Source organism: Paraburkholderia sp. PAMB 6770, assembly GCF_057748135.1.
The window spans coordinates 57,672-171,706 of sequence record NZ_CM173239.1 but is presented as its reverse complement, the minus strand read 5'-3'; the positions used below and the strand labels follow the sequence as shown (position 1 = coordinate 171,706).

General features: G+C 67.5%; 97 protein-coding genes, 2 pseudogenes and 1 riboswitch (2 of these 100 cut by a window edge). Of the genes and pseudogenes, 31 read left to right on the top strand and 68 right to left on the bottom strand.

Translation table 11 applies throughout. The features are described 5' to 3' along the window. The 3 genes in view from treZ to treY are tightly spaced (each overlapping or abutting the next) and all read left to right on the top strand, a layout consistent with a single transcriptional unit that may run on beyond the window. On the top strand, positions 1–1,510 hold the 3' portion of the coding sequence (treZ, locus tag AC3AP7_RS18320) for a malto-oligosyltrehalose trehalohydrolase (RefSeq protein WP_487364008.1). Its footprint begins 401 nt before the window's first position; only the last 1,510 of its 1,911 coding nucleotides appear in the window; the start codon falls outside the window, past its left edge; the stop codon is at positions 1,508–1,510. Continuing rightward, a complete protein-coding gene (malQ, locus tag AC3AP7_RS18315) occupies positions 1,507–3,702 on the top strand; it encodes a 4-alpha-glucanotransferase (RefSeq protein ID WP_487364007.1) in 2,196 nt (731 codons plus the stop codon). The genes treZ and malQ overlap by 4 nt, the downstream gene beginning before the upstream one ends. Then, entirely contained in the window at positions 3,699–6,515 is a 2,817-nt protein-coding gene (treY, locus tag AC3AP7_RS18310; RefSeq protein ID WP_487364006.1) for a malto-oligosyltrehalose synthase, read from the top strand. The genes malQ and treY overlap by 4 nt, the downstream gene beginning before the upstream one ends. 66 nt (positions 6,516–6,581) lie before the next feature. Here the strand turns inward: treY and AC3AP7_RS18305 are convergent, their stop codons facing one another. Together AC3AP7_RS18305 and AC3AP7_RS18300 are read right to left on the bottom strand one after the other, a co-directional pair. After that, entirely contained in the window at positions 6,582–7,925 is a 1,344-nt protein-coding gene (locus tag AC3AP7_RS18305) for a hemolysin family protein (RefSeq protein WP_487364005.1), read from the bottom strand. Positions 7,926–8,017: 92 nt separating this feature from the next. After that, positions 8,018–8,815, bottom strand: a complete 798-nt coding sequence (locus tag AC3AP7_RS18300) for a sensor histidine kinase (protein ID WP_487364004.1) — start codon at positions 8,813–8,815, stop codon at positions 8,018–8,020. 157 nt (positions 8,816–8,972) lie between these two features. Here AC3AP7_RS18300 and AC3AP7_RS18295 point away from each other — a divergent pair, with 157 nt between their 5' ends. Both AC3AP7_RS18295 and AC3AP7_RS18290 read left to right on the top strand, forming a co-directional pair. Next, positions 8,973–9,314 carry an FKBP-type peptidyl-prolyl cis-trans isomerase gene (locus AC3AP7_RS18295; protein ID WP_487364003.1) on the top strand — a complete coding sequence of 114 codons (342 nt, stop codon included), beginning with the start codon at positions 8,973–8,975 and terminating at the stop codon, positions 9,312–9,314. Between the two features lie 46 nt (positions 9,315–9,360). Next, positions 9,361–10,119 (top strand): helix-turn-helix domain-containing protein, encoded by a 759-nt coding sequence (locus AC3AP7_RS18290; protein ID WP_487364002.1) that lies wholly within the window; start codon positions 9,361–9,363, stop codon positions 10,117–10,119. 49 nt (positions 10,120–10,168) lie between these two features. Here the strand turns inward: AC3AP7_RS18290 and AC3AP7_RS18285 are convergent, their stop codons facing one another. From AC3AP7_RS18285 to AC3AP7_RS18230, 12 genes are all read right to left on the bottom strand, one after another. Then, positions 10,169–11,359, bottom strand: coding sequence for an O-succinylhomoserine sulfhydrylase (locus tag AC3AP7_RS18285; protein ID WP_487364001.1), 1,191 nt, complete (start codon positions 11,357–11,359; stop codon positions 10,169–10,171). 300 nt (positions 11,360–11,659) lie between these two features. Beyond that, a complete protein-coding gene (gene purF / locus AC3AP7_RS18280; RefSeq protein ID WP_487364000.1) occupies positions 11,660–13,207 on the bottom strand; it encodes an amidophosphoribosyltransferase in 1,548 nt (515 codons plus the stop codon). 105 nt (positions 13,208–13,312) lie between these two features. Then, positions 13,313–13,807 carry a CvpA family protein gene (locus AC3AP7_RS18275; RefSeq protein WP_487363999.1) on the bottom strand — a complete coding sequence of 165 codons (495 nt, stop codon included), beginning with the start codon at positions 13,805–13,807 and terminating at the stop codon, positions 13,313–13,315. A 7-nt stretch (positions 13,808–13,814) separates the two neighbouring features. Beyond that, the gene (locus AC3AP7_RS18270) at positions 13,815–14,621 is read right to left on the bottom strand and encodes an SPOR domain-containing protein (protein ID WP_487363998.1); all 807 of its coding nucleotides are present in this window, start codon (positions 14,619–14,621) and stop codon (positions 13,815–13,817) included. 29 nt (positions 14,622–14,650) lie between these two features. Next, positions 14,651–15,961 carry a bifunctional tetrahydrofolate synthase/dihydrofolate synthase gene (gene folC, locus AC3AP7_RS18265; RefSeq protein WP_487363997.1) on the bottom strand — a complete coding sequence of 437 codons (1,311 nt, stop codon included), beginning with the start codon at positions 15,959–15,961 and terminating at the stop codon, positions 14,651–14,653. Positions 15,962–16,292: 331 nt separating this feature from the next. Then, a complete protein-coding gene (accD, locus tag AC3AP7_RS18260; protein WP_487363996.1) occupies positions 16,293–17,165 on the bottom strand; it encodes an acetyl-CoA carboxylase, carboxyltransferase subunit beta in 873 nt (290 codons plus the stop codon). Positions 17,166–17,252: 87 nt separating this feature from the next. Continuing rightward, positions 17,253–18,065, bottom strand: a complete 813-nt coding sequence (trpA, locus tag AC3AP7_RS18255) for a tryptophan synthase subunit alpha (protein ID WP_487363995.1) — start codon at positions 18,063–18,065, stop codon at positions 17,253–17,255. Between the two features lie 57 nt (positions 18,066–18,122). Beyond that, complete coding sequence (locus AC3AP7_RS18250) at positions 18,123–19,061, bottom strand: DNA-methyltransferase (RefSeq protein WP_487363994.1); 939 nt, start codon at positions 19,059–19,061, stop codon at positions 18,123–18,125. Between the two features lie 12 nt (positions 19,062–19,073). After that, the gene (trpB, locus tag AC3AP7_RS18245) at positions 19,074–20,267 is read right to left on the bottom strand and encodes a tryptophan synthase subunit beta (RefSeq protein ID WP_487363993.1); all 1,194 of its coding nucleotides are present in this window, start codon (positions 20,265–20,267) and stop codon (positions 19,074–19,076) included. Positions 20,268–20,319: 52 nt separating this feature from the next. Further along, positions 20,320–21,045, bottom strand: coding sequence for a phosphoribosylanthranilate isomerase (locus tag AC3AP7_RS18240; protein WP_487363992.1), 726 nt, complete (start codon positions 21,043–21,045; stop codon positions 20,320–20,322). Further along, positions 21,042–21,854, bottom strand: a complete 813-nt coding sequence (truA, locus tag AC3AP7_RS18235) for a tRNA pseudouridine(38-40) synthase TruA (RefSeq protein ID WP_487363991.1) — start codon at positions 21,852–21,854, stop codon at positions 21,042–21,044. Before truA ends, AC3AP7_RS18240 begins: the two co-directional genes overlap by 4 nt. Then, positions 21,851–23,605 carry a FimV C-terminal domain-containing protein gene (locus AC3AP7_RS18230; RefSeq protein ID WP_488324847.1) on the bottom strand — a complete coding sequence of 585 codons (1,755 nt, stop codon included), beginning with the start codon at positions 23,603–23,605 and terminating at the stop codon, positions 21,851–21,853. The genes truA and AC3AP7_RS18230 overlap by 4 nt, the downstream gene beginning before the upstream one ends. On the opposite strand from AC3AP7_RS18230, the gene AC3AP7_RS18225 reads away from it, so the two are divergent. Beyond that, a complete protein-coding gene (locus AC3AP7_RS18225) occupies positions 23,604–24,248 on the top strand; it encodes a hypothetical protein (RefSeq protein WP_487363990.1) in 645 nt (214 codons plus the stop codon). The two genes, AC3AP7_RS18230 and AC3AP7_RS18225, sit on opposite strands and share 2 nt — an antisense overlap. 344 nt (positions 24,249–24,592) lie before the next feature. On the opposite strand, the gene asd is transcribed toward AC3AP7_RS18225, so the two are convergent. From asd to AC3AP7_RS18170, 11 genes are all read right to left on the bottom strand, one after another. Continuing rightward, on the bottom strand, positions 24,593–25,714 hold the full coding sequence (gene asd, locus AC3AP7_RS18220) for an aspartate-semialdehyde dehydrogenase (protein WP_487363989.1): 1,122 nt from the start codon (positions 25,712–25,714) through the stop codon (positions 24,593–24,595). 397 nt (positions 25,715–26,111) lie between these two features. Next, positions 26,112–27,185 (bottom strand): 3-isopropylmalate dehydrogenase, encoded by a 1,074-nt coding sequence (gene leuB, locus AC3AP7_RS18215; protein ID WP_487363988.1) that lies wholly within the window; start codon positions 27,183–27,185, stop codon positions 26,112–26,114. Between the two features lie 65 nt (positions 27,186–27,250). Then, positions 27,251–27,901 (bottom strand): 3-isopropylmalate dehydratase small subunit, encoded by a 651-nt coding sequence (leuD, locus tag AC3AP7_RS18210; RefSeq protein WP_487363987.1) that lies wholly within the window; start codon positions 27,899–27,901, stop codon positions 27,251–27,253. Between the two features lie 77 nt (positions 27,902–27,978). Continuing rightward, positions 27,979–29,388 (bottom strand): 3-isopropylmalate dehydratase large subunit, encoded by a 1,410-nt coding sequence (gene leuC, locus AC3AP7_RS18205; protein WP_487363986.1) that lies wholly within the window; start codon positions 29,386–29,388, stop codon positions 27,979–27,981. A 294-nt stretch (positions 29,389–29,682) separates the two neighbouring features. Further along, positions 29,683–30,984 (bottom strand): citrate synthase, encoded by a 1,302-nt coding sequence (gltA, locus tag AC3AP7_RS18200; protein WP_487363985.1) that lies wholly within the window; start codon positions 30,982–30,984, stop codon positions 29,683–29,685. 73 nt (positions 30,985–31,057) lie between these two features. Beyond that, complete coding sequence (locus AC3AP7_RS18195) at positions 31,058–31,327, bottom strand: FAD assembly factor SdhE (protein WP_487363984.1); 270 nt, start codon at positions 31,325–31,327, stop codon at positions 31,058–31,060. Position 31,328: 1 nt separating this feature from the next. Next, positions 31,329–32,030 carry a succinate dehydrogenase iron-sulfur subunit gene (locus AC3AP7_RS18190; protein WP_487363983.1) on the bottom strand — a complete coding sequence of 234 codons (702 nt, stop codon included), beginning with the start codon at positions 32,028–32,030 and terminating at the stop codon, positions 31,329–31,331. 27 nt (positions 32,031–32,057) lie between these two features. Further along, entirely contained in the window at positions 32,058–33,833 is a 1,776-nt protein-coding gene (gene sdhA, locus AC3AP7_RS18185) for a succinate dehydrogenase flavoprotein subunit (protein ID WP_487363982.1), read from the bottom strand. Between the two features lie 4 nt (positions 33,834–33,837). After that, positions 33,838–34,206, bottom strand: a complete 369-nt coding sequence (gene sdhD, locus AC3AP7_RS18180) for a succinate dehydrogenase, hydrophobic membrane anchor protein (protein WP_487363981.1) — start codon at positions 34,204–34,206, stop codon at positions 33,838–33,840. Between the two features lie 4 nt (positions 34,207–34,210). Further along, positions 34,211–34,624 (bottom strand): succinate dehydrogenase, cytochrome b556 subunit, encoded by a 414-nt coding sequence (gene sdhC, locus AC3AP7_RS18175; RefSeq protein ID WP_487363980.1) that lies wholly within the window; start codon positions 34,622–34,624, stop codon positions 34,211–34,213. A 191-nt stretch (positions 34,625–34,815) separates the two neighbouring features. Further along, on the bottom strand, positions 34,816–35,616 hold the full coding sequence (locus AC3AP7_RS18170; RefSeq protein ID WP_487363979.1) for a GntR family transcriptional regulator: 801 nt from the start codon (positions 35,614–35,616) through the stop codon (positions 34,816–34,818). Positions 35,617–36,111: 495 nt separating this feature from the next. On the opposite strand from AC3AP7_RS18170, the gene AC3AP7_RS18165 reads away from it, so the two are divergent. From AC3AP7_RS18165 to acnA, 7 genes are all read left to right on the top strand, one after another. Continuing rightward, positions 36,112–37,095 carry a malate dehydrogenase gene (locus AC3AP7_RS18165; protein ID WP_487363978.1) on the top strand — a complete coding sequence of 328 codons (984 nt, stop codon included), beginning with the start codon at positions 36,112–36,114 and terminating at the stop codon, positions 37,093–37,095. Between the two features lie 227 nt (positions 37,096–37,322). Further along, a complete protein-coding gene (locus AC3AP7_RS18160) occupies positions 37,323–38,339 on the top strand; it encodes an HpcH/HpaI aldolase/citrate lyase family protein (protein WP_487363977.1) in 1,017 nt (338 codons plus the stop codon). Continuing rightward, a complete protein-coding gene (gene prpB, locus AC3AP7_RS18155) occupies positions 38,336–39,238 on the top strand; it encodes a methylisocitrate lyase (RefSeq protein WP_487363976.1) in 903 nt (300 codons plus the stop codon). Before AC3AP7_RS18160 ends, prpB begins: the two co-directional genes overlap by 4 nt. A 25-nt stretch (positions 39,239–39,263) precedes the next feature. After that, entirely contained in the window at positions 39,264–40,445 is a 1,182-nt protein-coding gene (gene prpC / locus AC3AP7_RS18150) for a bifunctional 2-methylcitrate synthase/citrate synthase (protein ID WP_487363975.1), read from the top strand. 95 nt (positions 40,446–40,540) lie between these two features. Further along, positions 40,541–41,065, top strand: coding sequence for a hypothetical protein (locus AC3AP7_RS18145; RefSeq protein ID WP_487363974.1), 525 nt, complete (start codon positions 40,541–40,543; stop codon positions 41,063–41,065). Between the two features lie 22 nt (positions 41,066–41,087). Next, the gene (locus AC3AP7_RS18140; RefSeq protein WP_487363973.1) at positions 41,088–42,539 is read left to right on the top strand and encodes a bifunctional 2-methylcitrate dehydratase/aconitate hydratase; all 1,452 of its coding nucleotides are present in this window, start codon (positions 41,088–41,090) and stop codon (positions 42,537–42,539) included. Positions 42,540–42,579: 40 nt separating this feature from the next. Then, positions 42,580–45,297, top strand: a complete 2,718-nt coding sequence (acnA, locus tag AC3AP7_RS18135) for an aconitate hydratase AcnA (protein ID WP_487363972.1) — start codon at positions 42,580–42,582, stop codon at positions 45,295–45,297. A gap of 97 nt (positions 45,298–45,394) precedes the next feature. On the opposite strand, the gene AC3AP7_RS18130 is transcribed toward acnA, so the two are convergent. The 4 genes from AC3AP7_RS18130 to AC3AP7_RS18115 form a co-directional block, all read right to left on the bottom strand. Beyond that, complete coding sequence (locus AC3AP7_RS18130) at positions 45,395–46,798, bottom strand: Hpt domain-containing protein (RefSeq protein ID WP_487363971.1); 1,404 nt, start codon at positions 46,796–46,798, stop codon at positions 45,395–45,397. Positions 46,799–46,900: 102 nt separating this feature from the next. Then, positions 46,901–47,506 (bottom strand): response regulator, encoded by a 606-nt coding sequence (locus tag AC3AP7_RS18125; RefSeq protein ID WP_487363970.1) that lies wholly within the window; start codon positions 47,504–47,506, stop codon positions 46,901–46,903. A gap of 305 nt (positions 47,507–47,811) precedes the next feature. Further along, complete coding sequence (locus AC3AP7_RS18120; RefSeq protein WP_487363969.1) at positions 47,812–51,825, bottom strand: DUF748 domain-containing protein; 4,014 nt, start codon at positions 51,823–51,825, stop codon at positions 47,812–47,814. A 115-nt stretch (positions 51,826–51,940) separates the two neighbouring features. Next, positions 51,941–53,383: a DUF1254 domain-containing protein gene (locus AC3AP7_RS18115; protein ID WP_487363968.1), complete on the bottom strand. Its 1,443-nt coding sequence runs from the start codon at positions 53,381–53,383 to the stop codon at positions 51,941–51,943. A 201-nt stretch (positions 53,384–53,584) separates the two neighbouring features. Here AC3AP7_RS18115 and AC3AP7_RS18110 point away from each other — a divergent pair, with 201 nt between their 5' ends. Both AC3AP7_RS18110 and AC3AP7_RS18105 read left to right on the top strand, forming a co-directional pair. Beyond that, positions 53,585–54,226, top strand: coding sequence for an FMN-binding negative transcriptional regulator (locus AC3AP7_RS18110; RefSeq protein WP_487363967.1), 642 nt, complete (start codon positions 53,585–53,587; stop codon positions 54,224–54,226). Between the two features lie 93 nt (positions 54,227–54,319). Continuing rightward, positions 54,320–56,905, top strand: a complete 2,586-nt coding sequence (locus AC3AP7_RS18105; protein WP_487363966.1) for a heavy metal translocating P-type ATPase — start codon at positions 54,320–54,322, stop codon at positions 56,903–56,905. Here the strand turns inward: AC3AP7_RS18105 and AC3AP7_RS18100 are convergent. Then, positions 56,902–57,555 carry a glutathione S-transferase family protein gene (locus AC3AP7_RS18100; RefSeq protein ID WP_487363965.1) on the bottom strand — a complete coding sequence of 218 codons (654 nt, stop codon included), beginning with the start codon at positions 57,553–57,555 and terminating at the stop codon, positions 56,902–56,904. The genes AC3AP7_RS18105 and AC3AP7_RS18100 overlap by 4 nt on opposite strands. Positions 57,556–57,766: 211 nt before the next feature. Here AC3AP7_RS18100 and AC3AP7_RS18095 point away from each other — a divergent pair, with 211 nt between their 5' ends. Further along, a complete protein-coding gene (locus AC3AP7_RS18095) occupies positions 57,767–59,191 on the top strand; it encodes a polyhydroxyalkanoate depolymerase (RefSeq protein ID WP_487363964.1) in 1,425 nt (474 codons plus the stop codon). A gap of 41 nt (positions 59,192–59,232) precedes the next feature. Here the strand turns inward: AC3AP7_RS18095 and AC3AP7_RS18090 are convergent, their stop codons facing one another. From AC3AP7_RS18090 to AC3AP7_RS18075, 4 genes are all read right to left on the bottom strand, one after another. Next, positions 59,233–59,667: a cupin domain-containing protein gene (locus AC3AP7_RS18090; RefSeq protein WP_487363963.1), complete on the bottom strand. Its 435-nt coding sequence runs from the start codon at positions 59,665–59,667 to the stop codon at positions 59,233–59,235. 96 nt (positions 59,668–59,763) lie between these two features. After that, entirely contained in the window at positions 59,764–60,378 is a 615-nt protein-coding gene (locus AC3AP7_RS18085) for a flavin reductase family protein (RefSeq protein WP_487363962.1), read from the bottom strand. 203 nt (positions 60,379–60,581) lie between these two features. Further along, complete coding sequence (locus AC3AP7_RS18080; RefSeq protein ID WP_487363961.1) at positions 60,582–60,893, bottom strand: hypothetical protein; 312 nt, start codon at positions 60,891–60,893, stop codon at positions 60,582–60,584. Positions 60,894–61,287: 394 nt separating this feature from the next. Beyond that, on the bottom strand, positions 61,288–61,446 hold the full coding sequence (locus AC3AP7_RS18075) for a hypothetical protein (protein ID WP_487363960.1): 159 nt from the start codon (positions 61,444–61,446) through the stop codon (positions 61,288–61,290). 272 nt (positions 61,447–61,718) lie between these two features. Between AC3AP7_RS18075 and AC3AP7_RS18070 the strand changes: the two genes are divergently transcribed. After that, positions 61,719–63,581 (top strand): methyl-accepting chemotaxis protein, encoded by a 1,863-nt coding sequence (locus AC3AP7_RS18070; RefSeq protein ID WP_487363959.1) that lies wholly within the window; start codon positions 61,719–61,721, stop codon positions 63,579–63,581. A gap of 13 nt (positions 63,582–63,594) precedes the next feature. Here AC3AP7_RS18070 and AC3AP7_RS18065 read toward each other — a convergent pair whose 3' ends face one another. Beyond that, positions 63,595–65,172, bottom strand: a complete 1,578-nt coding sequence (locus tag AC3AP7_RS18065; protein ID WP_487363958.1) for a methyl-accepting chemotaxis protein — start codon at positions 65,170–65,172, stop codon at positions 63,595–63,597. Between the two features lie 384 nt (positions 65,173–65,556). Between AC3AP7_RS18065 and AC3AP7_RS18060 the strand changes: the two genes are divergently transcribed. After that, complete coding sequence (locus tag AC3AP7_RS18060; protein ID WP_488324871.1) at positions 65,557–65,634, top strand: hypothetical protein; 78 nt, start codon at positions 65,557–65,559, stop codon at positions 65,632–65,634. Between the two features lie 80 nt (positions 65,635–65,714). Here AC3AP7_RS18060 and AC3AP7_RS18055 read toward each other — a convergent pair whose 3' ends face one another. After that, positions 65,715–67,091, bottom strand: coding sequence for a hypothetical protein (locus AC3AP7_RS18055; RefSeq protein ID WP_487363956.1), 1,377 nt, complete (start codon positions 67,089–67,091; stop codon positions 65,715–65,717). Between the two features lie 250 nt (positions 67,092–67,341). Here AC3AP7_RS18055 and AC3AP7_RS18050 point away from each other — a divergent pair, with 250 nt between their 5' ends. Further along, entirely contained in the window at positions 67,342–68,448 is a 1,107-nt protein-coding gene (locus AC3AP7_RS18050) for an AGE family epimerase/isomerase (RefSeq protein WP_487363955.1), read from the top strand. Positions 68,449–68,834: 386 nt separating this feature from the next. Beyond that, entirely contained in the window at positions 68,835–69,269 is a 435-nt protein-coding gene (locus AC3AP7_RS18045) for a PaaI family thioesterase (protein ID WP_487363954.1), read from the top strand. Positions 69,270–69,458: 189 nt separating this feature from the next. Here the strand turns inward: AC3AP7_RS18045 and AC3AP7_RS18040 are convergent, their stop codons facing one another. The 9 genes from AC3AP7_RS18040 to AC3AP7_RS18000 all read right to left on the bottom strand — a co-directional run bounded on the left by AC3AP7_RS18040 (position 69,459) and on the right by AC3AP7_RS18000 (position 78,528). Continuing rightward, positions 69,459–70,307 carry an ureidoglycolate lyase gene (locus AC3AP7_RS18040; RefSeq protein ID WP_487363953.1) on the bottom strand — a complete coding sequence of 283 codons (849 nt, stop codon included), beginning with the start codon at positions 70,305–70,307 and terminating at the stop codon, positions 69,459–69,461. A 123-nt stretch (positions 70,308–70,430) separates the two neighbouring features. Next, complete coding sequence (locus AC3AP7_RS18035) at positions 70,431–71,174, bottom strand: SDR family oxidoreductase (protein WP_487363952.1); 744 nt, start codon at positions 71,172–71,174, stop codon at positions 70,431–70,433. Between the two features lie 106 nt (positions 71,175–71,280). Next, positions 71,281–72,111, bottom strand: coding sequence for an amidohydrolase family protein (locus tag AC3AP7_RS18030; protein WP_487363951.1), 831 nt, complete (start codon positions 72,109–72,111; stop codon positions 71,281–71,283). Positions 72,112–72,115: 4 nt separating this feature from the next. Further along, a complete protein-coding gene (locus tag AC3AP7_RS18025) occupies positions 72,116–73,156 on the bottom strand; it encodes an aldo/keto reductase (RefSeq protein ID WP_487363950.1) in 1,041 nt (346 codons plus the stop codon). A gap of 45 nt (positions 73,157–73,201) precedes the next feature. Beyond that, complete coding sequence (locus tag AC3AP7_RS18020) at positions 73,202–74,509, bottom strand: UxaA family hydrolase (protein WP_487363949.1); 1,308 nt, start codon at positions 74,507–74,509, stop codon at positions 73,202–73,204. 28 nt (positions 74,510–74,537) lie between these two features. Next, positions 74,538–74,861: a UxaA family hydrolase gene (locus tag AC3AP7_RS18015; RefSeq protein ID WP_487363948.1), complete on the bottom strand. Its 324-nt coding sequence runs from the start codon at positions 74,859–74,861 to the stop codon at positions 74,538–74,540. 37 nt (positions 74,862–74,898) lie between these two features. Continuing rightward, the gene (locus tag AC3AP7_RS18010) at positions 74,899–75,942 is read right to left on the bottom strand and encodes an ABC transporter permease (protein ID WP_487363947.1); all 1,044 of its coding nucleotides are present in this window, start codon (positions 75,940–75,942) and stop codon (positions 74,899–74,901) included. After that, a complete protein-coding gene (locus AC3AP7_RS18005; protein WP_487363946.1) occupies positions 75,932–77,446 on the bottom strand; it encodes a sugar ABC transporter ATP-binding protein in 1,515 nt (504 codons plus the stop codon). The genes AC3AP7_RS18010 and AC3AP7_RS18005 overlap by 11 nt, the downstream gene beginning before the upstream one ends. A gap of 8 nt (positions 77,447–77,454) precedes the next feature. Further along, complete coding sequence (locus tag AC3AP7_RS18000; RefSeq protein WP_487363945.1) at positions 77,455–78,528, bottom strand: sugar ABC transporter substrate-binding protein; 1,074 nt, start codon at positions 78,526–78,528, stop codon at positions 77,455–77,457. A gap of 253 nt (positions 78,529–78,781) precedes the next feature. Between AC3AP7_RS18000 and AC3AP7_RS17995 the strand changes: the two genes are divergently transcribed. Together AC3AP7_RS17995 and AC3AP7_RS17990 are read left to right on the top strand one after the other, a co-directional pair. After that, positions 78,782–79,570 (top strand): IclR family transcriptional regulator, encoded by a 789-nt coding sequence (locus tag AC3AP7_RS17995; RefSeq protein WP_487363944.1) that lies wholly within the window; start codon positions 78,782–78,784, stop codon positions 79,568–79,570. A 194-nt stretch (positions 79,571–79,764) separates the two neighbouring features. Further along, the gene (locus AC3AP7_RS17990; protein WP_487363943.1) at positions 79,765–80,307 is read left to right on the top strand and encodes a hypothetical protein; all 543 of its coding nucleotides are present in this window, start codon (positions 79,765–79,767) and stop codon (positions 80,305–80,307) included. Positions 80,308–80,332: 25 nt separating this feature from the next. Here the strand turns inward: AC3AP7_RS17990 and AC3AP7_RS17985 are convergent, their stop codons facing one another. Then, positions 80,333–82,705, bottom strand: a complete 2,373-nt coding sequence (locus AC3AP7_RS17985) for a bifunctional acetate--CoA ligase family protein/GNAT family N-acetyltransferase (RefSeq protein WP_487363942.1) — start codon at positions 82,703–82,705, stop codon at positions 80,333–80,335. A gap of 659 nt (positions 82,706–83,364) precedes the next feature. Here AC3AP7_RS17985 and AC3AP7_RS17980 point away from each other — a divergent pair. Both AC3AP7_RS17980 and AC3AP7_RS17975 read left to right on the top strand, forming a co-directional pair. Continuing rightward, complete coding sequence (locus AC3AP7_RS17980) at positions 83,365–84,234, top strand: LysR substrate-binding domain-containing protein (protein WP_487363941.1); 870 nt, start codon at positions 83,365–83,367, stop codon at positions 84,232–84,234. Positions 84,235–84,379: 145 nt separating this feature from the next. After that, positions 84,380–84,748, top strand: a complete 369-nt coding sequence (locus AC3AP7_RS17975; protein WP_487363940.1) for a hypothetical protein — start codon at positions 84,380–84,382, stop codon at positions 84,746–84,748. Positions 84,749–84,777: 29 nt separating this feature from the next. Here the strand turns inward: AC3AP7_RS17975 and AC3AP7_RS17970 are convergent, their stop codons facing one another. Next, positions 84,778–86,379 (bottom strand): peptide chain release factor 3, encoded by a 1,602-nt coding sequence (locus AC3AP7_RS17970; RefSeq protein ID WP_487363939.1) that lies wholly within the window; start codon positions 86,377–86,379, stop codon positions 84,778–84,780. A gap of 754 nt (positions 86,380–87,133) precedes the next feature. Further along, positions 87,134–87,327, bottom strand: a pseudogene (locus AC3AP7_RS17965) (helix-turn-helix domain-containing protein); the annotation flags it as partial. A gap of 221 nt (positions 87,328–87,548) precedes the next feature. On the opposite strand from AC3AP7_RS17965, the gene AC3AP7_RS17960 reads away from it, so the two are divergent. The 5 genes and pseudogenes from AC3AP7_RS17960 to gstA all read left to right on the top strand — a co-directional run bounded on the left by AC3AP7_RS17960 (position 87,549) and on the right by gstA (position 92,678). Further along, positions 87,549–88,076, top strand: coding sequence for a DUF3304 domain-containing protein (locus AC3AP7_RS17960; protein ID WP_487363938.1), 528 nt, complete (start codon positions 87,549–87,551; stop codon positions 88,074–88,076). A 601-nt stretch (positions 88,077–88,677) separates the two neighbouring features. Continuing rightward, positions 88,678–89,205, top strand: coding sequence for a DUF3304 domain-containing protein (locus AC3AP7_RS17955; RefSeq protein ID WP_488324846.1), 528 nt, complete (start codon positions 88,678–88,680; stop codon positions 89,203–89,205). A 21-nt stretch (positions 89,206–89,226) separates the two neighbouring features. After that, on the top strand, positions 89,227–90,831 hold the full coding sequence (locus AC3AP7_RS17950; protein WP_487363936.1) for a T6SS phospholipase effector Tle1-like catalytic domain-containing protein: 1,605 nt from the start codon (positions 89,227–89,229) through the stop codon (positions 90,829–90,831). 62 nt (positions 90,832–90,893) lie between these two features. Next, positions 90,894–91,508: pseudogene (locus AC3AP7_RS17945) on the top strand (IS110 family transposase); the annotation flags it as partial. A 558-nt stretch (positions 91,509–92,066) separates the two neighbouring features. After that, positions 92,067–92,678 (top strand): glutathione transferase GstA, encoded by a 612-nt coding sequence (gstA, locus tag AC3AP7_RS17940; protein ID WP_487363935.1) that lies wholly within the window; start codon positions 92,067–92,069, stop codon positions 92,676–92,678. A 432-nt stretch (positions 92,679–93,110) separates the two neighbouring features. Here gstA and AC3AP7_RS17935 read toward each other — a convergent pair whose 3' ends face one another. From AC3AP7_RS17935 to AC3AP7_RS17865, 15 genes are all read right to left on the bottom strand, one after another. Further along, entirely contained in the window at positions 93,111–94,550 is a 1,440-nt protein-coding gene (locus tag AC3AP7_RS17935; protein ID WP_487363934.1) for an NAD-dependent succinate-semialdehyde dehydrogenase, read from the bottom strand. Beyond that, complete coding sequence (locus tag AC3AP7_RS17930) at positions 94,547–95,584, bottom strand: aldo/keto reductase (protein WP_487363933.1); 1,038 nt, start codon at positions 95,582–95,584, stop codon at positions 94,547–94,549. The genes AC3AP7_RS17935 and AC3AP7_RS17930 overlap by 4 nt, the downstream gene beginning before the upstream one ends. A 71-nt stretch (positions 95,585–95,655) precedes the next feature. Beyond that, a complete protein-coding gene (gene fae, locus AC3AP7_RS17925; RefSeq protein WP_487363932.1) occupies positions 95,656–96,180 on the bottom strand; it encodes a formaldehyde-activating enzyme in 525 nt (174 codons plus the stop codon). A 588-nt stretch (positions 96,181–96,768) separates the two neighbouring features. Further along, positions 96,769–97,059, bottom strand: a complete 291-nt coding sequence (locus tag AC3AP7_RS17920; protein ID WP_487363931.1) for an H-NS histone family protein — start codon at positions 97,057–97,059, stop codon at positions 96,769–96,771. 79 nt (positions 97,060–97,138) lie between these two features. After that, positions 97,139–98,338: a serine hydrolase domain-containing protein gene (locus AC3AP7_RS17915; RefSeq protein ID WP_487363930.1), complete on the bottom strand. Its 1,200-nt coding sequence runs from the start codon at positions 98,336–98,338 to the stop codon at positions 97,139–97,141. Between the two features lie 30 nt (positions 98,339–98,368). Next, positions 98,369–98,584 carry a hypothetical protein gene (locus tag AC3AP7_RS17910; RefSeq protein WP_487363929.1) on the bottom strand — a complete coding sequence of 72 codons (216 nt, stop codon included), beginning with the start codon at positions 98,582–98,584 and terminating at the stop codon, positions 98,369–98,371. A gap of 484 nt (positions 98,585–99,068) precedes the next feature. Next, positions 99,069–99,353 (bottom strand): hypothetical protein, encoded by a 285-nt coding sequence (locus tag AC3AP7_RS17905; protein WP_487363928.1) that lies wholly within the window; start codon positions 99,351–99,353, stop codon positions 99,069–99,071. 155 nt (positions 99,354–99,508) lie between these two features. Beyond that, entirely contained in the window at positions 99,509–100,291 is a 783-nt protein-coding gene (locus tag AC3AP7_RS17900) for an SDR family oxidoreductase (RefSeq protein ID WP_487363927.1), read from the bottom strand. Positions 100,292–100,336: 45 nt separating this feature from the next. Further along, entirely contained in the window at positions 100,337–101,806 is a 1,470-nt protein-coding gene (locus tag AC3AP7_RS17895; protein ID WP_487363926.1) for an FGGY family carbohydrate kinase, read from the bottom strand. A 65-nt stretch (positions 101,807–101,871) separates the two neighbouring features. Further along, on the bottom strand, positions 101,872–103,407 hold the full coding sequence (locus AC3AP7_RS17890; protein ID WP_487363925.1) for a sugar ABC transporter ATP-binding protein: 1,536 nt from the start codon (positions 103,405–103,407) through the stop codon (positions 101,872–101,874). A 70-nt stretch (positions 103,408–103,477) separates the two neighbouring features. Then, on the bottom strand, positions 103,478–104,419 hold the full coding sequence (locus AC3AP7_RS17885) for a substrate-binding domain-containing protein (protein WP_487363924.1): 942 nt from the start codon (positions 104,417–104,419) through the stop codon (positions 103,478–103,480). A 104-nt stretch (positions 104,420–104,523) separates the two neighbouring features. After that, positions 104,524–105,555, bottom strand: a complete 1,032-nt coding sequence (locus AC3AP7_RS17880; RefSeq protein WP_487363923.1) for an ABC transporter permease — start codon at positions 105,553–105,555, stop codon at positions 104,524–104,526. A 55-nt stretch (positions 105,556–105,610) separates the two neighbouring features. After that, positions 105,611–106,408 (bottom strand): GolD/DthD family dehydrogenase, encoded by a 798-nt coding sequence (locus AC3AP7_RS17875; RefSeq protein WP_487363922.1) that lies wholly within the window; start codon positions 106,406–106,408, stop codon positions 105,611–105,613. A gap of 49 nt (positions 106,409–106,457) precedes the next feature. Then, the gene (locus AC3AP7_RS17870) at positions 106,458–107,432 is read right to left on the bottom strand and encodes a transketolase family protein (protein ID WP_487363921.1); all 975 of its coding nucleotides are present in this window, start codon (positions 107,430–107,432) and stop codon (positions 106,458–106,460) included. Next, a complete protein-coding gene (locus AC3AP7_RS17865; RefSeq protein ID WP_487363920.1) occupies positions 107,425–108,267 on the bottom strand; it encodes a transketolase in 843 nt (280 codons plus the stop codon). The genes AC3AP7_RS17870 and AC3AP7_RS17865 overlap by 8 nt, the downstream gene beginning before the upstream one ends. Positions 108,268–108,542: 275 nt before the next feature. Between AC3AP7_RS17865 and AC3AP7_RS17860 the strand changes: the two genes are divergently transcribed. Continuing rightward, positions 108,543–109,313: a DeoR/GlpR family DNA-binding transcription regulator gene (locus AC3AP7_RS17860; RefSeq protein WP_487363919.1), complete on the top strand. Its 771-nt coding sequence runs from the start codon at positions 108,543–108,545 to the stop codon at positions 109,311–109,313. A gap of 91 nt (positions 109,314–109,404) precedes the next feature. Here the strand turns inward: AC3AP7_RS17860 and AC3AP7_RS17855 are convergent, their stop codons facing one another. The 3 genes from AC3AP7_RS17855 to AC3AP7_RS17845 form a co-directional block, all read right to left on the bottom strand. Then, positions 109,405–109,911, bottom strand: a complete 507-nt coding sequence (locus AC3AP7_RS17855; protein ID WP_487363918.1) for a 6,7-dimethyl-8-ribityllumazine synthase — start codon at positions 109,909–109,911, stop codon at positions 109,405–109,407. Between the two features lie 65 nt (positions 109,912–109,976). Next, positions 109,977–110,135: riboswitch (FMN riboswitch) on the bottom strand. A 199-nt stretch (positions 110,136–110,334) separates the two neighbouring features. Then, entirely contained in the window at positions 110,335–111,966 is a 1,632-nt protein-coding gene (locus AC3AP7_RS17850; RefSeq protein WP_487363917.1) for a hypothetical protein, read from the bottom strand. A gap of 134 nt (positions 111,967–112,100) precedes the next feature. Continuing rightward, positions 112,101–112,583 (bottom strand): hypothetical protein, encoded by a 483-nt coding sequence (locus tag AC3AP7_RS17845; protein ID WP_487363916.1) that lies wholly within the window; start codon positions 112,581–112,583, stop codon positions 112,101–112,103. 206 nt (positions 112,584–112,789) lie between these two features. Between AC3AP7_RS17845 and AC3AP7_RS17840 the strand changes: the two genes are divergently transcribed. Beyond that, positions 112,790–113,284, top strand: coding sequence for a phasin family protein (locus AC3AP7_RS17840; protein ID WP_487363915.1), 495 nt, complete (start codon positions 112,790–112,792; stop codon positions 113,282–113,284). A gap of 45 nt (positions 113,285–113,329) precedes the next feature. Here AC3AP7_RS17840 and AC3AP7_RS17835 read toward each other — a convergent pair whose 3' ends face one another. Both AC3AP7_RS17835 and AC3AP7_RS17830 read right to left on the bottom strand, forming a co-directional pair. Beyond that, positions 113,330–113,674: a hypothetical protein gene (locus AC3AP7_RS17835; RefSeq protein WP_487363914.1), complete on the bottom strand. Its 345-nt coding sequence runs from the start codon at positions 113,672–113,674 to the stop codon at positions 113,330–113,332. A gap of 150 nt (positions 113,675–113,824) precedes the next feature. Then, positions 113,825–114,035, bottom strand: the end of a protein-coding gene (locus AC3AP7_RS17830; protein WP_487363913.1) for a J domain-containing protein. It continues 431 nt past the right edge of the window; 211 of the gene's 642 nt are visible here — the last part of the coding sequence; the start codon falls outside the window, past its right edge — the gene reads right to left on this strand; the stop codon is at positions 113,825–113,827.

Genomic DNA, 114,035 nt, shown 5'->3' with positions numbered 1-114,035 from the left:
GCACGTCGGCGCGCTGGGCGGCTATGCGGGTGTCGCAAAGCGGCTGCCGGCGCTCGCCGCGCTCGGCGTCACCGCGATCGAACTGATGCCGCTCAACGCGTTCCCCGGCGAGCGCAACTGGGGCTACGACGGCGTGCTGCCGTACGCGCCCGATTCGACGTACGGCCGCCCCGACGAACTGAAAGCGCTGATCGACGCCGCGCACGGCCACGGGCTGAGCGTGTTTCTCGACGTCGTCTACAACCACTTCGGGCCGGACGGCAATTACCTTCAGCAATACGCCGCGCCGTTCTTCCGCGCGGACACGTCGACGCCGTGGGGTCCGGCGATCGACTTCGAACGCAGCGAAGTCAGCGAATTCTTCTGCGACAACGCGGTGTACTGGATCAACGAATACCGCTTCGACGGCCTGCGCTTCGACGCCGTGCACGCAATCGGCAACGACGACTGGCTGCGCACGCTCGCGGAGCACATCCGGACGAAGGTGCGGCACGGGCGTCACGTTCATCTCGTGCTGGAAAACGAACGCAATACCGCGAGCCTGCTCGAAACGCATTTCGACGCGCAGTGGAACGACGACGCGCACAATGCGCTGCACGTGCTGCTGACCGGCGAAACCGAAGGCTACTACCACGCCTACGCGGCGCAGCCGGTCCGCCAGCTCGCGCGCGTGCTGGCCGAAGGCTTCGCGTATCAGGGCGAGCCCTCGCCGATCCACGACGGCAAGGCGCGCGGCGAACCGAGCGGCGCCCTGCCGCCGACCTCGTTCGTGATGTTCCTGCAGAACCACGATCAGGTCGGCAACCGCGCGTTCGGCGAACGGCTGAGCACGCTGTGCGACGCGGACGCGCTGCGCGCGGCAAGCGCGCTGCTGCTGCTGTCGCCGCAGATTCCGCTGCTGTTCATGGACGAGGAGTACGGCTCGACACAGCCGTTCCTGTTCTTCACCGACTATCGGGACGCGCTTGCGGAGGCGGTGCGCGAAGGACGTCGCCGCGAATTCGCGCGCTTTGCCGCGTTCAGCGACGCCGGGCAACGCGCGCGCATCCCCGACCCGAATCATCCGCAGACCTTCGCCGCGTCGTCGCCGCCCCCCGACGCCGCAACGCACGACGACGCGCAGGCGCGGCGCAGCTGGCGGCATTTTTATGAAGCCGCGCTCGCGGTGCGCGCGAGGCTCATCACGCCGCGCCTCGCGCACACGGCGCCGCTCGGCGTGACCGTGCTGGCCGGCGCGAACGGCGCCGATGCGCGGGCGCTCGTCGCGCGCTGGCGGCTCGGCGACGGCGAGACGCTGTCGCTCGCGCTGAACCTCGACGACACCGACGTCGCGCTCGGCGACCCGCCGCCGGGCAAGGTGATCTTCGAGACGCCGCCGCGCGCGCGCGACGCCGCCGATGCACGCCGCCTGCCGCCGCATGCGTGCATCGCATGGCTCACCGGCGACGTCGCCCGGTACGCGAGCGCGCACGATGCGCGCAAGGCCACCCGGCGGGAGCGGCACGCATGAGCGCGCACCGTCGTTCGTCCGGAACCGTGGCGCATCTCGCCGCGCGCGCGGGGCTCGAAGTCGAGTGGGTCGACGCGCACAACACGACGCAGCGCGTGCCCGACAGCACGCTCGCCGTGCTGCTCGACTGTCTCGGCCTGCCATGCGGCACCGCCGCGCAGATCCGGCAAAGCGCGGCCGCGCTCGACGCCGAGCTGTCCGGCCGCCGCCTGCCGCCGCTGATGACCGCCGAGTGCGAGCGCGGCATCGCGCTGCCCGCGGCCGCGATCAAGGCCGGCAGCCATTACAGGATCGAACTCGAAAGCGGTGCGGTGCTCGACGGCCGCTTTACCGCGCCCAGGGGCGAGGCCGCGCTGCTCACGCCGATCGACGAGCCCGGCTATCACACGCTGCATCTGAACGACCATCGCGTCACGCTGGCGGTCGCGCCCGCGCGCTGCTATACGGCTGCCGACGCATGGCGGCAGCAGCACGACGCGCCCGCGCCGCCGCTATGGGGGCTCGCCGCGCAGCTCTATGGCCTCAGGCACGACGGCGACGCCGGCATCGGCGACTATTCGGCGCTCGCGCAGCTCGCCGCCGCGAGCGCGCAGCGCGGCGCGCACCTGCTCGCGGTGAGTCCGACCCATGCGATGTTCAGCGCCGAGCCCGAACGCTTCAGCCCCTACTCGCCGTCCTCGCGTCTGTGGCTGAACGTCGCGCATATCGATCCCGCCGCGGTGTTCGGCGCGCCGGCTGCGCACGCGGCACGCGAGGCAACCGCGAGCCGCGCCGCCGCGGCGCGGCTCGAACAGCATGCGCTGATCGACTGGCCCGCTGCGATCCAGCTCAAGCTGGGTGTGCTGCGTGTGCTCTTCGAGCAGTTCTGCGAGGACGAACGCGTCCGCGACACGCCGCGCGCGCGCGCTTTCGACGCATTCTGCCGCGCCGGCGGCCGCGCACTCGAAGATCATGCGCGCTTCGAAGCGCTGCAGGCCGCCCAGCACGCGCTGCCCGACGGCGACGGCTACTGGCGCCGCTGGCCGGACGCGTTGCGCGACCCGCGCAGCGCGCAGGTCGAAGCGTTCGCGCGCGAACATCGCAGCGAGGTCGAGTTTCATCTGTTCCTGCAATGGCTTGCCGCGCAGGGGCTCGCGCACGCGCAACGGCGCGCGCGCGAAGCCGGCATGGCAATCGGCCTGATCGCCGATCTCGCGGTCGGCTGTGACAGCGCCGGCAGCCACGCCTGGTCGTACTGCGACGACATGCTGCAGGGCGTCTCGGTCGGCGCGCCGCCCGATCTGTTCAACCAGGCGGGCCAGGCATGGGGACTCACGACGTTCTCCCCGCGCGCGATGCGCAACCAGGGATTCGCCGCGTTCATCGACATGCTGCGGGCCGCGTTCGCGCACGCGGGCGGCATCCGCATCGACCACATTCTCGGGCTGCGCCGCCTGTGGCTCGTGCCGGACGGCGCCAGCGCGCGCGACGGCGCCTATCTGCGCTATCCGCTCGACGACCTGCTGCGGCTGATCGCGCTCGAATCGTGGCGGCACCGGGCAATCGTGATCGGCGAGGATCTCGGCACCGTGCCGCCGGGCTTTCGCGAGCGGCTCGACGAACATGGCCTCGCGGGCATCCGCGTGCTGTGGTTCGAGCGCGGCGGCAGCAAGCGCGGCTTCACGGCACCGGCGCGCTGGGACCGCCACGCGGCCGCCACGACGACCACGCACGATCTGCCGACTGTCGCCGGCTGGTGGCGCGGCGCGGACATCGCGTGGCGCAACCGGATCGGCCAGACGCTGCCGCGCGCCGACGGACGCGATCCGGTCGCGCTCGCACAGGCCGAGCGCGCCGCCGACCGCGCCGCGCTGTGGGCGGCGTTCCAGCAGGCCGGCGTCGCCGCCGCGGGCCGCCCTGTGCCGCCGCCGCAGGACGCGCCGGTCGACGAGGCGCTCGCGTTCGTCGCGACGACGCCCGCCGCGCTCGCCACGTTCCCGCTCGAAGACCTGCTCGCGCTCGAAGACCAGCCGAACCTGCCCGGCTCGATCGACGAGCACCCGAACTGGCGGCGCCGTCTGCCCCTCGCCGTCGACGCGCTGTTCGACGATCCCGGCGTCACCCGCCGCCTCGCCACGATCGCCCGCGCCCGCGCGGGGCAGGCGCCGCCCCTACCGCCGTGCACGGCGTCTCCGGAAACCGACACACCATGACTGTCCCACGCGCTACGCTCCGACTCCAGTTTCACCGCGGCTTCACGTTCGACGATGCGCGCGCGCACGTCGGCTACTTCGCCGCGCTCGGCGTGAGCCACCTGTACGCGTCTCCGGTGACCACCCCGGAGCCGGGTTCGACGCACGGCTACGACACCGTCGACTACGGCGAGGTCAGCGCCGAATGCGGCGGCGAAGCAGCGCTCGTACGCCTCGTGCACACGCTGCGCGAGTGCGGGATGGGGCTGATCGTCGACGTCGTGCCGAACCACATGGGGGTCGGCAGCGCGCACAACGCGTGGTGGCTCGACATCCTCGAATGGGGACGCCACAGCGCCTACGCGCGGTACTTCGACGTCGACTGGCACTCGCCGGACCCGGCATTGCGCGCGAAAGTGCTGCTGCCGTATCTCGGCGCGCAGTACGGCGACGAACTGGCGGCCGGGCGGATCGCACTCGATTTCGCCGCAGCGACAGCGCATTTGCGCGTCACCTACGGACCGCACGTCGCGCCGGTGTGCCCGACCGACTACGCGGCGATCCTGCAGGGCGCGAACCATCCGGCACTGAACGCGCTGGCCGAACGTTTCGCAGGCCTGACGACGCAGCCCGACGACCAGCTGCGTGCAGCCGAGGCGCGCGCGATGCTGCGCGAGTTCGCCGCGCAAGGCGGCCAGCCCGCCATCGACGCGGCGCTCGCCGCCTATGCGCCCGGCGACGCGTCGTCGCGCGAGCGGCTGCACCGGCTGCTCGAACGCCAGCACTTCCGGCTCGCCTGGTGGCGTACCGCGTCCGACGAGGTCAACTGGCGGCGTTTCTTCGATATCGGCACGCTTGCCGGCATGCGCGTCGAGCGCCCCGAGGTGTTCGAAGCGACGCATGCGCTGATCTTCCGGCTCTACGCGCAAGGCCTGATCGACGGGGTGCGCATCGACCACGTCGACGGCCTCGCCGAGCCGCGCGAATACTGCCAGCGCCTGCGGCAGCGGCTCGGCGAGCTGCGCGCGGGCGAGCCCTACCTGGTGGTCGAGAAGATCCTTGCGCGCGGCGAGCCGCTGCGCGACGACTGGCGCGTGGACGGCACGACCGGCTACGACTTCATGAACGACGTCGGCGCGCTGCTGCACGATCCGGCAGGCGCGGAACCGCTCGCGCACGCGTGGGCCGAACTGAGCGGGCGCAGCGCCGCATTCGCCGACGAAGCGCATCGGGCGCGCCGCCAGATTCTCGCGGAAAACCTCGCCGCCGAGCAGGACCGCGTGGCGCGCGCACTGCACCGGATCGCGCGCGACAGCCTCGCCACGCGCGACTTCACGTACACCGCGCTGCGCCGCGTGGTGGGCGAGCTGGCGGTGCATTTTCCGGTGTACCGGATCTACCCGCACAACGGCGTGCGCAGCGCAGCCGATCGCCTCGCGTTCGATAGCGCCTTGCAGGCCGCGCGGCACGCGTTATCGGCCGCCGATCATGCGGTCCTCGCGCAGGTCGACGCATGGCTCGGCGGCAGCGTGCCCGACGAGCCGGCCACCGCCCGCGACGCAGCCGGGTCGGGGATCGGCCACGCCCGCGCGGCGCGCCGCGGCGCGCAGGCGTTGTTCTCGCAACTGACCGTGCCGCTCGCGGCGAAAGCGATCGAGGACACCGCGTGCTACCGCTACGGCCGGCTGCTGTCGCGCAACGAGGTCGGCGCGGACCCGGGCGAATTCGCGCTGTCGCCGGCGGCGTTTCATGCGGCCAACGCCGAACGCGCGCGCCGGCATCCGCATGCGATGCTCGCCACGGCCACGCACGATCACAAGCGCGGCGAAGACGCGCGCGCACGGCTCGCCGTGCTGAGCGAACGCGCCCACGCATGGATCGCCACGCTGCGCGCGTGGTCGACGCTGAACGCGCCGCACCGGCGCGGCGCCGACCGCGACGGCCCGCAATGGGCGCCCGGTCCCGCCGCGGAAGCGATGCTGTACCAGACGCTGGTCGGTCATTGGCCCCCGGAGCTCGCGCCGGACGATGCCGCCGGCGTGGAAGCGTTCGCCGGGCGCGTCGCGCAGTGGCAGCAGAAGGCGTTGCGCGAAGCGAAGCTGCGCACGCAATGGTTCGCGCCCGACGAAGCGTATGAGCAGGCGTGCCGCGATTTCCTGTTCGACATCCTCGCACCGCAGCGGCGCGACGGCTTCCTGCGCGAGCTGGCCGCGCTGGTCGCCAGCATCGGGCCCGCCGGCGCACTCAACGGTCTGCAGCAGACCGTGTTGCGGCTGACCGCGCCGGGCGTGCCCGATCTCTATCAGGGCACCGAGCTGTGGGACTTCAGCCTCGTCGATCCGGACAATCGGCGGCCCGTCGGGTTCGCGCAGCGCAACGCATGGCTCGCGGATGCGCCGCCCTCCGATTACCTCGCCGCGTGGCAAAACGGCCGCGTGAAACTCGCGGTGATCCAGCGTCTGCTCGCATTGCGCGCGCATCTTCCCGGACTGTTTCGCGACGGCGCCTATCTGCCGCTGACGATCGCCGGCACCCATGCGGCGCATGCGCTCGCGTTTGCGCGGCGCGACGCGCACGCGTGGGTCGTCGTGATCGTGACGCGTCTCGCGGCGGGCCTGCCCGGCAGCCAGGACGGCGCGCCGCACGTCGATCCGGCGCACTGGGGCGACACCGCGGTCGAACTGCCCGACGGGCTGCACGCGCGGTCGCTGTTCGACTGGATGTGTCCGGCCTCGCCGCGCGTCGGCGAACACGGCGCGCTATACCTGCGCGACGCGCTCGCGACGATGCCGGTCGCCGTGCTGGTCGAGAACGGCGTCGCGCCGGCACGCTGAAGGGCGCCGCATCGGGCTGACGTCGGGCTGACGTCGGGCCGATGTGCGCGGTCGCCGTCGCGCCGGTTAGCCGCCCTCGTCGTCGAATCCCTTCGGATACACGCGCACGAGCAGGATGCGCGGCCCCTTCATCTTCTTCACGACGATATCGAAGCGCTCGAACGCCACGCGCTGCCCCTCGCCGGGCAGATCGTTCAGCGCGTGAATCACCAAGCCGCCGACGGATTCGGCGCGGCCCTCGTCGATGTCGATGCCGAGCGCCCGTTCGAGCGATACCACCGGCAGGCTGCCCTTGCCGATCAGCGTCCCATCGTCCATGCGGGTCCAGTCGGTGTCGCCCTGACGGAACTCGTCGTGGATTTGCCCGACGAGCGCGCCGAGCAGATTATCGAGCGTCAGGAAGCCGCTCGGCGCGGTGTTCTTGTGCCCGACGAGCGCCATGTGCGGCGCGCCTTTGCGAAAGCGCCGGAACAGTTCGAGCGCGGGCATGTCCGGCTTCACGTACTGCACCGGGCGCACGTGTTTCGCCAGATCGTCGAGCGTGCCGCCCGCCTGGCGCGCGAGCAGCAGGTCTTTCAGATGCAGCATGCCGAGCACGCGTTCGCCGGATGCATCGGCAAACAGCGGATAGCGGCTGAAGCGGTGCCGCGCGACCACCTGCATGTTCTCGCGCAGCGGCAAGTCCTGGCGCAGGCCGACCATCTCGTGCGCGGGCCGCATCAGATCGGACACCGTCATGCGCGAGAAATCGAGCGAGTGCGCAATCGTGTTCCATTCGTCCTCACTGTACGTCTGCGCGCCAGCCCCGGCCTCGCGCGCGGCCTGCGCGCGTCCGCCGCGCAGGATCAGCTTCAGTTCCTCGGTCGAATAATGCGTGTCGGCGCCGTGCCGCGCGACGAGGCCGGCCATCCGCAGCACCGCGTTCGCGCTGCTGTTGAGCAGCCAGATCGCCGGATACATGGCCCAATAAAAACCGTAGAGCGGCGTCGCCGCCCACAGCGACACTTTTTCGGCCTCGCGAATCGCGAGCGACTTCGGCGCCAGTTCGCCGACCACGATATGCAGGAACGAAATGCAGGCGAACGCGAAGAACAGCGAGATGCCATGAATCAGTTCCGCCGATTCGACGCCGAGCAGGCCGAGCAGCGGCGTGAGCAGCCGCGCAAACGCGGGCTCGCCGATCCAGCCGAGCCCGAGCGACGCCAGCGTGATGCCGAGCTGGCACGCCGACAGATACGCGTCGAGATGCCCATGCACCTTCGCGAGCAGACGGCCGCGCAGACCGTGCTGCGCGACGAGGCTGCGGACCCGCGTCTGCCGCAGCTTGACGAGGCCGAACTCGGCCGCGACGAAAAAACCGTTGAGTGCAACGAGCAGCAACGCACCGATAAGGGCGACAAGCTGGATCAAGACCACACGCTCCGACAGGCAAAGCGCTCAGTATAGGGGACGCGCGTGCGCGCACCCGCTGCGTGTCGCTGCGGGGCCGCTCATGGCGACGCTCACGGCGCCACGGCGGGCACGCGCAGCGCGAGACGGGCCGGCTCGCCGTCCTTGAGCGCATCCTGCGTGAAGGTGCCGCCGTGCGCCTCGGCCACGCGCCGGCACAGTGCGAGCACCCACGCGATGCGCCCGGCCTCGCGCGGCGCGCGCGCTTCGCTGCGCGCGAACGGTTCGAGCAGATGCGGTAGCGCGGGATCGTCGAGGGCCGCGCCGGCCGGCGTGAACGTGACGGCGGCCTCCCATGCGGCGGCATCGGCGTGCGCGCCGAGCGTGACCTCGGCGGCGGGCGCGCTCGCCTCGACCGCGAAGGTCAGCATCAGCCACAGCGCCGCGGCAAGCCGCTCGCGATCGCCGTCGTACTGCTCGGTCGCGAGCGCCGAATCGAATGCGACGTGCACGCCGCGCGCGCGCCCGAGATCCGTGCGCACGTCGTCGACGGCGTCGCTGAGCAGCGCCTGCAGCGCGAACGGTTCGCGTTCGAGCGTCAGATGGCGGGTACCCGCGCGCGTCGTGTCGACGATCGACTCCAGCAGCTTCACCTGCTGGTCGACGCCGTTGCGTATGCCGATGATCGCGCGCTGCGCGGCCGGATCGTTCGCATCGAGCTTGCGTTCGAGCACGTAGGCCCAGCTATGAATCGCGTTCAGCGGACCGCGCAGATCGTGCGACACCAGCGACAGCACGTGATCGCGCATGAACAGCGCGACCTGCGCGCAGCGCAGCGCGCTGCGCTCAGACCGGGCAAGCGCGCCGATAACCGGCCGGCCGCCGCCGGCACCCGTGGAAGACGGAGTCACGATAGAGGTCCTCGCAGGCAGTGCGGGTGGGATACCGAGGCTCCCATTATAGGCACGCGGGATTGCCCCCGACGCCGTGCGCGCCGCGAATTCCGGACGGCCATGCGCCATCGCGCCTACAATGTCGGCTTTGACGACCCGTTTGAAGGAGCAATCGATGTCAACCGTGACGACCGCCACCGGCCTCCAGTACGAAGACCTCACCGAAGGCGCCGGCGCCGAAGCGAAAGCCGGCCAGACCGTCACCGTGCACTACACGGGCTGGCTGACCGACGGTCAGAAGTTCGACTCCAGCAAGGACCGCAACGACCCGTTCGCGTTCGTGCTGGGCGGCGGCATGGTGATCAAGGGCTGGGACGAAGGAGTGCAGGGCATGAAAGTAGGCGGCGTGCGCAAGCTGACCATTCCGCCGCAACTCGGCTACGGCGTGCGCGGCGCGGGTGGTGTCATTCCGCCGAACGCAACGCTCGTGTTCGAAGTCGAGCTGCTGCAGGTCTGAACGCGCGGGCCCGCGTGCCGCGCGCCGTGTCCGCGAAAATGCGCCGATGAACGACGCCGCCGTCATCGCCCCCAGCGTGTCGGTGCGCCGCTACGGCGCGCACGAGGCATCGGATGTGCACGCGTTCCACCAGATCGTGCTGGGCCTCGACGGCACGATGGTGATGGCAGTGGACGGCGTCGCCGAGCGGATCGTCGCGGGTTCCGCGTGGCTCGTTCCGGCCGGCGCGCGCCACGACTACGCGGGCATCGGCGAGAACCGGCAACTGGTGCTGGATCTGCCGCTCGCCTCGCTCGCGGTGCCGCAACGGCTGTTCGAGCGGGCGCGAGCGATCACGCTGGCGCCGCCGCTCGCGCAACGGGTGCGCGACATCGCATCATGCGCGCCCCCCGACGACAGCGCGAACTGGCGGCGCTTTCACTGGGCCGCCGCCGCGCGCCTGTGCGACGCGCTGCTGCCCGCCGCGGCCGCGAGCGCGCCGGGCAGCGGGCTCGACTTCGCGCGCATCGACCGCTGGATGCGCACGCATCTGTCGGAGCCGCTGCGCGTCGCCGACCTCGCCGCGCATTGCGGCTTCGGCATGCGGCGCTTTCATCAGCTTTTCAACGAGGCGTTCGGCGAAACGCCGCACCGCTACCTGCAACGGCTGCGGCTCGACGCCGCCGTCACGCTGCTCGGCGACGCACGCCGTTCGCTGAGCGACATCGCGCTCGATGTCGGCTTTGCCGACCAGAGCACGTTCACGCACGCATTCACCCGACGCTTCGGGCTCGCGCCCGGCCAGTGGCGGCAACTGCGCCACTAGCGGTCGTGCACGGTGCGCTCGCGCGCATCGCGCACGGTCGGGCGTCGATTCAGGCGTCGAGTCCGCGCGCCAGATCGGCGCGGATGTCGCCCGCATTTTCGAGGCCGACCGCCAGCCGGATCAGTCCTTCGCTGATGCCCGCAGCGGCGCGCGCCTCCGGCGAGATGCGCGCATGCGTGGTGGTGGCCGGGTGCGTGATCGTCGTCCGCGTATCGCCGAGATTCGCGGTGATCGAGCACACTTTCGTGCCGTCGATCACGCGCCACGCGTTCGCGCGCTGCGCTTCGGGCGTATCGCCCTTCAACTCGAACGACAGGGTCGCGCCGCCCGCTTTCTGCTGCCGCTTCGCGATCGCGTATTGCGGGTGCGATTCGAGCCCCGGATAAAACACGCGATTCACCGCGGGATGCGCCTCCAGCCAGCGCGCGATGTCGAGCGCGTTGGCCGACTGCCGCTCGACCCGCAGCGACAGCGTTTCCATGCCCTTGAGCAGCACCCACGCGTTGAATGCCGACAGCGTCGGCCCCGCGCTGCGCACGAACGGAAACACCTTTTCCATGATGAACTGCTTCGAGCCGACCAGCGCGCCGCCGAGCACGCGGCCCTGGCCGTCGAGGAACTTGGTCGCCGAGTGCATCACGACGTCCGCGCCGAGCTTCAGCGGCTGCTGCAGCGCCGGGCTGCAGAAACAGTTGTCGACGACGAACAGCGCATTCGCGGCCTTCGCGATCCGCCCGATCGCTTCGATGTCGGCCACTTCGGTCAGCGGATTCGACGGCGTTTCGAGGAAGAACATCTTCGTCTCGGGCCGCACGGCGTTCTTCCAGGCGTCGAGATCGGTCGGATCGACGAACGTCGTCGTGATGCCGAAGCGGCTGAAGATCTGCGAGAACATGCCGAGCGTCGAGCCGAACAGGCTCTGCGAACTGACGAGATGATCGCCCGTCTGCAGCGCCGACATCACGACCGACAGGATCGCGCTCATGCCCGACGCCGTCGCCATGCACGCCTCGCCGCCTTCGAGCGCGGCGAGGCGATCCTGGAACATCGTCACGGTCGGGTTGGTGAAGCGCGAGTAGGTGTAAAAGTCTTCCGAGTTCCTGAAGCGCTCGGCGGCCTGCGCCGCGCTCGAGAACATGAAGCTCGAGGTCAGGAAGAGCGCTTCCGAGTGCTCGTTGAAATCGCTGCGCAGCGTGCCGGAGCGCACGGCAAGAGTGTCGAAGTTCAGTGAGTCGTCCATGATGGTTCGGGTTCCAGTTGCCACGTGTATCGCGCGTATTGCGACCTGTCCGGACCGGCCCCGCCGCGCCGCGCCCGCCCAAGGGCGCGCAAACGGTGGCCGGCAACAAAAAAGCCCGCTTTGCGTCGGCATAAGCGGGCTTCATCTGCGGGAAAGCGGGGCGGCGGACGGTTGCGGCAACGCCACCGTTCGCTTTAGCTGTTTCGGGTTGCCCCGCGTCCGCAAGCTGAAATCAAATCGACGCAAGCGGTTATCGTAACATGCGCGGCGCGCCGCGTGCAGCGCCGCCGCGCCGGGCACTCACTCCACCGACAGTTGCAGATGCAGTTGCGAGCGCGCCGCGCCGGCTTCGATCGCCTCGCCTGCCGCGTCGCGGTCCGATTGTGCGGACGGCGCAAGGCGCGCACTTTCGATGCGATCGAGGTATTCGCTCGTGACGTCGCCGGTGATGTAATTGCCGTCGAAGCACGACGCTTCGAACTCCTTCAGCGCGGGGTTCGTGTCGCGCACCGCCTGCTTCAGATCCTCGACGTCCTGGTACACGAGGTGGTCGGCGCCGATGATGCGCGCCACTTCGTCGTCGGTGCGGCCATGCGCGACCAGCTCGCCGCGGGTCGGCATGTCGATGCCGTAGACGTTCGGGAATTTCACCGGCGGCGCCGCCGACGCGAAAATCACCTTGTTCGCGCCCGCATCGCGCGCCATCTGCACGATTTCGTGCGAGGTAGTGCCGCGCACGATCGAATCGTCGACGATCAGCACGTTCTTGCCCTTGAATTCGATCGCCATCGCGTTCAGCTTCTGGCGCACCGACTTCTTGCGCACCGCCTGGCCCGGCATGATGAACGTGCGGCCGACATAGCGGTTCTTGAAGAACCCCTCGCGATACTCGACGCCGAGCACCTTCGCCACCTGCATCGCCGCCGGACGCGACGAGTCGGGAATCGGCATCACGACGTCGATCGGCACGTCGGGCAACTCGCGGCGGACTTTCTCGGCCAGGTAGTCGCCCATGCGCAGACGCACGTTGTAGACCGGCACGCCGTCGAGCACCGAGTCGGGACGCGCGAGGTACACGAGTTCGAAGATGCAGGGATTCAGGCTCGCGTTCGGCGCGCATTGCTGCGCATGCAGGTTGCCGTCGAAATCGATGAAGATCGCTTCGCCCGGCACCACATCGCGCACGAATTCGAAGCCGACGCCTTCGATCGCAACCGACTCCGACGCGAGCATCCACTCGACGCCCTGCGCCGTTTCCTGCTTGCCGATGCACAGCGGCCGGATGCCGAACGGGTCGCGAAACGCGAGCAGCCCGTAGCCCGAAATCAGCGACACGATTGCGTACGAGCCGCGCACGCGCCGGTGCACGCCCGACACCGCCTTGAACACCGAAGCCGGATCGAGCTGCAGCCCCGAGGTCGACAGCTGCAATTCGTGCGCGAGCACGTTCAGCATCACTTCGGTGTCGGAATTGGTGTTGATGTGGCGGCGGTCGACGCGGAACATCTCGTCTTTCAGCTGCTGCCAGTTCGTCAGGTTGCCGTTATGCGCGAGGATGATGCCGAACGGCGCATTCACGTAGAACGGCTGCGCCTCCTCCTCGCTCGACGCGGAACCGGCCGTCGGATAGCGCACCTGGCCGATGCCGCTGGTGCCCGGCAGGCTGCGCATGTTGCGCGTGCGGAACACATCGCGCACCATGCCGTTCGCCTTGTGCATGTGGAAGGTGCTGCCGTTCGCCGTCGCGATGCCGGCCGCGTCCTGACCGCGATGCTGCAGCAGCAGCAAGCTGTCATAGATCAGCTGATTGACCGGGGATTGTGAGATTACGCCTACGATGCCGCACATGGCATGTCCTTCAAAGGTACGAAATTCTTCACGGCGACCGGCGCCGCGCCGGCAGCCGGATGACGCCGGGGTCCTGCCCGCCGCACGCGCCCGCGTAACGACGGATCAGACATGGATGTACGCGGCCAGTGCCTCGGGCAGCAGCGGTTTCAGTTCGTGCACGCCGGCTACCGCATAGGGCCGCAACACCGCGTCGCGCCAGAAAGTCTGCTGGGGCAGAGCGGTCAAGCCCGCGAGGGCGACCAGAATCAGCACCAGCACGACCCCGCGCACGAGGCCAAACATCAAACCGAGCGAGCGGTCGACGCCGCCGAGGCCCGACACCTGCACGAGCCGCACCAGCAGCGCATTCGCCACGCCCACCACCAGCATCACGCCGATCACGAGCAGCACGAACCCGAGCAGCCACTGCGTCAGCGCGCCGCCCGGCCAGTTCGCCGGCAGATACGGCACGACCGCGCCGACGAAGTGGCACGCGATCAGGAACGACGCCACCCAGCCGATCAGCCCGAACACCTCGGACAGGAAGCCGCGCCATGTACCGCGCAACGCCGACAAACCGATCACGACCATTACAGCGTAGTCGAAGGCGGTGAACATCGCCGCGTCAGTGTCCCGAACCGTTGTGCGAGCCCGACATCAGGCCCGCCTCGCGAACCTTCGCAATCGCCGCGCTCGCCGCCGCACGGTCGGCGAACGGGCCCGCCCGCAGCAGCGTACGCACGGAACCGTCTTCCTGCTTGCGGCGTTCGATATAGGCCGGCACACCGAGCGCCCGCAGACGCGTCACCCACGGCTTCGCGCTGGCGTCGTTCGGAAACGAGCCCAGCTCGACCGCAAAGCGGTTGCCCGGCGGCGATGCCGGCGCGCCGGAATCGGTCGGAGCGGGCATGGGCGGATTCGCGGCGGTTTGCGTCGGCACCGTGCCCGCCCGCTTCGCCGGCGGCATTGTCCGGGTGGCGATCGACGGGCCGTTCGCGGCGCCCGATGACGCCGCCGGAGAGCCGTGCGGCGCGGCGCCAGCCGTCATCGCCCCCGACGCGCCGGTCGCGGCGGCGCTGTCCGGCGGAATGTCGGCCTGCGTGTCGGCGTCCGCGGCGGCGGCTTTCGGCACCGGGCGGCTTGGAATGTCGATGGCGATATCGCCGGTAACGGGTTTCGGGTGCGAATCGAGCACCATCGGCAGGATCACGACGGCGGCCACGACCATGGCAATCGCACCGACAAGCCGGCGGCGGGCGCGCTGCTTTTCGGGCAGCATCGGGTCGAGCAGCATGGCGTCGGCATCCGGCCTTTCCGCGCGGCGGCTTCGCCGCTCGACCCGCTCGCCGCGGGCTGCTGTGCGGGCGGAACCGGCCTTTGCGCCCCGACGGGCGGGCGCGTCGTCTTTCTTGCCGAACGAGAAAATTCCCATGAATGGCTTGCTTCGCGGCTGCCGCGCGTTCAGTGTTGCTGCGATTTACGGTAGGCCATCACACCGGCCACCGTATAGAAACTGCCGAAAACCGCAATTCTATCATTCTCCGACGCGTGTTCTAACGCGTACTGATAGGCCTCGGCAGGCGAGGCAAAGCGTTTCACGCCGTGCTCCGCGCCGTCCGACACGCCGGCTTCGCGCAGCAACGCCTCCAGATGCCCGGACGTGGCGGCGCGCGGCGTCGGCAGGTCGGTGATGCACCAGTGGTCGATCTCGCCTTTCAGATGCTGGATCACGCCGGCGATGTCCTTGTCCTGCATCGAGCCAAATACCGCGTACGTGTACGGAAAATAGCCCATGTTGCCGAGATTTTGCGCAAGCACCGCTGCCGCGTGCGGATTATGGCCGACGTCGAGCACGATCGCCGGCTTGCCCGGCAGCACCTGGAAGCGTCCCGGCAGTTCGACGTTCGCGAGGCCGAGCCGGATGTCCTGGGCCGACACCGGCAGACGGTCGCGCAGCGCTTCGAGCGCGGCGAGCGCCGCCGAGGTGTTGATCAGCTGGTTGGCGCCGCGCAACGCCGGATAAGCCAGCGCCGAGCGCCGCAGCGTGCGGCCGACATAGCTCCATTGCTGCCGCTCGCTGCCGGCCTGGCCTTCGTAGCGGAAATCGCGGCCGAAGAGCCACAGATCGGCGCCGATCTGCTCCGCGTGGTCGATCAGCGTCTGCGGCGCGACCGGATCGGCGCAGATGGCGGGCGTGCCCGCGCGGAAGATGCCGGCTTTCTCGAAGCCGATCTTCTCGCGGGTATCGCCGAGGTACTCGGTATGATCGATGTCGATGCTGGTGATCACCGCGCAATCGGTGTCGAGCACGTTGACCGCGTCGAGCCGGCCGCCGAGGCCGACCTCGAAGATGACCGCATCGAGGTTCTGCGACGCGAACAGACGCATGATCGCGAGCGTCGTGAATTCGAAGTAGGTCAGCGAAACCGGTTCGGGCAGGCTCAACCGGGCGGCCTCGACGGCCTCGAAATGCGGCAGCAGATCCGCGTCGCTCGCGATCGCGCCGTTCACGCGCGCGCGTTCGTTGAAGCTGAGCAGGTGCGGCGAGGTGTGGCAGCCGACCCGATAGCCCGCCCGCAGCAGGATCGATTCGAGGATCGCGCAGGTCGAGCCCTTGCCGTTGGTGCCGCCCACCGTGATGATCGGGCACGCGAACGACAGGCGCAGCGCGTCGCGCACCTTGCCGATCCGCTGCAGGCCCATGTCGATGCCGACCGGATGAGCGGATTCGAGATGCGTGAGCCACGCATCGAGAGTGGGGAATGTGGTCATACGATCGGTCAATCGGGTGAATCGGTCCATCGCGACGGGGCCACACGGCGGGGTGCGCGCGGTCCGCCCGCGGTATCTCAGCCGTATCCCCGCCGTACCCGGACACGCAAATGGGGGCGCACGGCGGATCCTGCAAGCGCGGCGCGGTCCGCCCGCGGCAAAACCGCGCAGCCGGGCGCGCGATCCGTCCCCGCCGCGCCGCATGGTTCGCCTCGCACGCCGCGAGCGCGATTATCGCGGAAATGACAGCGCGCCGCTCGATACCCGCTCGCGGCGCGCTCCTTTGATGCGTGATCGCACGGCCCGGCGGGCCGCGCGGCCCGGGTCCGCGTCAGGCGACCGCGTCGGCCGGCTGGCGCGACATCAGCGCCATCAGGCGTGCGAGTTCCTCGCGCAGCTTGCGGCGATCCACGATCATGTCGATCGCGCCTTTCTGCAGCAGGAACTCGGCGCGCTGGAAGCCTTCCGGCAGCTTCTCGCGCACCGTCTGCTCGATCACGCGCGGACCGGCAAAGCCGATCAGCGCCTTCGGCTCGGCGATCACGACGTCGCCCAGAAACGCGAAGCTCGCGGACACGCCGCCCATCGTCGGATCCGTGAGCACCGAGATGAACGGCAATTTCGCCTCGGACAGCCGGGTGAGCATCGCCGTGGTCTTCGCCATCTGCATCAGCGACAGCAGGCTCTCCTGCATCCGCGCGCCGCCCGACGCGGTAAAGCAGATGAACGGCACCTGCTGTTCGAGCGCGTTTTTCGCCCCGCGCACGAAACGCTCGCCGACCACCGAGCCCATCGAGCCGCCCATGAACGCGAACTCGAAGCACGCGACCACGCACGGCAGCGTGTGGATGGCGCCGCCCATCACGACCATCGCGTCGGTTTCGTCGGTTTCTTCGATCGCCTCTTTCAGACGCTCCGGATACTTGCGGCTGTCCTTGAATTTCAGCGCGTCGACCGGCACGATTTCCTGGCCGATTTCATAGCGGCCTTCCGGATCGAGCAGGCCGTCGAGACGCTCGCGCGCGCCGATCCGCATGTGGTGATCGCATTTCGGGCAGACGTGCAGATTCGCCTCGACATCGTTGCGGTACAGCACCGCTTCGCAGGACGGGCACTTGATCCACAAGCCTTCCGGAATGCCCTTGCGGTTTTTCGGGTCGGTTTGCTTGATTTTGGGCGGCAGCAGTTTGTCGAGCCAGCTCATATCGATTCCTTTCTGGGTCGTCGCGCGCGCCGGGAACAGGCCGCCGGCACGCCGGGAGCAGACGAAAAAACAGACGAAAAATGACGGTTATCGGGCGACGATGATCTCGTCGAGCGCCGCGCGGATCTCCGCGACGAATCGCGTCAAGGTGTCGGCGGCCGTCTCCGGCGCGGCTTGTTCGAGCAATTGCACGATACGGCTGCCGATCACGACGGCATCGGCCATCTTGCCGACCGCGCGCGCCGCCTGCGCGTCGCGGATGCCGAAACCGACGCCCACCGGCAGGGGGACACGCGACCTGATGGCCGGGATTTTACTCGCGATGCTGGAAAGGTCCAGATTTCCCGCGCCGGTCACCCCTTTGAGCGACACATAATAAACGTAGCCGCTCGCGATACGGCCCACTTCCTCGATGCGTTCGGCGGTCGATGTCGGCGCGAGCAGGAAGATCGGGTCGATGTCGGCCGATCGCATCTTTTCGGCGAAATTAGCGCATTCTTCCGGCGGATAATCGACGACGAGCACGCCGTCGACGCCCGCGTCCTGTGCCGCGGCCGCAAACGCGTCGACGCCCATCCGCTCGATCGGGTTCGCGTAGCCCATCAGCACGACCGGCGTACGCGCGTCGCGCGCGCGAAACTGCTTCACGTTTTCCAGCACGTGGCGCAGCGACACGCCGCGCGCGAGCGCGCGCTCCGAGGATGCCTGGATCACCGGGCCGTCGGCCATCGGATCCGAAAACGGCACGCCCAGTTCGATCACATCGGCGCCGCCGGCGGCGAGCGCGTGCATGAACTCGACGGTGCGGGCCGGATCCGGGTCGCCGGCCGTCATGAACGGAATCAGCCCTTTTTTGCCTTGCGCGGCCAGTGCCGCGAATGTGTTCTTGATACGGGACATGGGATTATTCTCGAAAATGGGAACGGGCAAGGTCGGCAGACCGGCAACCCCGCGCGCTCAGGTCTCGGCGGCGAGCGGCGCAAGCGGCGTCACGGCCGCGCCGGGGCCTGCCGGCCCTGCCGCGCTGACGCGCTCGCGCGCGATCGCGCAGTAGGTTTCATTGATTTCGTAGCCGACGAATTCACGCCGCTGGCGCGCGCAGGCGACCGCCGTCGTGCCGCTGCCCATGAACGGGTCCAGCACGCGGCCGCCGGGCGGGCAGCTCGCCAGCACCATCCGCTCGACGATTTCGAGAGGCTTCTGGGTCGGATGATCGACCCGCTCGGCATGCTGCCGATGCAGGCGCGACACCGACCAGACGTCTTTCGGGTTGTAGCCGAGCTCCAGCCATTTGCTGCCTTCGAACAACTTTCGTGAACGCGCCTTCTTCGTGACGGCATCGTACGGGATGCGGACGGGATCGAGATCGAAGTAATAATCCTTCGATACCGCGAAGAAGCCGATGTTGTCGTGCACCGACGTGAAACGGCGCGTCGTGCCGCCCATGCTCGGCACGCGCCGGTCCCAGATGATCTCGTTGACCATCGTCAGACGCGTCTTCAGGAAGCAGAAGATTTCCGGCGCGTACTGCCACGTGCAGAAAATGTACAGCGAACCAGTCGGTTTGAGCTTCGGGATCGCGAGTTCGAGCCAGTTGCGCGTCCAGGCGAGAAAATCGTCGCCCGAGCGCATATCCGAATCGTTACCGTAGTCCTTGCCGAGCCCGTAAGGCGGATCGGCGAGGATCAGATCGATCGAGCCGTCAGGCAGGTTCGCCGCATCGGTCAGAAAGTCGCGGTTCAATAGCGAGATGCCTTCCGGCACCGTCGCCACCGCGGCCGGTTGCGGCGCCGGGGCGACCGCCTGCTCCGCCGGGGTGGCGGGCAGCCGGGCCTCGACGCCGTCGCCGGGAGGCATCCCGGCGGCCGGCTGCGGCTCGTCAAACGCGTCGCGCATCGTCGGCGGCGCTCAGAACCGGATGCCCGATCGCTCGGCGACCGTGTGCATGTCCTTGTCGCCGCGCCCCGACAGGTTCACCAGAAGGTATTTGTCCTTCGGCAGCGTCGGCGCGAGCTTCACCGCGTACGCCATCGCATGGCTCGATTCCAGCGCCGGAATGATGCCTTCGATCCGGCAGCAGTCGTGGAACGCCTTGAGCGCTTCTTCGTCGGTGATGCCGACATATTGCGCGCGGCCGCTGTCTTTCAGCCACGCATGCTCCGGACCGACGCCCGGATAGTCGAGCCCCGCCGACACCGAGTGCGTTTCGATGATCTGCCCGTTTTCGTCCTGCAGCAGGTACGTCCGGTTGCCGTGCAGCACCCCGGGCGAGCCGCCGATCAGCGACGCGGCATGCCGGCCGGTAGCGAGGCCGTCGCCGGCCGCTTCGACGCCGATCAGATGAACCGCTTTGTCGTCGATATACGGATAAAAGATGCCCATCGCGTTCGATCCGCCGCCCACACACGCAATCACCGCGTCCGGCTGGCGTCCGACGAGTTCCGGCATCTGCACCCGGCATTCGTCGCCGATCACGCGCTGGAAATCGCGCACCATCATCGGATACGGATGCGGGCCCGCGACCGTGCCAATGATGTAGAACGTGTTTTCGACGTTGGTGACCCAGTCGCGCATCGCTTCGTTGAGCGCGTCCTTCAGCGTGCGGGAGCCGGATTCCACCGGCACGACGGTCGCGCCGAGCAGCTTCATCCGGTACACGTTGGCGGCCTGGCGGCGCACGTCCTCGGAGCCCATGTAGACCACGCACTCCATGCCGAAGCGCGCGGCGATCGTCGCGGTGGCAACGCCATGCTGGCCCGCGCCGGTCTCGGCGATCACGCGCGGCTTGCCCATGCGCCGTGCGAGCAGCGCCTGGCCGATCACGTTGTTGATCTTGTGCGCGCCGGTGTGGTTCAGGTCTTCGCGCTTCAGGAATATCTGCGCGCCGCCCAGTTGCTCGCTCCAGCGCCGCGCGTGATAAATGGGCGACGGGCGGCCGACAAAATACTTCAACTCGCGTTCATATTCCGCGATGAAGTCGGGATCTTTCTGGAATTTCGCGTAAGCCTCACGCAGCTCGTCGAGTGCGTGGACCAGCGTTTCTGCGACGAAAACACCGCCAAACTGGCCGAAATGACCGCGTTCATCGGGCAAGTTATACATGATGTCACTCTCTCAGTGGGCCGCCGGCAGCGCTTGACGCCGGCCGGCCAGATCAACTCGCGTCCGCCGCGCGCACCGCGCGCACGAACGCCGCCATCCGGGCGTGATCTTTCACGCCCCGGGCGCCCGCGACTTCGATGCCGCTTGAGACATCGACCGCATACGGGCGCACGCAACGGATCGCGTCACTGACGTTTTGCGCGTTCAACCCACCACTCAAAACGGCCCGACGCGCGAGCTCTGCTGGAATAAGTGACCAATCGAAGACCTTTCCGCCGCCGCCATAGCCTTCGACATGGGTGTCGAACAGGAGGCCGCTGGCAGCTGAATAATCAAGAGACGATTTTAGCAAATCGGCTTGCCGAGTATCCGCTGCGACCCGCAGCGCGCGCAACCAAGGCAAACCCGCAATGCCGGCGAGCGTCTCGCATTGCGCCGGCGTTTCGTCGCCGTGGAACTGCAGCAGCGTCAGCGGGACGTTGCTCGCCACCTCGTTGATCCAGTCGGGCGTCGCGTTGACGAACAGCCCGACGATCGACACGAACGGCGGCACGTCGCGCACGAGATCGAGCGCCTGCGCGACGCCGACCGCACGCGCGCTCGGCGGATAAAAGACGAGACCGATCGCGTCGGCGCCGAGGTCGATCGCGTGCGCGACGTCCTCGGGCTTCGACAAGCCGCACAGCTTGATGCGCGTTCGATGCGGGGCCGCCGCGCTCGTTGCGTCGGCCTGCGCGTGCGCTGCGCCGCTCGATGGCGCGATGGACGTGTCGTTCATGATGAGGCGGTTTCACTCCAGACGTGACCCCACGGTACGCTGCCGGCGTGAGCGGGCGGCACCGCGAATTCATCAGGATAGCCCACCTGGGCAAGATACAGGCCGTCGGGCATGAAAGTGGGGGCGGCGAGGGTGCGGTCGCGGCTCGCGAGCACGTCGGCGAGCCATTCGGGCGCATGGCGGCCACGGCCGATTGCGACCAGACAGCCCATCAGGTTGCGCACCATGTGATGCAAAAACGCATTCGCCCGGAAGCGGAAATGGATGAAGTCGCCCTGCGGCCGCACGTCGATCCGATACAGGTGCTTGACGGGCGATTTCGCCTGACATTCCGACGAGCGGAACGCCGAGAAATCGCGCTCGCCGATCAGATACGCGGCGGCGGCGCGCATCGCGTCGACGTCGAGCGGCGTGTGCACCCAGCCGGCCCGCGCGGCGAGCATCGGCGAGCGCACCGGATGCACGTAAAGCGCGTAGTAGTAGGTGCGCTCGAACGCGGAGAAGCGCGCGTGAAACGTGTCGGGCATCGGCTTGGCCCATTGGACCGCGATGGTCGACGGCAGAAACGCATTGGTGCCGCGCACCCACGAAAAAGGCGCACGATCGAGCGCCGTATCGAAATGGACGACCTGGCCCAGCCCGTGCACGCCGGTATCGGTGCGTCCGGCGACGACTGTCGCGAGCGGCGTCTGCGCGAATTCGCGCAGCGCGCGCTCCAGCGCGTCCTGGACGGTTCGGCCGTGCGGCTGCGACTGCCAGCCGCAAAACGCCGAGCCGTCGTACTGGACACCCAGCGCAACACGCGTCATGACAGCGGCGCAAGCGTCGACAGCAGCGCACGCGCTTCGCTGCGCGTGGTGGCGTCGCCGGCGTCCATCACTTCCTGGATCAGCGCGCGGGCGCCGGCCAGATCGCCCAGCTCGATGTATTCGGACGCGAGGTCGAGCTTGTTGCGGGCAATCCGGACGAGATCCTGCGGCGTGAACAGCGGCAGCGGCTGCGCAGGACCCGGCGGCAGATCCAGGTCGAAGTCGAGTTTCAGCGAACCGAACGGCGCCGCCCCTGCGGCCGCCGGGTGCATCGGCGCAGGCCGCGCGGCTTCGGGCGGGCTAGCCGCCGTATCGGGGCCACGCGCCGGCGCGGGTGCGGGCGGGTGCGCAGCGGGAGCGGCCGGAGCGGCGGGAGCGGCCGGTGCAGCTTGCGGCTCGGCGCGCGGCGGCAGCCCCAGCGCAAGACCGCCAAACGCATCGAGCGCATCGCGAGGGAAGGACTCGGGTGGCGACGCGGTTGCGCCTGCCCCTGTTGTCGGCGTCACAGACGGGTGTGCGCTGCCGGAAGGTAGCGCGGATCCCGTCGATACCGGCGCTGCATCAGGCTGCGGCGAGACGGGTTCCGATGCTTGCGCCGGCTCCTCGCGCGGGTCGAATCCGCCTGAAGGCGCGGGGGACTCCGTCGCAGCCGGCTGCACGGTTTCCGCCGGCTCGAAGTCGAGTTGCGGCGTCGGCGGCGGACTGGCGAGCGAGGGTTCGGTCGGCGCGGGATTTGTATCGCGCGGCGCTTGATCGTACTCGGCCGCGTGCGGGGCTGTCGGCCGATCGGCGTCTGCGGCCGCCGACGCGAGGTCGCCCGGGACAGCGGATTCGTCAGCGGCGCGTTGCGAGGCCGCGCGTTCGGCGGCTTCACGCTCCGCTACTTCGCGGGCCGCAGCCCCACGTTCGGCGGCTTCGTGCGCGACAGCTTCACGCTCCGCTGCTTCGCGCGCCACCGCCTCACGTTCGGCGGCTTCCTGAGCCGCGGCTTCACGCTCCGCTGCCTCGCGAGCCGCAGCCTTACGTTCGGCGGCTTCCTGCGCGGCGGCTTCGCGCTCCGCCGCTTCGCGCGCCGCAACCTCACGCTCGGCGGCTTCGTGCGCGGCAGCTTCACGCTCCGCTGCCTCGCGCGCCACAGCCTCACGTTCGGCGGCTTCCTGAGCCGCGGCTTCACGCTCCGCTGCTTCGCGAGCCGCAGCCTCACGCTCGGCGGCTTCCTGCGCGGCCGCTTCACGCTCCGCTGCTTCGCGCGCAGCACCCTGTGCGGCGCCGTCCTGCGACAGCGGCGTCTCGACTTCCGTTTCCCCGCGCGCCGGCGCCGGCGCTGCAGCCGCAGCGCGCAGCCGCGCCACCTGTTCCGCCGACAGCGCCCGCGGCTCGTCACTCTCTTCGGCACGCGCGGCAGCCGTGGCGCTGGCCGCCGCCGCGCTATTTGCCCGCTTCATCCGGCGCAAACCAAGCCCGGCCAACAACGCCACGAGCGCCGCGCCGACCAGCGCGGCAATCCCCAGCGCCTGCGACGACAGACCGGCAACCGCGCCGCGCGCCTCTCCGGCCATACCGGCCGCGGGCGTGCCCCGCGCACCCGAGATCGAGCGGGCGCCCGATGCCGCAGCCGGATGGGCCGTCTGTGACGGCGTCGCGGACGAATGACCGATGCCGTGCTTCTGCAATTCCTGCAGCACTCTGCTCTTGAGTGCGAGCAGTTGTTGCAGGCTGGAGACCTGCGTCGGCGCCTTCACGACCGGCATGCCGGCGGACGCCGACGTGCTCGCCGCCGCGCCGGCGCCAGCCGAGACGCCGCTCGACGCCTGGATCGCGCCCGTCCACACGTGCGTGCCGCTCGCCGGCAACGCGCGCGCGGTCGCGGCCGCCGACGCAGGCGCCAATGCACGCGCCGCCGACGCAGACGCCGTGACAGCCGTGACAGCCGTGACAGCCGCGCCGGAAGCGGTCGCTGCGGGCGTCGATGCCGCGGCTTGCGCGGGCATGCTCGCCGCGACAGCCGCCTGTCTCGCCGGCGCACTCGCGGCCTTCATGGCGCTTGCCGGCATAGCAGCCGTCGCGGCATTGCCGTGCGCCCCACTGGCCGACGCGGCGCCAGGCGACGCCGCAGCCGCAGCCACCGTCGACGCGGCTTGCGCCGAAGCAGACGCCGCCCCGCCGGATACCGCGGTACCCGACGCCCCCACCGCACCCGAGGCCCCCGCCGCCACCGGCGTCCCGGTGACATCGAGCGCGGGAATCGTCAGCGTCGCCCCCAGCTTCAGACGGCTCGGATCGTTCCCCATGAATGCGCCCGGGTTTGCATCGAACAGCGCCTTCGATGCGCGCGCGAGCACCGCGCGGTCGTGCGACCCGGTCGCATCGACTGCGATATCGTGCAGCGATTGACCCGGATGCACGGTGTACTGGCTACCCGCTGCGAGCGGCGCGGACGCCGCGACGGGCGCGCTTGCCGCATCCGCGGTCGCCGCCCGCGCGTTGTGCGCAATGGCGGCGCCCCATGCCAGTGCGACCGTTGCCGCGATCCGGCAGGCACGGTTACGCCACGTGAGTGGTCGGTCAAGCGATGGTCGGCTAAGGATTCGGAAAGTCATCGGGACCGGAAGCGCGTCAACGTTCAGCGCCTGATTGCAGTTGGAAGAGAGCAAGATTTTCGAGGCCACAATGAAAAAAGCGCCGCGCAAGCGCGACGCTTTCTGAGCTTTTTACGCGTCGTAGTCGCGTAGTTTACTTTACTTGTCGAGCAGAATGCGCAGCATCCGGCGCAGCGGTTCGGCCGCGCCCCACAGCAGCTGATCGCCCACCGTGAAGGCCGACAGATACGACCCGCCCATCGCGAGCTTGCGCAGGCGCCCCACCGGGACCGTCAGCGTACCGGTCACGACGGCCGGCGACAGATCGCGGATCGATGCCTCGCGCTCGTTCGGCACGACCTTGACCCAGTCGTTGGCGGCCGCGAGCACGCCCTCGATCTCGTCGAGCGGCACATCCTTCGTGAGCTTGATCGTCAGCGCCTGCGAATGGCAGCGCATCGCGCCGATACGCACGCACAGTCCGTCGACCGGGATCGAACCCGATGCGCCCATCGCCGGCTTGCCCAGAATCTTGTTGGTTTCGGCGCCGCCCTTCCATTCTTCCTTCGACATGCCGTCGCCGAGATCCTTGTCGATCCACGGAATCAGCGAACCGGCAAGCGGCACCCCGAAATGATCGACCGGCATGCCGTCGCTGTTCATCGCGGACAACACCTTGCGGTCGATATCGAGGATCGCCGACGACGGGTTGCGCAGGTCGTCTTTCGCCGCATCATGCAGCGTGCCCATCTGCTGCAGCAGTTCGCGCATGTTCTGCGCGCCCGCGCCCGACGCCGCCTGATAGGTCATGGCCGTCATCCACTCGACCAGGTTCGCGCGGAACAGGCCGCCGAGCGCCATCAGCATCAGGCTGACCGTGCAGTTGCCGCCGATGAAGTTCTTCTGCCCCTTCACGAGCGCGTCCTTGATCACGTCCAGATTGACCGGATCGAGGATGATGACCGCGTCGTCCTTCATGCGCAGCGACGACGCCGCGTCGATCCAGTAGCCGCTCCAGCCGGCCGCGCGCAGCTTCGGGAATACCTCGTTCGTATAGTCGCCGCCCTGGCAGGAAATGATCGCGTCGCATTTCTTCAGGTCTTCGATGCTCGACGCGTCCTTGAGCCGGGTCTCGTTTTTCGCGAACGACGGCGCCTGGCCGCCTGCATTGCTCGTGCTGAAAAACACCGGTTCGATCAGATCGAAATCGCCTTCCTGCTGCATACGCTGCATCAGGACGCTGCCGACCATGCCGCGCCAACCTACGAGACCTACGTTCATGACACTACCCTTGGATTGATGGCTTCCCCGCATCCTGGCCCGCAGTGACCGCGCGGGGAAGATGGGCGGACACAACGGACGATCAGCGAATCCGGATCGTTTTCGGGGTAATCGTTTTGATGGAAATGGCGAACTCAACCACACGGGCCGTTTTGCCGTGGTGGTTCAAGACCGAGGAGATCGGGGGAAGCGTCGCCATCGCAACAGTCTACACGAAAACCAGGTGCAAGCGGCCCGCCGCGATGGCGGATCGGCGCCGAACCGGCGCCCGATTGCGCACTTTGCCGCGCTTTTATGCAAAAACGGCCCGCCATCGGGCCGTCGGTCAACGCCTCCCATACGCGCGGCCGCTGCGACAACCGGCTTGCGCCGCCCGTCGCAGCGGGGGGAGCATCGCTCAGCTCGCGAGCGCGGCGACGACCGCGTCGCCCATTTCCGCGGTGCCGACCTGGCGGCAGCCCGGCGTGACGATATCGCCGGTCCGGTAGCCCTGTTCGAGCACCTTCTTCACCGCGTTCTCGATCCGCTCGGCCTGCTCCGCGCGGTTCAGCGAATAGCGCAGCATCATGGCTGCCGACAGGATCGTCGCGAGCGGATTGGCGACGCCCTTGCCCGCGATGTCCGGCGCCGAGCCGTGCGACGGCTCGTACAGGCCCTTGTTGTCCTTGTCGAGCGAAGCCGACGGCAGCATGCCGATGGAGCCGGTGAGCATCGCAGCCTCGTCCGACAGGATGTCGCCGAACATGTTGCCGGTGACGATCACGTCAAACGACTTCGGCGCCTTCACAAGCTGCATCGCCGCATTGTCGACATACATGTGCGACAGTTCGACGTCCGGATAGGCCTTCGCGACGTCGATCATCACGTCCTTCCAGAACTGCGACGTTTCGAGCACGTTGGCCTTGTCCACCGAGGTCAGCTTGCGGCCGCGCTTTTGCGCCGCCTGGAACGCGACGTGCGCAATGCGGCGCACTTCGGGCTCCGCGTACCGCATCGTGTCGAAACCCTCGCGCGCGCCGGCGAACGGGCCATCCGGCGCTTCGCGCACGCCGCGCGGCGCGCCGAAGTAGATGTCGCCGTTCAGTTCGCGCACGATCAGGATGTCGAGGCCCGACACGACCTCCGGCTTCAGCGACGACGCACCCGTGAGCTGCGGGTAGCAGATCGCCGGACGGAAGTTGGCGAACAGCTGCAGATGCTTGCGCAGCCCGAGAATGGCCTGCTCCGGGCGCAGCGCGCGCTCGAGCGAATCGTACTTCCAGTCGCCGACCGCGCCGAACAGGATCGCGTCGGCCTGCTTCGCGAGCGCGAGCGTCGCGTCGGGCAGCGGATGCCCGCTCGCCTCATAGCCGGCTCCGCCCACCGGCGCCTGCTCGAGCTCGAACGACTCGCCGAGCACGTTCAACACCTTGACGGCTTCCCTGACGATTTCCGGGCCGATGCCGTCACCGGGCAACACTGCAATCTTCATGCGACTTTCCTGGTTGGTTTTCTGAGTGACCTGAACAACGGATGCAGCAAAAGCGAACGACGCGTCTAGCCGACGATGCGGTGGTTCAGCCACGGCTGCTTCGCGATGCGCTCCGCCTCGAACTGGCGAATCTTGTCCGCGTGGCGCAGCGTGAGGCCGATGTCGTCGAAACCGTTCAGCAGGCAGTACCGGCGAAACGGTGCGACTTCGAACGGGTATTCGGTGCCGTCGCCGGCGCGCACGACCTGCGCGTCGAGATCGATGGTCAGCTCGAAACCGTTGAACGCACACGTTTCGTTGAACAGGCGATCGACCTGCTGCTCGCTCAGCACGATCGGCAGCACGCCGTTCTTGAAGCAGTTGTTGTAGAAGATGTCCGCGAAGCTCGGGGCGATCAGCGCGCGAAAGCCGTATTGCTGCAGCGCCCACGGCGCGTGTTCGCGCGAGCTGCCGCAGCCGAAGTTCTTGCGCGCGAGCAGGATCGACGCGCCCTTGTAGCGCGGCTGGTTCAGCACGAAGTCCGGGTTCAGCGGCCGCTTCGAGTTGTCCTGGCCCGGCTCGCCGTGATCGAGGTAACGCCACTCATCAAACGCGTTCGGGCCGAAGCCGGTCCGCTTGATCGACTTGAGGAACTGCTTCGGAATGATCGCGTCCGTGTCGACGTTCTCGCGATCGAGCGGCGCCACGACGCCAGTATGTACGACGAATTTGTCCATGGTCTATCACCCGGAGGAGGAACCGGCGGCGCGAGCCTCGCTGGGCCGCCGGTGGAATCGGAACAGGATGCGCCGGCCTAGCCGAGCTTGCGGATATCGACGAAATGGCCTTCGATGGCGGCGGCCGCGGCCATCGCGGGGCTCACCAGGTGCGTGCGTCCGCCCGCGCCCTGCCGCCCCTCGAAGTTGCGGTTCGACGTCGACGCGCAGCGCTCGCCCGGTTCGAGCCGGTCCGCGTTCATCGCGAGGCACATCGAACAGCCCGGTTCGCGCCATTCGAAACCGGCCTCGACGAACACCTTGTCGAGCCCTTCGCGCTCCGCCTGCGCTTTCACGAGACCGGAGCCCGGCACGACCATCGCGAGACGCACGTTCGGCGCGACGCGGCGGCCCAGTTTGCGCACGACGTATGCAGCGGCGCGCAGATCCTCGATGCGCGCGTTCGTGCACGAACCGATGAAGATCTTGTCCGGCTTGATCGATTCGACCGGCTGGTTCGGTTCGAGCGCCATATATTTCAGCGCACGCTCCATCGCGTCGCGCTTGACCGGATCCTTTTCGCGGTCCGGGTCGGGCACGCGGCCGTCGACCGGCGTAACCATTTCCGGCGACGTGCCCCACGTGACCTGCGGCACGATTTCGGCGGCGTTGAGCTCGACCACGCGATCGAACTGCGCGCCCTCGTCCGAGCGGAACTGCCGCCAGTATTCGACCGCCTGGTCCCATTCCGGCCCCTGCGGCGAGAACGGACGGCCCTTCAGGTACTCGATCGTCATGTCGTCCACGGCGACCATGCCGGCGCGCGCGCCCGCCTCGATCGCCATGTTGCAGACGGTCATGCGGCCTTCCATCGACAGCCCGCGGATCGTCGAACCGCCGAATTCGATCGCATAGCCGGTGCCGCCCGCCGTGCCGATCTTGCCGATGATCGCGAGCACGATGTCTTTCGCCGAGCAGCCGCGCGGCAGCGGACCTTCGACCTTCACGAGCATGTTCTTGCTCTTTTTCTGCAGCAGCGTCTGCGTGGCGAGCACGTGCTCCACTTCGGAGGTGCCGATGCCGTGTGCGAGCGCGCCGAACGCACCGTGCGTGGACGTGTGCGAGTCGCCGCAGACGATCGTCATGCCCGGCAGCGTCGCGCCCTGCTCGGGCCCGATGATGTGCACGATGCCCTGGCGCAGGTCGTTCATCTTGAACTGCGTGATGCCGTAGGCGTCGCAGTTCTCGTCAAGCGTGTCGACCTGCAGCTTCGAGATCGGATCGGCAATGCCGTGGCTGCGATCGGTAGTCGGCACGTTATGGTCCGACACCGCCAGGTTCGCACTGATGCGCCACACCGGGCGCTGCGCGAGCTTCAGGCCTTCGAAGGCCTGCGGGCTGGTGACTTCGTGCAGCAGATGACGGTCGATATAGAGAATCGCCGTGCCATCTTCTTCCGTGTGGACCACGTGCGAGTTCCACAATTTGTCGTAGAGAGTCTGTGCCATGGTAGTGGGGGGTAGAGTGACTGCGGGCAAGCCGTGTGCAAACGATTATGCCACGCAGCCCGCCGATTTGCGTGTCGCGTCGCGAAAAAACCGATAAAAAACAGTGAGTTGGGTGGTAGTGCCGATACCTGTATCGACGTTACCCGGGAGCGCTGCAGGCAGACAGCGGAATACGCGAAGTCGTCGGCGCACATAAAAAAACACCCCGGCGGTCGACCCGCCGGGGTGTTTTGTTTTCGCTTCCGCTTTCGTCGCGCGCGGGCCGCAGGGGGCCCGGCGCATCGCTCAGCGCGCTCAGCGCTGCGCGATCGGCTTCGCCTCGCGCGGCGCCGCACCGATGAACAGCTGGCGCGGACGGCCGATCTTCTGCTCCGGATCCGCAATCATCTCGTTCCACTGCGCGATCCACCCCACCGTGCGCGCCATCGCGAAGATGCACGTGAACATCGCCGTCGGTATCCCCAGCGCCCGCTGCACGATCCCCGAATAAAAGTCCACGTTCGGGTACAGCTTGCGCGACACGAAGTACTCGTCCTCCAGCGCGATCTTCTCCAGCTGCATCGCCAGCTTGAACAGCGGGTCGTCGTGCAGCCCCAGCTCCTCCAGCACCTCGTGGCACGTCTCGCGCATCAGCTTCGCGCGCGGATCGTAGTTCTTGTACACCCGGTGACCGAAGCCCATCAGCTTCACCCCCGAGTTCTTGTCCTTCACCTGGCGGATGAACTCCGGAATCTTCTCCACCGAGCCGATCTCCTCCAGCATGTTCAGCGCCGCCTCGTTCGCCCCGCCGTGCGCCGGGCCCCACAGGCACGCAATGCCCGCCGCGATGCATGCAAACGGATTCGCCCCCGACGAGCCCGCCAGCCGCACCGTCGAGGTCGACGCGTTCTGCTCGTGGTCCGCGTGCAGGATCAGGATGCGGTCCAGCGCCCGCACCAGCACGTCGTTCACCTCGTACTCCTCGCACGGGTTCGAGAACATCATGCGCATGAAGTTCGCGCTGTACGACAGATCGTTGCGCGGATACACGAACGGCTGTCCGATGCTGTACTTGTACGCCATCGCCACCAGCGTCGGCAGCTTCGCGATCATGCGGATCGCCGACACCTCCCGGTGATGCGGATTATTGATGTCCAGCGAGTCGTGGTAGAACGCCGACAGCGCTCCCACCGCCGCCACCAGGATCGCCATCGGATGCGCGTCGCGACGGAAACCCCGGAAGAAAAAGTGCATCTGCTCGTGCACCATCGTGTGCTTGGTCACCGTGTTTACGAATGCCGTCTTCTGCGCCTCGTCCGGCAGCTCGCCATTCAGCAGCAGGTAGCACGTCTCCAGAAAATCCGCGTTCTGCGCCAGATTGTCGATCGGATAGCCCCGGTACAGCAGCTCCCCCTTGTCCCCGTCGATGTACGTGATCGCCGAGTTGCACGCCGCCGTCGACATGAACCCCGGATCGTAGGTGAACTTGCCGGTCTGGCCGTACAGTTTGCGGATGTCGATCACATCCGGGCCCATCGTGCCCTTGTAGATCGGCATTTCAACGCTCGGCGAATTGTCGCTGAACGATAGCGTGGCTTTAACATCTGACGGGGTCATGGCACATCCTCAATCGAAGGTATGGAAACAGGGTTTCGATAATTGCACGCCTGGAACAACGGACTTGCTCCGCTCACGCACTGCGCAGCAGCTCCAGCACCCGATGAATATCCGGGTCGGCAAGGTCGCCCTCCGGATCCTTGCGCGAGAGCAGCAGGTCCATCAGGTCGTTATCGCTCAGCTCGAGCAGGCGGGTGAGTGCGCCCACGTCGGCGTCGCTGAGGTCATGCTCGTACTTGCCGAAAAAACGCTCGAAGATCAGATCGTTTTCCAGCAGGCCGCGCCGGGCGCGCCAGCGAAGGCGCGCCCGGCGCAGCGGATCGGACTGATGCGGCTCGTCCATGTCAAACCGCGCGCCGCACCATCAGTTCCTTGATCTTGCCGATCGCCTTCGTCGGATTGAGGCCCTTCGGGCACACGTCGACGCAGTTCATGATCGTATGACAACGGAACAGACGGTAAGGATCCTCAAGATTGTCGAGCCGCTCGCCGGTGGCTTCGTCGCGGCTGTCCGCGATGAAGCGGTAGGCCTGCAGCAGCCCCGCCGGGCCGACAAACTTGTCCGGGTTCCACCAGAAGCTCGGGCACGACGTCGAGCAGCTTGCGCACAGAATGCACTCGTACAGGCCGTCGAGTTCGTCGCGCTCCTGCGGGGACTGCAGGCGCTCCTTCTCGGGCGGCGGCGTATCGTTGATCAGATACGGCTTGATCGAGTGATACTGGTTGAAGAACTGCGTGAAGTCGCAGATCAGGTCGCGCACCACCGGCAGGCCCGGCAGCGGACGCAGCACGATCTTCTGCGGCAGGTCGTTCAGGTTCGTCAGGCACGCGAGACCGTTCTTGCCGTTGATGTTCATGGCGTCCGACCCGCACACGCCCTCGCGGCACGAGCGGCGGAACGACAGCGTTTCGTCTTGCGCCTTCAGCTTCACGAGCGCGTCGAGCAGCATGCGCTCGTGCTCGATCTCCAGCTCGTACGTCTGCATGCGCGGCGCCGCATCCTTGTCCGGATCGTAGCGGTAGACTTCAAAAATTCGTTTGGCCATTTCCGATTCCTTTTGACTGGCTTTGGCTTAGAACGTACGGGCCTTCGGCGGCACCGATTCGACCGTCAGCGGCTTCATGTGAACCGGCTTGTAGTCGAGCTTGTCGTTTTCGCTGTACCAGAGCGTGTGGCGCATCCAGTTTTCGTCGTCGCGATGTTCGTAGTCGCTGTGCGCGTGAGCGCCGCGGCTTTCCTTGCGGGCTTCCGCCGACACCATCGTCGCGCGCGCCACCTCGATCAGGTTCGCCACTTCGAGCGCTTCGACACGCGCCGTGTTGAACACCTTCGACTTGTCCTTCAGGTGAATGCCCGCTGCGCGTTCGGCCAGCTCCTTCACCTTCTCGACGCCCTCGGACAGCAGCGCCGACGTGCGGAACACGCCTGCGTGCGTCTGCATCGTCGAGCGGATGTCGTTCGCGACCGCCTGCGCGTATTCGCCGGAGCCCGAGTTGTCGAGCTTTGCGAGGCGCGCGAGCGAGAATTCGGCGGCGTCCGCCGGCAGCGGCTTGTGCTCGCGTATTTCCTTCACGTGCTTGACGATGTGGTTGCCGGCCGCGCGGCCGAACACCACGAGGTCGAGCAGCGAGTTCGTGCCGAGGCGGTTCGCGCCGTGCACGGACACGCACGAGCATTCGCCGACCGCGTAGAAACCGTTGACCGGATCTTCATGACCCTTCGACGTGCCCACGACCTGGCCGTGCATGTTGGTCGGAATACCGCCCATCTGGTAGTGGATGGTCGGCACGACCGGGATCGGTTCCTTGATGCAGTCGACGTTCGCGAACTTCAGCGCGATCTCGCGAATCGACGGCAGACGCTTCATGATCGTCTCGGCGCCGATGTGCGACAGGTCGAGCAGCACGTGGTCCTTGTTCGGACCCACGCCGCGGCCTTCCTTGATTTCCTGGTCCATCGAGCGCGACACGAAATCGCGCGGCGCGAGGTCCTTCAGCGTCGGCGCGTAGCGCTCCATGAAACGCTCGCCGTTCGCGTTGCGCAGAATGCCGCCTTCGCCGCGCACGCCTTCGGTGATCAGCACGCCCGCACCGGCCACGCCGGTCGGGTGGAACTGCCAGAACTCCATGTCCTGCAGCGCGATGCCCGAGCGCGCCGCCATGCCGAGGCCGTCGCCGGTGTTGATGAACGCATTGGTCGACGCCGCGAAGATGCGGCCCGCGCCGCCCGTGGCGAACAGCGTGGTCTTGCCTTCGAGGATGTAGACGTCGCCGGTTTCCATTTCGAGCGCGGTGACGCCGAGCACGTCGCCTTCCGCGTCGCGGATCAGGTCGAGCGCCATCCATTCGACGAAGAACTGCGTCTTCGCCGCCACGTTCTGCTGGTACAGCGTGTGCAGCAGCGCGTGGCCGGTCCGGTCCGCAGCCGCGCAGGCACGCTGCACCGGCTTTTCGCCGTAGTTCGCGGTGTGGCCGCCGAACGGACGCTGGTAGATCGTGCCGTCCGCGTTGCGGTCGAACGGCATGCCCATGTGCTCCAGTTCGTAGACGGCGTTCGGCGCCTCGCGGCACATGAACTCGATCGCGTCCTGGTCGCCGAGCCAGTCGGAGCCCTTGATCGTGTCGTAGAAGTGGTAGTGCCAGTTGTCTTCGCTCATGTTGCCGAGCGATGCGCCGATGCCGCCTTGAGCGGCGACCGTGTGCGAGCGCGTCGGGAACACTTTCGACAGCACGCACACCGACAGGCCCGCGCGCGCGAGTTGCAGCGAAGCGCGCATCCCCGAGCCGCCCGCGCCGACGATCACCACGTCGAAGCGGCGACGCGGCAGAGAATTCTTGATTGCAACCATGCTTTTACACTCTCCAGAGAATCTGCGCCGCGTAGCCCGCACACGCGAGCAGCCAGACGATCGTCAGGGCTTGAAGGAACAGGCGAACGCCGACAGGCTTGATGTAGTCCATCCAGATATCGCGCACGCCCACCCACGCGTGGTAAAACAGGGACAGCAGCGTCACGAAGGTGGCGAGCTTCATCCACTGGGTCGCGAAAATCGCGGCCCAGCCGTCATACGAAAACGCCTGTGCGCCAAAGAACCACACGAGCAGGACGACCGTGTAGATCGCCATGATGCAGGCGGTGATGCGCTGTGCGAGCCAGTCGCGCAGACCATAGTGCGCGCCCACGACGAGGCGCTTCGGACCGATCCGGTTGTTCGCTGCCATTTTTTTAGAAAGCTCCGAAGAGTTTGAGCGCGAAGGCGATCGTCAGGAGCGACGACACGATCACGACGACGAGGGACGTCTGCTTGCCGCCTTCCCTGGAGACCGCGCGATGCGTGTCCATCAGCAGGTGCCGCAGGCCGGCGCAGAAATGCAGCAGGAAAGCCCACGCGAGAACCAGCGTGATCAGCTTGACGACGATGTTGGAGAGGAAGGCCTTGAAGACTTCGAAGCTCAGCTCCGAAGTGAGGCTTTGATCGAAGAGGTACAGCAGGAACGGAAGGAAAATGAAAAGTAACCCACCGCTCACGCGATGGAGAATCGACACACGCCCCGCTAGTGGAAGGCGATATGCCGTCAGTATCTGCCCGAGCCCGATGTTGCGGTACTCCGGCCTCGCTTTTTTTACGGCTTCAGCCATGCTAGACCCCTACTATGTGATAAAACTAATCCGCGATTTTAGCGCCTTTTTATATCGCGCTGCAGCGAAAACTCCCACCGCAGCCTTGCCGCACAGGCAACGGCGAGGTCTGCAGGCGGGGCCGCGCACGACGCATGCCCACACCGCCAGCCGTCCCGGCGCGCCCCGTTCCGCACCCCCGCGGAACCGGTTCAGCTGAGATCGTTCTGATAGTAGTACCCGGTTGTGACATACCAACCGCGCCGCACTTCGACAGGCCGGTCTCCATACGTATAGGACACGCGCTCGACGGATAGCAAAGGAAATCCTGCCGGCACGTGCAGCAGATCGGCGACCGCCGGGTCCGCGGCAACCGCGCGGATCTTCTCCGACGCCCGGATCATGCGGGTGCCGAACTCCGTCTCGAACATCGCGTAGAGCGGGCCTGCATACTCGGACAGGCGCTCGAACGTGAGCCCCCGGAACATGTTGCCGGGCAGCCAGATCTCGTCGAGCACCGTCAGTTCGCCGTCGAACTGCAGCAGGCGGCGGATCAGCACCACCGCCTCGGCCGGCTTCAGGTCGAGTTGCCGCGCAATGTCGGCCGACGCGCGCAGACGGCGGCATTCGAGCAGCCGGCTCACGTGCGGATGCTCGGCGCCGTCGTCCGCGAGCAGGCGCAGAAAGCGGAACTGCGCGCGGTCTTCATTGTGCGTTGCAACAAACGTGCCCTTGCCCTGACGGCGCACGAGCAGGTTGTCCGCAGCGAGTTCGTCGATCGCCTTGCGCACGGTGCCCTGGCTCACCTTGAAGCGCGCCGCCAGTTCCACTTCGCTGGGAATGATCTCGCCCGGCTTCCATTCGCCCGATTCGAGGCTCTGCGTGATGAGCGCCTTGATCTGCTGATAGAGCGGGCTGAACGTGGGCGACGCGGCCGCGGCAGGGGCGGCCGCGCCTTCGCCCGGGCCCGCGGGGCCGCCCGGATTCGCGATGCTCGGCGGGTTCGATGACATGCGCGCATTTCATCATAAAGGCCGCGCCGCCGTCCAGCGCTTTGCCCGCAATAGATATGTCTTATATAAGACATAAGATACGGTTGACTTTGCGTCAAGCGGCTCCTAAACTCCGTGGCGAGCAAGGGTTCAAGGGAAATCCGACCGCGCGGACCGGCAGAATTTGCACGCCGCGATCGGCTTGCCGAAGGCCGCTCTGCACATGCTGTAGTCTCATGCGGTTCCGCTTTCGATTCGCCGGCCCTGATCCGTCAGACGCTTCGGAAACACACCCTTGCAGGCACCCCGGCACCCTGCAGCGGCCCGCGGTCTCCCGGCGCGCCTCGCTGCACTGCTTTCCGGCATGACGGGTCGCCGCCATGCGTCGCTGCATCCCGGCGCCCGCCGGGATCGCGCGCAAAGGGCGTACCCGCCGTGTTTCATCACGCTTCGCCTAACGCCCATATAGAATGGCGTTTTCCCTAGCGTCTAACGCATCGTCCTGGAGAATTCTCAATGGCTAAGCCCGCAAAGCGCGTTGCCGTCACCGGCGCCGCAGGTCAAATCGCTTACTCCCTGCTGTTTCGCATCGCCAACGGCGACCTGCTCGGCAAGGACCAGCCCGTGATCCTGCAGCTGCTCGACCTGCCGCAAGCGCAAGCCGCTGTCAAAGGCGTGGTGATGGAGCTGGATGATTGCGCGTTCCCGCTGCTGTCCGGCGTGGTCATCACGGACGATCCGAAGGTGGCCTTCAAGGACGCCGACGTCGCGCTGCTGGTCGGCGCGCGTCCGCGCTCGAAGGGCATGGAGCGCAAGGACCTGCTGTCGGCCAACGCCGAGATCTTCACGGTGCAGGGCAAGGCGCTGAACGAAGTCGCGAGCCGCGACGTGAAGGTGCTGGTGGTCGGCAACCCGGCCAACACGAACGCGTACATCGCGATGAAATCGGCGCCGGATCTGCCGAAGAAGAACTTCACCGCCATGCTGCGCCTCGACCACAACCGCGCGCTGTCGCAACTGGCCGCCAGGTCGGGCAAGCCGGTCGCGTCGATCGAGAAGCTCGCCGTGTGGGGCAACCACTCGCCGACGATGTACCCGGACTTCCGCGTCGCCACCGCGGAAGGCGCGTCGCTCACGCAGCTGATCAACGACGACGAGTGGAACCGCAACGTGTTCATCCCGACCGTCGGCAAGCGCGGCGCGGCGATCATCGAGGCGCGCGGGCTGTCGTCAGCGGCATCGGCGGCCAACGCGGCCATCGACCACGTGCGCGACTGGGTGCTCGGCACCAACGGCAAGTGGGTCACGATGGGCATCCCGTCGGACGGCTCGTATGGCATCCCTGAAGACATCATCTACGGCGTGCCGGTCGTGTGTGAAAACGGCGAGTACAAGCGCGTGGAAGGCCTCGCGATCGACGCGTTCTCGCGCGAAAAGATGGACGCGACGCTGCAGGAACTGCTCGAAGAGCGCGAAGGCGTCCAGCACCTGCTGGGCTGAGCGCCGGATGCCAGCCCGCCGGAACTGTGTTGCGCCGCGACCGGTTCCGGTTTTTTGACGTGCTTCAGGGGCGAACACGGACGGGCCGGCCGGCATGCCGGCGCCCCCCGCGTGAACCTCGCCCCTGATGCGAGCGCGTTTTGCGCGCGAGGCTGCCGCCGCAGCCGCCACGCAGAGCGCACCCGCATCAGAAACCTCAACGAGAACAGACGTCACTCACGCCCAAGATGCGCGCCCTGACACCCGCCGAAGTGCTGTTTGACGGCGAAGCGCCGCCCAAGGTGCTGCCTGCCTGCGATCACTACGCCGGCAGCGAGAAGCTGATGCTGAAATCGCTCGCGCTGCAGCACACGCTCGGCCCGGTGTTCGACATCACGCTCGACTGCGAGGACGGCGCCCAGGTCGGCCGCGAGGCGGAGCACGCGGAGCGGGTCGCGTCGCTGATCGGCGGCGAGCACGACCGCTTCGGCCGCGTCGGCGTGCGCATCCACGACTTCGGCCATCCGCACTGGCGCGACGACGTGCGCCTGATCCTGCGCGCCGCGCGGCGCGCGCCCGCGTTCATCATGCTGCCGAAGATCCGCAGCGTCGCCGACGCGGCCGCGATGTGCGCGTTCATCGAAGCCACTCGCCGCGAACTGGGCATCGCGCAGCCGGTGCCTGTGCATCTGCTCGTGGAGACGCACGGCGCGCTCGCACGCGCGTTCGATCTGGCCGCGTTGCCCGGCGTCGAATCGCTGAGCTTCGGCCTGATGGATTTCGTCTCCGCGCACGACGGCGCCATTCCCGACAGCGCGATGCGCTCGCCGGGCCAGTTCGATCATCCGCTCGTGCGGCGCGCGAGGCTCGAAATCGCCGCCGCCTGCCACGCGCACGGCAAAGTGCCGTCGCACAACGTCAGCACCGAAGTGCGCGACATGAGCGTCGTCGCGAGCGACGCGGCCCGCGCGCGCAACGAATTCGGCTACACGCGGATGTGGAGCATCCATCCGGCGCAGATTCCTGCGATCGTCGCCGCGTTCGCCCCGCGCGACGACGAAATCGTCACCGCCGCGGAGATCCTGCTCGCCGCCCAGTCCGCGCAATGGGGTCCGACGCGCCATCGCGACACGCTGCACGATCGCGCGAGCTATCGCTACTACTGGTCGGTGCTGCGCCGTGCCCGCTCGACCGGGCGCGCCGTGCCGGCCGAAGCCGCGCCGCTGTTCGGCGGCGCAGCATCCTTCACGGAGCCGCAGCCATGAGCCTCGCCACGCCGTCCTCGAACCTCACGCCCGGCGCCGCCTTTCGCGCCGCCGTGGCCACCGGGAAGCCGCTGCAGGTGGTCGGCGCCATCAACGCCAATCACGCGCTGCTCGCGCAACGGGCGGGCTTCAAGGCGATCTACGTATCCGGCGGCGGGGTCGCGGCCGGCTCGCTCGGCCTGCCCGACCTCGGCATCTCGACGCTCGACGACGTCCTGACCGACGTGCGCCGCATCACCGACGTCTGCGATCTGCCGCTGCTCGTCGACGTCGATACCGGCTTCGGGCCGTCGGCGTTCAACATCGCGCGCACGGTGAAGTCGCTGATCAAGGCCGGCGCGGGCGCGATGCACATCGAGGACCAGGTCGGCGCGAAACGCTGCGGGCATCGCCCGGGCAAGGCGATCGTGTCGCTCGACGAGATGGTCGACCGCATCAAGGCCGCCGTCGATGCGCGTACCGACCCGGATTTCGTCGTCATGGCGCGCACCGACGCGCTGGCCGTCGAAGGCCTCGCGACCGCGATCGACCGCGCGGCCGCCTGTGTCGAAGCCGGCGCGGACATGATCTTCCCGGAAGCGATAACCGAACTCGGCATGTACCGGCAGTTCGCGCAGGCCGTGAAGGTGCCGGTGCTCGCGAATATCACCGAATTCGGCGCAACGCCGCTCTTCACCGTCGAAGAACTGCGCGGCGCCGACGTGTCGCTGGTGCTCTATCCGCTCTCGGCGTTCCGCGCGATGAACAAGGCCGCCGAAAACGTGTACACCGCGATTCACCGCGACGGCACGCAGCAGGCGGTGGTCGACACGATGCAAACCCGCGCCGAGCTGTACGAGCGCATCGGCTATTACGCTTACGAGCAGAAACTCGACACGCTGTTCAACCAGAAGAAGTGAGCAGGTCTCAAGGAGAGTGCCGGAGATGAGCGAAAAAACCCCAGGCGCACAAGGCGAAAGCCCGGCCCCGGCCGCGTTCAAACCGAAGAAATCCGTCGCGCTGTCGGGCGTGACGGCGGGCAACACCGCGCTGTGCACGGTCGGGCGCACCGGCAACGACCTGCACTACCGCGGCTACGACATCCTCGACATCGCCGGCAGTTGCGAGTTCGAGGAGATCGCCCACCTGCTCGTGCACGAAAAGCTCCCCAACGCCGCCGAACTCGCCGCCTACAAGACGAAACTGAAGGCGCTGCGCGGCCTGCCCGCGAACCTGAAGGCCGCCCTCGAATGGCTGCCCGCCTCCGCCCATCCGATGGACGTGATGCGCACCGGCGTGTCCGTGCTCGGCGCCGTGCTGCCCGAGAAGGACGACCACGGCACGCCCGGCGCGCGCGACATCGCCGATCGCCTGATGGCCTCGCTCGGCTCGATGCTGCTCTACTGGTACCACTACGCGTACAACGGCCGGCGCATCGAGGTCGAGACCGACGACGACTCGATCGGCGGCCACTTCCTGCATCTGCTGCACGGCAGTGAGCCGCGCCGCGCGTGGGTGCAGGCGATGCACACGTCGCTGAACCTGTACGCGGAGCACGAGTTCAACGCCTCGACCTTCACCGCGCGCGTGATCGCCGGCACCGGCTCGGACCTCTACTCGGCGCTCGCCGGCGCGATCGGCGCGCTGCGCGGGCCGAAGCACGGCGGCGCCAACGAGGTGGCCTTCGAGGTGCAGTCGCGCTACGCGAGCCCCGACGAGGCCGAGGCGGACATCCGCCGGCGCGTGGAGAACCGCGAGGTGGTGATCGGCTTCGGCCACCCGGTGTACACGATCGCCGACCCGCGCAACAAGGTGATCAAGGAAGTGGCGCGCACGCTGTCGAAGGAGGCGGGCAACCCGAAGCTGTTCGCGATCGCCGAGCGGCTCGAAACGGTAATGGGGGACATCAAGAAGATGTTCCCGAACCTGGACTGGTTCAGCGCGGTGTCGTATCACATGATGGGCGTGCCGACCGCGATGTTCACGCCGCTGTTCGTGATCGCGCGCACCGCCGGCTGGAGCGCCCACGTGATCGAGCAGCGCATCGACAACAAGATCATCCGCCCGAGCGCGCATTACACGGGCCCGGAGAATCTGAAATTCGTGCCGCTAAATAGGAGAAAATAGCGTCCGCTGTGCGCTTCTGGAGCGCGTGGCCCGGACCGGCAGCGCCGCCACGCAGCCGCGCACTCCCCACCCGACTTTGAAAGGAAGGTTTTTTCATGAAGAAACTGCTGATCGCCGCCGCAGTCGGCGCTCTGTCCACCACGATGGTGGCCGCCAACGCCGCCGAGCCGTCGACGACGACCACCACCACCCACCACAAGACCGAGCACCATCACGTCGTGAAGAAGGCGCGCTCGCCGGAGCCGCGCCGCCTGATCAGGCGCAAGCCGAATCCGAAGAAGGAAGCGCGGGTGGACCCGGTGCCGGTCGGCTCGGTCAAGTGGACCTGTGACGACGGGCTGTCCTTCGACCTGAAGGGCGACATGAAGCGCGATCAGATCGTCACCGTCCACTGGAACAACAAGAACTACAACCTGCCGCGCGAAACGACCACGACGGGTGCGGACCGCTTCCACGATCCGGCTTCCGGCCTCGACCTCGTCGTGATCCCGACCAAGGCGATGCTGCTGTCGGACGCGGACGATTCGCGTCTGGCCGACGAGTGCAAGACTGCCGAAATGATGGAGGGCGCGCCGGCGCCGACGCAGTCGAATGCGCTGATCAAGAATCCGAAGAACTAAGGCTGCGACAAGGAAGCACACGATGTCCGCTCAGTCATCCAACGTACGGCCCGCCCCGGACAAGGTCCTGGTCGATATCGCCGGTTACGCGCTGGATTTCCCGGTTTCCGGCGCGCTCGCGCTGGAAACCGCGCGCCACTGTCTGATCGACACGCTCGGCTGCGGACTCGAAGCGCTCACCTATCCGGCGTGCACGAAGCTGATGGGGCCGGTCGTGCCGGGCACGATCGTGCCGCACGGCGCGCGCGTGCCCGGCACGCCCTTCCAGCTGGATCCGGTCCAGGCCGCCTTCAACATCGGCACGATGATCCGCTGGCTGGACTTCAACGACACCTGGCTCGCCGCCGAATGGGGACATCCGTCCGACAATCTCGGCGGCATCCTTGCCACCGCCGACTGGCTTTCGCGCACCGCCCTCGCGTCCGGCAAGGCGCCGCTCACGATGAAAGACGTGCTCGTCGGCATGGTGAAGGCGCACGAAATCCAGGGCTGCCTCGCGCTCGAAAATTCGTTCAACCGGGTCGGGCTCGACCACGTGCTGCTCGTGAAGGTCGCATCGACCGCGGTGGTGGGCACGCTGCTCGGCCTCACGCGCGACGAGCTGATCAACGCGGTCTCGCAGGCGTTCGTCGACGGCCAGGCGCTGCGCACATATCGCCATGCACCGAACACCGGGTCGCGCAAGTCGTGGGCCGCGGGCGACGCGACCTCGCGCGCGGTGCGCCTCGCGCTGATTTCGAAAACCGGCGAAATGGGCTATCCGTCGGCGCTGACGGCCCCGACCTGGGGTTTCTACGACGTCCTCTTCAAGGGCAACCCGTTCCGCTTCCAGCGCCCTTACGGCTCGTACGTGATGGAAAACGTGCTGTTCAAGATCGCGTATCCGGCCGAATTCCACGCACAGACGGCCGTCGAGGCCGCCATGACGCTGCATGCGCAACTGCGCGCCGCGGGCCGCGACGTGGCCGACATCGCGAAGATCACGATCCGCACGCACGAAGCCGCGCGGCGCATCATCGACAAGCAGGGGCCGCTCGACAATCCGGCCGACCGCGACCACTGCATCCAGTACATGGTGGCGGTGCCGCTCGTGTTCGGCAGGCTCACCGCGGCCGACTACGAAGCGGCCGTGGCGCGGGATCCGCGCATCGACGCGCTGCGCGCGAAGACGGTCTGCGTCGAGGACCCGCAATTCACGCAGGATTACCACGATCCGGAGAAGCGTTCGATCGCCAATGCGCTGACGATCGAATTCGACGACGGATCGGCACTCGACGAGGTCATCGTCGAATACCCGATCGGACACAAGCGCCGCCGTGCAGACGGCATCCCGCTGCTGCTCGAGAAGTTCCGCACCAACCTCGCGCGCAAGTTTCCGGTCAAGCAGCAACAGGCGATTCTCGACGTCTCGCTGGATCAGGCACGGCTCGAAGCCATGCCCGTGCACGAGTACGTCGATCTCTACGTCATCTAGTTCAGACCTGTAGTTCCGCGATCAATCCAAGGAAAACACCATGGCCCACAACCTCCACAAAACGCTCAAGGAATTCGACAGCGGTTCCGGCAAAGGCAAGTTCTACTCGCTGCCGCAGCTCGGCAAGGCACTGAACGTCAAGATCGACCGTCTGCCGGTGTCGATCCGCGTCGTGCTGGAGTCGGTGCTGCGCAATTACGACGGCAAGAAGATCGCCGAGGAACACATCACGCAACTGGCGAACTGGAAGCCGACCGCCTCGCGCGTCGACGAGATTCCGTTCGTCGTGTCGCGCGTCGTGCTGCAGGACTTCACCGGCGTGCCGCTGCTCGCCGACATCGCCGCGATGCGCGGCGTCGCGCAGCGCGCGGGCAAGAATCCGAAGTCGATCGAGCCGCTGGTGCCGGTCGACCTGGTCGTCGACCACTCGGTGCAGATCGACTACTTCCGCCAGAAGGACGCGCTCGATCTGAACATGAAGCTGGAATTCCAGCGCAATAACGAGCGCTACCAGTTCATGAAGTGGGGCATGCAGGCGTTCGATACGTTCAAGGTCGTGCCGCCGGGTGTCGGCATCGTGCACCAGGTGAACCTCGAATATCTCGCGCGCGGCGTGCACAAGAAGACGGACGGCGACGGCACCGTCTACTATCCGGACACGCTGGTCGGCACCGACAGCCACACGACGATGATCAACGGCATCGGCGTGGTGGGCTGGGGCGTGGGCGGCATCGAAGCGGAAGCGGGCATGCTCGGCCAGCCGGTGTACTTCCTGACGCCGGACGTGGTCGGCGTCGAGCTGACCGGCAAGCTGCGCGAAGGCGTCACCGCCACCGACCTCGTGCTGACCGTCACCGAACTGCTGCGCAAGGAGAAGGTGGTCGGCAAGTTCGTCGAGTTCTTCGGCGAAGGCACGAAGTCGCTGTCGCTGCCGGACCGCGCGACCATCGGCAACATGGCGCCGGAATACGGCGCGACGATGGGCTTCTTCCCGGTCGACGAAAAGACCATCGACTACTTCAAGGGCACCGGCCGCACCGACGCGGAAATCGCCGCGTTCGAAAACTACTTCAAGGCACAAGGCCTGTTCGGCATTCCGAAGAGCGGCGAGATCGACTACACGAAGGTCGTCAAGCTCGATCTCGGCACGGTAGCGCCGTCGCTCGCAGGTCCGAAGCGTCCGCAGGACCGCATCGAAATCGGTCACGTGAAGTCGACCTTCACCGAGCTGTTCTCGAAGCCGGTGGCCGAAAACGGCTTTGCGAAGAAGGCCGCCGACCTCGACGCGACGTACACGACCTCGAACGACGTGAACGTGAAGAACGGCGACATCCTGATCGCCGCGATCACGTCGTGCACGAACACGTCGAACCCGAGCGTGCTGCTCGCGGCCGGCCTGCTCGCGAAGAAGGCGGTCGAAGCGGGCCTGACGGTGGCGCCGCACATCAAGACCTCGCTCGCGCCGGGATCACGCATCGTCACCGAGTACCTGACGAAGACCGGCCTGCTGCCGTACCTGTCGAAGCTCGGCTTCGAGCTGGCGGCTTACGGCTGCACGACCTGTATCGGCAACGCGGGCGATCTGACGCCGCAGCTGAACGAGGCGATCACGAAACACGACATCGTCGCGGCAGCCGTGCTGTCGGGCAACCGTAACTTCGAAGCGCGCATCCACCCGAACATCCGCGCGAACTTCCTCGCGTCGCCGCCGCTCGTCGTCGCATACGCGATCGCCGGCAACATCACGCGCGACCTGATGACCGAACCGGTCGGCAAGGGCAAGGGCGGCAAGGACATCTACCTGGGCGACATCTGGCCGACCAGCGAGGAAGTCAACGCGCTGCTCAAGTTCGCGCTCGACGCCGACGCGTTCCAGAAAAACTACGCGCACCTCACGAAGAAGGGCGACCTGTGGAGCAAGATCGAGGGCGAGGAAGGCCAGGTCTACGACTGGCCGAAGTCGACCTATATCGCGGAGCCGCCGTTCTTCGGCAAGGACTTCTCGATGCAGCCGGCCGCCAGCATCGCCGCGGTGAAACATGCACGCGCGCTCGGCATCTTCGGCGACTCGGTGACGACCGACCACATCAGCCCGGCGGGCTCGATCAAGGAAGACTCGCCGGCCGGCAAGTGGCTGAAGGCGAACGGCGTGCAGAAGGCCGACTTCAACAGCTATGGCTCGCGCCGCGGCAACCATGACGTGATGATGCGCGGCACGTTCGCCAACGTCCGGATCAAGAACCTGATGATCCCCGCGAAGGCCGACGGCACGCGCGTCGAAGGCGGCCTGACGATTCACCAGCCGAGCGGCGAACAGATGTCGATTTACGACGCCGCGATGAAGTACATCGACGCCGATACGCCGACCGTCGTGTTCGCAGGCGAGGAGTACGGCACGGGTTCGTCGCGTGACTGGGCGGCCAAGGGCACGCAACTGCTCGGCGTGAAAGCGGTCGTCGCGCGCAGCTTCGAGCGGATCCACCGTTCGAACCTGGTCGGCATGGGCGTGCTGCCGCTGCAGTTCAAGGGCTCGGACAGCATCCAGTCGCTCGGCATCACCGGCGAAGAAACGTACGATGTCGAAGGCCTTGGCGACGACTTCAAGCCGCAGCAGGAAGTCACGCTGGTGATCCGCAGCAAGGACGGCAAGGAGAAGCGCGTGCCGGTGCTGCTGCGCATCGACACGCCGATCGAAGTGGACTACTACAAGCACGGCGGGATTCTGCCGTTCGTGCTGCGTTCGCTGCTCGCGGCCTGACGCACACGTCCCGCGCCTGCCTGGCAGGCGCGGCGCTCCCGGCGGGAGCGCCGCGAACCGGAAAGCCCGACGGATCGTCCGTCGGGCTTTTTTACTTTTATCCCGGGCGCACGTCGCCGGCGTTCTGTCGTGCGCCCTGTCGCGTGTCGAGTTGCGTGATCAGCCACTCGATGCGCTGCACGAACGTGTCGAGCAGTTGCGCCTCAGGTGCGTCCGCTGCGGCGCTCGCCTGCCGCAGCGCGTCCGTCAGCCCATGCGCGCCAACCAGCCCCACCGCGCCGCTCAGCCGATGCAGCAACGCACGGACAGCGTCGGCATCGCCGTGCTCGCGCAAGCGCCTCAACTGCGCCAGATCGTCCTGCATCGACGCTCGCCAGCGCCCCAGGAATGCCGGCAGATCGATGCCCTCCTCCGATAGCGCGTCGAGATAGCGCCGGTCATACGCATCGGGCGCACCGTTTCGATCGTCGCCTGCGTGCATGTCCTCCCCGGCCGCCCCGGTGCCGTCGGGTTCGCGGGACGCCGATGCATGCCCGATCGGAAACGCCGCGCTGAACGTCACGCACGGACGGTTGTCGCCCTCCTGGCCGACCGCGAACTCGCCCTGCATCAGCTCCGCGAGGCGCCGATACAGCGCGAACGCCGCGTCGTCGAGCGGGCCGGCTCCGCGCATCGTCGGGCCGGATGTGTGCCGCGCATCCGCGTCCGCGTCCGCGTGCGCAGCACGCGCCTGCAGGCGCGCGCGGGCATGGCTCACGCTGATGAAGATCCGCTGCGAACCGGCGTTCAGCCCCTCCGCATGCGCGAGCACGGTCACGGCCCCGCGCTCGGCCGCCGCCACCGCGCGGCTCGCGAGACCGTAGACGACCTGTCCGAGCCGCGCACGATCGGCGACCACCTGCTCGGCCAGCGTCGCGTCGATATGCACGTTCAGACGCACGCCCTTTTGCGCGGCAGCGGGTTCGAGCAACGCGGCCACTCCCTCGATGAGCGCACGCAGATCGAACGTGTCCTCGTCGAGGACGACCGGCGGCGGCGGATGAGACAGCGTCGCGAGCAAGGCGTCGAGCACGTGCGCGCACGTGCCGGCCGCCGACTGGACGTGTCTGAGCCGCGCCTGTTCGCGCGCCGGCGCGCAGGCGGCATCGAGCGAGCCGACTAGCGCGGCCAGCGCCGCCAGCGGCCCCGCGGCAAACGCGTGCATCTCGCCGACGAGCCGCGCGCGCTCCCGCTCGAACGCGTGCGCGGCCTGCGCGGCATCGGAACCGCGTGCGGCGCACGCCCGCACCTCGGCCTCGCGGCTATGCTGCTGCGCGTCGCGACACTGCGCAAGACGGCGATGCGCCCGATACCAGCCCGCCAGCGACAGCAACGTCAGCAGAGCAAGCGGTACGCCGACCGCCGACATCGCCGACACCTGCGCCGGCGGCCCGGCGTGCGCCGCCGGCGACAGACAGCACAGCCCGGCAAACGCCAGCACGCCGCCCGCGAGCGTCGCCACGCGGATCGCACCGGCACGCCCCGCAGAACACACACCGCGCGTGCGATACGCGGTGCGTAAGGATCCCCCCGCCTGACCTGTCATGTTCGCTCCCGGACTGGATCAATCGATCAGCTTTTGCAACGACGCGAACTCGATCATCGCCGCCAGCGAGCCGAGGCCGAGCTTTTCCTGAATGCGGCTCTTGTATGTGCTGACGGTCTTGTCGCTCAGAAACAGCCGTGTCGCAATGTCCTTGTTGCTGACGCCGCGCGCGAGATAGCGCAGCACCTCGACCTCGCGCGGCGACAGCAGGTTCAGGCCGCCCTCGCGCGCGGTCGCGGTTTCGGCGGGGAAGCAGTCGTAGCCGAACATGACGGTCTTCACGGCGGTCACCAGTTCGCCGATTTCCTTGCCCTTGCTCACGTACCCGTTGGCGCCCGCGAGCCGCGTATGACTGGCCATCACCTGCTCGGGCTTTGCCGAGAGCACCAGAATGCGGATCTTGTCGTTGCCGGCGCGGATGCGCCGGATCATCGACAGCCCGTCGAGCCGCGGCAGATCGAGATCGAGAATCAGCAGATCCGGATGCTCCGACAACACGCGCTCCAGTCCTTCCTCGCCATCTCCGCAGCCGGCCAGAACGTCGAACGCCTTATCCGCGCACAGGACGTCGGCGATGGCGCCACGCATCATCGGGTGGTCGTCGATGATCAGGACTTTTTTCATGTATTGCTCCATTTCGTTATTGGCCGAATGATGAACAAGCGCCGCACCGCCCGGCGTCTGTCATGCACGAAGTGGCATTCAGACGCATAACGGCGAACTTGTACATCCGACAAATCCGAAATGATTCGAGAATGTGACTGTCAGCGCCCGGCGCGGACATGCCGCAGCCCCCCGGTTGCTCACGTATCTCCAGCGACAATGCCTGGCATACCTGATCAATCAGGTGCCGCCACACGTGGCCCGGCACGGCCCGGCGGCCGGCCGGAGCGGCCCCGGGAGGCGCGGGGAGGCGCCGGGACGCCCCGTCAGTGCAGCCCGAAATCGACCCGGGTCGTCGCGCCTTTGTCCTTGATGCCCTTCGCATCGAGCTTCGGCGCCACGATGAAGATCCGGCTACTGTCGATCTTGCCGGCGAGATACTGCTGCACGCTCTGCGCGCGCTGTTGCGCGAGCGTGCGCAGGCTGCCTTCGTCGATCGGCGCGTGGTCGGCCAGCGCGCGCTTCATGTCGTCCGCAGGCAGCGTTTTCGTGAAGCCGAGAAAATTGTGCGGCTTCTTGAAGCTCGCGTCCTTGTAGGCGCGGGTCAGATACTTGTCGTACTCCTGCGGCTCGACGGTGATCTTCGACAGGTCGACGCTTTCGCCATTGCCGACCACGGATCGGATCTTCTGCTGCCTGACCAGCCGCTCGACGTAGGCCGTGCGCAGCGCGGGCGTATCGACGGCCGGATCGGCGCGTCCGGTCAGGTCGATACGGACCGACGGCTTGTCGGCGAGCGCCTTGGCGATCGTGTCGAGCTTCTTTTGCGCCGCGTCGGAAAGCGCGGCGGAACCGGGCGCAAACGTCACGTAGTCCATTTGCTCGGCATTGCCGCCGAACGCGTCGGCCAGCAGCGAGAACGGCGCCGTCACCGCCTTTTCGAGCAGATTCAGCACCGCATGCCAGATCAGGCCGCCGAGACTGAACTCGGGGTTCGACAGCGAGCCGGACACCGGGATGTTCACGTCGATCTCGCCGCGCGAATTCTTCAGCAGCGCGATCGCGAGACGCACCGGCAGCCGGGTGGCGGTCGTATTGTCGACGTGGTCGCCGAACGTCAGCTGATCGATGAACACGTGGTTGTTCGCGCTCAGCAGGTCGTTGTCGAGCTTGTAGTGCAGATCGACGTTCAGCTTGCCTTTCGTGATCGGATAGCCCGCGTATTTGGTCGAATACGGCGACAGATTGGTCAGCTCGATGTCGTGCGCGGTGGCCGTGATGTCGAGCGCCGGCTTCGGGATCAGCGGGTTCACGGTGCCCTGGATCGAGATCGGCCCGTTCGCCGCGAGACTGGCTTCGATGTCGACCGGTGCGGGCGTCGTGGACTGCGTGCCGAACGCACCCACCGATCCGTGAATCGCCACGAGGTTGGCCGAGTAGTTCGGCTTGATGAAATTGTCGGTGTAATTCACATGCCCCTGCTGCAGCACCAGCTCGCCGAAATGCAGCTTCACCGGGCTTGCCGGCGCGGCGGCGGCTTCGGCGGCTACCGCCCCGCTCGCGGGCACCGCTGCCGGTGCCGGCGCCGACGCGGACGCCGCCGCCGCCGGCACCGCGGACCCGGCGTGCGGGGCCGACGCCGCCCCGGGCGAGAGCGGCACCGGCTCGTTCGTGCCCGCGCTTCGCGTGAGCGACTCCGGCGTGCTGCCTTCGTGCACGACGATATCCGACAGGTTCAGTTTGCCCTGCGGATTCAGGATCACGCGGCCATAGAAGTTCGAAAAGCTCACACGCGCCGCATCGACATCGGTGCCTTGCGCGTCATAGCGCGCCTTCAGGTTCGTCAACGCGAGCGATCCCCAGCCGGCCAGCGGATCGGACGTGAGCTTGTCGAGCATGCGCACGTCGACGAGCGCCGCATTGCCGCGATACGACGCGCTCAGCGCACCGGAATCCCTGGCGGCGTGCGCCTCCTTTTGTGCCTCGGCGACCGCGAGTTCGCCGTCCATGTTCAGCAGCGCGCTCGCGATCGTCACGTTGAGCCGTCCGCCGAAGTACGGTTCGAAAGCCGCGGCGTCGAGCCGCTGTGCATCGACCTTCAGCGCGAGCTTCAGCGGCTGCGCCGTGACGTCGCCGCGCAGCGCGAGCGTGCCCTTGCGGTTGACCGTTGCGCGCAGCTCGACCGGCAGCGCCTGAGCGAAATTGTCGCTGACGTGCTCGACCTTCAGCTGCAGCGGATCGATGCTCAGCTTGACCGGACGCGCCGGCACGTCGTCGGTGAAATGCGCGGCCGAATCCTGCACGCTCACTTCGTCGATCGTGTAATGCCATCCCGGCGCGGATGCCGGTGCGTGCGCGTCGCTCGCCGGATGCGTGGCGGCGCGCGGCCGCGGGTGCGGCGGGGCGGACTCGCCGTGCTGTGCGGGCGGCGCGGCGAGTCCGGCGAGATCGATCCGGCCGTCCTTCAGGCGCTGCGCGTCGATCACGAGGCCGGTCGCGTCGATGCCGGCAATCTGCGCAACGTGGGCGGCAACATCGACCTGCTTGACCTTCACGTCGCCGTGCGCGAGCGCGAGCGCGGTGTCGTGGCTGCCGCGCAGCGCGATCTTCAGCGACTGCAGGTCGAGCCGGCTCTCGCCGAGCGTGATCTGCGCAGGCGATTTCGCCCAGTCCGCGTTGACGTTCGCGTCGACGGACAACGCGCCGTCGGTCACCTGAGCGGCCGTGACGCCGTCCAGATAGGGCTGCAGGAACGGCAGCGACAGCGACTTCAACGCGAGCCGCGCATCCGCGCGCCTGGCGGCCAGCCCGAATGTGCCGGTCGCGTCGAGCGTGCCCGGATTGCCGCTCAAGCCGGTGCTCAGCGTGTAGTGCGCGGGCGCCGCTGCCCGCGTCGAGAAGCCGGTGAGCGATATCGCGAGATGCGCGAGGCCGAGCGCGACCGGATGGGCAACCGAGTTGTCCTGAACGTCGAGCGTGCCGTCCTCAAGCGTGAAGTGCCCGATGGCGAGATCGAGCGGCGACGCCGAGGCCGGTGCGGACGCCGTCGAGGCGGGCGCCGAGGCTGCCGAGGCCGCGGAGGCCGCCGATGCCGAGACGGCCGGTCCGGCGACCGCAGCCGCGGACGCGGCCGGCACGGAAGCCGGCGCGCTCGCCGAAGCAGCCGCGTTCGCCGACGCAGCCGCGCTCGCCGGCGCAGCCGCGCTCGCCGACGCAGCCGTGCCCGCCGAAGCAGCCGCGCTCGCCGGCGCCGGCGCAGCCGTGTCGGCCGGCGCACCGGCGAACGTGCGCAGGATGCTCAACGTGCCGTCCTTCTCGCGCGTGAGATCGACACGCGGCGTATCGAGCGTAATCTGGTCGAAGTGATAGATGCGCTTCAGCGGTTCGAGCGTCGCCGCAGCCACGTGCAGCCCGCGCGCGGCGAAGAACGGCTGATGGTTGCCGTCCAGCACGTTCACGTCCTTCAGATCGAGCGTGCCCGACACGCGCAGCGACGGCGTATCCCCCGCCATCACGAAGCTGATTTGCAGCGCGGTCGACAGCTTGCCGGACTGTACCGTCACCGGCAGCTTTTGCGGCGCATACGACAGCAGACGCGGCACGTCGAGACCGTCGAAACGCAGCGACAGGTCGGACTCGCGCGACGCCGCAAACGGCTTGGTCTTGCCGTCGAGCGAGAAAGCGCTGCCGTCGATGCGACCGCGCAGCAGCGGCTGAACGAAGATGTCGGTCTTCGACGGCAGCGTCGCGATGAACGGCACACCGAGCTGCCATTGATCGATCACGTGCCTGACGCCGAGCAGGCGGTCGTCGAACGTGATCTCGCCGTTCTCGACATGAATGTTCGACACGGAAAACAGCGTCGGCTTGCCGGCCGGCCTGGCGGGCTGTTTCGCGAACTTCGCGATCAGGTCCGAGAAGTTGAAGCGCTGCGCGTCGTAACGAATCAGGTGGATGCGCGGCGAATCGATGCGCAGTTCGTCGACAATCGGCGCCGCATGCAGCAGCGACGCCCACGACGCCTTCACGACGAGCCGCGCGATGTCGACGAAATCGCCCTGCCCGCCGCGCTCGCCGATATGGATGCGATCCGCTTCGAGCCGCAGCGTATAAGGATTGAATGCGATCCGGCCGATGCTCGCGGGACGGTCGAGCTGTGCGCTCAATTGCGTCTGCGCAATGTGCCGCACCAGAGGCGGCGCGGCAAAAAAGCCGAGCAGGCCGAACACGACGACAAAGATCAGCAGGCCGATGCCGATGCGCCGTGTGCGGCGCCCCTGCGCAATCTTGCGCAGTGCCTGCAGGGAAGAAACGAGCGTTGCCTTGTCGATGCTGGCCATGCCGGGTCGGTCGGGAAGACGGCGCCGCGCGCGCCGCCATTTCAGTGTGATGCCTCGCGCCAGTATAAGTCGCAACGCGTGACCCGCATAGGAAGGCGGCGCGTGGGCCGCCCCCTCACCGGTGCACGACCGCCGGCGGCGCCCAGCTGCCGTCGCTTGCTGCGGGCTTCGGCGCATACAGGCGCAGCACCAGCTGGAAGCCGCCATGCGGCGCCGGCAGCCAGTTCGCCGCGCGCACGCGCCGCGCCGACACGACGATGTCGACGGAGCCGTTGCGGTTGCGGCGCAGGCCGTCGCGGTCGCCGACTGCGAAGCGCCCGTGCGCGTCCTCGGCGAGCGCGCCGTCGCGCGTGTATGCGCTCAGCGACCAGAAAGCGCGCACCGGCGGCAACTGGTTCGATGCAAAATGAATCACATAGCGATTCGCGCCGTCGAGCGGATGACCGTCGCTGTCCTCGCTGACCGTCGCGCGAACCTCGTCCGTTTTCGTGCCGATGCCGGGCGCCACATACGCCGCATAGGCGCGCAGTCCGTAATCGACACCGTAATGGCCGACGTCGTCGCCGAACCAGCTCCAGCCGTTCGCGCTCAGCAGATTCGACGGCGGCGTCGCCACGCGGCTGCGGCCATCGGCAAGCCCGGCGGCAATCGCCTGCGCGGCATCCGTGGGCAACTGCGCGGGCGCCCCCGGCTTGACGCCGAGATCCGCGAGAATCTTCAGCGCGTGCGGATCGGACGGCGCCGGCGGATTGTCCTGCAGCGCCTGCGCGAGATGGTCGAAGAATCCCTGCGCGCCGAGCGCCGACACCTCGGCAGCCGGCGTATCGGCCGCCGTCAGCGGCAACGGCGGCGTGTCGTCCTGCCGCGGCGCCCGGTCATCCGCGCCGGCGGCGTTGTCCGCATCGCGGCCGCCGTCGTAGACGCTGAGCGGCACCAGATGGATGCGGTGCTGCAATGCATGCACCGCGCGCAGGTCGCGCCCGCCGCGCGTCGCGATGCGCACCGTGATCCAGGCATTGCGGGTCGGCACGTCGACGCGCCTGACATCCGCCGGCAGGTCCCCCTGCCAGCCCGGTCCCACGAATGCGATCGCCTGCGCCTTGATGCCGCTCACGCGGCCGGTTCCGGGCTCGATGCTCGACCAGACCACATTGGTCCACATGTCGAGCGCCCGCGCATCGACGTAGCGGCCGCGCGAATCCGGCAGCGCCAGCACGAGCGGCTCGGCGGCAAGGTCGAGCCACGCGCTCGAATCGAGCGTATCGACGTCGGGCGTCGGCGGATTCGCCGCGCCGACCGGCGGCAGCGCCTGCGCGTTGCGCAGCGTGTTGAGCGGCGCCTCGCCGGGACCGTCGCCGACCGCGTCGTCGCGCGCGATGCTCATCAGCACCAGCGGATAGCCGAACACGTAGGAATCGGACACTTCGTCCTTGATCCAGCCGGTCGGCTTCGGCGCGACGAGTTGCGGCGGCGACGCACAGCCGGCAAGGAAAGCGAAAGCGGCGAGCGCCATGCCGGCCCGGCCCATGAAATACGGTGCTTGACGGGTTTTTATCATTCTTTCCAATCGCAGAACGTGCGGTCCTGGGACGGCCACGCCGCGGCGCCGGCCGCCCCGGCGGCCGCAGGGCCTGCAAGCATCGACTGCGCGTCCCGACAACAACGGCTTGTATCGTATCCTTGAGCGCAGACAAGCGCAAAGGCGCAAACACCGTTTTGGGCCGAACTTGACCATTCCTTTCAAATGGAGCGTTCTTTCATGTACATGCCCGCCCATTTCGCGGAAAACCGCGCCGACGTGCTCCACCGTCTGATCGCCGATCAGCCGTTCGGCACGCTGGTCACCCACGGTCCGCAGGGGCTCGACGCCAATCATCTGCCGTTCGAGTTCGATGCGCACGCCGGTGCGCACGGCACGCTGCGCGCGCACGTCGCGCGCGCCAATCCTGTCTGGCAGGAAGCGGCTGCGCATCCCGAAACGCTGGTGATCTTTCAGGGGCCGGCGGCCTACATCTCGCCGAACTGGTACCCGAGCAAGCACGAAGCCCATCGCCAGGTGCCCACTTACAATTACATGGTGGTGCACGCGCACGGGCGGATCGCCGTGCGCGACGACGAAGCGTTCGTGCGCGGCCTCGTCGCGCGCCTCACGCGGCGGATGGAGGCAACCGAGCCCCAGCCGTGGAAAATGGGCGACGCCCCGGCGGACTACCTGACGCAGATGCTCGCGGCCATCGTCGGCATCGAGATCGAAGTGACGCGCCTCGTCGGCAAGTGGAAACTGAGCCAGAACAAGGAGACGCGCGACCGCCGCGGCGCCGCCGATGCGCTGCTCGCGCGCGGCGGCGACATCGCCGAAGCGGTCGCGCTCGCCATGCTGGCTGCGCCGCCCGAACTCTGACGCGCGGGACGGCCCGCGGCTTGACCTTCCCATGATGGGAAGCTCGATACTGGGTTCATGATGCGGCGTCCCGCCGCGACGAGCCCGTCCGCCATGACCGATCTGTCCGCTCCGCAACACCGGGCGCCCGCGCGCGCCGAATTCGACATCCACGGGATGACCTGCGCGGCGTGTGCGCTGCGCGTCGAAAAAGCGCTGGCCAAAGTGCCAGGCGTGACCGGCGCTGCCGTGAACCTCGCCACCGAACGCGCCAGCGTCGACGCCGAAGCCGGCGTGACAGCCGACGCGCTGGTCGATGCGGTCCGCAAGGCCGGCTATGACGCGGTCCCGGTCGTGCGCGCGCCGGCCGCCGCGCCTTACGTCGAACTCGCCCTCTCCGGCATGACCTGCGCGGCGTGCGCGCTGCGGGTCGAAAAGGCGCTGGCCAACGTGCCGGGCGTCGTGTCCGCGTCGGTCAACCTGGCCACCGGGGTCGCCCGCGTCGAGCCGGGCGACACCGCGCCGGACAGCGACGCGCTCGTCGCCGCGGTCAGTCGCGCCGGCTACGGGGCCACCCCGCTTGTCCCCGGAGAATCCGCCGAATCGGCCCTGGCACCGGCATCCGCGCGACGAGGCGCGCGTGCAGGCACACGGCCAGGCACAGACGCGGCCCGCCGCGAACTGATCGCGGTCGTCGCGAGCGCGCTGCTGACGCTGCCGCTCGTGTTGCCGATGCTCGGTCACGACCTGCTCGGAGCGCTCGCCCGCCAGCCGATGTCGGCGCCCGGTGCGATCGTGCCCCCGTTCGTGCAATGCGGGCTCGCCACGCTGGTCCAGTTCGGCTTCGGCGCGCGGTTCTACCGGGCCGCGTGGCGCGCGGTACGCGCCGGCGCGGGCAACATGGACCTGCTGGTCGCGCTCGGCACATCCGCCGCATACGGGCTGAGCGTCTATGAACTGTTTGCGCATCCGGGCGAGGCGGCGCACCTCTATTTCGAGGCATCGGCCGTCGTGATCACGCTGGTGCGCTTCGGCAAATGGCTCGAGGCGCGCGCCAGGCGCCAGACCACCGGCGCGATCCGCGCGCTCAACGCGCTGCGCCCCGAGCGCGCGCGCATCCGCGTCGGCGACGCCGAACGCGACGTGCCGCTCGCGCAGGTGCGCGTCGGCATGGTCGTGACGATCCGGCCGGGCGAGCGCGTGCCGGTCGACGGCACGGTGCTCGAAGGCCGCACGCACATCGACGAGTCGCTGCTCACCGGCGAAAGCATGCCGGTGCCGAAGCAGCCGGACGACCCCGTCAGCGCAGGCTCGATCAACGGCGAAGGCGCGCTCGCGGTGACCGCGACCGCCGTCGGCGCCGAAACGGCGCTCGCGCGGATCATCCGGCTCGTCGAAAGCGCGCAGGCGGCCAAGGCGCCGATCCAGCGCCTCGTCGATCGCGTGAGCGAAGTGTTCGTGCCGACCATCCTGGTGCTCGCCACGCTCACGCTGATCGGCTGGCTCGTGGCCGGGGCCGGCAGCGAAACCGCGATCGTCGACGCGGTGGCCGTGCTCGTGATCGCGTGCCCGTGCGCGCTCGGACTCGCGACGCCCGCGGCCATCATGGCGGGCACCGGCGTCGCGGCACGCCACGGCATCCTGATCAAGGACGCCGAAGCGCTCGAAATCGCCCATCGGGTCGACACGATCGCATTCGACAAGACCGGCACGCTGACCATCGGCCAGCCCACCGTCAGTGCGTTCGAACCGCTCGGCATCGGACGGGGCGCCGCGCTCGCGCTCGCGGCAGCCGTGCAGTCGCACAGCGACCACCCGCTCGCCCGCGCGCTCGTCGAGGCCTGGCGCGCGCAGGCGCCGTCGTCCGCCGACGCGCGCCCTGCCCCGGCGAGCGCCGCGCATGCGGTGCCGGGGCGCGGCGTCGAGGCGCAGATCGACGGACAGCGCATCGCAATCGGCAGCGGCCGCTGGCGGGAAGAGCTCGGCGTCGCACTGCCGCCGGACGTGGCCGCGCGCGCGCAGCAACTCGAACGCGACGGCCACACCCTTTCATGGCTGATGCGGCTCGACAGCGCGCCGCCCACGGCGCTCGCGCTGATCGCGTTCGGCGATGCCGTCAAGCCGGGCGCCCGCGACGCGATCGCGCGGCTCGCACGCGAGGGCGTGACGAGCGTGCTCGTGACCGGCGACAACGAAGGTAGTGCGGCAAGCGTCGCGGCGGCGCTCGGCATCGCCGAATATCACGCGCGCGTGCTGCCGCAGGACAAGGCGGACGTGATCCGCGCACTGAAGGAACGCAGCGGCGGCAAGGTCGCGATGGTCGGCGACGGCATCAACGACGCGCCTGCGCTCGCCGCCGCCGATCTCGGCATCGCGATGGCAAGCGGCACCGACATCGCGATGCACGCGGCGGGCATCACGCTGATGCGCGGCGATCCGGCGCTCGTCGCCGAGGCGCTCGACATCTCGCGGCGCACCTGGCGCAAGATCCGGCAAAACCTCTTCTGGGCATTCGTCTACAACCTGATCGGCATTCCGCTTGCGGCGCTCGGCTGGCTGAACCCGATGCTCGCCGGCGCCGCGATGGCGTTTTCCAGCGTCAGCGTCGTGACCAATGCGCTGCTGCTGCGCCGCTGGCGTCCCGCCGGCGCGACGCGCGGCGCGGCGGATCCACGCGAAGCAGCCCGCCACAACGCCTAGAATTCGACATCGAGTTCGTCGATTTCATCGACTTCCTGCTGCGCATCGGCCATCCACTGCTGCATGTCCGGCAGCGCAAGAATCCGCTGCCCGTATGCCACGATGTCTGGATCGAGCTTCACGTCGTAGGTCACGAAGCGCGTGACGACAGGTGCGTACATCGCATCGGCCACGCTGCGCTCGCCGAACAGATAGGGACCGCCGTACTGCCGCAGGCACTCGCGCCAGATCTCGACGATCCGGTCAATGTCGGCCTGCGCGCGCGCCCATACCTTGAAGCCCGGGAAATGCGCGCGCAGGTTCATTGGCAGTGCTGATCGAAGCGCGCTGAATCCCGAATGCATCTCGCCGGCAATCGCCCGGCAATGCGCGCGCGCGCTGCGCGCCTGCGGCAGCAGTTGCGCGGCCGGCTGCACTTCGTTCAGATACTCGGCGATCGCCAACGTGTCCCAGACCTTTGTCCCCTCATGAAACAGACAAGGCACGAGGATCGACGGCGACAGCAGCAGCAGTTCGGCGCGCGCGCCCGGGTCGTCGACCGGGACGACGATCTCCTCGAACGGCAGACCGCTGAAACGGGTCAGCAGCCAGCCGCGCAGCGACCAGGACGAATAGTTCTTGCTGCTGATCGTGAGCGTGGTATTGGCCATACGAAAGTCCTCCTGGACGGATCGGCGCCTGCGGTGCGCGTTGGTGCGTACGCGCACCAGATCGCGGCAAAACCGGCACCGCGCGGGAAACCGCGCAAATGCCATGCCAGCGCGCGCCCACCGGCGGCCGTTCGGCGCGCACGGAGAAGCCGACTGGCACGCAGCTTGCCTCTGTTCGGATTCCTTCCCTTCGGGCACCGATGCGACGGCCATGAACCTGCTCGCCTATCCCGCCTACCAGGCATGGGCCGATCTGATGTTGCCGCTGCGCCACGGCGCGGCGCTCGTCGACCGCTCGCTCGACGCGTGGCCCGCGCTGGCCGGATCGCCGCACGGGCGCACGCTGCGCGCCGCGAGCGAATGGCTCGGGCTCGCCGGACTCACGCACCGACGGCCGCCCTTCGGCATCGAAACGGTCGTGGTCGACGGCGAGCGCGTCGCCGTCCACGAGGAAGTCACGCTGCGCACGCCGTTCTGCTCGCTGCTGCATTTCCGCAAGGACAAGGCGACCGTGCCCGCGCAGCCGCGCGTACTCGTGATCGCCCCGATGTCGGGGCACTTCGCGACGCTGCTGCGCGGCACCGTCATGACCATGCTCGCCGAGCACGACATCTACATCACCGACTGGCACAACCCGCGCGACGTGCCGCTCGCGCAAGGCCGCTTCGGCTTCGGCGAATTCGTGCAGCACGTGATCGACTTCACCGCCGCGCTCGGCGAGGGGGCGCATCTGCTGGCGGTCTGTCAGCCGACCGTGGCGGCGCTCGCTGCAGTCGCGCTGATGGCCGCCGACGACCACCCCGCGCAGCCTGCCAGCATGACGCTGATGGCGGGCCCGATCGACACGCGCATCAATCCGACCCGGGTGAACGCGCTGGCGAAGAGCAAACCGCTCGATTGGTTCGAGCGCCATCTGATCAGCGCGGTGCCGCCGGGTTTCGCCGGTGCGCAGCGGCGCGTCTATCCGGGCTTCGTGCAGCTCTGCGCATTCATGTCGATGAATCTGCAGCGCCATCTCGACTCGTTCGAAACGATGCACTACGAACGCGCGAAAGGCGATCCGGCGAAAGCCGATGCGATCCGCGGCTTCTACGAAGAGTACTTCGCGACGATGGACCTCACGGCGGACTTCTATCTGGAAACCGTCGATGCCGTGTTCCAGCGCCATGCGCTGCCGCTGCATGCGCTCGAAGTCGGCGGACGGCCGATCGAGCCGTCGCGCATTCGCCGCACCGCGCTGCTGACCGTCGAAGGCGAGAAGGACGACATCTGCGCGGTCGGGCAGACGCTCGCCGCGCAGGACCTGTGCGAGCGGCTGCGTCCCTACCTGAAGACGCATCATGTGCAGACCGGGGTCGGCCACTACGGCGTGTTCAACGGACGGCGCTGGGAGCGGCACATCTATCCGCGCGTGCGCCAGGTGATCTACGACAACGAGCCGCGCGCAGCCACGACCGGCGCGTTCGCGCAATCGATCCGGCGCGCGGTGCTTCACGCGCCCTCGACCGCAGCCGCAGCCGCGGCCGCGGCGGGCGCCTCGGCGACATCAACCGTGTCGGCGCCGCCGGCCGCGCAGCAGGACAGCGCATCGCCCGCCGACCCGTCGCCGCTTGCGCAACGCTCGGCCGCGCCATGAGCCGCACGTGAGCGACGCGCAAGCGGCGTGGCTCACCGCCGTCAGGCAGGCACGCTTTTCCACGGCGTGACGTCCGGCACCGCGCACGGCCCCTCGGCGCCGATCGTCCGGAAGTCGGCTGGCGACACGATTTCCAGGTACTCCATATCTTCCGAATAATCGAACAGATAGTGCACGATGCCGGGCGCCTGATGGACGCAATCGCCCGTCGCGACGAGCGTCTCCTCGTCGCCGTACATGAAGCGGGCCCAGCCTTTGAGCATGATCACGATGTGGAAATCGGCCTCATGGCGGTGCCAGCCGGTGCCTTTCTCTGGTGCATGATTCGCCTTCACGAGCTGCGCGAGCACCTTGCCGTGCGTCGCCTGCGCGATGCCGAGATCGCGGTAGAGAAAGAAGTCGCGCAGCCCCTGATCCTCGAATGACGTGTCTTGCGGCCGGACGTGCGTGAACAGCGTGGCGAATTCGGTGGACATGATCGCGCTCCAGAGAGATGAAACGGACGAAGAAAGCGGCACGGTGAGCGCCGTTTCAAGCATCAAGCGTTCCAGCGCGCGACGTGCGCCGATGCGTCACGCGCCCGGCCGGATCATCTGGAACATCTCGCCGATCGCCGCGTAGTCCGCGCGATAGCCGGCCCGCATCACCGGCTGCGCCGCGTGCGTGTCGAACAGACCGTCCTTCAGATACGCGTGGCGGATGTGCACGCCGACCACCTGGCCGAGCGCGAGGTAGTTGTCCATCGGCGTGCCGTCGAGCGCGTGCAGGCGCACGATCTGCAACAGCCGGCATTCGAGCGCCGCGGGCGCTTCGCCGACGTGCGGCACCGCGACGTTGCGGCCCGGCGCCGGCGTCAGGCCGGCGAGCGCAAACTCGTCGACGTCGGGCGCCACCGGCGCCGACGTGCGGTTCATCTGCGCGGCGAGCGGCTTCGACGCGAGGTTCCAGACGAATTCGCCGGTTGCTTCGATGTTGCGGATGCTGTCCTTGTAGCCCTCGCTGCTGAAACCGATGATCGCCGGCGACGATGCGAACGCGCCAAAAAAGCTGTAAGGCGCGAGGTTCAGTTGGCCGTCGGCGCTGCGGCTCGAAATCCAGCCGATCAGACGCGGCGCGACGATCGCCTTGAACGGATCGTGCCGCAGGCCGTGGCCCTGCGCGGGATCGTAGAAGTAGGTATCGTCCATGATCGTGTGGGGGTTCGCCTGAGAAATGCCGCGCTGGGAACGCGCGGCGCACCGGTTCGTTCGCCGCGCCGAAAGACCTTCAGGATAGCGCAGCAGCCGGGCCCGCGAAGCCGGCGCCGCCAGATGCAGCGAGGCCGGTCTCCACCCGGGAGACCGGCCTCGCAATGCGCGCGCCGCCAGCAGCGGCGCGCGACCCGCCCGCCTTAATAGTGATGCGGCGGGGGCGGCGGCGGACGATGGCCGTGGCGATGCGGATCGTACGAATGCGGATGACGGCGCATCCAGTCGTCGTGCGCCCAGTAGCGGTGGCCGTCCCAGTAACGATCGCCATGCCAGCCGATGCTGACCGAGATGCCGACCGGCATCAGCCCCGGTGCGGCGTACGGTGCGACCATGCCAGGCGCGGAGACGACGATGCGGTCAGCCTGTGCGAAAGCGCTGCCGGCGGTGAGCAACGCGCCCCCGGCGACGAGCGCGGCCAGCACCGCGCGAGAAGTTTTATGCAGGTTTTTCATTGTGAGCCCTCCATCGAAGGTGTGGGTGCAAGGACCAGAAGCGGTCAACAGAGATCATCTGGCCCGACATCTGCAGAACCCACTTTAGCGAAGCACAGCGCAGACGGGCGTGACCGCTTGTAAGCGTAAATTTCAGATGAGCCGCCACGCGCGCCCACGCGACATCGGGGAATGTATCAACCTCACAGCGCCTTGAGCCCGCCTCGGACCGTCAGGTCACTGTCAGTCAATGTTACATTCATTTCAGAGTAGAAATAATCGGTGACGGATTCGCGACAAAAAAGAGGCAATCCGCACGCCGGTGCTCAAAAGCAAAAAGCCACGGTCGACCGTGGCTTCTGGCGGGCCCGTGCGCCCGGGCAGCGGACGCACGACAGCAGGCGAAACGCGACGCTTAGTCGCTCAGCTTGACGCCGAACAGCGTGGCTTGTGCGCGACGCTGACGCTCGGCTTCGCGGTGACGCGCGGCGTACGAGTAATCGGCGTCCAGCGGAAGGTGCGGCGAGGCAAAGAGGTCGCTGACCTTTTGAAACAGAGCAAAGATGACGTTCATGGCGACTCCCGGTTGATGTGCGATCTAGGGTTTTCCCTTAGCACGCATTATAGGGTTTTCCCTGATCTATTGCTAGTGCATCGCAACATTTTTTTGCGGAAGCACACACGGCTCCTCCGTCAGGCCCCGCGCTATCACGTCGCCTTCCGATGAGGTTGATGCAAAACGAATACCAACTATTTGGGACGCCCAGGGGGTCCGATGCCTCAGCGTTGGCCGCTCGCGTGCCGATAACTCCGGTTGAACACGCCCGGAACTCTCAAGGATTCGTCATGCACATTTGGCGCAAGTGCTCCATTCAAAACAAGCTGGTCCTCAGCATGACCAGCTGTCTGCTGCTCTTTGTCGCAATCTCCAGCGGATTGAGCTTCTGGCTGATCGGCAACGCGGTGCGCGAGCGCGTCGTGCACGAAGAGTTGCCGACCGCCGTCAACGGCATCCGCGCGGACGTGCAGCGGCAGCTCGCCGGGCCGATCGCGGCCGCGCTCACGATGGCCGGCGACACCTTCCTGCAGCAATGGGACGCCGCCGGCAACCCGGACGCGGGCACCCACGCGTGGATGCAGCTTGCGGCGAACGTGAAAGCGCAACAGAAAGCGTCGTCGGTGCAATGGGTATCGGTCGCCACCGGCAACTACTTCACCGAGGCGGGTCTGATGCGCAAGGTCTCGGACAAGGATCAGTGGCTGCACGCGTTCCTCGCGTCCGGCAAGCCGTTCCAGGTCAACATGGATCACGACGTGAGCCTGGGCGGCTACATGATGTTCATCAACGCCCGCGTGCAGAGCGGCGACAGTCCGACCGGCGTGACCGGGATGAGCCTGTCGGTCGACAAGCTCGCGAAGGAGATTTCCGCGTACAAGATCGGCGACACCGGCTACGCGTACCTCGTGCGCCCGGACGGCGCGATCATGATGCATCGCGACACCTCGCTGATCGACGGCAGGCACTTCCTGAAAGACGAGCCGGGCCTGCCCGACGACGCCTCGGCCACGCTGCTCGCGGGCCAGTCGTATGCGTACCTGAGCTATGACGCGCCGGGCGGCGCGCGCTTCGTCGCCACCTCGTACATTCCGGAGCTCGACGCCTACGTCGTCGTCGAGGTGCCGCAGGCGGAGTTGCTCGGACCGGTCACGCACGCGATCCGCAATGCGGAGGTCATCGCGGCGATCGTCGGTCTCGGCGTCGCGCTGTTCGTCATCGTGCTGGTGGGCCGCACGATCGCGGCGCCGGTGCGGCGCGCCGCCACGCTGCTGTCCGAGATCGCCAACGGCGAGGGCGACCTCACGCGGCGCATGAAAGTGGAAAGCGAGGACGAAATCGGGCAACTGGCGGAGGCGTTCAACCGCTTCGTGTCGTCGCTCGCGATGCTCGTGCAGCGCGTGCGATCGGCGTCGGCGTCGATCGCGACCGGCTCCGCGCAGATTGCAGCCGGCAACGCGGATCTGAGCGCGCGCACCGAAGGACAATCGGGCAACCTCGAACGGACCGCCGCGTCGATGGAGCAGATCACCGCGGCCGTGAAGAACAACACCGAAACCGCGCGCGGCGCGGCGCAGATGATCGCCGACGCCTCCGACACCGCCGTCCAGGGCGGCCAGGTCGTCGACGAAGCGGTCAGCACGATGGACCGGATCAGCGAGGCGTCGCGGAAGATCTCGGACATCATCGTGCTGATCGACAGCATCTCGTTTCAGACCAACATCCTCGCGCTGAACGCCGCCGTCGAAGCGGCGCGCGCCGGCGAGCAGGGCCGCGGCTTCGCGGTGGTGGCCTCGGAGGTGCGCAACCTCGCGCAGCGCAGCGCGCAGGCGGCCAAGGAGATCAAGGGGCTGATCGAGCACAGCGTCGGCACGGTCGACAGCGGCGCGCGCCTCGTCGGCGAAGCGGGCAAGGTGATGACCGACGTCGTCGCACGGGTGCGCGGCGTGAGCGCGATGATGAACGAGATCGCCGTGGCGAGCATGGAGCAGAGCTCGGGCATCAACCAGATCGGCGACGCCGTGCAGCAACTCGACCAGATGACGCAGCAGAACGCGGCGCTCGTCGAGGAAAGCGCCGCAGCCGCGGAAAGCCTCCGGCAACAGGCGGCGGAACTGACGCAGCTCGTCGCGGTGTTCAAGGTCGACGCGTGAGGCGGCGCGCGCGTCAGCGTTTGACCAGATCGAAAATCTCGACCGTCGACTGAAGCATCAACGACTGCTCGCTCAGCGATTGCCCGGCGGCAGCGGCCTGCTCCACCAGCGCGGCATTCTGCTGCACGTCGGCATCCATCGTGCCGAGCGCGTCGCTCACGCGCTGCAGGCTGCTGTTCTGCGCCTCGGATGCGTCGGTGATGTGCAGAATCAACGCGTTCACGCGCTCGACCGACTGCACGATCGAGCGCGTCGCGTCGCCTGCGTGTTCGACGCGCGCGCGGCCGGTCTCGACCTGCTCGGCCGCATGCGCGATCAGTGTCGCGATCTCGCGCGCCGCCGACGCGGTGCGCTGCGACAGCACCCGCACTTCGCCCGCAACGACGGCAAACCCGCGGCCCAGTTCGCCGGCGCGCGCGGCCTCGATCGCCGCGTTGATCGCGAGGATATTGGTCTGCGCGGCGATGCTGTCGATCAGATGCGAAATCTCGGCGATCTTGCCCGAGCTTTGCGCGGCGGACCGGATCGCGGCGACGGCGTCGGCCATCTGCTCGCCGCCGTCACGGGCCATCGCGGCGGTCTCGCGGGAGATGTGCCGTGCGTCGTTGCCGAGCGCCGTGTTGGTGGCGACGGCCTCGGTGAGCGTGCGCAACTCGGAGGCCGTGCATTGCAGCGCGAACGCGGTCTTTTCGGTGCGTTGCGACAGATCGTCGTTGCCCGACGCGACCTGCGCGGTCGCGGAGGCCAGCTCGCGCGCGCCGCAGTCGATCCCGGAGACGATCTGCGCGAGGCTCGCGCGGGTCATGTTGAGCGCGCGCACGAAGGGGGCAAAAGCGGGAGCGACGCGCTGATCGAACTGCGCGAGCAGGTCGCCGGAGGCAATCCGGTACAGATAGTCCGTGACCTGCGTGACAGGCGCGACGAACCTGCGCTCGACCGCGCGCGCATGCAGGACCATCACGACGAGCGCACAGACAAAGATGCTCCACGCGAGACCGCGCGGCGCCTCGCCGCCCGGCCACGCAGTATGACCGGTTGTGAGCACAACCAGTGCCGCGGCAAAACAGGCGGCGACGGACAGTAACGCCGCGTTGCGCCGGACGCACGTGAGCGCGCGATGCGTCGCGCGCGCGGCACGCGCGAGCCATCCGCGCCGGACGAGACGACCCTGCTCGATGCCGTAGCGCTCGCCGCCGGGCGCATTCAGCGTGTCGAACATGCGGCGCGTGTCGTCGATCATCGCGGCGGGCGCGCAGGTCCGGATCGACGTGAAGCCGATCAGCCGGCCGTCGAGCCAGCGCGGTGCGACGCTCGTGATCGTCCACAGGCGCTCGCCGTTGCGGCAAAGATTGACGGCCACGCCTTCCCAGCGCCGGCCGGCATCGATCGTTTGACGGACGTCCATGAACGCCGCACGCGGGCTTTCCGGAGGGACGAGCTTCGCGTAGGGCTGGCCGACCAGTTCCGCGACTTCGTAGCCGAGCGCGCGCGCGAACGAATCGCTGACATAGGCCACGTTCCCTTTCAGGTCCGTGCGCGAGATCAGGATGTCTTGCGCGCCAATGGTGCGGCCAACCGGTGTGTCACTCATGCTGATATCCGTTCGATGCGATCGGTCTGTGCGCGGGCCGCAGGTCTTCGGCGGAGACACGCCGGGCGCGAAATGTTCCTCACATGGAACACGTTTCCATATGTGTAACGGCGGCGTGGGCGGGAACTTGAGGGTGCGGGGATGAAGGTTGGGGCGAGGGGGTGGCGGTACTGCGTGCTCCGTGCTGCGCTTTGCAGCGGCTTCGATCAGGCGAGTGTCCTCCGCATGTCGGCAAGGGAGGGCTGACCGGTGCCAGGTCCATGCGCCCGCCAATTTGTTTCATTCATTTCATTTACACAAATCATCCGCCAAGCTGGCTCTATCGAAATTGTCGACCCCGACAGATTCATTATCAACCAATGGGATCTCGATCCGCTCGTCGTAATGGCGTCATTCAAGCGTATGCGCGCCCGCTGGAAAAGACCGGAAACCACCCCTGAAGATTTCGCGCAAGCCCCGTAACGTGCGGACCTGCCGGCAACGGCCCAACGAATACGCGAGGCGTCGGATCGCATTTAGCCGACGACCCCGACGCTCACACATCACCCCGCCCGGGCAACCTTTCTCGCCTCGTGAGCGCTCGCCGAAGCCGCCACCCCATGCGCCCGCGCATGCCCGCGCTGCACCTTATGCCGGCTCTCCCCCCGCTCCCGCGCGGGCGCCGCCGGCCGCTGCGCCGCGGCGGCGGACGCCGCGGCAGCCACCGCCGCCGCGAGCCGCTCGTCGAGCAGGCCGGCCATCGCCGTGCGCTGGTCCTGCATCATTTGCGCGATGTGCTGTTGCTGCGCAGCCGTCTCGCGCGTCAGGCGCATCAGCAAGGCCGTCTGCACAATCCCGATCGCCACCGTGACAAGCAGCGCGCCGACCACGATCGACAGCATCGCCTTCATCCGCCGCGAGTGGTCGGTCGCCGCGCGTCGCTGGTCGGAGATCACGCCGTAGAGCGCATCCACGGTATCCGCAAAGGCAGTCGCGCGCGCGCGGTCCAGTTCGGGCGCGCCCGGCGCGGCATCCTTTGCCGGCGCGGGCGCGACAAAAGACGCGCCCGGCCGATCCGCCGCCGTCTTGCGCCGGGCAGGCGGCACGTCGGCCGTCGTAGTCGTCGTTTCGGATGCCGGTTCCGTTGCGGCGAGCCCCTCGCGCGCGGGCCCCGCGGCGCTTCCGCCCGGCGCGGCCGGCTCGCGCGACGCGGTCGCTGCGCGCGTCACCGTAGCCGCCACCCGTTGCGGCTGCGCGCCCGGCTGGCCGGACGCCCGCTCGCCGGCAGGCGTCGCAGCCTCGCGCAATGCGTGCATGCCGCGCGCCACCGCGGCGACCGCCTCCGCAGTACTCATCGACGGCGCGCCGGGCGGCGTCGCGCGCGCGGAATCCGCCCCCGCTGCTGCGATTGCGGTCGAGATCGCGGTCGCGGTCGCGCCGGCCGCCCCAACGTCCGCTGCGACAGCGCTCGCACCATCCGCATCGGCAGCGTCGCGCGGCACAGGCGGCGTCGGCCCGACCGACGGCTCGATGCGTTCGAAGCCGTCCAGCATCACCGATTCGCGCACCGGCTCCGTCCTGTCGCCGCGCGCGGCACGCCGCGCGCTCCTCGATTCCGCGGCCGGCGCGAGCGGCGCCGCCGGTGCGTCGGCCGATGCGCCCAGCGCAGCCCGTACCACGTCGGGCAACTCGAAGCCGTGCAGCGTCCCCTGCCGGATGTCGATGTTCATCGCTTCGAGCGTGGCGCGCGTCGGATCGTCGGGAAACAGGTCCAGCGTGCTGTCGTCGCGCGACGCGTCGCTCAGTTGCGCGAGACGTTGCGCCGAGCGGGCGGCGCGTGCGAGCTTGTTTTCGGTGTCGGTGGAGACGGCCGGGCTGCGCCGCTTGCTGGTGCCGGCGCGGGAGGAACGGGACTGCGAGGATGCTGCGGAATCTGCCATGGGAAACAAAGCGGTCGTCGCCGGCGGGCGGGCACCGGATGGCGCACCGCCATGCGAGCGTTTTTTCAAGCGCGCATTGTCTCACGGCCGGCCCCGCGCGCCAGCGTCAATCGCGCACTTTCGGCGCGTGTGCGGCCGTAGGCACGTGCCAGGCCGGGCAGTATGCTTTATCCTTCCCGGCTCACCGCAGCCACGCCGCGTCCGGCCGCGGGCCGCCCGCCCTTACATTCCGTTATTGCGCCGTCACGACATGAAAACACCCGCTTCGACGAACGCGCTCGCCGCCACGCTGCGCGAGCACTTCACCCATGTCGTTCTGCCGCTGTGGCGCGGTCCGGGCTTCGATACCGCGCTGCGCCTGCCGCACGAAGCGCTCGGCGCCGACGACCTTCGTCCGCAGCCCGCCGGCCGTCATCGGGCGATGGCCTGCGCCCGGCAGCTCTTCGTGTTCGCGCAGGCCGGCGACGCCGCGCACGCCGACCGGCTGTTCGAATCGCTGCGCCACACCTTTCACGACGCGCGGCACGGCGGCTGGTTCTTCAGCGTCGACGCGAGCGGCGCGCCGCTCGACACCACCAAGGACCTGTACACGCACGCGTTCGTCGTGTTCGCGTGCGCCGAGTACTTCGCGCGTTCGGGCAACCGCGATGCGCTCGACCTCGTGCACCACACGTCCGGTCTGATCGACGCGCGCTTCGCCGCCGCCGACGGCCTCTTCAACGCCGCGCTCGATGCAGGATTCGCAACCGTCACCGCCGCACCGGTCCAAAACCCGCTGATGCACCTGACCGAAGCCTGGCTCGCCGCCCGCGCGGCAACCGGCGATACGGCCTTCGACACGCCCCTGCGCCGGCTCGCGACCGCGATCGAGCGCACCTTCGTGCACGCGCCCACCGGCTGCATCGCGGAACTGCCGCTCGGCGCGGCCGGCAACCGGCTCGAACCGGGCCATCAGTTCGAATGGTTCTGGCTCGTGCGGCAAGCGGGCACACTGCTCGATCATACGGCGCTCGATGCGGCGCTCACGCGCGCCTTCGACTTCGCGCAACGCCTCGGCGTGGATCCCGTCACGGGCGGCGTGTGCGCCGCGCTCGACGAAACCGGCCGCGTGCAGGACCCGATCCAGCGGATCTGGGCGCAAACCGAGTATTTGCGTGCGCTCGCCACCCGCGCCGATTCCGCCGATTCCGCCGCGCAGGCCACGCTGCCGACGCAGATCGCGCGCTTTCGCGAGCGCTTTCTGCACGCGCGCGGCTGGTATGAATGCAAGAGCGCGGCAGGCGACGTGACGCGCGCCGACATGCCCTCAACGACGCCCTATCACCTCGCCACCGCTTACGCGGCATTGCCGGCGTAGCGTATCGGCGAATATCGCCGGTATCGCCGGTATCGCCGCAGCCGGCGCACGACACGATGCGCCGGCTGCCTGGTTGCACGCGCAACGAAAGCGCCGCCTGTGGCTCGCCGCGCAGCGCGGCGCCGGTGCTGGCGTCTGCAGCGCCGCATCGGGCCAGAACACGCAGCGGGCCGGATGCCGCCTTGATCGCGCAAAACATCGCGAACATCTGAATGGCCGTGGAAGACGGGAAAAATGGCCGTGCTTGCGGCGCCACAGACGTTTTCTCGAGCACAAAACGCTCCGCGTGCGAAGCAACCCGCCGCATTTCACCTTGACGCTGCGCGTGACTGCTTCCTAGAGTGGAAAGACACGCGATCGAGGGCTACAGCCCCGGGGAAGCGACCATGACCGATCTGTTGGACCGTGCGCGCGCCGCACTCCATGCGCAGCCGTTCAGCGTGCTGCTCGGCGCCGAACTGATGCAGGTGAACGGCAGCGCCCTCGCGCTGTGCCTGCCCATTCGCGATGAACTGCGGCAGCAGCACGGTTTCGTGCATGGCGGCGTCCTCAGCTATCTCGCCGACAATGCGCTCACCTTCGCGGGCGCGCTGGCGCTCGGGCCGCGCGTGGTGACCGGCGAATTCAAGATCAACTATCTGCGGCCCGCAGTGAACGGCACGCTGGTTGCGCGGGCGCACGTGGTTCACGCGGCGCGCCATCAGGCGACCTGCCGGTGCGATATCTACGTGGTGGAGGGCGAACGCGAGCGGCTCGTCGCGGCTGCGCAGGGCACGATCAACCGGATCGGCGACGGCAGCGAGGGCGTCGTGCCGGGTTAGGCGCGTGCCGCGCGGTGCGCCAGAAGACGCGCAACGGGCGGCGCGCCGTGCCGGAAGCGCCGTGCTGGATGCGCGGTGCCGGAAGCGCCGTGCTGGATGCGCGGTGCCGGACGCGCGGTGCCGGACGCGCGGTGCCGGACGCGCGGTGCGGCGGCGCGAAGCCGCGCCGCCCATCCGGCTAGCGCATCGTCATTCGGCGGCGTAGGTCTTCTGATGCTGCTCGCCGAGCCCCTCGATGCCGAGGCGCACCGTCTGGCCCGGCTTCAGGTACACCGGATTCGGCTTCACGCCCATGCCGACGCCCGGCGGCGTGCCGGTGGAAATGACGTCGCCCGGCTGCAGGCTCATGCAGCGCGACAGGTACGCGACCAGTTGCGCGACGCCGAACACCATCGTCTTCGTCGAGCCGTTCTGATAGCGATGACCGTCGACTTCGAGCCACAGCCGCAGGTTCTGCGGATCGGGCACCTCGTCGCGCGTGACGACCCACGGGCCGATGGGGCCGAACGTGTCGAAGCCCTTGCCCTTGTCCCACGTACCGCCGCGCTCGATCTGCCATTCGCGCTCGGACACGTCGTTGATCACGCAGTAGCCCGCGACGTAGTCGAGCGCGTGCGCCTCGTCGATGTACTTGGCGGGCTTGCCGATCACGACGCCCAGCTCGACTTCCCAGTCGGTCTTCTTCGAATCGCGCGGAATCTCGATGTCGTCGTTCGGGCCGCTGATCGCGCTGTTCCACTTGTTGAAGACGACCGGCTCGGTCGGCACCGGCAGATTCGATTCGGCCGCGTGGTCCGCGTAATTCAGACCGATGCAGACGAACTTGCCGATTTTGCCGACACAGGGACCGAGGCGCGGATGGCCGTCGACGAGCGGCAGCGCCGCCGGATCGAGCGCGCGCAGCTTGGCGAGGCCGGCGTCGGTGAGCGTCTCGCCGTCGATGTCGGCAACCACCTTCGACAGATCGCGAATCCTGCCCTCGGCGTCGAGCATGCCGGGCTTTTCCTGACCTTTCGGTCCGTAACGAAGCAGTTTCATCGTTGCACTTTCCTATCTATCCAGAGGATCCAGTGAAACAACGGGCAAACCCGTTGTCCGCGCACCGCGCAGCCCGCATCGGGCACCGCTCGCGGCGCGCGGCGGGCCGACCCGCGCGTCGCGTCAATTCGACCAGCCGCCGTCGATCACGTGCGCCTGGCCCGTCGTGAAGGCCGATTCGTCCGAGGCGAGGTACAGCGCCAGCGCCGCGATTTCCTCGGGCCGGCCGACGCGCCCCATCGGCTGGCGCGCGACGAACGCGGCCCGCACGGCATCCACGCTCGCGCCCTGCGCATTCGCCTGCGCGGCGATCCGCTCCTCGAGCGACGGCGAAGCCACCGTGCCGGGGCAAATCGCGTTACAGCGTACACCACGCGTGACGAAGTCTGCAGCAACGGCCTTCGTCAGGCCGATCACCGCCGCCTTCGACGCGCCGTACACGAAGCGGTTCGGCACCCCCTTCACGCTCGACGCCGCCGACGACATGTTGATGATCGAGCCCGCGCCCTTTTCCAGCATACCGGGCAGGAACGCGCGAATCATCCGGTACATCGCCTTCACGTTCAGGTCGAACGCGAAGTCCCAGTCCTCTTCGCTCGCTTCGAGAATCGAGCCTGCGTGCACGAAGCCCGCGCAATTGAACAGCACGTCGACCGGGCCCAGCTTCGCCGCGAGCGCGTCGATCGCGGCGCGCTCGCGCACGTCGAGCCGGTGCGCCTCGAACGGCTTGCCCGCGAGGCTGTCGATGCGGATGTCGGTGGCGATCACGCGGGCGCCCTCGCGCGCGAACAGTTCCGCGGTCGCGAGGCCGATCCCTTGTCCGGCTGCGGTAATCACAGCCGTCTTCCCGGCCAGTCTTTGTATCATCTACGGCTCCAGTAAAAATGACGATGAGGTCATACCGGGTATTGCAACGCCCGCTCAACACCACGCGGTGCGCGCACCGCCCCGGCAGCGGCGCGCGCGCACCGCGTCATAAACGATAGAACGCCGCGGCGTTCGCGCCAAACACCGCGTCGCGCGCGGCATCGCCGAGCCCCGCGAGCAGCGCGCTCGCCACCGAATGCCACAGCAGATAGTCGCCGTTCAGGTTCAGCACCGGCCAGTCGCTGCCCCACATCAGGCGCTGCGGGCCGAACGTGTTCAGCAGATGATCGACGTACGGTTCGAGCGTCGCCTCCGTCCAGCCCTCGGCCGCCTCGGTCGCGAGCCCCGACAGCTTGCAGTGCACCTGCGGCAGCCGCGCAAGCCGCTCGATGCCGTCCGCCCACGCGCGCCAGCACGCGCCGGCGTCGCGGATGGGCGGCTTGGCGCCGTGGTCGATCACGATGCGCAGCGCCGGAAAGCGTTGCGCGAAACATTCGAGCGCGGGAACGTGGCGCGTGAAGATCAGTGCGTCGAAGGCCAGATCGTGCGCGACCAGTGCCTCGACCGCGGGAGCGAGCGCGGGATTCGCAATCCAGTCGTCGTCGGGCAGATCCTGCAGCATCGGCCGGACGCCCTTGAATTTCGGGTCGCACGCGAGCGTTTCGATCAGCGCGGGGGCGCCGCCCGCCAGCATCGGCACCCAGCCCACCACGCCGGCAATCGATGCTTCGCCGGCGGCGAGCCTGAGCAGGTAGCGCGTTTCGTCGACGCTCGGCGCCGCCTGCACGACGACCGTGCGCTCGACGCCGGCACGCGCGCGCAGCGGCGCGAGATCGGCGGGCCCGAATACGCGGTAGAGCGCGGTGAGGTCGGGGGTGAGCCAGTCGTAATCCCCGCGCGCCGGATCCCAGTAATGCTGGTGAGCGTCGATGCGCATCGCGTCAGTCCTGTGGAATCGGCGCACGCGGATCGAGCAGCGCTTCGTCGCGCAGCGCGGTCCATAGCGCAGGGGGAATCGGGCGCGTGAACGACGCGACGTTCTGCTGCAGCTCGGCGACGCTGCGCGCACCGGTGAGCACCGTCGCGACGGCCGGATGCGCATACGGAAACTGCAGCGCCGCCGCCGCGAGCGGCACGTCGAACGCGCGGCACACGGCTTCGAGCCGCGCCACCCGCTCGATCACCTGCGGCGGCGCGGCGCCGTAATTGAACTTCAGGTCGCCCTCGACGCCCTGCGCGAGGATCCCCGAGTTGAACACGCCGCCGAGCAGCAGGCTGACGCCGCGCGCCTCGCAGGCGGGCAGCAGATCGTCGAGCGTGGTTTGTTCGAGCAGCGTGTAGCGGCCCGCCAGCAGCGCACAGTCGATGTCGAACGCGGCCATCGCGTCGAGAATCGCCGCGCCCTCGTTGACGCCGAGCCCGACCGCCTTCACGACGCCCGCGCGACGCAGTTCGTCGAGCGCGCGAAAACCGCCGCCTTCGGTCAGTTGCCGCCAGTAGAACGCATTGCGCTCGCCGTGCGTCACGCGCCCGATGTCGTGAATCAGCAGGATGTCGATCTCGACGATGCCGAGCCGTTGCTGGCTATCCTCGAACGAACGCAGGATGCCGCTGTGCGTATAGTCGTAGATCGCCTCGAACGGCAGCGGACGGTCCCAGCCTTCGCTGCCGTCATACGGATGCGTGCGCGGCACGAAATGCCGCCCCGTCTTCGTCGAAAGCACATACTGGTCGCGCGGATACGGCCGCAGCGCCGCGCCGAGCCGGTGCTCCGCCTTCGTGTGGCCATAGTGCGGCGCCGTGTCGTAATAGCGCAGGCCGGCGTCCCACGCGGCGGCCACCGTCGCCGCGGCCTCCTCGTCCGACAGGTCGTGATACAGGCCGCCGAGCGGCGCGGTGCCGAGGCCGAGCGCCGTCACCGGCACGCCGCTGCGGCCAATCGTCCGGCGCGGGCCGGGCTTCGAAGCGAGCGCTGCTGCCATGGGTGAGTCTCCCTGGATGCGTGGATGGAAGCGCGAGCGCCCCGCTCAGTGCGGCGCGGCCGCGCTCGCGCGCCGCAGCGGCGCCGCGCTGGCGGGCAGACAGGCGGGACCGACCGGCTCGAACGTCTTGTACGTGAGGATGAACTCCTGATGGCCGAGCGTCTCCGACTTCGACGCCTCGCCGCGCGCCACCGCCTGCGTGAGCGCGAAAATCTCGTGCCCGACCTCTTCTAGCGTGCCGCGTCCTTCGAGAATCCGGCCTGCGTCGACATCCATGTCGCCGGACAGGTTGCGATAGGTCGCCGGGTTCGCGCAGATCTTGATCACCGGCGAGATCGCCGAACCGACCACCGAGCCGCGGCCGGTCGTGAACAGGATCACGTGCGCGCCGCACGCGATCAGCTCGCCGATCTCCGCGTTGTCGCTGATGTTCGGAAAACCGAAGCGCGGCTCGCCGTCCGGCACCACGTCGAGCAGGTACAGTCCGCCGGTCGGCGGTACGTCGCCGGGCTTGACGATGCCGACGATCGGCGACGCGCCGCTTTTCGCATACGCGCCGAGCGATTTCTCTTCCTGCGTCGTGAGCCCGCCATCCGCGTTGCCGACCGCGAAGCTGCCGTGGCCGAGAATCGAGTAGTAGCGCGCCGCCTTCGCGACGCTCGCGACGATCTCGTCGCCGAGCGCCGGCCGCGCCGCGCGCGTCTTCATGTGGAACTCGCAGCCGACGAGCTCGCCCGTTTCCTCGAAGATGCAGGTCGAGCCGGCCTCGATCAGATGGTCGAACGCGCGGCCGACGGCCGGATTCGCGGTGATGCCGCTGGTGCCGTCCGAGCCGCCGCAGATCGTGCCGACCACGAGTTCGTCGAGCGCCATCGGCACGCGCTGCTGCGCGGCGAGCTGGCGGCGCGCGTCGCGCACCCAGTCGACGCCATACTGGATCGTGCTGCGCGTGCCGCCCTTCTCCTGGATCGTCAGCACCTCGACGGGCCGTCCGCTCGCGCGCACGACGTCAGCCAGATAATGCTTGTTCATGCTCTCGCAGCCGAGCGACACGAACAGCACCGCGCCGACGTTCGGATGCGTCGCGAGCCGTTCGAGCATTTTTTCCGCGTAGCTGTTGGGGAAGCAGCCCGGAAAGCCGATCAGATGCACCGGCACGCGATCGGGCGCGGGCACGTCGAACGTCTCGGGCGGCTCGCGAAACTGCGCGACGATCTCGCGCGCGACATGATGCGCGCACTCGACGAGATACGCGACCGCGACGACATTGCGGATGCCCTTGCGGCCGTCGCTGCGCGGATAGCCCTGCAACAGCGGCGCAGCCGCGGTGGTGGATTCGGAAGATTCGGTCATGATGGTTCCCGCGCGGCGCTGCGCCGCTTCAATGCTGCACGAACGTGTGGCCCGCGTCGTGCGTGTAGGTCGGCAAATAATCGCTTTCGAGGTTGTGCGTATGCAGATGCTCGCCGCGCGCGACCGGCCCGGTCACGTGGCCGATCACCGCGCCATAGCGCAGCACCTTTTCGTCCTTGCCGAGCGCGCGCCGCGCGACTTTGTGGCCAAGCCCGATCGTGCCGGCGAGCGTCACGCGCTCGCCCTCGATCACGAGTTGCGTGCCGGCTTCGAGGCGCGCCGCGGCGATCAGGCAGTTGTCCTGCGGGCTCAACAGCAGCAGGCGCGCATCGGTATTCGGTTGACTGTCCAACTTGGCTCTCCGCGATGATTCAGGTTCGTTGCGCGCGTCAGTTCTGGCCTTCGCCGCTCGCGAGACGCGCGACCATCAGCGAGCCGAGGATGATCGCGCCGTAGATCGCCTGGATCCAGAACGACGGCACCTGGGCAAGCGTCAGCAGGTTCTGCACGACGCCGAGCAGCAGCACGCCGGTCAGCGCGCCGAGCATCGTGCCCTTGCCGCCGTCGAGCGAAATGCCGCCGATCACCGCCGCCGCGAACACGGTGAAGATCATCCCGTTGCCCTGATTCGCATTGATTGCGCCGACGTAGCCGGTCACGATCAGCCCGCCGATCGACGCGAGCACGCTGCCGAGCACGAACACGCCCCACGTGATGCGCTCGACGCGAATGCCGGCGGCGCGCGCGGCTTCCGGGTTGCCGCCGATCGCATACAGCGCGCGGCCCAGACGGTGGTAGCGCAGCGCAAACGCGGCAATCGCGAACGCAACCGCCGCCAGCCACACGGAGAGCGGCAGCCCGAGCACGATCGTCGACGCGAGCGCGAAGAACGATGGCGGCATGTCGAACAGCGTGCCGCCCCTGGTTGCGCCCACCAGCATTCCGCGCAGCACGATCAGCATCGCCAGCGTGACGATGAACGCGTTCAGCCGCAGCCGCACGACGAGGAAGCCGTTGACGAAACCGATCAGCGCGCCGACCGCGAGAATCGCAAGCAGCCCGGCCGCGGCCGACCACTGCCAGCCGAAGCCGGCCGACGCCGCGGGCATCACGAGCATTGCGCCGATCGCCGGCGCAATGCCGACCGTCGATTCGAGCGACAGGTCGAACTTGCCGGTCAGCACGATCAGCGACTCGGCGAGCACGACGAGCGCGAGCGCCGCCGACGCGCCGAGCACGCTGATCAGGTTCGCGCGGGTCAGAAAGCTCGGGCTCACGAATGCGCCGATCACGATCAGCAGCGCAAGCGCGGGCAGCAGCGCGAGGTCGCGCAGCCGCGCGAGCTCGAAGCGCGCCGCGCGGGAACGCGCAGCCGGCGCACCCGCCGCGTTGCCGGCCGTGCCGAATGCGGCGCTGGACACACTATTCTTCATCGAGACTGACTCCTTCAACGGATGCAATGAGGTCCTGGTCCTGCCAGCCGGCCGGAAATTCGGTTGCGATGCGGCCGCGGAACATCACGATCACGCGGTCGCAGGTTCGCAGGTCGTCGAGCTCGCCGGAGACCACCAGCACGGCCTTGCCTTCTTCGCGCACGCGGTCCACGACGGACAGCAGCGCTTCCTTCGATTTCACGTCGACGCCGGCGGTCGGGTCGATCAGCACGAGCACGTCGGGATCGGTCGCGAGCGCGCGCGCCATCACGACCTTCTGCTGGTTGCCGCCGGACAGGCCCGACACCGGATGCCCGGGGCCGCGCGTGACGATGCCGAGCGCGTCGATCATCGACTGCCCGAACGCGTGCTTGCGCGCGGGCGGCATCAGGCCGAACCTGCCGAGCGCGCGCGCGATCGTCATCGACGCGTTCTCCGCCACCGACTGCGTGAGCACGAGCCCCTCGTGATGCCGGTCCTTCGGCACGCAGCCGATGCCGCTTGCGAGCGCCGCGGGCACGTCGCCCGGCGGCAGCCGCTTGCCGGCCACGCGAATCTCGCCCTGCTTCGCGGCGCGCAGGCCGGCAATCGTTTCGGCGACGCTCGTGCGGCCGCTGCTGGTCGCGCCGGTCAGGCCGACCACCTCGCCGCGCCGCAGCGAAAACGACACGTCGCGATAGTCCGCGCCCGCGAGATTGCTCACGTCGAGCGCCACCGGCGCGCTCGCGGGCAGCGGGTCGCGCCCGGCCGCATCCGCGACCGCGAGGCCGCCGTGTTCGCCCGTCATCGCCTCGATCAGCTTCTCGCGCGGCAGCTCGCCCACCGGCGCGCTGACGATGTGGCGCGCGTCGCGCAGCACCGTCACCGCCTGGCAGATCTCGTAGACCTCCTGCAGGTGGTGCGAGATGAACAGAAACGTCACGCCCTCGCGCTGCAGCTCGCGGATGCGGCGAAACAGGCGCTTGATCTCGTCGCCGTCGAGCTGCGCGGTCGGCTCGTCGAGGATGATGAAGCGCGCGCCATACGACAGCGCCCGCGCGATCTCGACGAGCTGGCGCGCTTCGACGCTCAGATCGCCGGCGCGCATGTCCTCGCGCACGTCGATCTTCCAGTGATCGAGCAGCGCGCGCGCGTCGCGCCGCATCGCGCGCCAGTCGATCATGCCGTGCCGCGCCGGCTGCCGGTTGATGAACAGGTTCTCCGCGACGGTGAGCTCGCGGATGATCGTCGAATGCTGGTAGACGCACGCGACGCGCTCGCGCCACGCATCGCGGTCCGCAATGGGCGGCGCGCTCGCGCCGCCGAAGCGCACCTCGCCGGTATCCGGCTTGCGCAGGCCGGTCAGGATCGACACCAGCGTCGACTTGCCAGCCCCGTTGCGCCCGACGAGCGCATGCGACTCGCCGGGCATCACGCGGATGCTCACGTCTTTCAGCGCTGCCGTGGAGCCGAAGCGCCGCGTAATGCCCAGCGCCTCGACCACTGCGACGCCGGACGTGTGCATGGACTCGCTCATTTGACCGTGTTACCCCACAGGCTCTTGTCGTTGACGTTCGCCTTCGTCACGAGCGGCGCCGGCAGTTCGTCTTCGAGAATGCCCGACGACAGCTGCACGATCTTGCTGCCGTGATCGGTCGGCCCCGGCTTGAAGGTCTTGCCCGCGAGCGCCGCCTTGATGTAGTAGAGGCCGTATTTCGCGTACATGTCGGCCGGCTGCGACACCGTGGCGTCGATCTCGCCCTTGCGGATTGCTTCGAACTCCTGAGGAATGCCGTCATTGCTGACGATCACGATGTGCTTCGGATTGCCGGCGGGGAACAGCAGCTGCTTGCGGCGCAGCGTCTGCAGCGTCGGCGACAGGTAGACGCCGCCCGCCTGCATGTAGATCGCCTTCACGTCCGGGTTCGCGGTGAGCAGGCTGTCGAGAGCGGTCGCCGCGACGTCGCCTTTCCATGCAGCCGGAATCTCCAGCAGCGACAGCTTCGGATAGCCCTTCAGGCATTCGCGGAACGCTTCCGAGCGGTCGCGCCCGTTCACCGACGCAAGATCGCCCATGATCTGCACGACCTTGCCCGCCTTCACGTGCTCGCCGATGTACTTGCAGGCCTTCTCGCCATACGCGCGGTTGTCGGCGCGCACCACCATCGCGACCTTGCCCTGGGTCGGCGCGACGTCCACTGCGACGACCGGCACGTGCTTCGCGGCGGCGGCATCGAGCGCGCGGCTGATCGCGGCCGAATCGAGCGGACCGACCACGATGCCCTTCGCACCGAGGTTCAGCAGGGTGTTCATGTCGGTGATCTGCTGCGCAGGATCGCCGTTCGAATTGACGGGCGCGAGAATCGCGAGCCCCATCTTCTTCGCATACACCGGCAGGTAGTTGTTGTACGCCTCCCAGAACGGCGAGGTGAGCATCGGCAGATCGAGGCCGATCTTGCCGGTATCGGCCGCGCGGGCCGTGCCGCTTGCGGCAAGTCCGGCGACGCAGGCCGCCGCGATGCCGGCCGACAGGACACGCTGGATGAAGCGGCGCGGCGCGCGCGGCGCCGATGCAGACGTACTGCGGGAACGACCTCCGATGAACATGGTGCTGTCTCCTGATGTGGGCGTAATTTGAACTGCCGGACCGGATTCGGTCCGGCACGTCGTCCTGCGCTTTCTTGTGGATATTGGTGTAACGTTCATTCACCAATGAACGTATTATTCATATACGGACTTTTCGAAGTCAAGCTATGTATGCTGTCACGTCGGTCCGTGTTTTCCCTGGCGCGGCGGCCCCGCCTGCCTCTACACTCAGGCGCCAGATCACAATGAGACATGCACAGGGGGCACCACGATCATGGATGCGGAAGACAGGGACGAAGCCGACCGCTACCGCGCACCGGCGCTCGACAAGGGGCTGGACATCCTCGAACTGCTCGCGGAGCAGAAAGGCGGACTCACGCGCGCCGAAATCACGAAGCTGCTTGGCCGCAACGCGAGCGAGATGTACCGGATGCTCGAACGGCTGGTCGCGCGGCAATACGTCGTGCGCTCGCCGGGCGGCGACCGCTACTCGCTCAGCCTGAAGCTGTTCGCGCTCGGGCACCGGCATCCGCCGATGAGCCGGCTGATCGCCGAGGCGCTGCCGCTGATGCAGCGCTTCGCGGACGCGGCCGAACAGTCGTGCCACCTCGCGGTGTACGACCGCGGCAATCTGCTCGTGATCGCGCAGGTCGACGGGCCGGGCACCTGGGGGATGTCGGTGCGGCTCGGCTCGCGCGTCGGGCTGATCGATACCGGTTCGGGGCGCGTGCTGCTCGCATTCCAGACGGCCGAGCAGCGCGCGCACATGCTGGCCGAGCATACGAAGGTGAAGGGCGAGGTGGAAATCGACCGGGACGAACTCGAAGGCGCGTGCAAGAAAATCCGCGCGACCGGCTTCTCGCAGAAGGACAGCCAGCAGACTTTCGGCGTCACGGACCTGACGTTTCCGATTCTCGGCCCGTCGGGCCAGGCGATCGCCGCGCTCACCTGCCCGTATCTGCGGCGCATCGACGAGTACGTCGCACCGTCGCTCGAAGCCGCCACTGCGCTGCTGCGCGAGACGGTCGAGGCGTTGTCGCTGGGACGGCCGGAGGAAGCGTAGTTCTGCTGCGTCGTCCATCCCGCACGCGCCCGGCGGGCGTCAGGGCGTCGTGACGGGCACCTTCGGCACCGGGCCGACATCGCCGCCACGCGGTCTCGCAGCCCGTCCGTCGCGTGAGGCCGCCCGCATCGTATAGAATGGCGGCCCTCCCGAAACGAGACACGACGCCACCCGGCGCGCCCATCCGAACCCTCATGGCGAAACTCCTGACCGAATCCGAATTCCAGCGTTTTTCCGAACTCCAGCAGAAGCAGGCGAGCTTCACGATCTCCGCGGACGAAGCCGACGAGCTGCGCGACATCGTGGCCCGAGCGCAGCAAAAGCGCGACGATCGCGCGGCCGCGATGAAGGCTGTCGAGACCTACATCCAGCAGTTCGAGATCGGCCCCGACGAACTGTTTTCGCCCGAGCAGATCGGCGAAGCCGCCCGCGCCTATGGACTGATCCCGGCCGCGCGCAAGGAACGCGCGCTGCCGCCCTCGTTCACGTATAACGGCAAGCCGTATCAATGGACGCGCACGCTGGCCGACGAGATCCGCGTGCCGCTGTTCGACGCGTTCAAGGCAGGCCAGTCGGTCAAGCCGTTCATCGCGACGCCGAAGGACGCGATGCGCTGTGCCGCGGCGATCGCGCGCCTCGAACGCGAAACCGGCGCGACCTACGCGCAGGCCTGGCTCGACGAGCTGGCGCTCACGCGCGCGCAGATCGACGACGCCGCCACGCGGCTCGCCGCCTGAGCCGCAGCCGCAGCCGCACGGCGCTTCAGGCGGGCGGCGGTTCGTCCAGCGCCATCCTGAAGCCGACCACGCCCGGATCCTCGGTCGGCGTGACCGTGAAGCCGCAAGCCTTCGCGAGCGCGATCATCGCGGCGTTCTCGCGCAGCGCTTCGCCGACCAGCCAGTGCGTGCCGCGCGAGCGCGCGTACGCAATGATCTTCTCCATCAGCAGCCGGCCGAGACGGCGCCCCTTCTGGTCCGAACGCACGGCGACCGCGAACTCCGCGGTCTCGTTGTCCGGGTCCGCCACCGCACGCACGACGCCGAGCGTGCGCGTGAAGCCCTCCTCGGACGGCACCGTCGCAATCAGCGCCATTTCGCGGTCGTAGTCGATCTGCGTCATGCGTGCGAGCTGCGAATGATCGAAGCTGCCGACCGAGCCGAAAAAGCGCAGGCGAAGATCGTCCGGCGTCATCGATTCGACAAAGTCGTGATGGGCCGCCTCGTCCTCCGGACGAATCGGCCTCACCGTGATGCGCAGGCCGTGCCAGTCGAGCGTCTCTTCGTAGCGGCGCGGATACGGCATGATCGCGAGCCGGCTGCGGGCCGCGCCGAGCCACAGTTGCGGGCCGACCAGCGCGATGCGCCGCGGGTACACCCGCAGCTTCAGCGTGAGGCCCACGATTTCGCGCACGTCGCACACGAGCTGCGACAGCGCGGTCAGCGCGGCCACGACCGGCTCCGGCGCGGCTAGGCGCGCGTATGGCGAGCGTCTCACCATGTCGTGCGCGAGCACCGGGTTGAGCGGCGGCAGCCCGTAGATGCGCAGCGGCGCGCTCGTGCCGTCCGCGGGCGGTGTCGTGAAGCGGAACACCGGACCGAAGTTGTCGTCGTCGTACAGATCCACCTCGATGTCGACGATCTGCGCCTCGTCCGGCGCGCCGCTCGCCGGCGTTTCGACGAACAGGCCGAACGGCGCGAGCAGCCGCGCGGCGGCCTCGCCCGACAGCGTCTGCGTGCCGCCGGACAGCGCGGCGCGCGCCTGCGCGCCCGCCGTTTCGACCGCCTCGGCCGCCTGGATCGGCAAGCCCTCCGGCGTCTGCATCAGCAGTTCGCGCCCGAGCCGGTAATCGACCAGACGCGCAAACGCGCGCGCGAGCCGCTGCGGCGTGGTATGCACCGGAATGCCTTGCGCATGCAGCGCGTCGCGGGTCGCCGCATCGAGGCCTCCGAAAAAACACGCGAGCAGCCCGCGATACGCGAAGCGCTGGTGATCGATCAGCGCCTGGGCCACCTCGGCCGCCGGCGCGTTGTGCGTCGATGCATGCACAACGAATGCGGTGCCGCTCGCCGGAAACGGCGCGAGCAGCTTCAGCGCCGCGCCGAAATGCGCGGCGTGCGCATCGTCGCCGAGCAGCAGCGGATTGCCGGGCACCGCGCGCGGCAATGCGCCGGCGAGTGCGGACGTGGCTTCGGCGGGCCACGACGCGAGCGTATCGCCGGCCGACGCGAACGCGTCGCACGCGAGCGTGGCGACGCCGCGATCGCTCGTGATCAGCGTCGCGGTCGCGCCGGCCGCCACCCGGCCGACGCCGAGCGTTTCGATTTCGTCGAGCAGATCGTCGAGCGCATCGACGCGCACCATGCCCGCGCGGCGAAACGCCGCGGAATAGAGACCGTTGTCGGGGTCCGCGTGACCGGCGCGCAACGCGAGCACCGGCTTGTTGCGCGCGGCCGCGCGCGCAGCCGACATGAATTTGCGCGCGGCGCGCACGGCGTCGAGTTCGAGCAGGATCGCACGGGTGCCGGGATCGCTCGCGAGATAGTCGAGCACGTCGCCCGCGTCGACATCCGCCTCGCCGCCGAGCGCCACCGCGTGCGAAAAGCCGAGGCCGCGCGCATGCGCCCAGCCGAGCACCCCATTGGTCAGCGCGTTCGACTGCGACACCCACGCGACGCCGCCCGCTCTTGCGATGCAGGATGGCGCGCCCAGATGCGCGCGCCGCGCGGGCGACATGACGCCGAGGCTGCCCGGACCGACGATGCGCAGCAGATGCGGGCGCGCAGCCGCGAGCGCGTGACGGAGCGCGGTGCGCTCGTCGTCGTCATGCACTTCGCCGACGATGATCGCCGCACGCGTGCCCAGTCCGCCAAGCTTGTGGATCAGCGACGGCCACGTCGCGGGACGCGTGCAGATCAGCGCGACGGTCGGCGCGGCGGGCAGGTCCGCGGCATCGGCCGTCACCGGCCGGCCGTCGAGCGTGCCGTATTTCGGATTCACGGGCCACAGCGGACCCTCGAAACCGCCCGCCAGCACGCTCGCCCACACCATCGCGCCCATGCTGCCACGACGTTGCGACGCGCCGACCACGGCGACCGACTGCGGCCGAAACAGGGCATCGAGATTACGTACGGTCACGCGCGCTCCGCAGGATGGTCGACTGGCGCGCCGGGGTCGGCGCGCATCCTCATCAGCATAGGCGATGCGCCACGCGCGCGCGAAGCGCGATACGGCGACAGCGGACGCGGCAATGTCGCAGACTACGCGCGCCGGCCAGCGGACCCGGGGCGCATCGCTGCGTGCGCGCGGCTGCGGCTGGCGCGCGGCGCGGCGCGTCGCTGTGCTGTGCTGTGCTGTGCCGTGCTGTGCCGTGCTGTGCCGTGCTGTGCTGTGCCGTGCTGTGCTGTGCTGTGCTGTGCTGTGCTGTGCTGTGCTGTGCTGTGCCGTGCTGTGCCGTGCTGTGCTGTGCCGTGCTGTGCTGTGCTGTGCTGTGCTGTGCTGTGCCGTGCCGTGCCGTGCTTCCCTGTACTGTCCTGCCCTGTCCTGCCCTCCCCTGCGCTGTGCCGTCGGCCGCCGCGCCACCGGCTGCCGGCTCGGCCGTGCAAGGTGCCCGGCAAGCGCTACCGGAGACGGTCCCGCAGAAGGTTAGGCAAAAGGTCCGGCAAAAGCGGCCGTAAAAGGCAGTAAGATGCGGCGAGGCCCGCGGCCGTGTGGCGCGCCGGCAAGCGGGCGCCGCCTGCCCAGCCCCCCAACCGAGCCGGCAGCGCCGGACCACGAGCAAGAAAGAAGGTGAAGTTATGCGGCGCCTGCCATCGCTGATCGCGTTGCGCTTTTTCGAGGAGACAGCGCGTCACCTGAGCTTCAATCGCGCGGCCAGCGCGCTCTGCGTCACGCAAGGCGCGGTGAGCCGGCAGATCAGAATCCTCGAGGATTCGCTCGGCGCGAAGCTGTTCGAGCGCGATCACAAGGGTGTTCGCCTGACCGACGCGGGCCTGCAGTTGCTGCCGTGCGTATCCGAGGCGTTCGACACGATCGAGCGCGGCGCCCGCCAGGTGCGCACCGCGAAAGGCCGGCGCCGCCTGGTGCTGGCAGTGCCGCCGACCTTCGCGACCCAGTGGTTCTCGCCGCGGCTCGGCTCGCTCGCCCAGGCGCTGCCGGACGTCGAACTGTCGATCCGCACGGAGCCGTCCGACGACTGTCACTGCCAGATCCGCTTCGGCCGCGACGCGCTGCCCGGCATGCACTCGGAGCGGCTGATGATCGAGCGCCATACGCTCGTCGGCGCCGCGCATCTGGCCGGGCGGCCGCTCGACACGCTGCTCGCGCGGCTTCCCGCGCTGCACGTGCTGCACAACGACGCGCGGCTCGACCTGTGGCCGAACTGGCTCGCCAGCGCGCGGATGCCGGCCCATTACGGCAGCGACGGCATCGAATTCTCCAATCTCGAACAGGCGATCCACGCCGCCCGCAAGGGAGTGGGGCTCGCCGTGGTCGACCGCAACATGATCGTCGAGGAACTCGCCGAAGGGTCGCTCGCGCGCCTCTCCGAGGTGGAGGTCAGCGGGCCATACGGATACTGGCTCGACATCGCCGCGCGACACGCCCCGCTCGAACACGTACAGGCCTTCGCTGCCTGGCTGCGCGAAGAAGTGCTCCAGATGGCATGACCCGCGCCCGCCCTTTTGCGAGATAAGGAGACCTGACAACCGTCTGGTTGAACTATACTTTTGTCGCCACCGTTACTCGCCCAACGGGCGCAACAGTCCGATCGACCCGGAGGGCGCACAGCGCCCCGAGCCAGGAAGCCCGCTCATGAACGCCAACAAGCCTCGCGCACCTCTCGCTTATGAAGTTCCTGCCAGTGATGCCCTGCTCGCAGACATTCTCGACAGGGCGGTCGTCATCGCCCAGCGCAACGCCGAGCAGTTCGAAAAGCTCGCGGCGCTCGCGCGGGCCATCGAGCGCGCCGGAGGCGCGTCGCGCGCGCACGCGAAATTATTGTTCTCGTTCGAACAGATCGCGAGCAGCGCACAGGCCGACGCGAAGCTCGACATGGCGCTGTTCGAAGGACTGCGCAACGGGCAGATCCTGAAGCAGCAACTGCGCAACGCGCATAGCGAGTGCCCGGAACCGGCGCCGGGCGCGGCGATCATGGCGCCGGGCACCAGCACCAAGCATTGAGGGCCGGCGGGCGCGGCTATGCGCCCCGCTTACATCTCCTTCCGGAACGGCGCGCCGGAATGCTCGCGCAGTTCGTTGAAGACGATCTTCGGCCAGGCCTTCTGCGCCACCTCGATCTCGGAGACGTGCGATGCGAGATAGGTCGGCGCGTTCGACGCGTCGAGTGCCATGCGCGCCGAATAGGCGTCGCTGAAGCGGCGCAGTTCGGCCGCGTCGTCGCACGTCACCCAGCGCGACATCCGGTAGCGCGCGGGCGCCATGCGCACGTCGACCTTGTATTCGGTCGACAGCCGGTGCGACACCACTTCGAACTGCAACTGGCCGACCGCGCCGAGGATCATCAGTCCGCCGCCGGACGGACGGAACACCTGGATCGCCCCTTCCTCGCCGAGCTGCTTCAGCGCCTCGCCGAGCTGCTTCGCGCGCATCGGATCGACCACTTCGACGGTCTGGAAAATTTCCGGCGCGAAGAACGGCAGGCCGACGAACTGCAGCGTCTCGCCCTCGGTCAGCGTATCGCCGAGGCTCAGCGTGCCATGATTAGGAATCCCGATGATATCGCCGGGATACGCCTCGCTCACCGTCTCGCGCCGCTGTGACAGGAAGGTCACGACGTTGTTCGCGCGAAATGTCTTGTTCGAGCGCGTCACCTTCAGCGCCATGCCGCGCTCGAACCGCCCGGAGCACACGCGGATGAACGCAACCCGGTCGCGGTGCGCGAGATCCATGTTCGCCTGCACCTTGAAGACGACGCCGGTGAATTTCGGCTCGTCCGGCAGCACCGGGCGTTGCACGGTCATGCGCATCGACGGCGGCGGCGCGAGCTCGACGAGCGCATCGAGAATCTCCTTCACGCCGAAGTTGTTGATCGCCGAGCCGAACAGCACCGGCGACTGCTGGCCGGCGAGAAAAGCGTCGCGATCGAAATCGGGCGTCGCGCCGGCGATCAGGTCGATCTCTTCCTTCGCGCGCGTCCAGCTGTGTCCGAAGCGCTGTTCGCCGTGGGCGTCGTCGAGCGCCTGCAGCGTTTCGACTGCGCCGCCGGCCGTGTCCTCGCCGGCGCGGAACACGCGCACCTGATCGTGCTGGATGTCGTAGACGCCCTGGAACTCCTTGCCCATCCCGATCGGCCAGGTGAACGGCACGGCCGCCACGCCGAGGTGCTGCTCGATCTCGTCGAGCAGTTCGAGCGGCTCGCGCACTTCGCGGTCGAGCTTGTTGATGAACGTGACGATCGGCGTCTTGCGGCTGCGGCAGACTTCGAGCAGCTTCAGCGTCTGCGCTTCGACGCCGTTCGCGCCGTCGATCACCATCACCGCCGCATCGACGGCGGTCAGCACGCGGTATGTGTCTTCGGAGAAGTCCTCGTGGCCCGGCGTGTCGAGCAGGTTGATCACGGCGTCGCCGTACTCGAACTGCATCACGGAGCTCGCCACCGAAATGCCGCGCTGCTTTTCGATCTCCATCCAGTCGGACGTCGCGTAGCGATTGCTCTTGCGGCCCTTCACGGTGCCCGCGATCTGGATCGCGCCCGAGAACAGCAACAGCTTTTCCGTCAGCGTGGTCTTGCCCGCATCCGGGTGGGAGATGACCGCGAAGGTGCGGCGGCGTTTGAGTTCGGAGACTGACATTCGGGTGTGGCGATCACGGATAGGGTTCGGACGTTCTGCGCGAGCGCGCGCCGACGCCGCGCCCGGCGCCCTGCGCGCGGGACGGCGACAGGGCGGGGCCTCGCAGCGAGGCTGCGCACGGGCGTTCGGGAATGCGGGAAGGACCGGCGCAGAACAGCGCAGGGATCGAATGATACACGTGATGGCGGTGGGGGGCGGGAAACCGGGGGATGGAGATACGGGAACCGCACGTGGGCGGTGCAAGACGCCTGCATGCCTAACGTCCTTTGGTTCACTCGTTCATGCCACGGCCAGATCGCGAGCATCGTCGTGGAAGAGCAACTCTTCGTGATGATGTCTCCCTGTAGACAGCGGCTACCGGGGAATCGGCGGCATGAGATGCAGGGCACGCGCGGTGGTCCCCACTTTGCATCCAGGTGTCCGGCAAGATAATCGACGAATACCCAGAGCTTGGGCAGCCTATGCCGATTTGTCGGCCAAAGCCCGCGGAATACCCCTACACGGTCTTCAACGATTCCAATGCCATGCGCAACCGTCCCTCCATCGCGGCGTCGTGCGCCACGAAGTCCGGCACATCAGCGATCCCCAGTCACTGGATCGCCGCCGACAGCACAGCTTCGGTGTTGTTCAGGATGACCGGAGTCGCGGTGTCCCCTCTTTGCAGAGGCGAGACGCCGTCGATCGGCCATTCGTGCCGCTTGCCACCCGATTGGTACTTGAAGCGCAGACAGACATGATTGACGAGATCGCTCGAAAAAACCAAACCTTCTTCGGTCAGGCTGATTTGGCGCATGCTTCGATGAAAAATCGAACACCGAGAGCGCCTTCAAGTCTCGCAACGTTTTTTCCGACGGCTGACGCGCAAATCCCGAGCCCACAGGCCACGGTGACGAAACTGCGAGCTTCCGCGACACGGACGAAAGCGACAAGTCCACTAAGTGAACCCATAAAGGCGGCTGATTAGAGCGTGTCAGGTGGTCAACTCCACACTGGGCAGTCAGTAACCCGGCGGCTGCATGCCGTGGCGATAAACGACAAATTTTCGGACTGGTGGCGATTGCCTCTGCCCGGCTGGTCAGATATCAAGGTGATCCCGCTTCAAGTCTGAAGATAGTGCGGCCCACCGCCGCCGCTTGCCTGCCAACAATCCTCGAAAAGGAAAATCGACCATGCCCGGAGTCCAGAAAAGCCATTCTGCGTATCTCTTCATCGCTGCCCGTTCGCTGGCGGCATCCCGGCGCACCGCGGCACTGGCGGCTGGTGCGGTGATCGCACTGTCGGCATGCGGACATGCGTTGCCCGATGACCCCTTCGCCAGCGAAGGCCGGGCGATGGCGATGGTGCCGATCAATCACACCGACCGGTACGCGGTCAATATTTTCGTGGACAAGTACTGGGCTGGAGATGTAACGCACCAGTCAGGCGGCGGCGCCGCTGCCTGCTGCTATCCGGGGCTGAAGGACTGGAAACAGCCTGTGACGGTCAGGTGGACCTGGGGCTGGGAAGAAGATCCCAGGACGAAGGCCGTAACGATGCCGGACGCACCGCACACGGTCGTTACTCACTTCCCCTCCAGTGGCCCACACAACGACCCGGACCCAGGAAAAGACGATGCCTATGTCTGCGTGATCCTGCGCGACCTCAACACGGTGGAACTGGAGTTCTCGCCGTCAGCGTCTGGCTGTGCCGACAAATAACCACAGAGGAATCCTTACCCTGCCGCTTCTGATCCCGTCGAATCACCCCTTTCCCTTGTCGCGAAACAGGCCACGCATTGCTTTCACTCCCCTGAGCAGCAGCACGCGAATCTACCGCGCAGGCGCGTCATCGCAGACCGGATGCACACGGCGTTCGCGCTGGGTTCACCCCGGCACGCCGAGGCCAGAACGTACCTCACCAACCCGAGAATCGGGCTCAAGATGGTCCGGGACCAGACGCGCGGCGCGAAAGGGCATCGCAGGTTGGATCGTTTCCTCCTTGAGGTAATCCGGTGACGGGTAGACACGGACGGATTGGGCACAACCTGTCGAGGCGGCGCGGGAAAGGCGTGCCGCGCCTGAAGTCCTGATCCTGAAGATGGCGGGGGAAGCGCGGGCGGTCGATGGCGACGACGATGCAGTAGCGGTTTAGCTGTCGCCAGCTGCGCCGCCTCTTCGGCATAAATGACAAATTCGGACTGGTGGCGATTGCGTCTGTCCGGCCGCTCAGATATCAAGGTGATCGGACTTCAAGTCTGAAGATAGCGCGGCCTACCGCCGCCGCTTGCCTGCCAACAATCCACAAAAAGGAAAATCGACCATGCCCGGAGTCCGGAAAAGCCATTCTGCGTATCGCTTCATCGCTGCCCGTTCGCTGGCGGCATCCCGGCGCACCGCGGCACTGGCCGCTGGTGCGGTGATTGCACTGTCGGCGTGCGGACATGCGTTGCCCGATGACCCCTTCGCCAGCGAAGGCCAGGCGATGGCGATGGTGCCGATCAATCACACCAACCGGTACGCGGTCAATATTTTTGTCGATAAGTACTGGGCTGGAGACGCTGATGAACATTCAGGCGGCGGCGCCGCTGCCTGCTGCTATCCGGGGCTGAAGGACTGGAAACAGCCTGTGACGGTCAGGTGGACCTGGGGGGCTGAAGATGATCCGAAAACCAAGGCCATAACAATGCCGGATGCGCCACACACAGTCGTTACTCACTTCCCCTCCAATGGCCCGCACAACGACCCGGACCCAAGAAAAGACGATGCCTATGTCTGCGTGATCCTGCGCGACCTCAACACGGTGGAACTTGCGTTTTCGCCAAACCGATCTGGCTGTGCCGACAAATAACCACAGAGGAATCGTTAGGCTATGACTGTACGCCAGGCTGGTGCACCCGTTACGGACGAGGATCTTCGCAGTGCCGTGATGTTCGGTGGGATGAAAAAAATGCAGGAATTGTCTTCCCCCGCTAACAAGGCAGGCCCTATCTCGTTGAGAGATACCAAATGCCGCCTGTATCCCAAGCTCTCGTTCTTCTTCGACGGTACCGGCAATAATCTTGACATTGACGAGCCGTTACAGCGCCTCTCGAACGTTGCCAAGCTTTATCGTGCCGCAACCAGCGATCAGAAAGGAAGAGGTGCTACCCCAACGTATATCCCTGGCGTGGGCACTCCATTCAAGGTGCCGAAGCTTGTGGGCTATACCGACAAACTATCGGACGACAAGGGCGGTGCACTGGGGCTGGGGCTGGGCAGTGGCGGCGAGATGCGTATCCAGTTTGCACTGGCCGAATTCTCGCGAATCCTCGAACTCGACTGGAGTTCGGCATCGTGGCGCTGCATGCAGTTTATCGATGTCTCGATCTTCGGCTTTTCGCGTGGTGCGACCGGGGCGCGGGCGTTTGTGCGGAGGTTGACTGAAAAAAAGTGCCAGCGCACGGACAGCGGCCTGATCTGGCAAGCCCCGAATGGAGAGCGCACGCCGGTACGGATCCGATTCATGGGGCTGTTCGATACGGTGGCGTCGGTGGGTGGCCCAACGCTGCATCTGGACTGGGCCAGCGAACTCGCGGTACCGCCCGAAGTCGAGCGCTGCGTGCATTTCGTTTCGGCGCACGAGGTGCGCGAAGCGTTTCCGCTTGATTCGGTCCGCGTAGGCCGCCACTATCCCGCCCACTGCGAGGAAGTCGTTTATCCGGGTGTGCATTCGGATGTGGGCGGGGGATACGAGCCGGACGTACAGGGACGCAGCAACCTGCTGTCGCGCATCCCCTTGCGCCACATGCTGGCCGAGGCCATCCAGGCTGGAGTGCCAATGCGGCTGCCGGAGAATTTGAGTTTGCGTATTCGAGAAGACTACACGCTCGCGGACGACGACCCGGTGTCAAGCCTGTACCAAGGCTACATGGCGGCATTGCCGCCCGCAGACGGGGACGACGTCGAATCACTGATGCACGCGCATCGCCGCCTGAATTTCCAGTGGCGCGGAGCGGTGGAGCGTCAGCCCCGCGATACGCGCATTCTCGGGCGGCTGTATGGAAAGGTCAGTGCGGCGTGCGAAAGTGTGCGGCCCGCGACGGACGCCGACCATCCCGCGTGCAGCCCCGGCAAGTGGACCTATGACGTTCCACCGCATCCGGACGAGCAGGCCAGACAATTGTTGCGGGAGCAACGCAGACTGGTGCAACGGGTGGCGTTCCTGCGTAACCCCATCGTGCGTCCCGCAAACAACCGCGACTGGCCGCCGCCCGAGCCGCGCAACCGGACCGCCTATGAAGACCTGATCCTCAGCGCGTGGGATAACCGAGGCGCCTTGGCAGCCGCCGTTGACGGACTGCTGGCCGAACACGTCCACGATTCCGTTGCGCACTTCACTTCGTGGCCCTGTGCGCTCTATGACCCGCGGGGCCTGTATTGCGACGGCGAGAAGTACTATGCCGACGTTGGGGATCGCAGCGTCGAGACGGCATGACGATGCCTCACGGGAATGTATTGCCTGCTAGCGCATGCGCCGCTCACGCTTGCATCATCGGGCGGCATGGCTACCCGCAGATGCTGCTTTGGATGCGCGCATTTGGCAAGCTTGTCCGGGTCGGCGTCGAGTTCACTGGAACCTGCGGCCCTGGCTTGCTTCGCTACTTGCAGCAATCCCATGTAACCGTGCTGGAGGTCACCACGCCCGATAAAAGCGACCGACGCCGACGAGGCAAGGACGAAATGCTGAATGCCTGCTGCGCGGCTCGCGCGTCCTTCGCGGGTGTTCGCACAGTCACGCTAAAGACGCGCGATGGCATGACCGAATCGCTACGTATGCTGAAAGTCTGCCGGAAGACAGCCCTCTCGACGCGTCGGGTCGCGTTGCCGCTGATCCGCAACACCATCATCGGCGGACCTGACAACTTACACGAGTCGTTACGCGCGATGACGCGCATGCAGCTCATCCGGACGTGAGCCGCGCGTCGGTCCGAGCCGACCGACTACCGTAACTTGACTTCGGCTTAACGGATTACGCTGAAGTCACTGTGACGTCGGTATCTGGAGTCGCATGATGAGATCGCCGATCTCGATGTCATGATAGCGGTCCTCGTTGACGAACGCGCTCCCGATCTGGCTCCCCGCAATTCGATTGGCTACGAGTCGGCTTCACAACAGGAGGCTGTCGCCTGAACAGCAAACAGCTCGTCGAGGACGCCGGCCTCGTGTTGTCCGACATTCGAATTTCTGTGTGCGACTGGGCAACGGCGTTCGAACTGATACGCGAAAGCATGGGCATATCGCACGCTCCAGAATCGATGCTGCCAAGTGCGCGGCAAACACTGCGCGTGCTGAATCTCGATACGCCGACATACCGCGAGTTCAGCCTCGTTCGCTCCGAGGTAAGCACCCGCGGTCTGTGCATTCTTTGATCACCTGCGACGCACACGCCGCGCGAACCGGCCGGCCGTCCCCTTCACACGGTTGTAAAGCCTCGCGCCGCCAACGGGCGCGTGCCCGGAAACGATCGGCCTTCCTCGGCACGAACCGGCACGGCGATCATCTCTACATAGAATATCATCAGGACAACTAATACTTCCTCAATTGAAGCTTAACTTTACGTCATGTATCATCAGGCTATAGGATCGCCTGTGCAAACGGTCGAACAATAGCGCAGGCAACAGTATCCAGCATGTTCGCCACGGTCTGGACGCAACCGAGAAATCCAACACCATGAAATTGTACTTTTCCCCCAATGCGTGCTCGCTGTCTCCACACATCGTCTTGCGCGAACTCGGCCTGCCGTTCGAACTGATTCGTGTCAACAACAAGACGAAGCAGACCTCGGAAGGCCGCAGCTTTCTGGAAGTGAACCCAAAGGGCTACGTCGCGGCGCTGGTGCTCGACAATGGCGAGGTGCTAACGGAAGGCCCTGCGATTCTCCAGTACCTCGCCGACCTGAGGCCCGAAGCCAGACTGGCGCCCCCGAGCGGGAGCTGGGAGCGCGTGCGGCTCCAGGAAACCCTGAATTTCATCACGTCAGAAATTCACGCCGGTTGCAGCCCGCTGTTCAACGCCGAGATTCCTGACGACGTTAAAGGTATCTTCAAGGAAAAGCTCTACAAGCGTCTTGACAACGTCGATGCCACACTCTCGCGCACCGACTACCTCATGGGTGAATTCGGTATTGCCGACGCCTATCTGTACACGGTGCTCACATGGCTGCCGCTGTTCTCGATCGACATCACGCGCTGGCCGTCGCTCGCGCGCTTCATGGATCGCATCGATTCCCGCGCAACCGTCAAGGCCGCGCTCGCCGCCGAGAAAGCGGCGCCCGCGGTCTGATACTGCGATGTCGCTTCAGCCGGGATCACTGGCTAATGAACCATGCAAGAACAGGGGCGCGTCGCGTTCTTCAGTGCGCCTATGACGGGTGTCCTCGAAAGCGGTGCGCCGATCGTCGCAGCGGACGAGGTTGTCGACTCACGTGGCGTATCCGTCGTCGAATCGGAGGAGGATGGCGTGATCGCGCATGCGGGAATCGCTGCGCGAGAACGCCGAACAAGTCGTCCGGCCAGGTTAGGCCCGCCGTAGCGCAGGCCCTCCAGCATGTATGTCCAGCGTGGGCGCACGCTCGTGAGTGGAAAGCCTGTCGCAAGCGATCGTCGCAAATGCGCTGAATCACGACTGACCGCGGGCGCACCCGGCGGACCCACGCCCCACGACAACCCACCCGATCCGCCGCGCGCCGCAACACACGCCGGCGCGCGACAGCCCCTATCGGCCAAGCCCACCCATCATCACATACTTCAATTCCATATACTCGTCGAGACCGTACTTCGATCCTTCACGGCCGAGCCCCGACTCCTTCACGCCGCCGAACGGCGCGACCTCGGTTGACAGGATGCCTTCGTTCACGGCGACCATCCCGCTTTCGAGCGCTTCCGCCACCCGCCACGCGCGGCCCAGATCGCGCGTATAGAAGTACGCGGACAACCCAAAAGGCGTGTCGTTCGCCAGCGCCACCGCTTCCTCTTCCGTCTTGAAGCGAAAGCACGCCGCCACCGGACCAAAGGTTTCCTCAGCCGCGATCAGCATCGACTTCGACGCTTCCGTCAGCACGGTCGGCTCATAGAACGTGCCGCCGAGCGCATGCCGCTGCGCGCCGGTCAGCACCTTCGCGCCCTTTTGCAGCGCGTCGGCGACGTGCGCCTCGACCTTCCTGAGCGCCGCCGCATTGATGAGCGGCCCCTGTTCGAAATCGCCGTCGAGCGCCGGGCCGACGCGCAGCGTCTGCACCGCCCGCGTGAGCGCCGCAGCAAACGCGTCGTACACGCCGTCCTGCACGTAAAAGCGGTTCACGCAAACGCAGGTCTGCCCGGTATTGCGGAACTTCGATGCGATCGCGCCCTGCACGGCCGCGTCGATATCGGCGTCGTCGAACACGATGAACGGCGCGTTGCCGCCGAGTTCGAGCGAGAGCTTCTTCAGCGTATCCGACGACTGCTTCGCGAGCAGCTTGCCGACCCGCGTCGAGCCGGTAAACGACAGCTTGCGCACCACCGGCGACGCGGTCAGCGCGCCGCCGATCGCGACCGCGTCGCCCGAGACGATGTTGAACACGCCGGCCGGAATGCCCGCGCGCCCGGCCAGCACCGCGAGCGCGAACGCCGACAGCGGCGTCTCCTCGGATGGCTTGAGCACCATCGTGCAGCCGGCGGCAAGCGCCGGGCCCGCCTTGCGCGTGATCATCGCCAGCGGGAAATTCCACGGCGTGATCGCGGCCACGACGCCGATCGGCTCGCGCGTCACGACGATCCGCGCATTCGGATTCGGGCTCGGAATCACGTCGCCATAGGCGCGCTTCGCTTCCTCCGCGAACCACTCGAAAAAGCTCGCCGCATAGCCGACCTCCCCGCGCGCCTCGGCAAGCGGCTTGCCCTGCTCGCGCGACATCAGTTCGGCAAGCACGTCGCGGTGCTCGAGCATCAGTTCGCCCCAGCGCTTCACGCGCGCGCCGCGCTCCTTCGCGCTCAGCGCGCGCCATGCGGGAAACGCGTGCGCGGCGGCGGCGATCGCCTCGCGGGTTTCCTGCTCGCCGCCTTTGGCGACCTGCGCGATCGTCTCGCCCGTGGCGGGATTCAGCACGGCATACGTGGCCTCGCCCTGACGCCACTCGCCGTTGATAAAGTGTCCGGTACGCAATAGCGGGTTCATGCTGCCTTGTCCAATGTCTGAAGGAACGCCCCCTGCGCGGCCCGCGCTTCGCGCGCGATGCGCTTGCCCGCCGTGTAATCGTTGATCAGATCGCACGGCGTGTAGTTGCGTTCGAGTTCGTGAAGTTCGTCGTCGGCGAGCGTCGTGCCGAGCGCCGCCAGCGCGCTGTCGAATTGCGCGGGCGTATCCGCGCCGACCAGCATGCTCGCCACCCCGGAGCGGCTCAGCACCCATGCCTGCGCGATCTGCGCCGACGACACGCCGCGTGCCGCCGCCACCCGCGCCACCGACGCGGCAATCGCCTGCGAGGCCGGATCGCCGTACATCTGCGCGGTAAAGAAATCGGTCTGGTTGCGCGTCGAAGCCGCATCCCCGGTCAGCAGGCCACGTGCCAGCGGACTGAACACCGACACGCCCACGCCCTGATCGGCACAGTACGGCATCATTTCGCGCTCTTCCTCGCGATACGCGAGATTGAGCTGCAACTGCATGTTGACCGGCTTGTGCCAGCCGTGACGTTCGCAGACCTGCATGATCTTCGCGAACTGCCACGTGTACATCGTCGACACGCCGATGTAGCGCGCCTTGCCCGCGCGCACGATGTCGTCGAGCGCGCTCATCGTCTCTTCGACCGGCGTGTTCACGTCGAAGAAGTGCAGCATGTACAGGTCGACGTAGTCCATGCCGAGCCGCGCCAGCGACGCGTCGATGCCGTCCATGATGTGCTTGCGCGAATGGCCGCCCGCGTTCGGGTAGCTGCCCATGTCGTAGCCGACCTTGGTGGTCACGACGATCTCCTCGCGGCGCGCGACGCGCTTCAGGATCCGCCCGACCACTTCCTCGCCGACGCCGGTCGAATAGAAGTCCGCGAGGTCGATGAAGTTCACGCCGGCTTCGAGCGCATGGCGCACGATCGGCTCGCTTTGCGCCTCGTCGAAAATCCACGGCTTCCACTGCGGCGTGCCCATGTTCATCGTGCCGAGGCACAGACGCGAAACCTTCAGGCCGGACTGGCCGAGGCGAACATATTCCATGATGTAGTCTCCTTGTCGCGGCGCGCGCACCGCTCCCCGGCGCGCGCGGCCCGCATCGCGTAGCGGTGGGATCAGCGGTGCTTCGGCGTGTAGAACGGGTTCGACACGTCGCGCGCGGCGGCGAACACCTCATCGCGATGCGGCAGCCCCTTCATCGCCGCGACGATCGCGTTCTTGCAGGCGCGGTAGTTGTTGTCGAACACCGCGTCGAGGTCGTCCGTTTTCGGGTTGACCCAGTTCGCCGACACGACGACCCAGTCGTTCTCCGCTTCGGGCGGCAGCGTGCCGTTTTCGAGCGACTCGGCCACCGCCTTCGCGATGCCTGCCTGCGATGCGCCCCAGGTCGCGTTGCCGTGGAATTCGCCTTCGATCTGCGCCTTGTTCACATAGAGCGTGAGCGGCTTGGCCGGAATGCCGGGACGGGCGATCACGACGAACGGCGCATGGCCGGCCGACGGCGTCGACAGCGCGGTCGCGAACGCCTGACCCGCGGGACCGTTGCGCGGGCCCACCAGCACGTTGATGTGCGCGAGGTTGACGCCGGGTCCTTCGAATCCTTCGCCGATATACAGTTGCTTTTCCGTCGATGCGCTCATGTCAGATCCCGTGAGGGGTTGGATGGATGAGCGGATTGTGCTGTCGGAGCCCGACAGCCATGAAGCGATGTTTTTTGATCCGGGTTATGAGGCGGACTCAACTCCGGGTTTGTCCTGGGCGCGCCGATCCGGCGGGCGCCGGCGCCGGTTCAAGGTGAGGATTTTCGGGAGCCGCGAGCCGATACATCCGGCCCGCGGGATGCTCGCGCGCCATGCCGCGAACGCGCAACCCCGTCGCGCGCGGGCACCCGGCCGCGCCACGGGGAACCCGGACATCGGCCAAGGCGCCCTATCACGGTTTTCGCGTCCGCAACAAACGCTTTTGAATCAACGACCTGGAGATGATCCGAAGGCTGCAGGCGCCGGGCCGCCGCGTAGCAGGCGTCTCGGCTCAGGAGGAGCGATGCGGCGCGCGCAGCATGCAAAAGCCCGCAGGACGGCCGGGACGCGCGACGGGGAATCGGAGAGCCACGGGCGCACAAAACGCCGCGGCAAGCACGAAAGGTGAGGATTTTCGGGAGCGTTGCGGCGGCGCACCACCGCAGGCGCGCTGTGCCGCCCGGCGAGGCATGCGCCGGCCGCCGCGCGTCAGTCGGCGATCAGGAAACGGTCGCGATTCTTGCCATTCAGCCATGCGGGCGCGCGGCCGCGGCCGCTCCACGTCTCGCCGGTCTTCGGATTGCGGTATTTCGGCGGCAGCGGCTTTTTCTTCGCTCTCGCGCTCTTGCTCGAAAAACCGAGTTCTTCGGCCGTGATCGCATACTCGGCGATCTTTTCCCTGATTTCGGCAATGGCCTGTTTGATCTCCCGGTCGCGCGCGACGGCGACTTCCTTGTGGAGTTTTTCGAGCTGGACTGTCAACTGCTTGTAGGTGGCCATGTAAGGTCTCTCCGACAAATTTGAACGACAGCATTGTGACCCTATCAGACCGAAAAAGTGCCGGATAGCGCGCGCATGCTCAGTCGTCGATCGCGTCGTAGAGCCTCCTTTCGAATTCCACCGGCATCGCAAACGGTTCGAGCGCGCGCCGCTGGATCAGCATCAGGCCGATCATGTCCTCGACCGGGTCGCCGAACCAGCTGGTCCCGTACGCGCCCGGCCAGCCGAACGACCCCGTCGAGCGATAGCCGAGCGCAAGCTGCTGCGCCGGATCGTCGACGACCGACAAGCCGAGTCCGAAACCCTGGCCCGCCCAGACGATGTGGCCGAATGCGGGCGCGCGCCGCTGGTCGCGGCTCAGGAAGTTCGAGCGCATCAGGTCGACCGAGCGGTGCGACAGCAGCCGGACCTCGCCAACCCGGCCGCGGCCGAGCAGCATCCGCGCAAACTGCAGATAGTCCGCGGCGCTCGACACCAGCCCGCCGCCGCCGCCCTGAAAACGCTGCGGATTGGCCCAGCGGCTCGCGGGCGGACGGTCGTCGACCACCCGCCGGCGCGTGGCGGGATCGATACTGTAGGCCGTCGCGAGGCGCGGCAACTGGTCCGCCGGCAGCCAGAACGCGGTATCGCGCATGCCGAGCGGCGCAAAAATGCGGGTGCGGAAAAAGTCGCCGAGTGCCATCCCGCTGACGCGCTGGATCAGCACGCCGAGGATGTCGGTAGCGATGCCGTAATGCCAGCGTGTCCCCGGGTGGAACATCAGCGGCAGCGTCGCGACGCGCGCGAGCCACGTCGCGTTGTCCGCCTTCGACTCGAAACCGTTGAACACGGCCTCGTACGCCTGCGCAAGCGGGCCCGCCGCGGTGAAGTGATACGCGTAGCCGGCGCGGTGCGTCAGCAGGTCGAGCACCGTGACCGGCGCGCGCGCGGGCTCGGTGTGCTCGAGCGCGCCGGCCGGGTCGCGCAGCACGCGCGGCGCAGCCAGTTCCGGCAGCCACTGGGCCACCGGCGCATCGAGTGCGAGCTGGTCCTCTTCGGCAAGCATCAGGATGGCCGCGCTCGTGACCGGCTTGGTCATCGACGCAATGCGAAACAGGGTGTCGCGCTGCATCGGCAGGCGCTCGGCGTCGTCGCGCCAGCCGAGCGCCTCGAAATGGCCGATTTCGCCGCGCCGCCACGCGAGCGTCACGACGCCCGCAACCTCGGCGCGCTCGACATAGCCTTGCATCGCCGCTGTCAGGCGCGCAAGCCGCGCCAGCGAAAAACCTGATCGTTGCATCGATAGTCCCGGCCCGGCAAAGTCCGATGCTCAGCGCCGGCCAGGCGAGCCTGCGCGGGCTTCGAGGGCGCTGAGCGCGTCGTTGAGCCGCTTGACGCGGCTCGCCTGCGACGGCACCAGCACGCCGCCCGACACCGAATTGACACGATTACGCCAATAAGCGAGCGGAATACGATCGGCAGCGGAGATATGCGAAATGACGCGCTCCAGATGCTCGATGTCTCGTTCGAGTTGATAGTGATCCATTGCTTCCCCGGATTGAACGCAGTACCCACGATTCGAAACGTGCAAAGTGCCGCCTGATCCCGCTTTTATCGTTGTGCGCGGCCCAGATAATGGGCCGCATGGGTCGTGTTCCGTCCGTTTTCCGGACGTCCGGCCGGGTCGCGCGCGGGAAAGCGCTTCAATCTGACATTAGTCGCAAAATGCGACGCGTTCCGTTAGCCGCCGCACCCAAGCCGGTGAATTCGTTCTGCATCAAGTTGGCGGGGCATCTGACGCGCGCGGCAGATTATCACGACATTAAGTCTGTTGTGTGCGACAACGGATTTCTTTTAGCGCCGACGGGATTATGCAATTCGCAATGAATAATCGGACTGGCATTGCGTTGGGACCATCGCGCGCCCGGGAATCGACGCGAAATAGCCGGCCCGTTTGCGGAGAAAAAGAGACGCGCGAAAGGAGCATGACAGCCGGGGGGCGGGACCGCCGCCGCCCCCATCGGCGTCACTCACTGGCTGGCGGACGGACAGGCGTAGATCAGGCTCATCGTGCCGTTGTTGCCCGACTGCCTGACAGTCTGATACTGGCCACCGCAATTGGCGCGCGCCTGCTGCGCGCACGAGTCGGAGCCCACCGGACATTGCACCAGAACCGTCGGACGACCGTCCGGCAGAAACAGCGGCGGGCTGCTGCTGCAAGCGCCGAGCAGCGCGGCAAGCGCAAGTCCGGCGCCGCCGCACGCGATACGGGTCGCGCGCGTCGCAAGCACAGGGATGGCGTGGCTGAATTTCATGGGCACCCGGTTCCTTTCTCATTCTTCGATCCGGCGATTGTGCCATGCGCGCGTTGCACTGCGTCACTGTCCTGCGATGCGGGCGATCGGGACGGCCGCCCCGCCGGCCGTCGGCGGGCGCACAGCCTGCGGACCGCGAGCGCCGTCGGCATGCCTCACGACATGAACATGCCGCCGTCGACGTTGATCGTCTGCCCCGTGATGTAAGCGGCGTCGTCCGATGCGAGAAAGGTCACGAGGCCCGCGACATCCGCGCCGGTGCCGGCCCGCTTCATCGGAATGGCGTCGACCCATTGCGCCATCAGTTCGCCCGGCTTGTAGTGGCCGAGCAGCTTGCCCCACGCTTCGTCGTTATACGACCACATGTCGGTCGTGATGATGCCCGGACAGAACGCATTGACCGTGATGCCGGTCGCCGCCAGTTCCTTCGCCAGGCTTTGCGTGATGCCGACCACGCCGAACTTGCTGGCCGCGTAGTGCGGCGTATAGATGAAGCCCTGGCGCGCCTGTCCCGACGCCGTGTTGATCAGCCGCCCGGTCTTGCCGGCGGCGAGCATCCGCGTGGCGGCCTCCTGGCAGCACAGGAACACGCCCTTCGTGTTGACCGCGAGCACCTTGTCCCATTCGGCCTCGCTCAGGTCCTGCAGCTTCGCGATCGTGATGACGCCCGCGTTCTGCACCGACACGTCGACTTCGCCGAGCTTCGCGGCCACCTCCTCGTACAGCGCTTTCACGGCATGCCGGTCGGTCACGTCGGTTTCGACGCCGAGCGCATCGAAACCCGCATCGCGCAGCTGCGCGGCCGCATCGAAGACGGCCTTCTCGTTCGCCGACACGCACACCTTCGCCCCTTCGCGCGCGAAGCGCCCGGCGATTCCGAGGCCGATACCGCGGCTGCCGCCGGTAATCACCACCACCTTCTGCTCAAAACGTTTCATGTCGATCTCCTTCTTCGTTGCTTCCAGTTCGAGGTGCTGACGAGGCTAGAGCCGTTCGATCCAGCGCAGCCACTGCGCGTGGTTGTCCGCCGCCTGCGCGCGCCCGCCGCCGGGCTCCACGCGGCGCAGCACCGTGCGCTGCGCGCGATGCGCGCCGATGTCGCCGATCAGGCCGAGTTGCCACGCGCCGAGCGTCGCCGCGCCGGCCGCCGAGATTTCGGTCAGCTCCAGCGTGCTCACCGGCCGGTCGAGCGTATCGGCGAGGTACTGCAGCAGGAACGGCCGCTGCACGAGTCCGCCGTCGAGAAAGAGTTCGCGCAGCGGCAAGCGGGCCGCGCGCTCCATCACCGTGATCACGTCCTTGATCTGATAGATGATCGATTCGTACGCCGCGCGCGCGACGTGTTGCCACGACGTCGAAAAGTCGAGCCCGACGATCTGCGCGCCGCCCGGATACTTCCAGTGCGGGCAACCGATGCCGGAAAACGCCGGAATCAGATACACGCCGCCGTTGTCGAACGTGCTGAATGCGTGCTCGGCGGCCGCGAAATCGTCGAACAGGCCCAGCTTGTCCTTCAGCCATGCCGGCGTCGAACCCGCGCTGATCACGATGCCCTCCAGCGCATGATCGACGCGCTCGCCCGCGCCGAAGCACAGCGTCGACACGAGGCCGTCGATCGGCGGCTGCGCGCGCGCGCCGACGTTCATCATCAGCGACGAACCGGTGCCCATCGTCGCCTTCGCCAGCCCCGGCGCGAGACAGCCTTCGCCGACCGCGGCCGCGTGCGAGTCGCCGATCATCGCGACAACCGGCAACGCGTTCGGCAGCAGCCCGTCGAAGTCGGTCCAGCCGAACTCCGCCGCCGACGGCCGCACGTCCGGCAAATGCAGGCCGTCCAGCCCGAAGCGCGCGATCAGTTCGCGGTCCCAGTCGAGCGCGTGCAGGTTGAACAGCATCGTGCGCGAGGCGTTCGTGTAGTCGGTCAGATAGGCCGCGCCGCGCGTGAGCCGGTAGAGCAGCCACGTGTCGACGGTGCCGAAGTACGCGTCGCCCGCGTCGATCGCGGCGCGCACGCGCGCGTCGTTCTCGCGCAGCCAGATCAGCTTCGACGCGGAGAAATACGGGTCGATCAGCAAGCCAGTGCGCTGCGCGATGGTCGCGGACAGCCCCTCGGCACGCAGCCGTTCGCACACGGGCAGCGACCGCTGGCACTGCCAGGACACCGCCGGCGCAAGCGGCTCGCCGGCCCCGTTCCAGACGACCGCCGTTTCGCGCTGATTGGACACGCACACGCCGGCCAGCTGCGCGGCCTCGCCGCCGAAGTTCGCAACGCATTGCGCGACCGCGTCGCGCACCGAACCCCACAGCGCCTGCGCATCCTGCTCGACGAAGCCCGCGCGCGGATGCGCGCTGCCGACCGGCGTGAACGCTTTTGCATGGACATGGCCGAGTGCGTCGAAGATCAGCGCCTTCGTTCCGCTCGTCCCCTGATCGATGGCCAGCACGTATTGCATGTTTCGACATCCCAGGAAAATACCTTGTCCGGCGCGCTTCGCGCAGAATGCGCGGCGCCGGTCGCTCAGGCGGTGGCAAGCTCCATCACGCGCACGTCGCTTGCCTCTTCGCGCGACAGCACGCCCTGGCAACGTCCGCGCGCGAGCACCATCACACGATGCGACAGGCCGAGCACCTCGTCGAGATCCGAGCTGACGACCACCACGGCGACACCGCTCGCGGCAAGCTTCGCAATCACCTCGTAGATCGCGGCGCGCGCACCGACGTCGATGCCGCGCGTCGGCTCGTCGAGAATCACGACCTTCGGCTCGCGCGCGAGCCACTTGGCAAGCACGACCTTCTGCTGGTTGCCGCCCGACAGGCTGCCTGCGCGCTGCTGCGGCCGCCCCTTCACGCCAAGCCGGTGAATCAGCGCGTCGGCGAACTCGCGCACCTGCTGCGGCTGCATCCAGCCGCCGCGGCCGAGCCGGTCGAGGCTGCCGTACGCCAGATTGTCCTCGATCGAATGATCGAGCACGACGCCTTGCGCCTTGCGGTCCTCGGGCACCAGCACGAGGCCCGCGCGTATCGCGTCCGCCGGGCCGTTCAGATGCAGCACGTCGCCGCCGACCGACACGCTGCCGCCCGCCACCGGGTCCGCCCCCGCAATCGCGCGCACGAGTTCCGTGCGCCCCGCGCCGACGATACCGGCGATGCCGAACACCTCGCCCGCCCGCACCGTAAACGACACGTCATGGAACGCACCTTCGGCCGACGTGAGCGAGCGGACGTCGAGCATCGCCGTGTCGCGCGGCGCGGCAAAGCGCGGAAAAATGCGCTCGACGTTGCGCCCGACCATCTGCTCGATCAGCGTCCTGACAGGCACGCTGCCGTTTTCGTGGCTCGCGATCAGCCGGCCGTCGCGCAGCACGACCACGCGATCGGCAATCCGAGCGATCTCGTCAAGCCGATGACTGATGTAGATGAACGACACGCCCTGCGCGCGCAGCGCCGCAATCTGCTCGAACAGCCGGTCGGTTTCCGCGCCGCCGAGCGCGGCGGTCGGTTCGTCGAGAATCAGCAGGCGCGCGTCGAGCGTGAGCGCCTTCGCGATCTCGACCTGCTGCTGCGCCGCGACGCGCAACGTGCGCACGACGCGCGTCGCCGGCACATCGAGGCCGAGCCGGCGCAATTGCTCCTCCGCGCGGCGCGCCATGTCGGCGCGGTCGATCTTGCCGTGCTTCGTCGGCAGCCGCCCGACGAACACGTTTTCCGCAATCGACAGATCCGGCAGCAGCCGCGTTTCCTGATGGATCAGCCCGATCCCCGCCGCAAGCGCGTCGCGTGGCGACTGCGGCGCATACGGCTTGCCCGCCCATGCCATGCGCGCGCCCGGATCGGGCTGCAGCGCACCGGCGATGATCGACGACAGCGTGGACTTGCCCGCGCCGTTCTCGCCCAGCAGCGCGACCACGGTGCCGGGCCGCACGTCCAGATCGATGCCGCCGAGCACGACGTTGCGGCTGAAGGTCTTGCCGACGCCGCGCACGATCAGCCCGCTGTGCGCGATATCCCGGATGGGCTCGCCGGCGTCGGAGGTTGCCGTGGCGCTCGATGTCATGATTCGCTCCAAGGTGGCGGGATCGACCGGGCCCAGGGCCGGTCGTCCCGGTTCTGCATGCGCGGACGGCTCAGGGATGATGCGTGATGAACGGCCCGACGTTCGCCTTCGTCGTCAGCGTGGCCGGCAGCAGTTGCTGCGCCGGCACCGGCTTCTTCGCGATCAGCGCGAGCGCCGAGTCGACGGCCATGCGTCCCATGCGCTGCGTCTGCTGCGTCATCGTCACGTCGATCACGCCGTCGCGCACCGCCTTCAGCCCGGCGATGTCGCCGTCGAAGCCGGCGATCAGCACCTTGTGCCCGAGGTTCGAAATCTTCACCGCCTGCGCCGCGCCGAGCGCCATCGCATCCGCGTGTCCGAAGATCACGTTGATGTCCGGATTGCGCTGCAGCATGTCCTGCGCGACCGCGAAGCCCTTGTCCTGCGCCCAGTCGGCCGGTTGACGCGCGACCACCTTGATGCCGGGCGCCTTCGAGATCGCTTCCGTGAAGCCTTTTTCGCGCGCAAGCTCCGGCGTCGTGCCAAGCTGGCCCTGCAGCTCCGCGAGGACGGCATGCCCCTTCGTCTGCTTCACGATCCAGTTGCCGAGCTGCTTCGCCGCGGCCACGCTGTCGGTCGCGATGAAGGTGTCGCCCGGCGCATCCGGCGGATTGCGGTCCACCGCGATCACCGGCACGCCCGCGGCCTTCGCCGCGCGCACCGGCACACCGGCAGCCGTGGCGCCCGCCGGAATGTAGATGAGCGCATTGATCTTGCGGGTGAGCAGATCCTGCACCTGGTTCACCTGTGTCGCGGCGTCGCCCTTCGCGTCGACGGTGATCACGTTCACGCCCTTCTCTTTCGCGTAGGCTTCGACGGACTGCTTGATCTGGTTGAAGAAGTCGGCCTGCAGGTTGGCAACCGCAAGGCCGATGGTGACCGTGCCGGCTGCCGACGCGGCGGGCGACGCGAACGCGAAGCCGAGCGAAGCAGCCACTGCAAGAAGGGAGGAACAGGCGAAGCGTCGATTCATGTGTGTCTCCTGGTGGTTTCTGGTTATTGCCTGGTTGTTTCTGGTTGTTGCCTGGTTGCCGGTCGAACCGAGGGGTGAAGCCGGTCCCGAAGCGCCGCGCGACGCTACGCCGCGCTGCGCCGGCGCAGCGTATCGGCGCCGACCGCGAGCACGATCACCATGCCGATCACGATCTGCTGGATGAACGGGGAAACGCCGATCAGGTTCAGGCCGTTGCGCAGCACACCGATCGTCAGTACACCGAATGCTGTGCCGACCACCGAGCCGGTGCCGCCGACGAGACTCGCGCCGCCGATCACCACGGCGGCGATCGTGTCGAGTTCGTAACCGGTGCCCGCGCTCGGCTGCGACGAGTCGAGGCGGCTGGCAAGCACGACACCCGCGACGCCCGAGAGCGCACCGCACAGCGTGTAGACCGCGACGGTCGTCGCGCGCACCTTGATGCCCGCGAGGCGCGCGACTTCGGCGCTGCCGCCGATCGCATACAGGCTGCGCCCGGCGGCGCGATACTTCAGGATCACGAAGCCGACGACCATCAGCGCGACGAACAGCGCGACCGTGAGCGACAGAAAGCCGAAATGGCGGTCGATCGACAGCGCGGTGAACCAGTCCGGATAGCCGACGATCTGCTCGCCGTTGGTAATCAGGTTCGCGAGCCCGCGCGCAATCGACATCATCGCGAGCGTCGCGATGAACGCAGGCAGCCGCACGACGACGTTCAGCAACCCCGACACGAGGCCGCACAAGGCGGCCACCGCGATGCTCGCCGGAATCGCGATCGCGAAGGACAGCCCCGCGTTGTTCGCGAGCCAGCCCATCACCATCATGCCGAGCCCGAGCACCGAGCCCACCGACAGGTCGATGCCGCCGATGATGATCACCGCGGTCATGCCGAGCGCCATGATGCCGAGCACGGTGATCTGGTCGAGCACGTTCAGCAGGTTGCGCAGCGACAGGAACGAGGGCGTCAGCAGCGAAATCACGACGCACAGGAACACCAGGCTGATCAGCGGCCCCTGTTCGAGCAGCAACGTAAGCCGCGCGCGATGCGACGCACGCGCCGCCGCCGCGCTCGGCTCCGGCCGCAATGGTTCGCGCTCCGGCAATTCAGCGCTGTTTTCGATGGACTTGCTCACGGGTCGTCTCCTGTTATGGCGTGATGGGCGCACTCATGCGGGGCGCCGGCGGGGCTCAGTAAATCGTGTAGCCGCCGTCGATCATCAGGTCGGCGCCGCTGATCATGTCCGCGCCGTTCGATGCGAGAAACACGATCGCCGCGGCGATCTCGTCGGTATAGGCGAAGCGGCCGACCGGAATCTGATCCTTCATCCGCTCGCCTTTTTCGCCATCCCATGCGGCCGCGCCCATCGGCGTGAGCACGACGGTCGGCGACACCGTATTGACGGTGATGCCGCGACGGCTCCATTCCTTCGCGAGCACTTTGGTCATGCCGATCAGCCCGGCCTTCGCCGACGTGTACGCGCAATGCTGGTCGATCGCGACGCTGGCCGCCTGCGACGCGATGTTGATGATCTTCGCCCGGTGCCCGCGTGCAAACACGTGCCGCGCAAAATGCTTCGCGCACAGGAACGGGCCGGTCAGGTTCACGTCGATCTGGCGGCGCCATTCGTCGAGCGTGATGTCCTCGGCGCGCGTGAGCGTGATCGTGCCGGCCGCGTTGACGAGCAGATGCAGCGCGCCGAAACGCGCGGCCGCTGCTTCGATCGCCGCGGCGACGTCCGCTTCGTTGCCCACGTCGCATGCGAACGCCGCCGCGTGCGACGGCCCGAGTATCTCGAGTGCGGCCGCGACTTTCTCCTCTTCGAAGCGCGGATACAGGATCGCCACGCGGGCGCCCTTCGCGATCAATGCTGCGTTGGTCGCCATCGCGATCCCGCCGAGACCGCCCGCGACGACGGCCACCTGGCCGTCGAGCCGGAACGCGAAATCGACGCCGTGCTTCAGCGACATGTCGTACTGGGTTGTCATGCGTGTCTCCTGACTGATTCGTGATGGGCGTCGTAATAGGCGTTGCGGCTCACGGGCGGGGCGCGCCGGCCATGTCGAGCACCGCGCGCTCGATGCCCTGCGCGTCGATGCCGTAGTGACGGCGGATGCCGGCGCGCGTGCCGTAAGTGGCGAATTCGCCTTCCGTGACGCCGAGCATGCGCAGCCGCCGCGCAATGCCGCGCCGCGCGAGCTGCACGGCGACGAGCGCGCCGATGCCGCCATGCAGCGAATGCTCCTCGACGGTCACGATGTCGTCGTGCGCGCAGAGAATCTCGACGAGCCGGTCGGTATCGAGCGGCCGGATCGACGACAGGTTCACGAGCGTCGGCGCGATGCCGTGCGTCTCGAGCGCCTGGCACGCGGCGAACGCTTCGCCGACCACCGAGCCGAGTGCGACGAGCGCGACGCGCCGCCCACCGGCGTCGCTGCTCGGGCGTCCGTGCAGCAAGACGTCGGGCTGGCCCGGCGCGAACGCGTACTCGGCGTCGTGCAGCACCGGGAATTTCGCGTTGTCGAGCCGGATGTACACCGGACCGTCGATACCCGCCGCGTAGCGCACGATCTGCGCAGCTTCGGGCGCGTCGCACGGCGCAAAAATCTGCACGTTGCCGAGCCCGCTCATGATCGACACGTCGTCGATTGCATGGTGCGTCGACGCGAGCGGGCCGTAGGCGACGCCCGCGTTCAGTCCGAGCATCTTCACGTTGGTCCGGCTATAGCAGATATCGTTCTTCACCTGCTCGTTCGCGCGAGCGACGAGGAACGGCGCCGCGTTCGCGGTGAACACGACGTGCCCGCCGAGCGCCATGCCGGCCGCCATGCCGACCATGTTCTGCTCGGCAATGCCGACGTTGATCACGCGGTCCTCATGACGCGACTGGAACGCGCCGATCTTCGCGGTCGATGTCGAATCGCTCACCATCACGACCACGTCGGCGCCCGCGTCGGCCAGTTCCACGAGCGCGCCGACGACGCCGTCGCGCAGGTCCGCTGCTTCATGCATGGTCGAGCTCCTTCAATGCGAGCGCGAGCTCGTCCTCGTTCGGATACTTGTGATGCCACGCGGCGACATTCTCCATGAACGACACGCCGCGGCCTTTCACCGTTTGTGCGATCACGGCCTTTGGCTTTCCATTATGGAAATCCATTTTTTCTATTAGTCTCGAAATTTGAAACGGATCATTTCCGTTCGTTTCGTGCACTTCCATCCCGAATGCGGCGAACTTCTGATCGAGCGGCTCGAGATCCATGATCTTCTTCGTCGTGTCCGCGAGCTGCAGATGGTTGCGGTCGACGATGACGACGAGGTTGTCGAGCCCGAAATGGCTGGCGGCCATCAGCGCTTCCCAGTTCGAGCCTTCCTCCAGTTCGCCGTCGCCGGTCAGCACGAACACGCGCCCGGGCGCCGGCGTGCCGGCGGCGCGGCGGCGCTTCGCAAGCGCGAGGCCCGCCGCGATCGGCAAGCCGTGGCCGAGTGCGCCGGTGTTCACCGTCACGTAGCCCGGCAGCTTCTGGCGCACCGGATGGCCGGGCAGACGCGAATGATCGCGCAGGTAGCCCGTCAGTTCGGCATCGGCCAGCCAGCCGAGCTCCGCGAAGCAGCAATACAGGCCGCCCACGCCGTGGCCCTTGCTGAGCACGAACTCGTCGTGCCACGCGAGCGGATCGGCGCGATAGCGCATCACGCGGAAATACAGCGCCACGAGAATGTCGACCTCCGACATGTCGCCCCCTGTATGGCCGCTGCGCGCCGCGGCGTTCATCATGCAGATCCGTTTGCGGATCGCGCGGGCGCGCGCCTTCAGCTCAGCGTCGGCAAGCGAAAATGGGTTTTCCATATACTTTCCATCTGTTTCCTTTGTGTTGTTATTAGTTTCGAATACAAGCGGAAGAAGGTCAAGGAGTTTCGCTCGCTTTCTGTCCCAGTGAATACCCTGGATCGCCGCACACCCGACCGGATGGGGTAATCCCGGCAGATGCGGCGGCCGGACCGCCCCGGCTTCGGTTTTCTAATTGGAAAGTCGAGTTATAATCAATCGAAACCATGCGCAACGTCCGTTGTCCCGGCCGCCACGGCCGCGGCGGCACACTGCGCCCAGCCCGGAAAGGCACGATGGATCAGAAAACCCGCTGTGAAAATATCTATGCGACCGTGCGCGACATGAAGGCGGTCAAGCTGTCGGATCTCGCGCGCACGTTCGACGTGTCGATGCCGACGATCCGCAAGGACGTCGATACGCTAGAGCGCGACGGCCTCGTCGAACGCGTGCACGGACTCGTGCGCCTGAAGACGCTGTCGTACATGTTCGACGGCACCGGGATGAGTCATCTGCAGCCGAGCGCGGCCAAGGTGTGGATCGGCGCGAAGGCGTCCACGCTGGTGAGCAACGGCGATTCGATGATCCTCGATTGCGGCGCGACCACCACCGAGATGGCGAAGAACCTGGTCGGCCGCCAGCATCTGCGCATCGTCACGAACGCGCTGAACATCGCGATGCTGCTCGGCAACGAACCGTCGAACCGCGTGATGCTGACCGGCGGCCAGTTCATGCCGGAGACGCTCGCGGTGTCCGGCGAGCGCGCGTCGGCGTTCTTCGAAGGGATGTTCGTCGACAAGCTGTTTCTTGCGGCGGGCGGCGTGTCGAAGGAAGGCGGCATTTCGTACCCGGACTTCATCGACCTGCACGTGAAAAACGGCATGATCGGCGCCGCGCGTCACGTGTACCTGCTCGCCGACTCGCAGAAGTTCGGGCGTCGCGAGTTCGCGACGTTCGGGGCGATGGACCGCGTCCATACGGTCGTGACCGACCGTGGCCTCGCGGCCGAGCATCTGAAGTGGCTGGAGAGCCTCGGCATCGACGTGCTGTTCGCCGACGCCCCCTAACCGGCGCGCCATCGCGCACCGGCGGCCGGCAAGCCGGCCCCGGTACGCGCGGGCGACGGCGTGGACGGCGTGGACGGCGCGCGGGCGGCGCTTACGCGGCCTGCGTCACCGGCAGCAGCGCGGCCTCGCCGCGCAATGCGGCGACCTTGCGCATCGTGTCGACGCACGCGTGCGCGAGCTCGGTCCCCTTCACGACGAAGTGCTCGCGAAAGAACCCCACGTGCTCGCTGGAGCCGTGGAAATGATGCGGCGTGAGCACGGCCGACAGCACGACCGTCTCGGTGTCGAGCTGCACCTGCATGAGCCCGGAAATCACCGCCTGCGCGACGAAGTCGTGCCGGTAGATGCCGCCGTCGACGACCAGCCCGGCGCAGGCAACCGCTGCGTAGCGGCCGGTTTTGGCGAGCAGCTTCGCGTGCAGCGGCAGCTCGAACGCGCCGGGCACTTCGAAGAAATCGCACTCGGATTCCTGGATGCCCGCGCGGGCGAGGCCGGCGACGAACGACGCGCGGCACTGATCGACGATGTCCTTGTGCCAGCACGACTGGACGAAGGCAATCCGGCGGGAAGAAGACGAAACGGAATGAAGCGGGGTCATGGAATGGTCCTGTGTGAAAAGACAATGGGCGCACAGGGCCAAGCCGCGCAGACATGCGCTTCCAACCCCGCTCTCTCTCATCCGGACTATGACCGTCGGCCCCGGAATCACACCGGGTCTGCTTGACCTTGCCGCACGCAGTGGGTGCGGCAAGCGCTCGCGGGCTACGCGTCGTCGACGCGATTACCGCCGGTGGGGAATTTCGCCCCGCCCTGAGAACGTTCGCGGTCTCGACGACCGCAGCGCGAATTTAACACAACCCCCATAGCCCCGCTGCGGACAGGGATTGAACGCGCCTTCAGGTGCAATCCGTTTGGGTCCGGGCCGCTTCGCCGGCTTCTGGCAGACCGTGCTCGCGCGCGCGGAGTGCCTGCACGCGCGATATCGCCCCCCAACCTCGTGCCAACCCTGCGCTCACACCTGCTACAACGGCACGCCGGCGCGCGAACAGGCGCGCCGTGGATCCAGATCGAGCGTCAGCGGATGGCCGCTCGCGAGCGCATCGGCGTTTGCGAATGCCTCGAAGCGCGGCACGTCGTCAATCAGCGGGGCCAGAAGGATGCGCAGATACGTCCGGCCCAGTTGCTCCGCACGCGGCAGGCCGATGCGCAACAGCTGCCTCAGACAGACCTGCGCCTCGGCGGCGGTTTCGTTTGCTTCGCGCGCGTATTTCCAGCCTGCGCGCGCCGACGCGAACCAGTAGCGCAACGTTGCGCGCGCATACGCTTCGGCGGCGCGCCTGACCCGCTCGTCGCTGAAATTCGCGCGAATTGCTTCAAGCACTTCCGGTGGCAACGCGTCCGGGTCGCCGCCCAGCTCCGCATCCGGGTACGGCAGCGGCGCGGGCGCCGCCGCGTCGCCTTGCGCGGGCCCGGCCTGGACGAGCTGGATGCCGGGCAGCCGCACGGCCGCCGACGAATCGGCAACGAGGAGGGGCCGCACGCGCGAATCCGTCGGCCCGGCCACGGGCAGACGAAGCGCACGCGCCGGAGCGAACGTCGGGCCCGGCGCGCCGGACCGGGTCGCGACAAATACCCGCGCATTGCCGAACACCCGCGCCCGCGCGAATACCCCGGCCCGCGCCGGTCGCACCGCGTCCCGGCCGAAGTCGAGCGAGGCCTCCGCTGGTCCCGGACGGGTCGCCGCGCACGCATGACGAAGCCGCGCGACACTGCTCGCCGCCAGCGACAGCGCCAGGCGTCCGGTGTTCAGGCGCTCGTTCCAGTAGACGTCGACAAACGCATGGCCGATGCCGCTCGCCGGAACGTTCGCCACATCCGGCGGCAGCGGCGGCCGCCAGCCCGGCACCTCGCCGTGCCGCAGCGCGGCGATCACGAGATCGCCTTCGCTGGTTGCATAAGGGCTGCTGCGCGAGGGCGCGGATGACGCGCCGCCCGCGCGCGCGAGCTTCAGGTTGACGCCCTGGTTATCGCCGACGACATAGGCCGACGGCACCCCGAGTCCGAGCACCGCGAGACGCCCGGCGATCGCGCGGGCGTCGAGCGCCAGCACCGCCGCGTTCGTGTACAGGTTGCCGAGCGAATGCGCGACGACGAAAAGCGCCCGCCCGCTCGCGAGCACCTGGGCCATCCTCGCGCTGTCCGCGGCGGTTTGCTGCGCCACGCGTCCGAGAATCGACGGGTCGAAGCTGTGCGCGACCAGCAGCGTCTCCAGCAGGCCGACCGGCAGGCCGATGGGCCCGGCCATCCGGAACGCCCGGTCGTCGAGCGAAAACAGCGTCACGAACAGCCGCGCAATGCTTTGCCGCTCGAGCTCGCCATGCGCTTCGCGCGCCTTCAGCAGGAACACTTCGCTCAGGTTGTTCAGGCCGTCGTCACGGTGATACAGCACCAGCACCGCGTGTGCATCGACGTCCGGACCGAGGTCCGCCAGCCGGAACGACACCGTCATCGCTTCGTCGTTCGCGAACGGCTCGGGCGTCCACACGCCGTTCGCGAACGCCGGCTCGACGAGACAGTCCGCGCCGCTCGCCGCCCGCGCGCACGGGCCCGCACAGGCAAGGGCGGCCAGCAGCACGAGCATCCGGATGACCATGAACGGAAACCCTCGCGGAGCACAGCAATCGCCGGCCGCGACGCGGCAGGGCCGTGATCCTTCGAGTTATAGCCACGCGCGGCGCGCCCGGCCACCAGGGTTTTGCACCGGGCGGCGGCGCGCCCGAAAGCCGTTCACTGGCATAGCGCGAACGCTTCGCGCGCCGCGATATCGCCGTTGCCGAAGATGCCGACTACGGTGCAGTCGGCCGCCACGCATTCGAACATGCTGTAGGCGAACGTGATCACGAAATGGCGCCGCTCGTCGTCCGCTGCGTCGGCGCCCCACGCGTCCGCCACCAGTGAGGAGCCCGCAATTTCATGCGCGCACGCGCGGCGCAGCCCATGCGCGGACAGCGGATGGTCGGCCAGGCCGGCGTCGTCCGGGGGCCCGAACTGGTGAAACACGGGGGCCGCGAACTCGACCGCGCAGAACGGGGCGTCGTCCGCGTCGAATGGACCGAAGCGCTCGTAATCGGCGGCAGCGATCCGGTAGACGATCACGATCCGCCGTTCGTTGGCGATCACCAGGGGCTCCGGCGCATCGTCGGCCGGGTGCGGCACGTCGTCGAGCGGAACGACCCGGTCGATGGCGCGGACGTCGGGAGAGGAATTCATCGGTTTGCGCGGCTCCTTCGCGAATGCGCTGCACTATGCCATGCGCGCGGCGCAACGCCATCACAAAAAAACGGTTGACTTCGTGAAACGAACCCGTAGAATTCGTTTTGTTGCAGCGCAACAAAACCCGTCGATCCCCGCGGCGTGCGGATCCTGCGCCTTTCGAGCCTGTCGCCTTTGCCGCGTTTACCCCCTCAGGAGCCGTGATGAGCACGCCTACGCCCCAACAACTGATCGCCGCCCAGCAAGCCAGCGTGGCATCGTTCTTCGGTCTCGCGAACCAGGTCTTTGCCGGTGTCGAAAAGCTTGTTGCATTGAACCTGCAGGCAGGCAAGGCGAGCCTCGCCGAAAGCCAGGCCCTCTTCGCGAAGGCGCTGGAGGCGAAGCATCCGGGCGAGCTGTTCGCGCTGTCCGCCAGCCTCGCGCAACCCGCATCGCAAAAGGCTGCGGCCTATGGCCGCGAAGTGGGCGAGATCCTGTCGGGCGCGCAGGCCGAACTGTCCAGCACGGCCGCGGCGCAATTCCAGCAGGCCCAGAAGGAAGCGCGCAGCCTGATCGAGAACCTCGCGAAGAACACGCCGGCGGGCAGCGAAGCCGCGATCGCCGCGTGGAAGTCGACGATCTCGGCCAGCCAGGCGGCCTACGAATCGGCCACCAAGGCCGCGAAGCAGTTCTCCACCCTCGCCACGCCGCGCGTCTGAGCACGGCGGCCGCGCACGCGCGCGCGGTGGCATGAGCGCGCCGGTTCAGGCCGGCGCGAAGATCACCGCCTGGCGGTCGGCGATGTAGCGATGCGTGCGCCTGAACCGGTAGATCTGCCCGTCGGCGGTCATCCGGTTGATACCCGGCGCAGTGAGCGCAAGCATGTCGTCCGCGAGGTGCGCGGCAACGGCATCGCTGCCGGCGAGATCGTGCGGCGGGCTATCCGGGTCGCCGATATACACGGCCCGTTCGCGCGTCCCGTAACGCATCACAACCACACTCTGACCGGCGTCGAGCGCCCGCTCGAGATAGTTCGCCAGTTCCCGCAGCGCGGCCGGCGTGTTCGTGCGCGTCGCCCAGGCCGGGCCGGTCGTTGTCGTCATCGTCATCGCACCGTTCCCCCGTCAAGTGGTTGCGTCGCAGGAGCAAGGCCCGGCGCAGGGTCCGGGCCAGTGCCCTTCCACTATAAGCAAAGGAACGCGCGTACGCGATGCTGTTTGCGCCGCCGTGCGGGCGCAGACGCTCCCGCAGCGCGGCGTTCACATCCGCAGACTGTTCAGGAACTGGAACCACAGACCGCCCAGTGTGCCGTCGCCTGGCGGCGTGCTTGCGTGCGCGTCGTGGGCGTCGCGGGCCTCGCGGGCGTCGCGGCCCTCGTGCACGGTTGAGGGCGCGGCCGTCGCGCCGGATGACGGCGCGACGGGTTCCGTGGGCTCTGCGGGTTCTGCCTGCCGAGACGCATGCAAAGCC

Bases quoted from the DNA above. Each gene is read 5' to 3' on its own strand.
- AC3AP7_RS17935 (WP_487363934.1), bottom strand. From the start codon at position 94,550: ATGAACCCGCTATTGCGTACCGGACACTTTATCAACGGCGAGTGGCGT.
- accD (WP_487363996.1), bottom strand. From the start codon at position 17,165: ATGAGCTGGCTCGACAAACTGCTGCCGCCCAAAATCAAGCAAACCGAC.
- sdhA (WP_487363982.1), bottom strand. From the start codon at position 33,833: ATGGTTGCAATCAAGAATTCTCTGCCGCGTCGCCGCTTCGACGTGGTG.
- leuC (WP_487363986.1), bottom strand. From the start codon at position 29,388: ATGGCACAGACTCTCTACGACAAATTGTGGAACTCGCACGTGGTCCAC.
- AC3AP7_RS17980 (WP_487363941.1), top strand. From the start codon at position 83,365: ATGCGGCGCCTGCCATCGCTGATCGCGTTGCGCTTTTTCGAGGAGACA.
- AC3AP7_RS18090 (WP_487363963.1), bottom strand. From the start codon at position 59,667: ATGTCCACCGAATTCGCCACGCTGTTCACGCACGTCCGGCCGCAAGAC.
- AC3AP7_RS17955 (WP_488324846.1), top strand. From the start codon at position 88,678: ATGCCCGGAGTCCGGAAAAGCCATTCTGCGTATCGCTTCATCGCTGCC.
- AC3AP7_RS18095 (WP_487363964.1), top strand. From the start codon at position 57,767: ATGAACCTGCTCGCCTATCCCGCCTACCAGGCATGGGCCGATCTGATG.
- AC3AP7_RS18035 (WP_487363952.1), bottom strand. From the start codon at position 71,174: ATGATACAAAGACTGGCCGGGAAGACGGCTGTGATTACCGCAGCCGGA.
- AC3AP7_RS18270 (WP_487363998.1), bottom strand. From the start codon at position 14,621: ATGGGAATTTTCTCGTTCGGCAAGAAAGACGACGCGCCCGCCCGTCGG.
- AC3AP7_RS18040 (WP_487363953.1), bottom strand. From the start codon at position 70,307: ATGAAACTGCTTCGTTACGGACCGAAAGGTCAGGAAAAGCCCGGCATG.
- AC3AP7_RS18160 (WP_487363977.1), top strand. From the start codon at position 37,323: ATGCGCGCCCTGACACCCGCCGAAGTGCTGTTTGACGGCGAAGCGCCG.
- AC3AP7_RS18170 (WP_487363979.1), bottom strand. From the start codon at position 35,616: ATGTCATCGAACCCGCCGAGCATCGCGAATCCGGGCGGCCCCGCGGGC.
- AC3AP7_RS17905 (WP_487363928.1), bottom strand. From the start codon at position 99,353: ATGAAATTCAGCCACGCCATCCCTGTGCTTGCGACGCGCGCGACCCGT.
- AC3AP7_RS17920 (WP_487363931.1), bottom strand. From the start codon at position 97,059: ATGGCCACCTACAAGCAGTTGACAGTCCAGCTCGAAAAACTCCACAAG.
- prpC (WP_487363975.1), top strand. From the start codon at position 39,264: ATGAGCGAAAAAACCCCAGGCGCACAAGGCGAAAGCCCGGCCCCGGCC.
- AC3AP7_RS18120 (WP_487363969.1), bottom strand. From the start codon at position 51,825: ATGGCCAGCATCGACAAGGCAACGCTCGTTTCTTCCCTGCAGGCACTG.
- AC3AP7_RS18005 (WP_487363946.1), bottom strand. From the start codon at position 77,446: ATGCACACGTCCGGCGTCGCAGTGGTCGAGGCGCTGGGCATTACGCGG.
- asd (WP_487363989.1), bottom strand. From the start codon at position 25,714: ATGAACGTAGGTCTCGTAGGTTGGCGCGGCATGGTCGGCAGCGTCCTG.
- AC3AP7_RS18240 (WP_487363992.1), bottom strand. From the start codon at position 21,045: ATGAACGACACGTCCATCGCGCCATCGAGCGGCGCAGCGCACGCGCAG.
- AC3AP7_RS18055 (WP_487363956.1), bottom strand. From the start codon at position 67,091: ATGGCAGATTCCGCAGCATCCTCGCAGTCCCGTTCCTCCCGCGCCGGC.
- AC3AP7_RS17975 (WP_487363940.1), top strand. From the start codon at position 84,380: ATGAACGCCAACAAGCCTCGCGCACCTCTCGCTTATGAAGTTCCTGCC.
- acnA (WP_487363972.1), top strand. From the start codon at position 42,580: ATGGCCCACAACCTCCACAAAACGCTCAAGGAATTCGACAGCGGTTCC.
- AC3AP7_RS18295 (WP_487364003.1), top strand. From the start codon at position 8,973: ATGTCAACCGTGACGACCGCCACCGGCCTCCAGTACGAAGACCTCACC.
- sdhD (WP_487363981.1), bottom strand. From the start codon at position 34,206: ATGGCAGCGAACAACCGGATCGGTCCGAAGCGCCTCGTCGTGGGCGCG.
- AC3AP7_RS17885 (WP_487363924.1), bottom strand. From the start codon at position 104,419: ATGAATCGACGCTTCGCCTGTTCCTCCCTTCTTGCAGTGGCTGCTTCG.
- AC3AP7_RS17900 (WP_487363927.1), bottom strand. From the start codon at position 100,291: ATGAAACGTTTTGAGCAGAAGGTGGTGGTGATTACCGGCGGCAGCCGC.
- AC3AP7_RS17960 (WP_487363938.1), top strand. From the start codon at position 87,549: ATGCCCGGAGTCCAGAAAAGCCATTCTGCGTATCTCTTCATCGCTGCC.
- leuB (WP_487363988.1), bottom strand. From the start codon at position 27,185: ATGAAGATTGCAGTGTTGCCCGGTGACGGCATCGGCCCGGAAATCGTC.
- AC3AP7_RS18020 (WP_487363949.1), bottom strand. From the start codon at position 74,509: ATGACCGAATCTTCCGAATCCACCACCGCGGCTGCGCCGCTGTTGCAG.
- AC3AP7_RS18025 (WP_487363950.1), bottom strand. From the start codon at position 73,156: ATGGCAGCAGCGCTCGCTTCGAAGCCCGGCCCGCGCCGGACGATTGGC.
- purF (WP_487364000.1), bottom strand. From the start codon at position 13,207: ATGTGCGGCATCGTAGGCGTAATCTCACAATCCCCGGTCAATCAGCTG.
- AC3AP7_RS17840 (WP_487363915.1), top strand. From the start codon at position 112,790: ATGAGCACGCCTACGCCCCAACAACTGATCGCCGCCCAGCAAGCCAGC.
- trpA (WP_487363995.1), bottom strand. From the start codon at position 18,065: ATGTCCCGTATCAAGAACACATTCGCGGCACTGGCCGCGCAAGGCAAA.
- AC3AP7_RS18115 (WP_487363968.1), bottom strand. From the start codon at position 53,383: ATGATAAAAACCCGTCAAGCACCGTATTTCATGGGCCGGGCCGGCATG.
- AC3AP7_RS17835 (WP_487363914.1), bottom strand. From the start codon at position 113,674: ATGACGATGACGACAACGACCGGCCCGGCCTGGGCGACGCGCACGAAC.
- malQ (WP_487364007.1), top strand. From the start codon at position 1,507: ATGAGCGCGCACCGTCGTTCGTCCGGAACCGTGGCGCATCTCGCCGCG.
- AC3AP7_RS18000 (WP_487363945.1), bottom strand. From the start codon at position 78,528: ATGTTCATCGGAGGTCGTTCCCGCAGTACGTCTGCATCGGCGCCGCGC.
- AC3AP7_RS17970 (WP_487363939.1), bottom strand. From the start codon at position 86,379: ATGTCAGTCTCCGAACTCAAACGCCGCCGCACCTTCGCGGTCATCTCC.
- treY (WP_487364006.1), top strand. From the start codon at position 3,699: ATGACTGTCCCACGCGCTACGCTCCGACTCCAGTTTCACCGCGGCTTC.
- AC3AP7_RS17850 (WP_487363917.1), bottom strand. From the start codon at position 111,966: ATGGTCATCCGGATGCTCGTGCTGCTGGCCGCCCTTGCCTGTGCGGGC.
- leuD (WP_487363987.1), bottom strand. From the start codon at position 27,901: ATGGACAAATTCGTCGTACATACTGGCGTCGTGGCGCCGCTCGATCGC.
- AC3AP7_RS17845 (WP_487363916.1), bottom strand. From the start codon at position 112,583: ATGAATTCCTCTCCCGACGTCCGCGCCATCGACCGGGTCGTTCCGCTC.
- AC3AP7_RS18290 (WP_487364002.1), top strand. From the start codon at position 9,361: ATGAACGACGCCGCCGTCATCGCCCCCAGCGTGTCGGTGCGCCGCTAC.
- AC3AP7_RS18080 (WP_487363961.1), bottom strand. From the start codon at position 60,893: ATGAAAAACCTGCATAAAACTTCTCGCGCGGTGCTGGCCGCGCTCGTC.
- gltA (WP_487363985.1), bottom strand. From the start codon at position 30,984: ATGACCCCGTCAGATGTTAAAGCCACGCTATCGTTCAGCGACAATTCG.
- AC3AP7_RS18050 (WP_487363955.1), top strand. From the start codon at position 67,342: ATGAAAACACCCGCTTCGACGAACGCGCTCGCCGCCACGCTGCGCGAG.
- AC3AP7_RS17875 (WP_487363922.1), bottom strand. From the start codon at position 106,408: ATGACAACCCAGTACGACATGTCGCTGAAGCACGGCGTCGATTTCGCG.
- AC3AP7_RS18250 (WP_487363994.1), bottom strand. From the start codon at position 19,061: ATGCGCGACGCGTTTGACGAGCCGCAGCCGGCCGCCGGGATGCCTCCC.
- AC3AP7_RS17855 (WP_487363918.1), bottom strand. From the start codon at position 109,911: ATGACCCCGCTTCATTCCGTTTCGTCTTCTTCCCGCCGGATTGCCTTC.
- sdhC (WP_487363980.1), bottom strand. From the start codon at position 34,624: ATGGCTGAAGCCGTAAAAAAAGCGAGGCCGGAGTACCGCAACATCGGG.
- AC3AP7_RS18195 (WP_487363984.1), bottom strand. From the start codon at position 31,327: ATGGACGAGCCGCATCAGTCCGATCCGCTGCGCCGGGCGCGCCTTCGC.
- AC3AP7_RS18105 (WP_487363966.1), top strand. From the start codon at position 54,320: ATGACCGATCTGTCCGCTCCGCAACACCGGGCGCCCGCGCGCGCCGAA.
- AC3AP7_RS18085 (WP_487363962.1), bottom strand. From the start codon at position 60,378: ATGGACGATACCTACTTCTACGATCCCGCGCAGGGCCACGGCCTGCGG.
- AC3AP7_RS18125 (WP_487363970.1), bottom strand. From the start codon at position 47,506: ATGAAAAAAGTCCTGATCATCGACGACCACCCGATGATGCGTGGCGCC.
- AC3AP7_RS18045 (WP_487363954.1), top strand. From the start codon at position 68,835: ATGACCGATCTGTTGGACCGTGCGCGCGCCGCACTCCATGCGCAGCCG.
- AC3AP7_RS17870 (WP_487363921.1), bottom strand. From the start codon at position 107,432: ATGCATGAAGCAGCGGACCTGCGCGACGGCGTCGTCGGCGCGCTCGTG.
- AC3AP7_RS18110 (WP_487363967.1), top strand. From the start codon at position 53,585: ATGTACATGCCCGCCCATTTCGCGGAAAACCGCGCCGACGTGCTCCAC.
- AC3AP7_RS18100 (WP_487363965.1), bottom strand. From the start codon at position 57,555: ATGGCCAATACCACGCTCACGATCAGCAGCAAGAACTATTCGTCCTGG.
- folC (WP_487363997.1), bottom strand. From the start codon at position 15,961: ATGACCACATTCCCCACTCTCGATGCGTGGCTCACGCATCTCGAATCC.
- AC3AP7_RS18010 (WP_487363947.1), bottom strand. From the start codon at position 75,942: ATGAAGAATAGTGTGTCCAGCGCCGCATTCGGCACGGCCGGCAACGCG.
- AC3AP7_RS18075 (WP_487363960.1), bottom strand. From the start codon at position 61,446: ATGAACGTCATCTTTGCTCTGTTTCAAAAGGTCAGCGACCTCTTTGCC.
- AC3AP7_RS18165 (WP_487363978.1), top strand. From the start codon at position 36,112: ATGGCTAAGCCCGCAAAGCGCGTTGCCGTCACCGGCGCCGCAGGTCAA.
- AC3AP7_RS18070 (WP_487363959.1), top strand. From the start codon at position 61,719: ATGCACATTTGGCGCAAGTGCTCCATTCAAAACAAGCTGGTCCTCAGC.
- AC3AP7_RS17890 (WP_487363925.1), bottom strand. From the start codon at position 103,407: ATGACATCGAGCGCCACGGCAACCTCCGACGCCGGCGAGCCCATCCGG.
- AC3AP7_RS17865 (WP_487363920.1), bottom strand. From the start codon at position 108,267: ATGGAAAACCCATTTTCGCTTGCCGACGCTGAGCTGAAGGCGCGCGCC.
- AC3AP7_RS18145 (WP_487363974.1), top strand. From the start codon at position 40,541: ATGAAGAAACTGCTGATCGCCGCCGCAGTCGGCGCTCTGTCCACCACG.
- AC3AP7_RS17860 (WP_487363919.1), top strand. From the start codon at position 108,543: ATGGATCAGAAAACCCGCTGTGAAAATATCTATGCGACCGTGCGCGAC.
- AC3AP7_RS17910 (WP_487363929.1), bottom strand. From the start codon at position 98,584: ATGGATCACTATCAACTCGAACGAGACATCGAGCATCTGGAGCGCGTC.
- gstA (WP_487363935.1), top strand. From the start codon at position 92,067: ATGAAATTGTACTTTTCCCCCAATGCGTGCTCGCTGTCTCCACACATC.
- AC3AP7_RS18230 (WP_488324847.1), bottom strand. From the start codon at position 23,605: ATGCCGGTCGTGAAGGCGCCGACGCAGGTCTCCAGCCTGCAACAACTG.
- AC3AP7_RS18285 (WP_487364001.1), bottom strand. From the start codon at position 11,359: ATGGACGACTCACTGAACTTCGACACTCTTGCCGTGCGCTCCGGCACG.
- AC3AP7_RS17895 (WP_487363926.1), bottom strand. From the start codon at position 101,806: ATGCAATACGTGCTGGCCATCGATCAGGGGACGAGCGGAACGAAGGCG.
- AC3AP7_RS18030 (WP_487363951.1), bottom strand. From the start codon at position 72,111: ATGCGCATCGACGCTCACCAGCATTACTGGGATCCGGCGCGCGGGGAT.
- AC3AP7_RS18060 (WP_488324871.1), top strand. From the start codon at position 65,557: ATGGCGTCATTCAAGCGTATGCGCGCCCGCTGGAAAAGACCGGAAACC.
- AC3AP7_RS17915 (WP_487363930.1), bottom strand. From the start codon at position 98,338: ATGCAACGATCAGGTTTTTCGCTGGCGCGGCTTGCGCGCCTGACAGCG.
- AC3AP7_RS17990 (WP_487363943.1), top strand. From the start codon at position 79,765: ATGGCGAAACTCCTGACCGAATCCGAATTCCAGCGTTTTTCCGAACTC.
- AC3AP7_RS17930 (WP_487363933.1), bottom strand. From the start codon at position 95,584: ATGGAATATGTTCGCCTCGGCCAGTCCGGCCTGAAGGTTTCGCGTCTG.
- AC3AP7_RS17950 (WP_487363936.1), top strand. From the start codon at position 89,227: ATGACTGTACGCCAGGCTGGTGCACCCGTTACGGACGAGGATCTTCGC.
- AC3AP7_RS18225 (WP_487363990.1), top strand. From the start codon at position 23,604: ATGCCGGCGGACGCCGACGTGCTCGCCGCCGCGCCGGCGCCAGCCGAG.
- prpB (WP_487363976.1), top strand. From the start codon at position 38,336: ATGAGCCTCGCCACGCCGTCCTCGAACCTCACGCCCGGCGCCGCCTTT.
- truA (WP_487363991.1), bottom strand. From the start codon at position 21,854: ATGACGCGTGTTGCGCTGGGTGTCCAGTACGACGGCTCGGCGTTTTGC.
- fae (WP_487363932.1), bottom strand. From the start codon at position 96,180: ATGAGCGCATCGACGGAAAAGCAACTGTATATCGGCGAAGGATTCGAA.
- AC3AP7_RS18140 (WP_487363973.1), top strand. From the start codon at position 41,088: ATGTCCGCTCAGTCATCCAACGTACGGCCCGCCCCGGACAAGGTCCTG.
- trpB (WP_487363993.1), bottom strand. From the start codon at position 20,267: ATGTATAACTTGCCCGATGAACGCGGTCATTTCGGCCAGTTTGGCGGT.
- AC3AP7_RS18190 (WP_487363983.1), bottom strand. From the start codon at position 32,030: ATGGCCAAACGAATTTTTGAAGTCTACCGCTACGATCCGGACAAGGAT.
- AC3AP7_RS18275 (WP_487363999.1), bottom strand. From the start codon at position 13,807: ATGTTCACCGCCTTCGACTACGCTGTAATGGTCGTGATCGGTTTGTCG.
- AC3AP7_RS18065 (WP_487363958.1), bottom strand. From the start codon at position 65,172: ATGAGTGACACACCGGTTGGCCGCACCATTGGCGCGCAAGACATCCTG.
- AC3AP7_RS17995 (WP_487363944.1), top strand. From the start codon at position 78,782: ATGGATGCGGAAGACAGGGACGAAGCCGACCGCTACCGCGCACCGGCG.